Here is a 112,670-nt window from a genome sequence, read left to right on the forward strand (position 1 = left end):
TTGGGCGGGCGTCTGGGGGTTACTTTTTATTTGTGTTGGGAGGCGGGGGCGGCGCCCCGCGCGCCCCACTACCGTGGATCCATCATCGGCGGCTGACGTTTCGGCGGGTACGCTGGCTCTCTCGTGAAACCGATGGAGCCACCCATGCGCCTGTCCCGTACCCCGTTGCTGTTGGCCCTGGCCAGCCCGTTGTGGTTGGCCGCCTGCAGTCCGTCGGCGCCGCCGCCGGCCGATACCGCTGCCGCGGACCCTGCCCAGGGCCCGGCGACCGCCATTCCTGAAGGCCGCCCGACGCCAGGTGACACGGTGCCGTCGTCCGGCCTGTCGCCGGATGCGGTCACTGCCGGCAGCCCCGCGCCAGATGCCGCTGCGCCTGCTGCGGGCGGTGCCACGACACCTGCCGCGGAACCCGCCGCGCCGACCAGCGCTGGCACCAGCGACGTCCGTCAGCGCATCGACCAGGTCCTCGGCGACGCTGCCCAGTACGAAGCGGTATTCAATGCCTTCCAGAAAGCCGTCAATGGCGGCGATCGCGCGGCCGTGGTCGAGGAGGTCCGCTTCCCGTTGAACATCGCCAACGGCGCCAAGATCACCGGCCCCGGCGAGTTCCAGCGCAACTACGAGCGCATCCTGACCCCGGCCGTGCGCAAGGCGATCGCGGCGCAGAAATTCGACGACGTCATGGTCAACCAGCAGGGCGTGATGATCGGCGACGGCCAGGTCTGGCTCAACGGCACCTGCCTGGATGCGGCCTGCAGCCGCACCGAGGTCAAGGTCGTGACCATCCAGTAAGCCGATGTAGCGCCAGAGCGCGCGTGTGTTGTGCAGGCTGCCGGCGATGCGCCGGCAGCCTGCCAGGACTCAGGCCTTCGGCGTGAGCTTGAGCAGCTTGCCGTTGCTGCCGTCTTCCAGCAGCCAGATGGCGCCATCCGGACCCTGTTCGATCTCGCGGATGCGCTCGCCCATGTCGAAGCGCTCGGCCTCGCGGGCGGTGTCGCCGTCGAAGGCCACGCGGACCAGCGCCTTGGACGACAGGCCGCCGATGAAGCCGCTGCCCTTCCACGCCGGGAACTGCGTCCCGTTGTAGATGATGAAACCGGCCGGGGAGATCACCGGGGTCCAGGTCACCTTGGGGGCAGCGAACTCCGGACGGGTGTCATGGTCGGGGATGTCGCGGCCGTCGTAGTGGCTGCCGTTGGAGACGATCGGGTAGCCGTAGTTGGCACCGCGTTCGATCAGGTTCAACTCGTCACCGCCGGCCGGGCCCATTTCATGCACCCACAGCTTGCCGCGCGCATCGAAGGCGATACCCAGTGCATTGCGATGGCCCAGCGACCACACCTGCGCGGCAACGCCGCCCTGCGAGGCGAACGGATTGTCGGCCGGCACGCTGCCGTCGTCGTTGAGGCGGATCAGCTTGCCGAGATTGCCGCTCATCTCCTGGGCCGGATCGAACTTCTGGCGTTCGCTGGAGGTGATCCACAGTTTGCCGTCCGGACCAAAGGCGAGACGGTGGCCGTAGTGGCCCTTGCCGCTGACTTTCGGGGTCTGGCGCCAGATCACCTTGAGGTCTTCCAGCGTGCCGCTGCCATCGGCCGTCAGCGCCAGGCGCGCACGCGCCACTGCAGCACCGCGGGTATCGCCGTCGCCTTCCTCGGCGTAGCTGAGATAGATCAGCTGGTTCTTCGCGAAGTCAGGATGCGGCAGCACGTCGCCGAAGCCCCCCTGACCGCCGTAGGCCACCTCGGGCACACCGGTGATGGTCGCGGTCTTGCGGGTCTGCACGTTGAAGTGCTTCAGCGCGCCTTTCTTCTCGGTGACCAGCAGGCTGCCGTCGGGCAGGAAGCTCATCGCCCATGGCTCGTCGAAGCGGGCGAATTCGGTGGCCGCGAACGGCCACTGGGCCTTCTTGAGCACGGGCGCGCTGGGGCTGGCCGTGTCTGCCGCGACGCAGGCGGTGGTGAACAGGGCGGGGGTGAGGCTGATAGCGAGGGTGAGCAACAGCTTGCGGGTCATGGAAGTCTCCGTCGGGGAGGCGATGGCCAGCCCCTGTTGTACACCATGGCCATCAACGCCGCGTGGACCAAAGGTCCTGCGGACATGACAACGGCGACCCGAAGGCCGCCGCTGCTGTTTGCGCTGTCGCCGTGCGGGCAGGCGCGATCAGGTGCCGCGCGGCACGCCCTTGTCCAGGTGTGCCTGGCGCAGCGCGGTGGATTCATCCCAGCCGCGGCGGACCGCATTGCGGGCCTGTTCCCAGCTCAGCTTGCTCTGGCCGTGTTCCTGCGCCCAACGGGTCTGCAGCTCGGCCTCCACTTCTTCATACGCGCGGATCATGTCGTCGGCACGGGTGCGATGACCGAGCTGATACGCGGGCTCGTAATCATCGAAGAACTGGTTGTTGTCGTAGTACGGTTCGCTCGGGAAGCGCTCACGCCAATAGTCCGATACGGCCTGGCGCGGGACACCGTCTTCCGGCACCCGGCCGGGGATCTGATAGTCAGTGCTCATGTGTTGGCTCCGGTTGGGTGAGGCTTCACCGTACCCAAAGCCGGGTTAACGTCATGGACCCGCGAGGTGAATGACACATCAAGCGCCATTCACCTGCGCATCGGCTCAGCCCGGGTGATCGCGGCGCGGGAATCTGTAGATCACCGCACCCACGGCAAACGCGATGCCTGCCGCGGCGATGTTCTGCCAGCTCGCACTGGCGAACAGGGCCAGGCACAGCACCAGCGCGAGGATCGGAATCAGCGGGCCACCCGGCAGTTTCAGCGCACCCGGGCGATCACGGAAACGACGCGCCAGCACCAGCACCGCGGCGGCCGTGCCGATGTAGGCGAACAGGCGCGTCGTCATCGACAGCAGCGCCAGCTGCACGAACGAACCGGACAACGCCAGCGCCAGCGCGATCAGGCCCTGCGCGATGATCGCCGCCGCCGGGGTGCGGAAGCGCGGGTGCACCTGGGCCAGGATCTTCGGCCCGTAGCCATCGCGCGCCAACGCGAACAGGAAGCGCGGCCCCATCATCATCGTGTTGCTGTTGGTGCCGAGGATGGAGATCGTCGCGCCGACGGTCAGGATCAAGGCGAGCGTCAGACCACCGAAGCTGGCGGCGGCATCGGCCAGCGGCGTCGGCGAGCTGGCCAATCCGGCCAGCGTGCCCTGCGCGATGAACTGCACCGCGCCGTAGATCACGGTGACGGTGATGATCATGGTGATCAACGCGAACGGAATATCGCGGCGCGGGTTCTTGTACTCGCCGGCGGCGGCCGGGATGTTCTCGAAGCCGGCGTAGGCATACAGCAGCAGGAGTGCGGCTTCGCCCATGCGCTGCAGATCGTGCGGGTCCGGGCGCACGCCGGAGAAGGCCAGATCGGTATCGACGTAGAACACGCCGATCGCCACGAACAGCAGCAGCGGCAGCAGCTTGCCGATCACCAGGATCACCCCGGTGCGCGCCGCCGAGCGCACGCCGGCCACGTTCACCGCGGTGAGGAAACCGAGCGAGACCACGATGATCGCGACGCGGCCGATGTCATGCCCGGCCCAGGGCCAGAAGCGCGCCACCGCATCGGCCAGTGCATTGCTGAGCGCTGCCGCGGAGCTGATCCGGGTCAGCCAGATCATCCAGCCGATCTCGAACCCGGCAAACCGGCCGAACGCCTCACGCGCATACAGATAGCTGCCGCCGGGCTCGTCGAAGTAGCTGGCCGCCTGCGCGTAGCAGAGCACCAGCAGCGCGACCACGATGCCGGCGGCGACCACGCCCCACAGGCTGAAGGGACCGAGCAGGGCAACGGTGGCGGCCGGCAGCAGGTAGATGCCACTGCCGATCACATCGTTGATCGAGAGCCCCACGATCTGCCAGCGGCTGACCGCGCGTTCGAGCTGCGGATCCGGCGGTGCGGTACTCACGGTACGCTCCCCGCCAGCACGGGCAGCTGCCACTCGGCCTGCAGGCGCTGGTACTCCGCGCGCGGCAACAGCACGAAGCGCGGCCGCGCGCTGGCCTGCAACCAGGCCAGCAGCGTGGTCATCGGTGCGGGCGCCATCGCGGTGCAGCCGGCGGTGGCCTCACCGGGCGCGCGCCACAGGTGGGCGAAGATGCAGCTGCCACGGCCGGGCGTGGCCTTGGGGTTGTGCTCGATGACGAAGCCCTCGCGGTAGCGCACGTCGCCCTTGTTGTGCAGGTCCAGCCGCATCGGCTCGGTCGAGCCTTCCACTGCCTCGGCCCCGACCACCTCGGCATCGACGATGCGGTTGTAATACGGCGAATCCGGCACATCCATGCAGTAGCTGGTGTCGCGCATCGGCTGGTAGGGCAGGCCGCTGGTGACGCCGGGCGCATAGCCGAAGGCCGGCCCGATCGCAAAGATACCGGCCGGGCTGCGCCCGTCGCCTTCCTGCTTCTGCCGCGTTCCGGCCTGGGCCGGATGCAGTCCTTCGCCCCAGGCGCTGCCGCTGCGGCCCACGGCGACATCGACGGCGGCACCGTGCGGCTGCCAGCCCTGCGCAGTGCGCTCAAAGGCCTGGAGCTTGCCCTGGGTGGCGTCCCAGCCTTCGGTGGTGACCACGACCAGCTGCGTGCTGCCGTCCAGTGGGGTGGCCAAGACGGGAGCGGTGGCGAGCAGCAGCACCGCGGCGGTGACGGAACGGAACAGCGACATCATCGTGGCGGACTCCAGGGATCAGCTGTCGATCAGGTGTTCGATCCGTTCCAGGTTCACCCCGAGCTGGCGGTGGCGGTCCGGGTTGGCGTGGCACAACAGGACGAAGACAACATCCAGCAGGGACTGCAATGAGGAACGGTACAGCAGTTGTGCCACGTGCGGCGCCGGGTCGTGGGCGCACAGCACCAGGCTGGCATCGGCGTGCGCGCGCAGCGGGTTGGCGCTGTGGCGGGTGATCGAGACCACCTTGCCGCCCATGTCCTGGAACTGGCGCGACAGCTGGAACAACTGCGGCAGCTTGCCGAATTCGGAGAACACCAGCATCGCATCCCCGGGCCGCGCGGCCGAGAGGTTGGCCATCATCAGGATCGGGTCGGCGTGGTGCACGGTGAGCATGCCGAGCAGCGACAGCCGCATGGCGAACTCGCGCGCGTACAGGCCGTCATCGCCCAACCCGTAGACGAATACCTTGGGCGCCCCATCGATCAGCTGCACGATGGCTTCGATGTCGGCCTGGGGATTGGCCAGCCAGGTCTCTTCTTCGGCCGCGGCTTTGCTTGCGCGCAGGCGCTCGGCGATCTGGGTGAAACCGTCGGCCGCCTCAGGCGTGGGTGGCCGGCTGTGCGGGTCGTTGCCGGCGCGCGCGACGGCCTCGCCGATGGAGTACTTGAGATCGGGGTAGCCCTTGAAGCCCAGCTTCTGGCTGAACTTGACCACGCTGGACTGGCTGATCCCCAATGCACTGGCCAACTGCTGGGAGGAGTAATCGCGCAGGAGATGGGCGTTGTCGAGGATGAAGTCGGCGATGCGACGTTCGATCGCCGACATGTGGTCACGCTCGGAGCGGATTTTCACCAGAGGGGGCATGGCTGGGGCATCAGGTCCGGAAAGGAGAGAATACGCAAAGCACCGGGTAGAGCCGACCGTTGGTCGGCTGCGCAAGGCGGAATCGCGCGAAGTAGAGCCGACCGTTGGTCGGCTACGCACGCCGGAATCGCGCGAACAGCAGCCACCCATGGGGTGGCTCTACCCGCAGGTGGTGCAGGCAGTGTCACCACCGCCGCGGCGTGATCATCTCCAGCCCACGTACCTCGGTGATGCCCAGCCCGGGCGCATCGCTGATGGTGATTTCCGATTCGTTGAAGTTGACCCCACCGGTGACCGGGTTGAACTGGCCCAGTGACGGCCCGTCCAGATCCACCTTGGTGATGATGTCGCTCTTGGCGACGGCCAGGTGCACGGCGGCGGCCACGGAGATGCTCGATTCGATCATGCAGCCGATCATGCACGGCACGCCGTAGATCGCGGCGATGTCGGCGATGCGGATCGCGTTGGACAACCCGCCGGTCTTCATCAGCTTGATGTTGATGATGTCGGCGGCGCGCTGCTGGATCAGGTCGAATACCTGGCCGGGGTTGAACACGCTTTCATCGGCCATGACCGGGGTGTTGACGCGGTCGGTGACGTATTTCAGGCCACTGATGTCGGCGGCCTTGACCGGCTGCTCGAGCAGTTCCAGCACCACGCCGGCTTCTTCCAGCGCGCGCATCGCGTGCACGGCCTGCTTGGCGGTCCAGCCCTGGTTGGCATCCAGGCGCAGCAGGGCGCGGCCCTGCACCGCGGCGTGGATCGCCTTGACCCGCTCGATGTCCAGGCCGATGTCCTTGCCGACCTTGATCTTCAGCGATTCGAACCCGCGTTCGATCGCCGAGAGCGAGTCGGCCACCATCTTGTCGATGTAGTCCACGCTGATGGTGATGTCGGTGGTGATCACCGGATCGCCACCGCCGAGCATGCGGTACAGCGGTGCGTTGTGCAGCTGGGCCCACAGATCGTAGACCGCGATCTCCACCGCCGCCTTGGCGCTGGTGTTGCGCTCCATCGAGGTCTGGATCAGCCCGCAGAGCCGGTTGAGGTTGGCCACGTCCTCGCCGATCAGGCGTGGTTTGATGAAGCTGTCGATGGCCTCGATGATCGAGCCGTGGGTGTCCCCCGTGATCACCGCGGTGGCCGGCGCTTCACCGTAGCCGGTGTGGCCGCTGTCGGTGCGGACCAGCACCACCACGTCTTCGACGGTGTCCACGGTGCGCAGCGCGGTCTTGAACGGGGTCTTCAGCGGCACGCGCAGCATGCCGAGTTCGATGTCGGTGATCTTCATTCAGGGGGTCTGTGGCCGAAGGCGCTGGATGTTGGTGATGCGGTCGATGTAGCTCACGGTATCGCTGGCCATCATCGGCTCCAGTGGAGTGACCGACACGCCGTTGAGATGGGCCTGCACGCGCTTGCCGTCCGCGCCGATCCAGCCGCCGCCGGCGGTGTCATGGATCAGCCAGGTACGGCCGTCGATGTGGCCGATCGCCATCATCACGTGCCCGGGGATGTAGACCAGATCGCCGACCTGCAGTGCTTTTACGGCGGCGTCGCGCGTGGGCGTGCCGTCCTTGGCGGTAAAGGCGATGCGGTCCAGCGCGGGGCTGATCGCCTGCGCGCTGGTGTTGCGTGGCATCAGCACGCCGGCACTGCGGTAGATCTCCGAGACGAAGCCGCTGCAGTCGCGGGTGTCGTAATCGTGGCCCCAGCCGTAGCGTTCGCCGAGGAACTTGAAGGCCTGGGTCAGCAGCGTGCGCGGGGTCAGCGGCAGGTAGTCGTCCGCAGTGTCCTGCGAACGCGGCAACAGTGCCGGGATCAGCGCCAGGCGGCCCTCGGCATCGCGCACCGGCAGCTGCACCACATGCGCGGCGTGGGCCTGTTGGCCATTGACGGTCTTCTCCAGCGGCCAGTCGGCGATCACCGGCAGGCGCACGCCCATGTCCAGTTGGAGCCGCGACACGCGCGGTTCCTCGGGGGTGTAGGCGGTGAACGCCGTGGCGCCGGTGACCACGCGGTAAGGACCGTGCTGACCGTAGCCGAGCACGGTGTCCGCGTCACCGATACCCACGAAGCGCTTCTCGATCCACGCCGAATAACGTTCGCTGGTAATGAACAGCCAGCGCCCGTCGGCGCTTTCATGCAGCACCGCCACGGCGTCGCCGGGGAACAGCGCCGACTCCTGGAAGCGGTCGATGTCGGTGTCGCCTTGGCTGCTGAACACCCGCAGCGCGGTCGGGAACGCCCGCAGGGCGGCACGATGGGTGACCAGGCCGTACTGGAGGGGGCGCTGCGCCGGTATCGCCTCCAGCGCGAGATTGGCCAAGGTGTCAGTGCGCTGCCGGTCGCTGATGGTCTTGCCGTCCTGGCCATACAGCGTGCGCTCCGGCCATTTGGACAGCGACTGGATGCTGCCCAGCACGTGAGCGCGGGGCAGCTGCGCCGGCAGCGCGCGCAGGTCATGGAACGAGGCATCCTCGGCCCGCATCCGGGCGTTCTGCGCTGCGATACCGGCGCGATCGAGGATCACGCGGTCCGGATCGGGCAGGCGATCGGCCCAGAAGCCGGGGCTGAGGTAGGCCTCGCGCAGGGCGATGACCCCGCCGAAATCAGCGCTGGGCGCGGCACGCGGCGCCTCGGCCCACACTGGCGCGACGCTGGCGGCCAGCAGTGCAGCCACCACGGCGCGCGACAGCCAGCGGGACCGCACGGGGCGGTGGGGGGAAGCCTGGATCATCACGCGGTCACCCTCCTCGGAAGCATCAGGAATATTTATTCCTTTTTTCGGCGAAAGCAAGAATAAATTATTGACCGGCTATCAGGCGCGTGTTACACAGCGATTACCCCACCCGCACCTTGGGAAGTGTCGCCGTGGATCCTGTGATGCGCAAACCGCGATTGCCTCTGCCCGCTGTCTGGTGCCTGTGCGCTGGTCTGCTGGCAACGCCGTGGGGGCTGGCCGCTGCGCCGGCCGCACTGCCAACGGTGATCGCCGGGATCGACCGCGGTGCGTTTGCGCAGGCCGAGGCGGACATCGCGATGGCATTGGAGGATCCGAGCCTGTCGGCAGCCGATCGTCAGGCCTATGCCTTCGAGCGTGAACGCATGCGTCGCATGCGACTGGACTTCACCCTGGATGCGGCGGCTGCCAAGGCGCAGCTGCGCAAGCAGATCCCCGACCTTCGCGAGGACGACTTCGCGCGCTGGGACGCGGCCGGCCTGATCGAACATCTGGATATCGATGGCCAGCGCCGCTACTTCAAACGCGCGCCGTCCAATCTGTTCCGGCTCAGCGTGGAGGCACGCGCGCGGCGGGCACCCGATGCCCCGGCGCCGAAGGAGGGCCCTTACGAGCATCTGCACCCGCACCACGAGGAGATCGTCGCCGCCGCCCGCGCTACCGGCGCGACCAGCCTGGTGCCGCGCCGCATCGAGGTGACCCAGTCGCTGGTGGTCACGCCCGATGCCGTGCCTGCCGGTGAAACCATCCGCGCGTGGATTCCGTACCCACGCGCCATCCCCGGCCAGCAGGAAGACATCACCTGGATCGCGAGTACACCGGCCGGTGCGCAGGTGGCCCCCGAAGCCACGCTGCAGCGCACCGCCTATCTGGAGCGCAAGGCGGTGGCCGGCACGCCCACGGAGTTCCAGATCCGCTACGCAGTGACTGTGTACGCGCGGCATATCGCGGTCGATCCGGCCAGGGTCCAGCCCACGCCGGACGATCCTGCGCTGAAGCCGTACCTCGCCGAGCAGGCGCCGCACATCGTGTTTACCCCGGCGCTGCGCGCGTTCTCGACGAAGGTCGTCGGGACGGAGACCGATCCATACCGGATCGTGCAGACGCTGTTCGACGCGGTGGACGCCATTCCGTGGGCCGGTGCGCGCGAGTACGCGACGATCTCCAACCTCAGCGATTACGCCCTGCACGCCGGTCATGCCGATTGCGGGCAGCAGACGCTGCTGCTGATCGCCCTGTTGCGCTTGAACGGTATTCCCGCGCGCTGGCAGTCCGGCATGGTCTATTCGGATGATGCGGTCGGCTACAACAACCTGCATGACTGGGGCGCGGTGTATCTGGCGCCCTATGGCTGGGTACCGATGGATGTCACCACCGGGCGGCTGGAGAGCCCGCAGCCGGCGCTGCGCGATTTCTATCTGGGCGGGCTGGATGCCTATCGCATCGCCTTCAACGACGACTACGGCCAGCCGCTGGTGCCAGCCAAGCAGCACGTCCGCTCGGACACGGTGGATTCCCAGCGCGGTGAGGTCGAGTGGTCCGGCGGCAACCTGTACTTCGATCAATGGAATTACGACGTCCAGTCGCACGTGGTGCCACTGGAGGCAAAGCGGTAAACGGCGGTATCCACGATTCCACATCTGCAGGAGAGAGCAGGGAATGAATGCAAAGCGATTGAAGCGTGCGGCGTTGTACGCCGCACTCGGCGTGTGTCTGGGCAGCCTGGTGCCGATGGGCGCTTCGGCACAGAACGTCAGTGGTGCCGTGGCCGGCCGTGCGACTGCCGGTGACCAGGTGACGGTGGTCAGCAACGGCACCGGCCTGACCCGTACGGTCACCGCCAGTGCCGATGGCAGCTACCGCCTGGGTCAGTTGCCGGTCGGCGATTACCAGCTGCAGCTCAGCCGTGATGGCCAGACGCTGGGCGAGCCGTTCGCGGTGAGCGTGGCCGTCGGCGGCACCACCACGGTCAACCTGGCCAGCAGCGGCGATGTGGTCAACCTCGATGCGCTGCAGGTGATCGGTGCCCGCGTGGTCAACCGCGTGGATGTGTACTCCACCGAGACCTCGTTCAACGTCAACCGCCAGGAGCTGTCGCGCCTGCCGGTGGCGCAGGATCTATCGGCAGTGGCATTGCTGGCACCCGGCGTGGTCGGTGGCAATTCCTCGTTCGGGGGCCTGTCCTTCGCCGGTTCCTCGGTGGCTGAGAACGCGGTCTTCATCAACGGCCTGAACGTCACCGACATGTACACCCGTCGTGGCTTCTCCAGCGCGCCGTTCGGCTTCTTCAACGAATTCCAGGTCAAGACCGGCGGCTACTCGGTGGAGTTCGGGCGTTCCACCGGCGGCGTGATCAATGCGGTGACACGCTCGGGTACCAATGAGTTCCAGGGCGGCGTGGAAGTCACTGCCGAGCCGAGCGCGCTGCGCTCCAGCCCGCGTGACCACTTCCACCGCGACGGCACGCCGCATTCCTATGCCAGCCGCGACAACAGCTCGTTCCTGAAGACCAACGTCTGGGGGTCCGGCCCGATCATCAAGGACAAGCTGTTCCTGTTCGCGATGTATGAAGATCGCGACGACACCGGCCACAACACCTCCTCCGATGCGCTGAGCTGGTTCAAGAACAAGAGCGACAACGGCTTCTGGGGCGCCAAGCTGGATTGGAACATCAACGACAACCACAGCCTGGCGCTGCTGGCGTTCTCCGATGAGGGCGAAATCACCAACGGCGCGTACAACTACGATTGGGATGACGATCAGATCGGTGCGTGGGGCGGCGATTCGGTCACCGAGACCGGTGGCAAGAACTGGTCGGCGACCTATACCGGCCACTTCGGCGAGACCTTCACCGCACGTGCCATGGTGGGCGAGAACAACCAGCGCGCCTTCACCAACTCCTCGCTGGATGAAGCGTGCAGCCCGGTGTTCACCGACGCCAGCTATGCATCACGTCTGGGCAAGCTCAACGGCCTGCGCCCGGGCTGCCATCCCACCGGCGCCGCCATTGCCGAACGCGACGACACGCGTGAAGTCGCGCGGTTGGACTTCGAATGGCAGCTGGGCACGCACCTGCTGCGCTTCGGTGTCGACCGCGAGCTGATGACCACCAAACAGTCCACGCGTTACCCGGGGCCGTCCCAGCTCAGCTACACCGCCTACGTCGCCCGGCCCGGCGATGAAGTGTGGGACGGCGCCAACGCCTATGTGCCGGCCGGTGTGACCGAGATGCTGCGCGCACGCAACCGCGTGTCCGGCGGCACCTTCGAGACGGAGGCCAACGCGTTCTACCTGGAAGACATCTGGAACATCACCCCGAACCTGATGTTGAACCTCGGCGTGCGCTGGGACCGCTTCGAGAACCGCACCGCCGATGGTGACGCCTTCATCAAGATGGACGACCTGATCGCGCCGCGCTTCGGCTTCTCGTGGGACATGAAGGGCGACGGCAGCACCAAGCTGTTCGGCAACGCCGGCCGCTATTACCTGCCGGTGACCAACAACATCAACGTCAACTTCGCCGGCGGCCTCACCGACGAGTACTCCTACTACGTGCTCAACGGCTGGCAGCAGCAATCCAACCCGGTCACCGGCGCGCCGTACATGGCCCCGGTCATCGGCCAGCAGATCGGCCCGGTCGATACCCGCATGAACACCGGCGCGGCCGACCTGCGCCAGAGCGTGGACAAGGACCTGAAGGCGGTCTACCAGGACGAGTACATCCTCGGCTTCCAGACCATGATCAACCAGGCCTGGTCGTGGGGCGTCAACGCGACCTACCGCAAGATGGACCGCGCGCTGGATGACATGCGCATCAACCACACCCCGTGCGGCCCGACGGGCACCACGCTGTGGCCGATCGCCAACCCGGGCGAGAGCCTGACGATCTGGGGCGACTCCACCATCGGCTGCGCCACCGAGGGCTGGATCACCATCGACACCTCCAAGGATGGCTACCGCAAGGGCGGCAGCCTGGAGGTGGTGGGCTATTCCAAGCCCAAGCGCACCTACAAGGCGCTGGAATTCCAGATCGACCGCGCGTGGGATGAGAAGTGGCTGTTCAACGCGTCCTACCTGTGGTCGCGCAGCGATGGCAACTTCGAAGGTCCGGTCAATTCGGATACCAACTACGGCGACACCGGCATGGTCCAGCACTGGGATCATCCGTCCAACAACCAGCGCTATGGCCCGCTGTTCAACGACTTCCGCCATCAGTTCAAGTTCCGCGCCGCCTACGCGCTGAACGAGCAGTGGTCGTTCGGCACCACGCTGCAGGTGTTGTCCGGTGGCCCGATCACCGCCTTCGGCGTGATGTGGCCCAACGACACCGTGGCCGGCGGCAGCACCTCCAGTGAAGGCAGCGGCGGCGGTACCGGCTGGCTGTGCGTGGCCAACTGCTCGGGCCCATACAACCAGCGCCAGTTCGAGTACAGCCCGCGCGGCGCCTTCGGTCGCCTGCCGTGGACCTGGACCATGGGCGCCAACGTCACCTGGCGGCTGCCGGTGGAGGGCATCGACCTGAGCGCGCGCCTGTCGGTCTACAACCTGTTCAACAACCAGACCGTCATCAACGTGCACCAGCGTTATGAAGCCCAGCCGGGCCAGGTGCGTGAGAACACCTTCAACACCGGCACCCGCTGGCAGGCACCGCGCTACACGCAGCTGATGGTGACCTGGAACTTCTGATCCGTTCCGTGCGTGGCAGGTGCCGACAGTGGGTCGGCACCTGCCTTCACCACCGTGTCGCGTGCACGCGCGCAACCGACCGCGGAACGGCTCCACCGCCATCCGGTAGGTACCGACCGTTGGTCGGTACAGCTTTCAACCGGCGGCCAGAAAAGCACGCCCTCCGGCCATGACGAGGGAATCCATGCCGTCACGCACCTCACCGCGCATCCCATCGCGCCTTCTCACGCTTGGCCTGTCCTGCACCCTGTCCCTCGCGCCCAGCGCACGGGCAGCCGACCCGGCCGATACCTTCAATCGCCTGCTCGATCAGACCGTCGCCCACGAACACCTGCCGGGCATCGCCATGGCCGCCGTCGACGATGGCAACCCCATCTTCATCGGCACCCGTGGCGAGCGCCGCGTCGGGCTGGGCGAGGCCATCGATCCGGATACCCTGTTCAAGATCGCCTCGAACAGCAAGGCGATGACCGCCGCACTGCTCGCCCGGCTGGTCGACCGCGGTCTCCTGCGCTGGGACGATCCGGTCATCACGTACCTGCCGCAATTCCGCATGCATGACCCGTGGGTGACGCAGCAGATGCAGGTCCGCGATCTGCTGATCCACAACAGCGGCCTGGGCCTGGGGGCGGGCGATCTGATGCTGTGGCCCGAGCCCAACAGCTTCACCCGCCAGGACATCATCGCCGGGCTCGCCCACCTCAAGCCGGTCACCAGCTTCCGTAGCGGCTATGCCTACGACAATCTGATGTATGTGGTCGCCGGTGAAGTGGCCGCCGCAGCCGGTGGCAAACCTTACGATCAACTGCTGCGCGAGGAAGTCTTCTCGCCGCTGGGCATGGATCGCTGCCAGGTCGGCGCGTGGTCGGTGGCGGCGGTTGGCAACGTCGCCCAGCCACACACGCGGAAAGACGGCCGCAACGTGGTGCGCGGTGCCGATGGTGAGACCAGCGCCGATCTCACCTCGATGGCTGCCGGGGGCATCCGCTGCAGCCTGCGCGACATGACCCGCTGGATGCAGGTGCTGCTCGATCCGGCGCTCGTGCCCGGTTGGCTGAGCACGGCGCAGCGCCGCGCGCTCTGGACCGCGCACATGCCGATGCCGCTGGGCGAGCGCCAACGTCGCTGGGACAATGCACATGTGTCCGCCTATGGCTACGGCTGGCGCGTGTCGGACATGGACGGCCAGTGGAAGGTGGCCCACACCGGCACGCTGTCGGGCATGTATTCCTCGCTGGCGCTGTTGCCGGACCGCAAGGTCGGCGTGGTGATCCTGATCAACAGCGACGCCGAGGATGCACGCACCGCGCTGATGCAGGCCGCATTGAAGACCTACACCGCACCGGACGACACCGCCGACGCGAGCCATTATCTGGCCCTGCTGGACCAGGAGCGCACCGGCCGCCGCGATGCCGGGCAGGTGCGCCCGGATACCGGCGCGCGCCGGGCCGCCTCGCTTCGCACCACCGCTGCCGCGCACGGCCGATATCGCGATCCGTGGCTGGGCGAGGCGCTGCTCTGCCCGGAGCAGGGCGCGCTGCGTTTCAGCGTCGCCAAGTCGCCGATGCTGCGCGGCCAGGTCATGCAGCTCGGTGAGCGCTGGCTGGTGCAGTGGGATACGCTCGGGGCCGATGCCGAGCCGTGGTTGCAGTTGCAGCCCGGCGCGACGCCCGCCCTGACCTTGGCCGCGATCGATCCGGAGATCGACTTCAGTTATGACTACCAGGACCTGCACTTCACCCGCACCGGCGATTGCCCGTAGCGCGCTGCTGCTGGCGTTGCTGGCCGGCAGTGCCCACGCGGCAGCGCCAGCGGTCACGATCTCGTCCGCGCGCGATGTGGCCGAGGCCGGACTGGTCGACATCCGCACGCTGGCACCGGCGATCGAGCAGGACATCCGCTACGCCGGCCCCGACAACTTCACCGGACAGCGTGTGCCCGGTTATGACGCGCCCAAGTGCTATCTGCTTGCCCCGGCGGCCACCGCGCTCGCACAGGTGGAGGCCGACCTGCGCGCAGAGGGCTACGCGCTGCGTCTCTACGATTGCTACCGCCCGGCTCACGCGGTGACGGCCTTCGTCGCCTGGGCACAGGATCCCAAGGAGCAGTCGCGCAAGGCCCTGCAGTACCCGGACCTCGACAAGCCGGCCCTGCTCGGCGACTACATCGCCGAGACCTCCGGCCACAGCCGGGCTGCCACGGTCGACCTGACCCTGCTCGATTGCCGCACCGGCCCCTGCGCGCCGGTGGACATGGGCACCGACTTCGATTTCTTCGGCCCGCGCGCGCATACCGATGCGCCGGAGATCAGCACGGCCCAGCGCAGCCACCGCCAGCACCTGCGCCAGGCGATGGCCCGGCATGGCTTTGCCAACTACCCGATGGAATGGTGGCATTTCACCCTGCAGCCCGAGCCGGCGCCGACCACGGCCTACGATGTGCCGGTCCGCTGAGGCGCACCGCTACACTGTGCGCTGACCGCCGGATCGGACCACGATGAATCTGCCGCTGCACGTTGGATTGCTGGGAACGCTGGAGGCAGGGCTGATCGCGCTGTTGGTCGGGCTGCTGGTGTATGCGCTGTGGCATCGCCTGTGCCGCTGGGCAGGCTGGACCGACGGGCATGCGATCGGCTGGGCCTGCGTGATCGCGGTGGTGGCCTCGGCCGGCATCGATGCGTGGAATCTCTTCTATATGGGCATGATGCGGCTGGAGTCGCCGCTGTATGCGCGGTTGTTCCTCGCCGGTATCCATGATCCGAACGAGCTGGGCTCGCGCGTGGTGCTCGAAGTGGCCGGCGCGATCGGCGGTGTTGCACTGGGGTGGCTTCTGTTCAGTTCCCGCTCAGGCGAAAAAAACAGCAACACCGCGTGAGATTGCGTTCGCATCCGGTTAAATTCCGGGCCAATGAATGGGCGTGTTACCAACTGCTCACCTGCGGCTAACCACTGCGGTAATGCACGCGTTCGCGCAGGTGGTTAAGGCTGCGTGCGCAGCGCGGTCGAGGCGCAATATCGATTCACAAACGGGGTGGCAGTGTGGGGCCGTGCGGAAACAACAGGCCGCGCAATACCTACCAAGGAGACCACCCCAATGACTATTCGCAACCGCAAGCCCCTGATCGCCCTGATCGTCGCCGCAGGCAGTGTGCTGGCCATTCCGGCGATGGCCCAGTCGGCACAGCAGAGTGCCGCGCAGGCGCAGAATCAGGCCGCCCAGGCACAGCAGGCGGCAGCGCAGGCGGGCGACGCAGCAGATACCGCTGCCAACGCCGCCGCACAGGCCTCCGCGCAGGCCGGTGGTGGCGGTGGCCAGACGTGGGCCAGCGTCGATACCGACGGCAACGGCACCATCAGTAAGGCCGAGGCACAGGTGAACGCGGGCCTTGCCCAGGTGTTCGACCAGGCCGACACCAACAAGGACGGCGAGCTCTCGCCGGATGAATACAAGGCGTACGTGGCCGCCCAGCAGGGCAAGGCCGCCGGCAACGGCGCCCAGCAGAGCAAGTAAGGACCGGGACACCGGTAGCGCAGTGAGGGGGAAAGGGCGGCTTCGGCCGCCCTTTCTTTATGCGCCGCCGGGGTGGGGTCGCTGGGCCGCTGTTGGTATCCTTGGCCGATGATGACTTCCCTGCCCACGCCGCAAGGCGCTATCGGCCTGGTTGGTTTTGACGGTGATGACACGCTGTGGAAGAGCGAGGATTTCTACCGCAAGGCCGAGCAGGACTATCTGGATATCCTGTCGCGCTACATCGACGTGCACGACACGCAGACCGCGCGCCACCTGCTGGAAGTGCAGCAGCGCAATCTCGGTGTGTTCGGCTATGGCGTGAAGGGCATGACCCTGTCGATGGTGGAAGCCGCCATCGAGATCACCAACCAGACCATCAGTGCCCGCGACCTGCAGCAGATGCTGGACATCGGCCACGACACCCTGCGCCACCCGGTCGAGCTGATCGACGGCGTGCGTGAGTCGGTCACCGAGATCGCCCGCGATTACCCGGTCGTGCTGATAACGAAGGGCGACCTGTTCCATCAGGAGGCCAAGATCAAGGTGGCCAACCTGCGCGACCTGTTCCCGCGTATCGAGATCGTCTCCGAGAAGGACCCGGAAACCTATGCCCGCGTGCTGGAGGAGTTCGATCTGCCGATCAAGCGCTTCGTGATGGTCGGCAATTCGCTGCGCTCGGACATCGAACCGGTGATCACCCTCGGTGGCTGGGGCATCCACACTCCCTACGCGGTGACCTGGGCGCACGAGACCCAGCACGGCGTGGCCGATGACGAACCGCGCATGGTCGACGCGCCGACCGCCTTCGACTGGCCGCAGGCCCTGCGGACGATCGAAGCCAAGGCCGTACAGGCCGGATGATGCGCGCCGGCCTGCTCGCGCTGCTGCTGATGCTGCCCTGGGCAGCCGCGGCCGAGCAGACCCCGGAGCAGTCCGCCGCCTACGTGGTGGACACCGGCGATGCCTGGGTGGACACCCAGCTGCAGGACATCAACCACTACGCCGAGCGCTACCCGGACAGCTTTCTGGATGAAGTCTCGCGCTATGCCGGCGTCTCGCGCGGCTACATCGCCGCGCTGATGCACACTCACGGTTGGCAGGCGGGCGACATCTACTTCGCCTGTTTCTGGGCGCATGTGATCGAACGTTCCTGCCGCGAGAGCGTGCAGGCGTGGTCGCGCGCAGTGCCGCAGGAGGGCGAGGCCAAACGCTGGGAAGCGGTGGTGACCGAGCTGCCGGTCACGCCGACCAACCTGCACTGGCGCGCCTTGCGCCACGCCATCGTCGCCAGCCATGACCACTGGGACCGCCCGGTGAAGCTCGACGCCACGCTGCAGCGCCAGCTGGGCAACCGCGAGCAGCGCCAGCGTGCGGCGAGCAGTCCCACGCCACCCGCGCGCTGAGTTGCCGCGCACGCATCCACCGGGTGCCATCGGGTAGAGCCACCCCATGGGTGGCTGCCCTTTGCGACCATTGCATTCCGTGCAGCCACCCATGGGGTGGCCCTACCCGGTTGTCTCTTTGTTGCTGTGCAGATCGCGGTAACCCACGCCCTCGGCGACAATGCAGCGCTTGCTGCACCTTCCCCCGTGATCCGTTGCCGAGTACGTCATGAGCACCGACCGTTTCGTTTCACCCGACGATATCCGAAGCCTGTTCGCGCAGGCGATGTCCACGATGTACCGCACCGAGGTGCCGCTCTACGGCACGCTGGTCGACCTGGTGGCTGAGATCAACGACGCCGTGCTGACCGCCAACCCGGCGCTGGCCGAGCAGCTGGACCGCACTGACGAACGTGCCCGCCTCGACCAGGAACGCCACGGCGCGATCCGCGTCGGCACCGCCGAAGAGCTGGCCACGCTGGGCCGCCTGTTCGCGCTGATGGGCATGTACCCGGTGGGTTACTACGACCTCTCGGTGGCCGGCGTGCCGGTGCATTCCACCGCCTTTCGCCCGCGCACCGCGCAGGCGCTGGCGCGCAATCCATTCCGCGTGTTCACTTCGCTGCTGCGACTGGAGCTGATCGAGAACGCCGCGCTGCGCGAGCAGTCCGCTGCCATTCTTGCCCAGCGCCGGATCTTCACCGACACCGCGCTGGCCCTGATCGCGCAGGCCGAACGCGACGGTGGCCTCGACGAGGCCGATGCGCGCCGCTTCGTCATCGAGGCGCTGGAGACCTTCCGCTGGCACGGCGATGCCACGGTATCGCTGGATACCTATCACGCGCTGCACGACGCGCACCGGCTGATCGCCGACGTGGTCAGCTTCCGTGGTCCGCACATCAATCACCTGACCCCGCGCACGCTGGATATCGACGCCGCGCAGGCCGGCATGCTCGCCCGTGGCATCGACGCCAAGGCGGTGATCGAAGGTCCGCCACCGCGGCGGTGCCCGATCCTGCTGCGCCAGACCAGCTTCAAGGCGCTGGAAGAAACCGTGCACTTCCCCTCGGGGGAGGCTGGGGATGCTGGCACGCATACCGCGCGTTTCGGCGAGATCGAACAGCGGGGCCTCGCCCTGACGCCCAAGGGCCGTGCGCTGTATGACCAGCTGCTTGCGCAGGCGCGCGACAGCGGTGGCGCCGGGAGTACCGGTCAGGATTACCCGACGCGTCTGGCCGCGGCATTCACCGCCTTCCCGGACGACCACGACACCCTGCGCCGCGAGGGTCTGGGGTACTACCGCTACGCCCTGACCGACGCCGGTCGCGCCAACCCGGCGGCCGTTGCGGATCTCCCGGCCGAAGCGCTGATTGCCGCCGGTCTGGCCAGCGCCGACCCGATCGTCTACGAGGATTTCCTGCCGGTCAGCGCCGCGGGCATTTTCCAGTCCAATCTCGGCGGCGACGAACAACGCGCCTACGCCGCGCACGCCAACCGCGATGCCTTCGAGCAGGCGCTGGGCATCAAGGTGGAGGACGAGTTCGCGATCTACGAGCGGCTGCAGGCCGAATCGCTGGCGAGCCTGCGGAACCGCTGACGGCGAGCGATCGCTGACCGCGCGGGGACCGCCCTGCGGACGGGATCCTGAACCACGCGGGGGCCGCTCCCCGGGTAGTGCCGGCCGCTGGCCGGCTCTTCATGTACCAAACGCGCATCCGGGCTTGCGGACGGTAATGCGTGGAGCCGGCCAGCGGCCGGCACTACCACGAAACAGAACGCCCCGGTCCGTGCATTGCAACACGGAAACAGAACGCCCCGGTAGGTACCGACCGTTGGTCGGTACCGTGCAGCATCATGCCTTCATCGTCCCGGTATCCAGCCACCGCTGGTGCCACGACAGCGCTTCCGGCAGCAGGTGCGGAGTGTGCTTGCCGTAACTCTCACGGCTCGCACGGTCGAAGTAGTCATTCAACTGATCGCGGAAGTCCGGATGCGCGCAGTTGTCGATCACCACCCGCGCACGCTTGCGCGGGGTCAGGCCGCGCAGATCGGCCAGGCCCTGTTCGGTGACGATGACCGACACATCGTGCTCGGTGTGATCCACGTGGCTGACCATCGGCACGATCGCCGAGATGCTGCCGTTCTTCGCCGTCGAAGGACTCAGGAACGCGGACAGGAAACCGTTGCGCGCGAAATCGCCCGAGCCGCCGATGCCGTTCATGATCCGGCTGCCCATCACGTGCGTCGAATTGACGTTGCCGTACAGGTCGGCCTCGATCATGCCGTTCATGCCGATGCAGCCCAGGCGGCGCACCAGTTCCGGATGGTTCGAGATTTCCTGCGTGCGCATGATGATGCGCTCGCGGTAGAAATCGATGTGTTCCTTGAAGGTCTCGTTCGCCTGCGGGCTCAGCGCGAAGCCGGTGCAGGAGGCGTAGCTCAGCACGCCATCGCGCAGCAGATCGAGCATGCCGTCCTGGATCACCTCGGTGAACGCACTCAGATCGCGGAAGCCGCTCTTGGCCAGCCCGGCCAGCACCGCGTTGGGAATGTTGCCGACGCCGCTCTGCAGCGGCAGCAGGTTGGCCGGCAGGCGGCCCTTGGCCACCTCGTGCTTGAGGAACTCGATCAGGTATTGCGCGATCTGCTCGCTGGTGGTGTCGATCGGGCTGAACGGGCTGTTGCGGTCCGGGCCGTTGGTGCGCACGACGGCAACGATCTTGTCCGGGTCGCAGCGCAGCGCGGTCTCGCCGATGCGGTCGTTGGCGTGCACCAGCGGAATCGGCTTGCGGTGCGGTGGCAGCGCGGTGCCGTAGTAGATGTCGTGCATGCCGTCCACGCCGGCCGGCTGCCATTCGTTGACCTCGACGATCACCTTCTTGGCCAGGTCCAGCCAGGTCTTGTTGTTGCCGACCGAGGTGGAGGGCACCAGCGAGCCATCCTCGCGGATCGCCGAGACCTCGATCACCGCGGTATCGATATCGCCATAGAAACCGAACCAGACGTGCTGGGCGACATGGCTGAGGTGGATGTCGATGTAATCCAGCTTGCCCTCGTTGATGCGGTTGCGCGCATCCGGGTCGCTCTGGAAGGGCATCCGCATCGCGATGCCATCGGCCTTGGCCAGCGCGCCATCCAGCTCCGGTGCGGTCGAGGCGCCGGTCATCAGGCTGATCTGGAAGGGCAGGCCCTGGGCGTGCACCGCCTCGATGCGCTGCGCCAGCGCGACCGGCACCGCCTTGGGATAACCTGAACCGGTAAAGCCGCTCATGGCGACGGTTTCACCCGGCTGGATCAGGGCGGCGGCGGCCTCGGCGGAGACAACGCGGTCACGCAGACGCGCGTTTGCAATGCGATCGACAGACATGACGACAACGTTTTTGGGGGGATCTCCATTATCGGCGATCCACGCAGGGGCAGGGGTTCTACCTTGGTGGGATGGCGTTTTCACTTCGTCGCTCCCCTGTTCAGGTTTCCGGCCTACTTCTGTACCCGCAAGTATTGTTTTGCAGTGCAGCGTGCAAGTTCGTCGCCGACCCTAGAAGATCGACCTGCATCCCGACGTGGGGGAGGGAGCAGAGCCCGCTGGCAGTTCGCTGCAAGCGGGCTTTTTTATGTCTCGCCTTCGGAACACCGGGGCGCCGATGGGTCTCGCGCGTCGACACGCGCCCGGTCATGACCGCGCAAACGGTGAACACGCTTCCTGCCCTGCAGGGCGACCCGCGCCGGGCATAATCCCCTCATGCCGATCTCCGACCTCGCCGCGCCCGCGCGCGTCCCCGACGCCCTTGTTCCCCTGGTGGATCGCGCCCTGGCGCGCCTGGCCCTGTCGCTGACCGACGCCGGCCACTGGCCGCCTTCGGCGCCCATGCTGGAGACCCTGCGCGCGCTGGCCGTCACCAGCGATTTCGCCATCGACACCCTGTGCCGCCGGCCGGCGCTGTTGTCGCATCTCACCCAGGAAGGCTGCCCACCGCTGCCCCTGCCGGCACTGGATCCCCTGCAGCCCAGTGAATGGCAGCAGCGCCTGCGCCGCTACCGTACCGCCGCCTCCACCCGCCTGATCTGGCGCGACCTGACCGGGCAGGATGACGTGCCTGCCACGCTTGCCGGTGCCACGCGCCTGGCGGAGGCGTGCCTGCAACTGGCGCTCTCCGCGCTGGAGCAGGAATTCACCGGCCGCCATGGCGTGGTCCGTGCGGCGGATGGCAGCGCGCAGCAGCTGGTCGTGTTCGGGCTGGGCAAGTTGGGCGGTGGTGAACTCAATTTCAGTTCGGACGTGGACCTGGTCTACGCCTACCCGCAGGGCGGCGAATCCGATGGCGCGCGCCCGCTTGCCGCCGAGGAGTACTTCGCACGCCTTGGCCAGCGCCTCGCGCGGTTGCTGGACGACACCACCGTGGATGGCTTCAGCCACCGCGTCGATCTGCGCCTGCGTCCCTTCGGCAATGCCGGGCGCGTGGCGCTGTCGTTCGCCGGCATGGACCAGTACTTCCAGCGCGAAGGCCGTGACTGGGAGCGCTATGCCTGGCTGAAGGCGCGTGCCGTCGCCGGTGATATCGCCGCGGGCGAAGCGTGGCTGCAGACCCTGCGCCCGTTCGTCTACCGCCGCTATCTGGATTTCACCGCGCTCGATGGCCTGCGCGAGATGAAGGCCGCGATCACCGCCGAGGTCTCGCGCCGCGAGATGCACGACGACATCAAGCGTGGCCCCGGCGGCATCCGCGAAATCGAATTCCTCGCGCAGGCCCTGCAACTGATCCGCGGCGGCCGCGAAGCCCCACTGCGCGAGCGTCGTCTGCTGCACGCGCTGCCGGCGCTGGTCGCCTCCGGCCAGATGGCCGAGCAGGATGGCGCCGACCTGCTGCATGCCTACGGGTTCCTGCGGCGCCTGGAAAACCGCCTGCAGATGCTCCGCGATGCACAGACGCATGCGTTGCCCACCGACACCACCGACCGCCTGCGTATCGCCAGCGGACTCGGTTACGAAGACTGGGACGCGCTGGTTGCCGCGCTGGATGTGCAGCGTGAGCGCGTCAGCACCGAGTTCGCCGCACTGCTCGCACCGCGCCGTGGCCAGGCCGCGCCGGATGCGCTGGCCAGCTACTGGCGCGGCCTGCCCGACAACGGCAGCGCCGAGGTGCTGGCCGAAGCCGGCTTCTTCGATGCCGGCAGCGCCGATCAATCGCTGCGTGATTTCGCGCAGAGCTCCGGGGTGAAGTCCTTGTCCGATGCCGCGCGTGCGCGCCTGGACCGCGTGCTGCCGGCGCTGCTGCACGCCGCCACGCGCTCACCGCAGCCGGATGCCGCGCTCAAGCGCGTGCTCGGCCTGCTGCAGGCGATCCTGCGCCGGACCAGTTATCTCGCCCTGCTCGACGAACAGCCCAGCGCATTGGCACGCCTGGTCGACGTGCTTGCACGCAGCGCACTGCTGGCCGAGCGTCTGGCGGCGTATCCGCTGCTGCTCGATGAACTGCTCGACGTGCGCGTCTCCGGGCCGATGCCGGACGCCGCGGGCATGCAGGCCGAGTGCGCTGTCGCGCTGACCATCGAGGATCCCGAAGCCGCGCTGCGCCTGCTCAACGAGACCCGGCTGGCGCTGAGCTTCCGCATGGCGATGGCCACGCTGGATGGTCGCCAGCGTGCCGTCGACACCACCCGGCAACTGGCCGAACTCGCGCAGGCGGTGGTCGTCACCGTGCTCGCGCTGGTGCAGACCGACATGCAGCGTCAGCACGGCGGCATTCCCGGCGGGCGTTTCGCCATCATCGGTTACGGCAGCCTGGGCGGACTGGAGCTGGGCTTCGGCTCGGACCTGGATCTGGTCTTCCTGCACGATCACCCGGCCGATCAGGACAGCAGCGACGGCCCCCGCCCGCTGGACCCCGGCCGCTGGTATGCGCGCCTGGCGCAGAAGGTGATGGCGATGCTCGGCGCGGTCACTGCCGCCGGCCGCCTGTACGACATCGACGTGCGCCTGCGCCCGGATGGCGGCAAAGGCGCGCTGGTGTCCTCACTGGCCAGCTACACCGAATACCAGCGCGAACGCGCCTGGACCTGGGAGCACCAGGCACTGGTGCGTGCCCGTGCCATTGCCGGCGATGACTCGCTGTTGGCCGACTTCGAACGGGTACGCGCGCAGACGCTGGCGCGCCCGCGCGACAACGCCGTGCTCTACACCGATGTGCTGAAGATGCGGGCCCGCATGCGTGCCGAGCTGGACCGCAGCGACGCCGCGCGGCTCGACCTCAAGCAGGGCGCGGGCGGCATCGTCGATCTCGAATTCCTGCTGCAGACCGGCGTGCTAGACAGCGCCGGTACGCACCCGCAGGTGGTGCAACCGCGCGATACCCCCAGCCTGATCGACGCGCTGGCCGACATCGCCTGGCTGCCCGGCGGCACCCGCGCTGGCCTGCATGAGGCGCATGCGGCGCTGCTGGATGTGGGCCTGGCCTGCACGCTGGACCGCCGCCCACGCCTGGCGCCACCGACACCTGCATTGGAAGCAGCACGCGCGATGATCACCGCGGCAAGCGATGCGGCAGGGTTGCCGTTCCAGCAACAGATCGATGTCGTCAGCTGACGGCGGTTTGCACCGTCACCGACTTCGCAGTGCTCTGGCACCGGTAGTGCCGGCCGCTGGCCGGCTCCCATGAACTCTGCAGAGCCGGCCAGCGGCCGGCACTACCCATCGTGATGCCCGACCGATAGCGATACCCGACCGATAGCGATACCCGACCGATAGCGATGCCCGACCCAGGGTGATGCCCGACCGCCAGCGCTACACCGGGCGATCGGCGCCCGATGTCACACCGCGCGCGGCGCCATCTTCCACAGCAACGCGCGGAACGGCGCCAGCAGGAACACGCCGATGGTCAGCTTCACCGCCAGATCGCCCAGCGCCCAGCTCACCCACGGCAGGCTGGAACCGGCGAACGCGATGCTCCAGAAAATCGTCGTATCCAGCGTCGCGCTGCAGGTGGTCGCCACCATCGGCGCGCGCCACCAGTGTCCACGGCGCAGACGGTCGAACACGGTGATGTCCAGCAGCTGCGCAGCGATGAAGGCCAGGCACGAGGCCACCGCGATCCGCGGCGTGGCGATCCAGATCGACAGCAGCACCGCCAACGCAAACCCGGCCCAGGCCACCCGCCGTGCCGCCTCCGGCCCAAAGCGGCGGTTGATCAGATTGCTGACCAGGAACGCCACCGGGTAGCTGAAAGCGCCCCAGGTGAGCCAGTCGTTGATCGGGTACTGCACCAGCACGTTCGAGCCCAGCACTACCGCGCCCATGGCCAGCACCGCCAGCAACAGCGAGCGCGGGGTCAATGGGGCAAAGGCAATGGCAGGACGCGCGGACATGGCGAGCCGGAAGAGTCAGGGGAACGGCGGATTATCCGGGCTTGGCCGACCGAGGGCCAGCCCGGGCCGGTTCAGTCAGAAGCGTTCGCTCATGCTGGTGGCCGCCGCGTCCTGGGTCGGCAGGAACGCCAGCGCAGCGCCTTCGGCATTGGCCACCATCCAGCCCGCACCGGCCGGCGTCGGGGTGAACGCCAGCACATCGCCCACCTTCACGCCGGCCGCCGGGTTGTCGGCACGCGCCGGCCATGCCACCACGGCCGGTGCATCCGGGGCCTGCGGGTTCTTCAACTCCACCTCGTAGCTGCCGTCCGGTTGCTGCGCTACGCGCTCCACGGTGAGTGGCGGCATCGGAGCGGCCTTCTGTCGCTTTGCGGCCCGGGCGGCGCGGTTGTGCGGCATGGCGGCGTCATGCAGTTCGCTCACGCCCAACGCACTGAGCCAGACCGGGGCGGTGATCACCGCCAGGCTCACCACCGAGGTGGTGAGGACGCTGCTGGTGACCGGTGAGGCATTGCTGAGGTTCTGGGCGGTGACCGGCAGGCTGGTCGCGAGCAAGGCCAGCGCCAGCAGTGGCGCAGCGGCAGGACGGGATATCCGGTTCATTCAATAGCTCCAGAAGACAGCGGACAGCGAGGGGTTACCAACGTGTACTCGGCTGCGCCGCCGCCGCATCGATGGGCAGGAAGGCCAAGGCCGTGCCCTCGGCTGTGGTCACGGTCCAGCCGGCGCCGCCCTGGGTGGGCGTCAGCGCCAGGACGTCGCCCACCGCCACCGCGGCTGCCGGGTTGTCTTCGCGCGCAGGCCAGGCAATCACGGCCAGCGCGTCCGGTTCCTGCGGGTTCTGCAGGGCCATTTCGATGCCGCCTTCGGGCGTGCGTTCCACCTTCTCCACGGTGAGCGGCGGCAGCGGACCGGCTTTGCCACGTGCGTCCTTGGCCGCGCGGCTGCGTCGGGCCGAAGCATCGCTGGCCTTGCTCAGGCCGGCCGAGACCAGCCACACCGGTGCGGTCACCACGACCACGCTCACCACCGAGGTGACGATGACGCTGCTGGTCACCGGGTGATTGATGCCCACCACCTGCGCGGGCGCGGGCAGGCTGGCCGCGCCTACGGCAATGGCCAGCAGCGGTGCAACGACTGCGCGCGAAACACGTGTCATCGAAGATCCTTCTGATGTCTCAACATGGGTCCGCAGTATGCCCGCTGGCGTGCTGCCCGCCGCTGACTCACGGTTTGGGGGCGGTAATGCCTTTCACCGGCACATGCGGCACGGCCAGCTCCTGCTGCAGGCTGCTGCGCAGTTGCAGGAAATCAAAGATCGATTCCACCGTCACCACCGAGTAATTGCCGGAAATGCGCTCGCTGGCCGGGTGGTCGGTAACGGCGGCATTGGGCACGAAGAAGCGCGCGCCCAGCCGCTTGGCCACGCCGATGTGCAGCGTGCTGGGGGTATACATGTGCCGCTGCAGCCATTGCTGGGCCTGGGTACGGTTGACGATCAGGGTGCGCTCTTCCACCTGCGCCATCGCCGCGCCCAGCACTTCCAGCACCCATTGGTTGGAATTCTGGTACTCGGTGCGGAACGGATAGGCCACCACGCTGTAGCGCGCCTCGTGCAGCGCCTTGGCCTGGATCGCCGGCTGGGTGAGCATCGCCTTGAGTGCATCGCGCAGCGCAGGTGTCGGCACGCCGATGCGCAGGTCGGTATGGCTGGAGGTTTCGCCGATGAAGGTGGCGACCCCTTCGCGGAACAGGTGCGACTCGGCGGTCTTGCACGGATTGAGCAGGTGCACCGCGCGCCACTGGCCGTCGTCTTCGCGCAGCAGGAAGGCCAGATGGCTGTGGCGCAGGCCGTACTTGCTCAGGTCCTGGCCACCGCGGGCGATCAGCACCACATCCACGCCCTCGAGTGCATCCAGCGCGTCGGTGGTGGCCAAGGCCACATCGAACATGGAGGCCAACGCGGCCGGAGTGGGATAGCGTTCGGTGCACTGCGGTTCGGCGTGTGCGGTCAGCGTAGCGCCCAGCAATACCGCACACAGCAGGGCGGGATGCAGGCGCTTGATCAGCGCAGCGCAGGGTACGTCCATGTCACACGGTCTCCGGCGGCACCGGCCGCGGCCGCATCATAACGCTGCGCGATGCCGTCAGGCCTGAATCCCCAACCGCGCACGTACTTCATCGGCAACGCGCGTGGTCTCGCGCAGCGGCTCGATGCGGCCCTGCGTCTGCCAGTCCAGCCAGCGCGTCTGCAACCGGCCACGTTCGCGCAGCGCGTGCTGGAAGTGTGCGAGTCGCCCTTGCGCCTGGTCGGCCAGGGCCACGGCGACCGGCATGCGCGTGGCGCACGCTTCAGAAAGCAGGTTCACCGAATCCGGCGAGACCACCACGCGGTTGGCCCAGCCCAGCAGCCCGGCATACGGGTTCACGCCGTCGCCGCCATCGCCCCAGATCACATTCGGTACCTCGGCAAACGCACTGCGCAGCGCCCCGACCAGGGCCGGTGGGGTACGTCGCGAGGTCGTGGCCAGCAGGCTGCCGCCTTCCTCGCGCAGCTGGGACGCGAGCTGCTGGAACACCTGCACCATGTCCGGCTCGTGCCAGGGCGCATGCGGGGTCGGCCCACCGACCAGCAGCGCGGTGCGCGGGCCGGGCAGGGCGCTGAACGCGGCGAATGCCGCACGGCCGCAGGCCAGCCAGTCATCGTTGACCGGATTGAGGCTGCCCAGCAGGGTGAGCACGTTGCTGCCGCGCAGGCGGTCGTGTTCGGGCACGACCAGCAGGTCCCAATGGCGCGGGCTGAGGCGAGGGTCGAGGATCTGGACGACCCTGGTGCCACGGCGGCGCAGTTCGCGCAGCGCGCCGGCGGCCTGGCGGCCACACCCAATGGCCAGTTCGGGTACCTCGGTGGCAAGCGTGGCGAAGGCCTCGCCGTAGCCGTTGGCGGCACCCGGCAACCAGCGCGGGGCCAGCCAGCGCCAGGGCGCGCGCGGGGTGAGCACCAGCGGACGATGCGCCCCCAGCTTCAATGCCGTGGCCAGGGCCACCGCCTGCCGCACATTGCCGGCACGGCCGTCAGTGATCGTCCAGGGCGGACTCCATCGTTTCACGTATGGCATTAATTCGTTTCAGTCAGGCTGGGTGTTGCAACTGTCGCGACACTCTACACTGCCAGCCTTCGCCGATCGCGCGGTCGCCCTGCCACGGTAGCCGATGCGCGAACGATTCCCCTTGTTTCCGGAGGCTTCATGTCCCACGTCCTTGACGATGCTGCGCTCGATCAGTTGTTCCGTACCGCCCGCACCCAGAACGCCTTCCTTGATAAGCCGGTCGACGACAGCCAGCTGAAGGCGCTGTACGAGCTGCTCAAGTGGGGCCCGACCGCCGCCAACGGCAGCCCGGCGCGCTTCGTGTTCGTGAAATCCCCGGAAGCCAAGGCCAAGCTTGCCCCGGCCCTGTCCGAAGGCAACCACGACAAGACCCTGGCCGCCCCGGTCACGGTGATCGTCGCCTTCGACGAAGACTTCCACGAGAAGCTGCCGTTCCTGTTCCCGCACACCGATGCCAAGGCGTGGTTCGACGGCCCGCGTGAAGGTCGCACCGAAGGCGCGTTCCGCAATGGCAGCCTGCAGGGCGCCTACCTGATCCTGGCCGCGCGCGCGCTGGGTCTGGATGCCGGCCCGATGTCCGGGTTCGACAACGCCAAGGTCGACGAAGCCTTCTTCAAGGGCACCGCGATCAAGTCGAATTTCCTCGTCAACCTGGGGTACGGTGACGCCTCGGGCCTGTTCCCGCGGCTGCCTCGCCTGTCATTCGACGAAGCGGCCCGCATCGCATAAGCGTTACCGCCGGATCGTGGCCCGTCCGTGCGGATGGGCTGCATGAATTTTTTCTTTTCCCTTCGATTACGAGAGAGACCTGACATGACCGTGACCCGCAAACTGCTGCTGCCGCTCGCCCTGACCCTGGCCATCGCCGCCTGCTCCAAGCCGGCCGACGAAGCCGCTGCTCCGGCCGCTGACGCGCCGGCCGCCACCGAAACCGCCGCCCCGGCAGCAGACGCTGCGGCTGCCGCCCCGGCTGCCGAGGCCATCCAGATCGCCTCGGGCACCTACAAGCTCGACCCGACCCACACCGACGTGCTGGTCCAGTGGAGCCACTTCGGCTTCTCGCACCCGACCGCCCACTTCGGCAGCGCCGAAGGCACCCTGGTGTATGACGCCGCTGACGTGACCAAGTCCACCGTGGAAGTGAAGCTGCCGCTGACCGGCCTGAACAGCTTCACCGCCAAGTTCGACGAGCATCTGAAGAGCGCCGATTTCTTCGACGCCGCCAAGTTCCCGGCCGCCACCTTCAAGAGCACCAAGGTTGAGGCCAACGGCACCAACAAGCTGACCGTCACCGGCGACCTGACCATCAAGGACATCACCAAGCCGGTGACCCTGGATGTCACCATCAACGGCGGCGGCGAGCACCCGATGGCCAAGGTGCCGGCGGCGGGCTTCGATGCCACCACCACCATCAAGCGCAGCGATTTCGGCGTCGGCGCGTACGCCCCGAACGTCAGCGATGAAGTGAACATCCGTATCACCACCGAGGCCACTGGCGAAAAGCCGGCTGCCTGAGTTTCTCCTCACTCGTCGTGAGAAGGCAGAAAGCCCGCCAATTGGCGGGCTTTCTTTTTTGTGCGACCGCCGATCGACACACGGTAGTGCCGGCCGCTGGCCGGCAACCAGGAATCCCGCCGAAGCGCAGCCACGCATGGCGTGGCTCTACCGTTGACGCGGCCGGGGTAGATCCACAGCGCAGCCACGCATGGCGTGGCTCTACCGTTGACGGGACCGGGGTAGATCCACGTCATGCGTGGATATCAGCGCGATCAAGCCGCCGCCACCTGTGCGCTCACCTTGCCCAGCCACAGCGTGGTGAAATCGGTCGGCGTGCGCCGTGCGGGCGCGGTCAAGCCGCTTTCACGCAGGAACGCATGGGTGGCCTGCGCAAACGCCTGGCGGGCCAGCAGCGCGGCCTGTTTCACCGAGGCCTGCTGCTTGCGCAGCTGCACGATCTGCAGGCTCGGCTTACCGGGCATCGCGTACTTCTGGTAACGGCGCAGCTCATCGGCGACCAGGTCGATATCGATGTTCGCCTGCACCAGCGCGGCCTGCGCACGGGCCAATGGCACCAGGGCGGTGCGCAGCTGGGCGATGTGCTCGCCCACGGAAGGCGCCAGCGCCGCCAGGGCGGCATCCAGCGCGGGATCGGCACGCTCGGCGCGGTCGATCAGATCGGTCAGTGCCGAAAGAGGAGAGGCTTGCATGAAAGGCACCGGCACAAAACGCGATTGTCGCATTCGCGGCCGGTGCCCGTCGCGGGCTCAGTCGTCGTGGTGCTCGCTGCCGTGCGCCTTCCAGTAGCCGGTCGAGCGGATCCAGTCCTTCGGCACGCCCAGGTGGCCCTCGATGTACTTGCGCATCATCCGGGCCCGGCGCGATTCGGCCGCGATCCAGTAGAAGGTATCGCCGTCCGGTTCCTCGAAATCGGTCAGCACGTCCTCCAGCAGGGTGCTGCTGGCGGCGTCGAAACCGTTGCGCTCCAGCCACGAGACGCGGATGCGGTCGTCCTCCGGCAGCTCCTGGCGGTCGCCGGATTCCGGGATCTCGATGTAGACATCGGCATTCGCGCCGTCCGGCAACGTCTCCAGCCAGCGGCCGATGGCCGGCAGCGCGGTCTCATCGCCGATCAGCACGTAGGTGTCGAAGTCATCGGCGGTCATGTGCGAGCCACGCGGGCCGCCCACGGCGATCGCATCGCCCGGCTGCGCGTTGGCGGCCCAGGTCGAGGCCAGGCCGTCGCCGTGCATGACGAAATCCAGCGCCAGCTCGTGGGTCTCCAGATCCCACCAGCGCGGGGTGTAATCGCGCGAGGGGGAGGGGGGCTGGCCGTCCGGATAGCGCGGGCCTTCCGGGGTCATCGTCGGGACCACGAACTGGCCCTCGGCGTTGGGGAAGAACAGCTTGACGTGGTCATCCGGCGAGGGCGAATCGAAGCCTTCCAGCGCCTCGCCACCGACGATCACCCGGCGCATGCACGGGCTGATCTCTTCGGTGCGCAGTACCTGCAGCGGGCGGAACTTCACGGTATGACGGAGCAGTCGGTTTTCATGCAGAGCCATGGGAATACCTGGATCAGTGCCGCAGCGCGGCGTTGAGAAAGAAGGACCTGGCGGGCGGTGGCTGGCTGGGTCTGAAACGAAGAAGGAAGGTCAGCGGCCCTGCGCACGGATCCGCGCAGCGGCCTCGCGCAGCGCCTCGGCCACGGCAGCGGCGTTGTCGTCCTGCCAGCGGCCGTGGCACAGCCCCAGCGCGTGCTTGAGCTCGCGCAGTGCATCGCGCACGGACGGCGGCAGGTTGGCCTTGGTGATCGTGCGCGCGCTGTCGCGCACCCGGTGCACCGCGGCATCGACCTCATCGCGCTGTGCCTCCAGCTCGGCCTGGCCCAACGCGCTGAGCGCGTAACGCTTGCGCCCACCGTCCTCGACCGCGCCGACCCAGCCGGCGGCCTCGAACTGCGCCAGCACCGGGTAGATCGAGCCGGCGCTGGGCGTGTAGACCCGCACGAACATGTCACTGATCAGCTGGATCAGCTCATAGCCGTGGCGCGGCTGGTCGGCGAGCAGAGACAGCACCAGCAGGCGCAGGTCGCCGCGGCTGAGGGGCCGGGCGGTCAGCGGGCGGGCAGGGCGGTCGAGGTCGCGCGGAGAGGTCATTTCGATATATCGAATGCAGTGGCGGAACGATATATCGAAAACTCCGGTGCGGCCAGCACTGGCGCACGCATGGCAGGGATGCGTTCAGGTCAATTCCTGCTGTGACGGTGCGTGCTTGTGGTGGAACACTGCGCGTGGTCATCGGCCTCCAACGCGTCCGATGATCCACGCCGATGCGCGTTCATACGCCCCGTCCCCGCGCACGATCCACGCCAATCGCCTCTGCCGCAGCGCCTGCGCTGTCCATCGGTGTCCTGCTGACGCGCCGGTGTCATCGCCGCCGGGCAGGCTGAAATGCAGCGTGGAACCTTCCGGCGCGGCCCTCGCGCTGTCGCCCGCTGTCCTTCCGGACACGCCGGGATGGTTCCATACGCAACCGTAGCGAAGTAAGCAAACCCCTTGGTGCGCTACACTTTGCGGCTAGAAATCTAAAACAGTCGCGCGCGTGCGTGCGGTCATGGGAGCGCAAATGAACTGGTTGAACGAGGTGCTGAACAACGACCCGAATCCTGTGGAAACCCAGGAATGGATCGAGTCGCTGAAGGCCGTAATTGATGTCGAGGGCCCCGAGCGCGCGCATCAGCTGTTGGAAGGCATGGTGGAACTGACCCGTCGTTCGGGTGCTTACCTGCCGTTCTCTCCCACCACCGAGTACGTGAACACCATCGCGCCGACCCTGGAGGCCAAGAGCCCGGGCAACGCCGAACTGGAATGGCGCATTCGTTCCATCATCCGCTGGAACGCGATGGCGACCGTCGTGCGCGCCAACCGCAAGCCGGGCGACCTGGGCGGCCACATCGCCTCCTTCGCCTCCGGCGCCACGCTGTATGACGTGGGCTTCAACCACTTCTGGCGCGCCCCGAGCGAAGACCACCCGGGCGACCTGCTCTTCATCCAGGGCCACAGCGCCCCGGGCATCTATGCGCGTTCCTTCCTGGAAGGCCGCATCGACGAAGCCCAGCTGGACAAGTTCCGCATGGAAGTCGACGGCGGTGGCCTCTCCAGCTACCCGCATCCGTGGCTGATGCCCGATTACTGGCAGACCCCGACCGTGTCGATGGGCCTGGGCCCGCTCGCCGCGATCTACCAGGCGCAGTTCCTGCGTTACCTGGAAAACCGTGGCCTGATCGAGAAGTCCGACCGCAAGGTGTGGTGCTTCATCGGCGACGGCGAGAGCGATGAGCCGGAAACCCTCGGCGCGATCGCGCTGGCTGGCCGCGAAGGCCTGGACAACCTGATCTTCGTGGTCAACTGCAACCTGCAGCGCCTCGACGGCCCGGTGCGTGGCAACGGCAAGATCATCCAGGAACTGGAAGGGGTATTCCGTGGCGGCGGCTGGAATGTCATCAAGCTGCTGTGGGGCGGTTACTGGGATGCCCTGCTGGCCAAGGACACCAACGGCGTCCTGCGCAAGCTGATGATGGAAACCGTCGACGGCGAATACCAGAACTGCAAGGCCTTCGGTGGCGCGTATACCCGTGAGCATTTCTTCGGCAAGTACCCGGAAACCGCTGCGATGGTCGCCGGCCTGTCCGACGACGATATCTGGCGCCTCAACCGTGGCGGCCACGATCCGCACAAGGTCTACGCCGCCTACCACCAGGCCGTGAACACCAAGGGCATGCCGACCGTGATCCTGGCCAAGACGGTCAAGGGCTACGGCATGGGCAGCGCGGGTGAAGCACTCAACCCGACCCACCAGACCAAGAAGCTGGACGACGACGCCGTTCGCCACTTCCGCGACCGCTTCAATATCCCGGTGACCGACGCCCAGCTGGCCGACGGCCAGGTGCCGTTCTACCACCCGGGCCCGGATTCGCCGGAAGTGAAGTACCTGCAGGAACGCCGCGCCGCCCTGGGGGGTTACCTGCCGCAGCGCCGTCGCAAGGCCGAAAAGAGCTTCAACGCACCGAAGCTGGAAAGCTACGAGCGCCTGCTCAAGAGCAGCGGCGAGCGCAGCTACTCCACCACCATGGCCTTCGTGCAGAGCCTGAACATCACCCTGCGCGACAAGGAACTGGGCCCGCACATCGTGCCGATCGTGGCCGACGAAGCCCGTACCTTCGGTATGGAAGGCCTGTTCCGCCAGATCGGCATCTACGCGCCGTTCGGCCAGAAGTACAAGCCGGTCGATGCCGACCAGCTCATGTTCTACCGCGAAGACCAGAGCGGCCAGGTACTGCAGCAGGGCATCAGCGAGCCGGGCGCCATCGCCTCGTGGATGGCCGCCGGTACCAGCTACTCGGTCAGCAACGTGCCGATGCTGCCGTTCTACATCTACTACAGCATGTTCGGCTTCCAGCGCGTGGGCGATCTTGCCTGGCAGGCCGCCGACATGCGTACCCGTGGCTTCCTGCTGGGCGGCACCGCCGGCCGCACCACGCTGAACGGTGAAGGCCTGCAGCACGAAGATGGCTTCAGCCATATCGTGGCCGGTGGCATTCCGAACGTGCGCAGCTATGACCCGACCTTCGGCTTCGAAGTGACGGTGATCCTGCAGCACGGCACCAAGGCCATGATGGAAGATCAGATTGATGAGTACTACTACATCACCCTGATGAACGAAAACTACACCCACCCGGAAATGCCGGAAGGCGCGGCCGACGGCATCGTCAAGGGCATGTACCTGCTCACCGACGCCGGCAAGCCGAAGAAGGGCGAGCTGCGCGTGCAGCTGCTGGGTTCGGGCACCATCCTGCGCGAAGCCATTGCCGCGGCCGAGCTGCTGGACAAGGACTTCGGCGTGACCGCCGACATCTGGAGCTGCCCGAGCTTCAACGAACTGCGCCGCGACGGCTTCGACGTGGAGCGTTACAACCGCTTCCACCCGGAAGGCGAGCAGCGCAAGGCATTCGTGACCGAGCTGCTGGAAGGCCGCCAGGGCCCCGCCATTGCCGCCACCGACTACGTGCGTGCGTACGCGGACCAGATCCGCTCGTTCGTGCCGATGTCGTACACGGTGCTGGGCACGGATGGCTTTGGTCGTTCGGATACCCGTGCGAACCTGCGTCGCTTCTTCGAGGTTGACCGGTACTACATCGCGCATGCCGCGATTGCGGCGCTGGCGAAGGAAGGGAAGATGACGGGTAAGGATGTGGCCAGGGCGATCAAGCAGTACAAGATTGATCCTGAGAAGGCTAATCCTGTCGGGGTTTGAGCTTTTGCCACAACGCATGTAGAAAGGGCGACCCACGGGTCGCCCTTTCTACATCCATCGCGGTGTCAAGTGGGAACGATGCCTCGGGTTGATTTTTTCACGCTTTCAAAATATAACGACCAAAGGATGCTCCAGACAGGGGAGGTTATGGACAGTTCCAGCACGCCAAGATCGGCAAAGAGGGTTGCCGAAGAGTTGGCGAATCACGAGCACAATGACGTGTTCTACAAAGGCAGCGCGTTCACGCTTGTAGACGCTCTTGCGGACGAATCTATCGATCTGATCTTCTCCTCGCCGCCATATTGCATGGGTAAGGATTACGAGAGCAGTACGTCGGTTGACGACTTTATCGAAAGCCATGAGCTACTGCTGCCGCAATTATGCAGAGCGCTTAAGCCTGGCGGGTCGATTTGCTGGCAGGTCGGATACCACGTCAAGAATGGCGTCGTCACACCACTCGACTTCCTGGCGCACGAGATCTTTTCGAAGATCGATGGAATGCGACTTCGCAATCGAATTGTATGGACATTCGATCACGGCCTTCATGCAAAGAAGAGGTTTAGTGGTCGACATGAGACCGTTCTCTGGTATTCAAAGGGCGAGCCAAATTTTGATCTGGACGCTGTCAGGGTGCCTCAGAAGTATCCCGGGAAACGGTCATACAGAGGCCCTAGAAAGGGAGAGTTGAGCGGAAACCCCCTCGGCAAGAATCCTGGCGATGTTTGGGCGATTCCCAACGTTAAGGGCGGGCATCAAGAGAAAACACATCACCCTTGCCAATTCCCCGTTGCGCTACCTCAGGCTTTTGTAAGAGCACTGTCGGCGCCGGGCGGAATAGTCTTTGATCCTTTCATGGGGGTCGGCTCAACAGGTGTTGCCGCAGCTTTGGAAGGGCGACGTTTCGTCGGGAGCGAGATCGTGGCGTCGTATGTGAAAGTTGCGCGTGAGAGGGTTCGCTCTGCGCGAGAAGGAACGGCAAGCTACCGCCCATTCCATCAGCCCATTCACGTGCCGAAGCCAACCGACGCTGTCGCGAAGAAGCCGGATCATTTCAGGGGATGAAATATGGCATTAGCAAAGGCCGCCAAAAAGCCAGTGGCGAAGAAGAGCTCAAAATCAACGAAGGCTGTAAAAGCAAAAAAAAGTCATAAGGCTCCGGCCAGAAAAGTCCTTACTGACCAGGAGCGCGCAAGAAGATCGCAGCGCAACGGCGTTCGAAGTCTGTTCGCGAGATTTGGCTTCGAGCGAATTAAGACAGATGGTATCCATTTCACTTTCGAGGGAAGATCAGGTGAATTCGATGAGGCGTTTGTTTACGAAAACGTGCTCATCATGGCAGAGTATACCGTCGGCGCAGATACGTCGGGGCACGTAAGCAAAAAGTCAATTCTCTATAACAAAGTCAGCGCGAATCAGCCTTCTTGGGTGGAATTCGCCTCGCAGACCTTTGCAGACTTTGGTCGCCATGTCACGTCAAAGAACTATAAAAGCAGTGATTTTAGGGTCTTCATCTGTTACTTCTCTATAGCCGGAGTTTCGGAGGAATATGAGGCCGGATTAAAGTCGGTCCGATTTTTAGACGGCGCGAAGCTAAGATATTTTCAATCTTTATCGAAGGCAATCCATCACAGCGCGAGGTACGAACTGTTCAGCTACCTTGGACTCTCAGGATCCGATATAGCTGAAGGTGTCCTTAAATCCGGAAGTTCTCTAGGTAAGTTTGAAGGGCATGTGCTGCCGGAGTCGTTTAGCAGCTTTCCTGAAGGTTTCAAGGTTGTCTCATTCTATGCAGATCCTGGCACTCTTCTGAAGATGGCGTACGTCCTTCGCAGGGATAGCTGGCGTGATCCAGAAGGCATGTACCAACGAGTTTTGCAGAAGGGGCGAATGAGCCAGATGCGGCGCTACCTGACCACGGAAGAGCGTGTCTTCGTCAACAACATTATTGTTACCCTTCCTAGTGATACCTCATTAAACAATCCAAGCCATCCCACAAAAAACCTAAACGCCTCTGAAATAACAAAAGTCAGAAACGCGACAATCGTTGTTCCAGATGTGCCCAATAGCATCGGTATTGTTGATGGACAGCATCGCGTGTTTTGCTATCACGAGGGTAGTGACAAGTTCGAGGCAAAGATTAAGTCGTTGAGAGGCCGTCAGAATCTATTGGTTACAGGTCTTATATATCCAGACCATTATACTGAAGTCGAGAAAAGAAAATTTGAGGCAAAACTATTTCTAGAAATCAACGACAAGCAAAAGCGGACAGGTTCCGAGCTGAAGCAGAGTATTGAAATTATACTAAATCCCTATTCGACGACATCGATTGCTAAGGCTGTTATATACAAGCTCAATGCTTCGGGGCCGTTGAAAGGATTTCTCCAGACCAACTATTTTGACCCGCCAAGCCTGATACGTACTACTTCAATCGTGAGTTACGGACTAAAGCCTCTACTCAAGCTGGATGGGGTCGATTCTCTTTATACCTCTTGGGCGAACAAGGAAAAGGGAAGACTCAAAGAGCTGCAGAGGCAGCGCGCAGCAGACGCCGAAGAGGATGTCCTGTTGTCGAAGTATATTGAGTACTCCGCAGACGAGGTGAATAAGCTGCTCGTTGGACTGAAGAGGGCCGACGATCCAGCAAGATGGAAGCTGCATGACTCACCTAAAGACCGAACGCTGACTCCAACGTTCATAAATGGAATAATCGTCTGCCTGCGCTTAATGCTCACTCAGGGGAAGCTGGGTACGGCTGAATCATACGAGAAATCCTTTAGCGGTGTTTCGGCATTCGCGTTCTCTAAGTATAAATCGAGCGCCTGGCGAAAACTTGGAGAAAGGTTGTACCAAACTCACTTCCCGAGGTAGCAAGACAGGTGAATGGACGAGTCGCCATAGCGCAGTTGCTCTATGCATCATAGGCCGTTGCAGGACCAAGCATTTATCCTGGTGATCATCAACTTGGTGCCTCAGTGCCCCTGTGTGGACATGCCTCCCGCAGCAGCAGGCGGTCGCCCGCTAGGAAGATAATCAATACTTTGAGGGTTGTGGATGCGTTTCTATTTGGCAGGTGAAAACGTGGGTCTTGCCCCCGATCCGAGTAATACAGTGCAACTTGTGCCGAGTAGGTGGGATGATTTCCATTACAAGACGCAGTTTACCTTGCGCTACATGAGGGGTGCTGGCGATTATATTTCGTTGGGGGCGGTGAAGATCGGTTATCGAAATCAACCCCAGGGATGGACGAAGGATGCGATGCCGAGCGAGTTTGTAGAGCTTCCTCCCGGTTGGTTCTCAGTGGGATTGGATGTTGAGTTCTATAAAGAGCTGAGCCTTCTGTCTGCATCTGAACGTGATGCAATTCTCCTCGGGCTCCGTGACGTAGCATTTAGTGAAGAATTTTTGCGAGACGCCCAGTCCGAGGATGTGTATGTGACGTCGCTTCTTCGGGACGTGAGCGAAAGCGTGGTCGTTACTCAGTACAGGAGAGTTCTCCGAGGTGAGGCCATCCTCACAGACTACGTTTTCTCATACAGCGATCTTGGAGCTGCCGAGCGATCGCCGGTCGATCTATCATTTCGAATAAGTGCCGGATCAAAACCGCCGACTAATATTCACGTGCTCATCGGAAGAAATGGGATTGGTAAAACGACCATTCTGAACGGGATGGTGGCTGCCGTTCATTCCGATTATCAAGAGCAGAGGACTGGTGAGTTCTCGAACGGCGCAACCGCGACTGGGAGTGGCCGGGCGCCTGAAGAGTTTTTCAGTGGAATTGTGTCCGTCTCCTTTAGTGCATTTGATCCATTCTTACCTCCTCCGGATAGTCTCCAGCCAAGTCGCGGGCCCAAGTATGCCTACATCGGGCTAAAGAAAGGTCGGAGCGGAAGAGATGCTGACCCTAGTCTCAAATCTGAGCCCGACCTCATCGATGAGTTCATTGATGCATACCGGGGGTGCATGTCACAAGACTCGAAAAGGGGGCGTTGGTTAAGGGCACTCAACCGCCTTGAGTCTGATGTCAACTTCTCTGCGATGAACCTCTGTGACCTGGCCATCGAGTTCGCGCAATCTGAGGAGATCGCGATTCGCTCTGCGCGTCATAAGGTTGGAAAGATGAGCTCAGGTCACAAGATCGTGTTGCTGACAATAACTGCGTTGGTCAATCTAGTTGAAGAAAAGACTTTGGTGCTGCTTGATGAGCCAGAAAGCCACCTTCACCCGCCACTGCTTTCTGCCTTCACGCGCGCTCTCTCAGAGCTCTTGCACGACCGAAATGGCGTCGCAATCGTGGCTACGCATTCGCCGGTGGTCGTGCAGGAAGTTCCCAGGATATGCGTTTGGAAAATCATGCGCTCGGGGCTCGAGTGGCGTCGAAGTCGCCCTGGAAGAGAGACTTTCGGGGAGAGCGTTGGAGAGTTGACCAAGGAAGTCTTTGGTCTTGAGGTTTCGAAATCTGGGTTCCACGCAACGCTGCAAGAGGAAGTCGATGCTGGTAAATCTCTTCAGCAGATCAGGGAGGAATTCAATGGCAGAATCGGAATGGAAGGGCTGTCTATACTAATGTCAATGATAGCTTCTAGGGATTCGGCCAACGGGGAGGCGCTAGTTTGATAATTCTGCAGAGGCCCGCCTTCTGCCAGGATGATGTGCTGAATGCGTGCATTGCAGAAGTTGGAGATCCCGACATTCAGTCACGCTGCGGCGAGGTCAGCTATCTGCTGGCTGAGCATGAAGCCAGATACGCTGAAATGGCGATAGCCAGCCAACTGTACCTGGCGCCTATACATGCGCGTGGAGGTAATGATGTTGCCGTGTTGCTGAGGGCCACGCGAGGAGATTTAAAGGGGCTTTACTCGAATCAGATGTCTCGCAGTGGAAGAGATGCAAGGAGATACTACGACAAAATTAAAATGTCCGCTGCTCGGGGTGTCTGTCCATACTGCGGTATAGGTACTGTGGAGACATTGGACCATTTTTTGCCGAAGGGAAGGTATTCAATTTACTCAGTACTTCCATTAAATCTGGTGCCTGCCTGCCGAGATTGCAATACCGAGAAGAGGGCTGAAGTATTCGGGGAGGAGGACGTTCCATCTCATCCTTACTTTGAAGACGCGCGAGTAGCGAGTGAAGCTTGGCTGCGGGCCGAGGTTATCGATGGAGAAGAGCCCTACGCTCGGTTCTTCATCGACCATCCTCCTGGTTGGCCCGCCGAGCTGGCCGGTAGGGTGCGCAATCATATGGAGGCGTTCGGGTTGGCTCGCCGGTATTCCATCCAGGCTGCCAGCCGGTACTCTTACTATGCAGGAATGATAGATCGGCTGGTCTCTAGTGGAGGCGCCGCTAATGTGCAGGCGTTGATCGGAATTTGCGCGGAGTCAGAAATGGACGCACATGGCGTTAATTCCTGGCAGTCAGCACTGGCCAGGGCTATATCGAGCAGTGATTTTTTTCTCCAATCCGGTTACCGACATTTCGTTCGCTAGGCTAGGCTCAATTCAGCCCTTTTTCACCCGTACTTGCGTTGTAGCGGTGGAGAAGCGGAGACTCTTTCGGCTTAGCTGTAGCTCTACCACTGACACGAAGCTCGGTGCCTCTCAAGCTGACATTTATCGACTGCGTATTCAGCGAGTGATGGGCTTGGTAAGTGCATCCCACCCCGTTCTTGGTAGCTGGAGCCGGCAAGAGAGGGGGCGACGCAAATCCGCATCGTGGGTGTTTCGACGCCAACGAGATTAAGATCAACGACTGTGCAAGTCGGCCCGGAGCAGGAGGCCGTTGGACACGACGTTCGTTTCCTTGCCCATATAGCGATGAATAAGGGCCGCCTCAAGGACATCGACCACCCCGCCACCGGTCATTGCGCATTTGCTTCTCTAGGCGTGCAGAGGGCCGGCCCGAAGTTCTCGCTGCCCCTGGCGTTGTACGACGGACCTAAGAGCACGATCTCTGATCTTCGACGTCCTCTGGAAGGAAAGAGCCGGAGTCATGACAGGCTCACGCTGATGCTCAAGCCGGGTAAACCTAGCCTCTGAGATGGCAGTAGATGGCCCGATGTCCAGGAGCTTAATGAGAGCCCGGTGACCTCCGTCCCGACGTTCTTCGCAGGCTTTAGGCCATCCATCCGCTCCTGTTAAAGTTGCTCCAAGACGTGGGAAATGCTCTGCATGCGGTACGCCCATGCCTTGGGAGTGCGGCCATGCTCCAGGAAGCGCTCCGATAGAGCTGCGCCTTGTTCATGCAAGCGCCAAGACTTTGATGACCCTAGTCATGCCTATTCCTCTTCCACCAATTCCTGCCAAGCTTCGTGAAATGCTCAAGGACTACCCAAAGCGCGTCGAACGATTCCAAGAGGCTCTCAACGGTGTGATGGAGAAGCCGCCGTCTGCTATGCCGCGTTTCGAATTGGCTGTGTGGGCGTTGGAAGGTCGGTTGGAAACTTTCAATAAAGAGGCGAGAAAAGAGCTCAGGGCGGCCAACGCTTCTGGTGACACAGCGCTACTCGCCAGAGCCGAAGAGAAGAGCTCTTGATGTCACGGGTTGCTTGGAAGCATGTCTTGCTCGGTGACGTTGCTCTCAGGGACTACTTCGACAATCACAGGGACGTGTGAAATGAGTAGCAACGCGGATCATCTTGGTGGCAGTGAGCACGCTCGTATCTTTCAGAAGCGGATCATCCCGGGTAGTGGGCTTGAGACAACCCCGGCCACCTACGCGCGGGCATGCTGACCGAACAGGCGGTGAAGACCCCTCTTGAGGAATCGCTGGAGCAGTTTGACGTGGTCGCGCACGAGCAGGAACAGCGCAATCAGCAACTGAACCTCCAGCGGCAGCTTGAAGATGACAAAGTGCAGCATGAAATGCAGATTGCTGCCGCCAGCGTAGGCGACTAGCTCAGCTGTTCAACAGTAGCCCGGCCGGCTGCCACACCACAGCCGCGCGATACATGTGGAGTCGTTGCCGAACGGCAGCGCCGTCTCACCGTTTAGGACCGGGCCGAAACCGACGCCCCTGGCCGCTCCTGTTAAGATGACCGAAACAGCCAGCCTGCCCACGTCTTCCGATTGTGTGGCTGGCCGCTATCAGCGGCCACGCGAGCCAAGGATATCTCTCCGAAGCCTTTCACAAGGAAGCTCGCATGTACCGCAATTCCGTAATCCGCTCGGCCGCTCTGGCCTTCGCCATCTCCCTGAGCCTTGGCGCCCCGTCCGCGTTCGCCGCTGACCAGGCCACCGCATCCGCCAGCGCCTCCGCCGTTGAGCGTAAAGCTGTCGCCCAGGGCCTCTATGAGCTGGCTTTCAGCCCCAAGCAGAACGCCGTGTTCGTCGCCTCCTCGGGCGGCTTTGGTGATGCCGCTGGTCCGTCCCAGGTCCTGCGTCTGAACCCGGAAACCCTGGTCGTCGAAACCGCCATCCCGCTGGAACGCAAGGCGTTCGGCGTAGTGCTGGACGATGCAAACAACCGTCTGTACGTCGGCAACACCGTCGATACCTCGGTCACCGTGGTCGACACTGCCACCAACAAACCGGTCGGCATCGTGCAGTTGATGGAAAAGAAGGTCAACAAGGATGGCAAGGCCGCCTACACCCACGATCTGCGCGAGCTGGTCGTCGATGGCGCCAACAACCGCCTGTACGTCACCGGTCATTCGGGTGAGGGCAGCGTGCTGTTCGTGGTGGATACGCAGTCGCTGAAGGTCATCAACACCATTCCGGGCCTGGGCAACGCCAAGGCACCGGGCCTGGCACTGGATGCCAAGGCCAAGCGCGTATACACCTCCAACCTGCTGGCCGAAGTCGTCACTGTCAGCACCGACAGCGGCAAGGTCGAGCAGCGCTTCAAGGTCAGTGCGGAGCAGCCGATGAACATCGCGCTGGATTCGGCCGGCAAGCGCCTGTTCGTGACCGACCAGGGCTCGGAGATGATCCGCAAGTACCAGGCCAGCAGCTCGGGCTTCGAATCGAAGCATCCGGGCCAGCGCGTGCTGGTGCTGGACCGTTCCACCGGCAAGGAACTTGCCAGCATCCCGACTGATGCCGGTCCGCTGGGTATCCTGCTGGACGCACCGCGCAAGCGCCTGTACGTGACCAACCGCGATGGTGGCACGGTGACCGCGTACAACAGCGACACCTACAAGCAGGTGGCCACATACGCGGTGCCGACGCACCCGAACAGCCTGGCGCTGGATGCCAAGAAGAACGTGCTGTACGTGACCGTCAAGAACGGTGACAGCGAGCCGAAGGGCAGCGAAGAGTCTGTTGCGCGGATTGCGCTGTAAGACCTAAGTGTGTCACGCCGCCCGGTTGCCTCCGCGCACTGGGCGGCGGCCTTTTTCCAAGCGCCTCGTCACTGAGGATTGGGCTTAAGACTGCTCCGCAACACTACGTGCATGTGGGGCGTCGATCGTGCGCTATGCCCCTCCTCTCTACGCATCAGCCGCGGAAGAAGTGCTTCCTATGCCATGCGAGATAGTCCCGGTGAGGGTGGAGCCTTTGCTGATGAGGAAGGATCAGTGGACGCCCAGGTTGCAGCCAGGCATCGAGCTGCTCCGGGATCCCATCCGGAGAGATCATCAGGGTGTACTCGTCTGTGACCGAGATCAGCCCGCGATCAAACAGCCAGTGAACGGTGCCCGTCAGCGCGATGCCGTTGCGGACCACATCAGGTCCGTCCGAAGAGACCGCTCTAACGTGCGCTGCTTGCACCTCTGGCTTGCCAGCAGCATCCAGGACTTTTAGACCTGTCACCGCACATGTATTGCCATAAGCCTCACGCACCTGACGCCGGAAGGCGGCATTGCGAAATCGCCTAGATACCACCTGCTGGATGATTGGTCGCGGTACCACTTCAGGAAGCGGCTCCTCCTCCGGAACGGCGACACCTTCTAAGTGAAAGCCAGGCTCTGCAGGCTCTAGGTCGAACCCTTCTTTGAGTATCAAGGCAAATTCGGCGTCCGGCAGATTACGAACCGATCGCCCGAAGGCGCCGCGATTTGTTCCGCCGTCTTCGCGGCGGAGCAGCGACTCGTAGTAGAAATCCCCGCGTTTAAACGGCACGGGATGGTCGAAATCCAGGCGTTCGGCAAGGTCAGCGTAGAAAAGTCCGTTCGTCTCTGGATCCGGCCGGACGTTTGTGACACGAGCAACGGCAAAGTACGCCTGCGCGCCTCCCGCGCTGTTAGCCCCATCGTTCCTGCGTGGTTGGTAAAAGATGACAAGGTCACCCTCCGCCGCCTGAACTTGACGGAGATAGGTCTTCGGGAAGTGGTAGAGGTCCACCGCGTCCCGATACTCGGAATTCTCCGAGACCGTGAAGATAGCCTTTGTCATCCTTGCTCCCCTTATTCCGTAGGCAAAGCCTATCAGGCAGAGGGCGGAGGATACAGAGGGCTATGGGACAGGTCATGACGGCATGCCAGGACCAGTCAGCTGTTCGGCTGCGGATCCTTAAAGCCCATCCCTTTAGCTGCCGATACCAGTGGCTCGCAGTCGAACGGAGCTGTAGATGATTGACATAGAGCTGCTTGAGAAGCTTGGCATACCAGGCTTCGGTTCGGCATTGGTGCTTGTTGCTGTTGCTATAGGGACCGCGCTGTACAAGCTGTTTCAGGCGGGGAAACAGGGGCGAAAGGAATGCTTAGAGCTCTGGGATCGGAACAAGATAGACGACCCATTTTGGCTTGAGTCCTTCTTCCACCATCGCTTCGGTCAACGCCCCGCGCCCGCTGAATTGCTCAGAGAAGCGGTCACTGCCAAAAGCCCTTCCCGTCCTCTTAATGATCTTGCGATGAACTGGCGGTACTTCGAAGGATCGAGACTTGGGAATCTCACGTGGAAGAGGAGGTTCAGGCGGCGCCAGCTGTTTCGTACGCTGGAACAGCTCGCGCTGCTAGCGCTCTATGTAGCTTTCGTCGCGGTCGGTGTGATGCTGTTCTACATCCCAATGCTGGAAGCGAAGGCACTGGGGATCACATCCATTTTGTTAGGCGCATCCTCATTCTGGACGCTACTCCAGGTGGGTGGCGCAACCGGGGCACTCTCTAGGCTACGTTCCTTAGGCATGCAATCGGAATCTGCGGACTAGCGATCACTGCCATCGGGTGTTTGCGCATTGCCAGTTTCCAGATGTCAGCCAGGCGGCCACCTGCGCGCTTCCCTCTAAGTTGGGCGTTCTCTGACGACAATGTCATGTCCGCGCAACAGCAAACAGCTGGGACAGCACTCGCTCGCTGGCATCCGCCGCAGTGCAGCGCTCAACACCGCCCGCGTTGCCGGGTGCGCGCCAAGACCATGCAGCAACAGGGTGATAGCCAACCCGCAGCAGAGAGCGCTGGGCGGGCTGGGCACTGCGCGGACGGCAGCCTCAGGCGTGATCTCATGACAATCCATGTACCGGCTCCCACCCTCGACGATGCCCCATCGCAACTATCGTCCTGGGGTGTCGCAGATCCTGAGATCGTGGCCTCTGATTCCTCCCTCTCACCCCTGAACGCCCCGGCAGGTATCAGTCAGCCCTGTGCACGGCACGTCAGCGACATCGCGCTTTCTTTCACGGCTCACCCAACCCCGTCTCCCTAGGATCGAACCTTCCTTCCCCATCGCTCCAAGGAGTTCCCATGGCTGCTTCCCGCGTTCGCCTGCACGTTGAAGATTCCGGTGGTACCGGCCGCCCGGTGGTGCTGATCCATGGCTGGCCGCTGTCGGCCGAATCGTGGAAGGCGCAGGTCCCCGCGCTGCGCGAGGCGGGCTACCGCGTGGTGGCCTACGACCGCCGTGGTTTCGGACGCTCGGACAAGCCGGCCGACGGCTACGAGTACGACACGCTCGCCGATGATCTGGACGGTGTGATCGAGGATCTGGGCCTGAAGGACGCCACCCTGGTCGGCTTCTCCATGGGCGGTGGTGAAGTGGCGCGCTATGTCGCCAAGCACGGCGAGTCGCGCCTGCACAGCGTGGTGTTCGCCTCGGCGGTGCCGCCCTACATGCTCAAGACCAGCGACAACCCCGAGGGCCCACTGACCCAGGAAAAGGCCGATGAAATGCGCGAAGGCCTGGAGAAGGACCGTGACACGTTCTTCGATGGCTTCACCAAGGATTTCTTCAGCGCCAACGGCGAGCTCAAGGTCAGCGAGGAAGAGCGCCAGGCCGCGATCAAGCTCTGTCAGCAGTCCGACCAGACCGCCGCGCTGGGCTGCATGAAAGCCTTCGGCACGACCGACTTCCGCGACGACCTGAAGAAGGTGACGGTGCCGACCCTGGTGTTGCACGGTGACAGCGATGGCACGGTGCCGTTCGAGGGCTCGGGCAAGCGCACCCATGCGGCCATCGCGGGCAGTGAGGTGGTGGTGCTGAAGGACGCGCCGCATGGCTGCAATGCCAGCCATGCCGATGCGTTCAACAACGCACTGTTGGACTTCCTGAAGAAGTAAGTCGCAGCTCGTTCGCAGATCGCGCCCGGCACGTTGCGATGACGTGTCGGGCGTTCTTGTACGCTCCACAGACCAAGCGAAAGTGCGGCGCTACGCCACACGAGACCACCCATGCGCCAGTCCCAGACACCGCCCTGGAAGAAGCCCAGTCCCAACGGGAAGAAGAAGTCGCAGCCGCTCTCCGAGGCGCAGAAGGATGCGGCACGTCAGCGCGCCGAGGAAAACGGGCGGCGCTACCCCAATCTGGTCGACAACATGTGGGCGGCCAAACTGCCACGTGGCAGTTGACCAGCCCTCTGCTCAGCGCTTGACCGCGAGCACCCCATCCATCGCCAGCTCGGCCTTGAACCCCGCCTTTTCCAGACGCTTGGCGACCTCGCGCGGCACATCGCGGCCGCTGGTCAGTTTGTTCGGCGCGCCGGTGTAATGGAACATCCGGCCGCCCTTGCGGATGACGCGTGCGAGCTGGTCGTAGAACACCTGTGAATACAGTTCGCCGGCGATGCCGAAGCGCGGCGGATCGTGCAGGATCGCATCGACCGAGGCGGTCTCCAGCCCTTCGATCTCCTGCGACACATCACCTTGGCTCAGCGCCAGCCGACCGCCGCTGCTGTCCGCGTCCGGATCGGGCGACCACGGATTGAGCGTGCGCAGCCACAGCACATCCGGATTCTTCTCGAACGAGCGGATACGGGTCACCCCACCTTCCAGGCAGCACGCCGCGAAGTAGCCCAGGCCGCCACAGGTATCCAGAACGGTCTTGCCGGCCGGTGCGATCAGCGCGACCTTGCGGCGGGCATCCTCGAACGGGGAGACCTGCGCGCTGGGCAGCATCTTGATGCCGTCGATCTCGAAGGTCGGCGCGTCCCAGTCGGTCGGCACCAGCTTGATCAGCGCCGAGCCAAAGCGCGAGATCGCCAGGAACTCTTCGCCGTCCCAGTAGTACAGGGTGCGGTCCTTGGTCTTGCCGGGATAGGCATAGATCTCGCCCTTCCACTGCCAGTGGTCGGCCGCCAGCGTGGCGGTGCCGGTGGAGCGGCCGAGGTCGAGCGAGCCGGTCCATTCCCCGGTGCCGGCATCGCGGGCGCGGGTCAGGCTCTCGGCGAGCGGGCGGGTCAGCAGGGGGCCGGTGTAATGGGGCACGGGATCTCAGGCCGCGGCGCGAGCGCCAGACGGTATGGCAGTCAGGGGTGGGCATCGTACCTGAGAAGCCACTGGCCGGCCGTCATGCGGCCCGTTCATGACGGGAGCCCGACCCTTGGATGCGCTGAGCTCCGAGGTGCTCACAGGGAGTGCGCTGATCGTGGCTCGGCCTGCCGCTTTGGATACTTGGGCCATGTCCTACGACCACATCCTCTGGCCGACCGGCACCGCCTACTTCTTCAGCGCGCACCTGCGCGATCGCAGCAGCAGCCTGCTGGTGGAACAGGCGCAGACCCTGCGATTGGCGTTCCGGGTGGCGCAGCAGGCGCGGCCGTTCCGGATCAACGCGATCGTGGTGCTGCCGGACCATCTGCACGGGGTGTGGACGCTGCCGGAGGGCGATGAGGAAGGCCATCGTCGCTGGGCGCAGATCCAGGCGATCTTTGACCGCCAGTTGCCGATGGGCGAGCCGCGGCTGCAGCTCCGGCGTGATCGCAGCCTGCGGCCGCTCTGGCACAACGGCTTTCGCGAGCATCGGATCGTCGACGCCGAAGACCTGCAGCGGCATGTGGCGTATGTGCACCACAACCCGGTCAAGCACGGGCATGTGCGTGATGCGACGCAATGGCCATACAGCTCGATCCATCGTGGCCGCCGCGAGCCGGAAGAGGGCGGCTGACGGATGGGAGTGGGGGTTTGCCCGCGGAAGTGTGCGGCAGGCGATATCGGGGGATGAGGGTGGCGGACCGGGCTACTGGTGCGGGCATGCGGTGGGCCGCAGCCAACATCAGTGGCCCGGTAGGCGCGCGCGACGCACGTTGGCGATCAGGGGCACTTCACCGCGAACACCGGCCCGGCGCCGATCAGGACCAGCGCCATGTAGTCGCTGTCCTTGGCTTTGCCCTTGAGCGTGGCCCCCGGGTTGAACTTGAAGATGCCGAAGCCGCCACCGGGGCGCACCAGGGCCTTGTTGATCTGATCGGCATCGTCGCGGAAGAACTGGGCGATCTCGGCGCGGCTGGATTCCTGCAGCGGTGTGGCGTCGCGCTGCCATTGTTCATCGCGGTTGAAGGACACGTAGTACTGCCCCTGCTGCTGCTCGATGCGGAATTCCGCCGGCTTGCGCGCGTGGGTGGAGAAGCAGCCGAGCATCGGATCGGACGAAAACACGCCGGCGCTGTTGTCCTTGCCGCAGCCGGTCAGCAGGAGCGGGGAGAGGAGGAGCAGGCTGGTCAGTACGCGCATGGCAGATCCTGGCGACGGGTGTTTCAGCATTGTCCAACACCGCATGAAAAGATGCCGTCTGTGTGCGTCGCGGGCGATGGTGTACGGTGATGCGATTCTCAGGAGACACCCCGTGCCGCCCGATTCTCCGCAAGCGCCGCGCTCGCCGTCGACGACGCCGATCTCGGCCCAGCGACTGCCGCTGCTCGGCCTGGTCAGCTTCCTGGGCCTCCCCGTCGGGGCCGCCGCCGCCCACATCGCCACCGCCGCCAATCATGGTGTCACCGCCGGCGCCAGCACCACAGGCGTCTCCATCGGCGTCCTCGCTTCAGCGGCCGTGGGTCTGATTGCCACCGTGGGCTCTCGCGTGCGTCAGGAACGCTGGCCGTGGCTGGGCATCATCGGCGCGGTACTCAGCGCCGCGCCGCTGGTGCTGTTCCTGGTCGGGATGATGTTCAAGCACTGAGCCGAGCCGGCCGCTCAGTGCCGGTGCCGCCGCCAGGCGTTCCACACATGCGTGCTGGCCAACAGCAGGCTGCCGACCACCGTCATCGGGGTTTCGGCCTCGTGGCTCGGCCAGCCCATGGCGCCGGCCAGCAGCAACAGCAGCCCGACCAACGCGGCGGCCATCGCCAGCACGGGCAGGCGATGCTGGCGGTGCGCGCGCCATAGCGCGAAGCCGGTCACCGGCGCGGCGATGGCCACGAACAGGGCATGCACCCACTCGGCCTCGGCCCACACGCCCAGCAGCGGGAGCATCGCCGCGAGCAGCGGCAGGGCCAGGCAGTGCAGCAGGCATAGGCCGGACAGCGCGATGGCGCCGGCATCCAACAGGGCAGAGGATCGCTTCATGGGGCGTGGGGGTCTTGGTCTGTGAATGTTATATAGTAACATTTCAATTCCACTTCTGACCTGCTGCGCCATGACTGCCTCTGCTGCCCTTCATGATTCCCGTCTGCCGGTGACGGTGCTGTCCGGCTTCCTCGGTGCCGGCAAGACCACCGTGCTCAATCAACTGCTGCGCAATCGCGAGGGTCGCCGGGTGGCGGTGATCGTCAATGACATGAGTGAGATCAACGTCGATGCGCAGCTGGTCCGCGAGGGTGGCGCCGCACTCAGCCGCACCGAGGAGACGCTGGTGGAGTTCAGCAACGGCTGCATCTGCTGCACGCTGCGCGATGACCTGCTGCTCGAGGTGCGGCGGCTTGCGGCGGAGGGACGCTATGACTATCTGTTGATCGAGTCGACCGGGATCGCCGAGCCGATGCCGGTTGCGGCGACCTTCTCGGTGCGCGATGAGGGCGGCTTCAGCCTCAGCGACATCGCGCGGCTGGATACGCTCGTGACGGTGGTCGATGGCGCGCAGTTCCTGCACGACTTCGGCTCCAGCGATCGGCTGATCGACCGCGGGCAGCAGGCGGGTGAGGACGACGACCGCGGTGTGGTCAATTTGCTCGCCGAGCAGATCGAGTTCGCCAATGTGATCGTGGTCAGCAAGTGCGATCTGATCGATGACGACACCCTGCAGTCCACGCTGGCCGTGCTGCGTGCAATGAACCGCGATGCGCGGCTGCTGTTGTCCGAACACGGCAACGTGCCGCTGCACGAGGTGCTCGATACCGGCCGCTACGATTTCGTCAAAGCGCAGTTGGCACCGGGCTGGATGCAGGCGCTGCGTGGTCAGCACACGCCGGAGACCGAGGAATACGGCATCACCAGTTTCGTCTACCGCTCGCGCCGGCCGTTCCATCCGCAACGCTTTGCGCGCTTGCTGGAGACCGGGCTGGGCAGCGTGATCCGCAGCAAGGGCTTCTTCTGGCTGGCCAACCGCATGGACTCGGTGGGCGAGCTCTCCAGTGTCGGTGCGGCCACGCAGACCTCGGTCGCGGGGGTCTGGTACGCCTCGCGCGAGCGCATGGAGGCGGGCTTGGAGAACACCGTGCCCGAGCTGTCACCCACGCGCGTGCCCTACACGGATATCGGCTGGGCCCGCCAACAGACGGCGTGCTGGACCGCGTCGCTGCCCAGCGTGGAGCAGGTTGGCGATGCCGGTGAGTACCAGGCGATGCGCAGGCTGTGGCATCCCTGGTGGGGCGACCGCCGCCAGGAGCTGGCGGTGATCGGCGTAGCGATGGACGAGCACGCGGTGCGTGCCGAGCTGGATGCCTGCCTGCTCAACGATGAGGAACTGCGCGCCGGGCCGCTGTTGTGGCAGTTGCTGCCGGACGCGTTCCCGGCGTGGGCGCGCGCGTAGCCGCCGACGCTATACCGGCGTCAGCTGCCAGCCCTGATCGGATGCGCGCAGGGTATGGCTCAATCCCACCGCCTCCAGCAGCGCGGCATCATGCGACACGATCATCAACGTGCCGCTGTACTGGCTGAGCATCTGCTCCAGCGCGGTCAGCGAGGGCAGGTCGAGGTGATTGCCGGGTTCGTCGAGCAGCAGCAATTGCGGCGACGTCTGCGCGTACAGCACGGACGCCAGTGCTGCCTTCAAGCGTTCGCCACCGCTGAGCGTGGCCAACGGCCGCAGGCTGCGCTCGGCATCCAGGCCGAGCAGGGCCAACTGCGTGCGCAGCGTGCCTTCGTCGGCCACCGGATGCGCGCGCTGCAGTAGTGACAGCGCTGATGCGTCATCGGGCAGCATCGTAAGGGACTGATCGAGCAGGGCGACGCTGGCCGAGACCTCGACATGCCCCGACACCGGCACCAACGTGCCGGCCAGCAGCCGCAGCAACGTGGATTTGCCGCTGCCGTTGCGGCCCTGCACGCCGATCCGATGGCCGCGCTGCACGGTGAGATCCAGCGTGTTCCCGGGCGCCTGCACCCACGGCAGTTCGGCGGCGATGAGCTCGGCCACGCGCTGGGGCCCTGGCTGACGGATCACCGGGGCGAGCAGGGCGATTTCGATGTCCTGCTCCACCTCCCCGGCAGCCTCGCGCACGCGCGCATCCAGTTCGGTACGTCGCTCGCTCTGCTGTGTTTGCCAGCGGCCGGCGCTGTGCTCGCTGCGGTTCTTCATGCCACCGAGCAGGATCGGTGCCTGGTTGGCGGTGCGTGCATCGCGTGTGGCGCGCGCCTGCCGATGCTCCATGCGCTCACGCTGATCGCGCAGCTCGGTCTGCTGCTGGCGACGCTCGCGCTTGCGCAGGGCCAGCTCGGCCTCGGCACTGCGCCGCTCGTCCTGCTTCTGTTCGGCGTAGAGATCGTAGTTGCCGCCGTACTGGCGCAGCCCGCTTGGCGACAGTTCGACGATGCGCGTCATGTGCCGCAGCAGCGTGCGGTCGTGGCTGATCACGATCAGGCCGCCGTGCCAGCGCTGCAGCGCCTCGATCAAGCGTGCGCGGTGGGCGGCGTCGAGGTGGTTGCTGGGTTCATCCAGGATCAGCCCCTCGGCACCGGACAGGAACGCACCGGCCAGCGCGACCTGCATCGCCTGGCCACCGCTGAGCGTGGCCGCCGGCCGCAGGGGATCCAGCGCGGGCAGCCCGAGCAGCTGCCACTGCGCCTGCAGCTGCTCGCGGAGGTCCCAGCGCTCACCCACGTGAGTGAAGTCGTCCGGATCGACGCTGCCGGCTTCGATACGGTGCAGGGCATCAAGCACCGCGCCGACGCCGGCCAGATCGGCGATGCGGCCAGCGGGTCCGCCGCTGTGCTGCGTGAGCAGGTGCACCGGCCCGCTGCGCAGGATGCGGCCGGCGGTGGGCGTGAGATCGCCACTGAGCAGGTGCGCAAGCAGGCTTTTGCCCACGCCGTTGCGCCCGACCAGGCCGGTCGGGGTGCCGTCGAACGCGGCGGACAGTTCGGAAAACAGGACCCGGCCGTCGGGCAGGGTATGCGTCACGCGATCGAGCGTGAGAGCGAATGCGGTCATGCGACCTCCATTGGATGCCAAAGACTCCCCTCCTGCAGAACAGGCGGGTGGAGACGGGCCGTCAGACGACGGCGGCATCAATGGCGCATGTAGGCCTACCTCGGCAACAAAGGCGGCTGGCTGCCGCGTGGCCAGTATAAAACCGCCCGGCGGCAGGGCGATGAACGCCGCCTGCTCAGCAGCTGACCCCCGTCAGCCGGGCGCTGATGAAATCGATGAAGACCCGCAGCTTGGGCAGCACATGGCGGCCGGAGGGCCACAGCAGGTAGAAGGTGCCGCAGGCATGGATGCGGTCAGCCATGACCCGTTGCAGGCGGCCGTCGGCCAGGGCTTCGCGCACCGAGTGCTCGGGGATGTAAGCGATGCCGCGCCCGGCCAGAGCGAAGGCCAGCCGCGCTTCGATCGTATTGCTGACCATCGAGACCGGCAGTGCCAGCGGGGCGGCGCCCGGCGTCTGCGGCAGCGGCCACGGTTCCAGCTTGCCGCTGCTGGGGAAGCGGTAGTGCAGGCAGTCGTGGTGCAGCAGGTCCTCGGGCACACGTGGCGTGCCGCGCCGCGCCAGGTAATCAGGGGAGGCGACCAGATAGCGCGGGAACACGCCGAGCTGTCGCGCGCTCAGGCGCGAGTCGGTCGGCGCGCTGACCCGCAGCACGGCGTCGAAGCCTTCCTCGATCACATCCACCAGGCGGTCATCGAAATCCAGCTCCAGGCGGATGCCGGGATAAGCGGCCATGAACTCGGTGAGCAGCGGCAGCGAGATGTCGCCGACCAGCGGCAGGCTGACCCGCAGCACCCCCGTGGGCGCCTCGGTCTGCTGGACCAGCTCATCGCGGGCGGCGTCACGCTCATCGAGGATGCGCCGGCACCGGACCAGGAAGCGCTCGCCCTCGGCGGTGAGAGTGACGCTGCGGGTGCTGCGATGGAACAGCCGCACGCCGAGTGCCTGCTCCAGCCGCGATACCGTCTTGCCGGCCGCCGAGGCGGAGATGCCGAGCATGCGGCCGGTCTCGACGAAGCTGCGGGTGTCGGCGACCTGCACGAAGGTCTGCAGGTTGCCGAGGTTGTCCAAGGCTGACATGGGCGGTTGCACGGGGTGAAAGAGGCACTGTAACGGCCGGCAGGACCTGCGGGGCGGGCGCCGGCGGCATTGGCCCGCAACACTGCGGTGCGCGGGTGCCTGGTGCCGGCCGAAGACCTTGCGGGGAGGGCGCTTCACCGATTGCGGCCTCGCCGGTCCGGAATGTGCGGAGCGCCACCCGGCTGTTTCCCTGGCGGCTCACCGCCTACCGTGGCGCTCCCCCTTCTGCTGGTGCCCCCATGTCTTCCCTCCCGGACCTCCGCGAGCCCACGTCCTTCGATGCGGCACCCACCCAGGCGCGCCCATGAGCGGGCACGCGGTCGATTCCACCGCCCTCCCCCTGCCCAACGCCGCCAGCCGGTTGCCGTTCGGCGGGCTGCTGGCGCTGGCCTGCGCGGGCTTCATCACCATCCTCACCGAGGCGCTTCCGGCCGGCCTGCTCTCCCCGATGAGCGCCGATCTCGGCCTCAGCCGCGCGCTGGTCGGGCAGCTGGTCACGATCTACGCCCTGGGCTCGCTCGTCGCCGCATTGCCGATGACCGCGCTGACCCGGCGCTGGCCGCGGCGCCCGCTGCTGCTCACTGCGATCGCCGGCTTCGTGGTGGTCAACACCATCACCGCGATGACGCACCACTACGGCCTGATGCTGGTCGCGCGCTTCTGCGCGGGCATCAGCGCGGGCCTGCTGTGGTCGCTGGTGGCCGGCTATGCCAGCCGCATGGTGGTGCCGCAGCTGCAGGGCCGCGCGATCGCGGTGGCGATGGTCGGCACGCCGCTGGCACTGTCGCTCGGCATTCCGGCCGGCACCCTGCTCGGCCAGACCATTGGTTGGCGCTGGGCGTTCGGGTTGATGTCGCTGCTGAGCGTCGGCTTGCTGGTGTGGGCGCGGCTGGTGCTGCCACCCTTGCCGGCCCCGGGCGCGGCGGCCCAGCAGCCGCTGGGCAACGTACTGCGGCTGCGCGGCATGCGCACTGCGCTGCTGACGATGTTCCTGTACGTGCTGGCGCATAACGTGCTCTACACCTATATCGAACCGTTCGCGGCGCTGTCCGGCGCGGCGGCCTGGCTGGATCGCCTGCTGCTGGTGTTCGGCGTGGCCGCGCTGGTCGGTATCTGGATCACCGGGCTGCTGGTGGACCGCTGGCTGCGCGAACTGGTCATTGCCAGCACGCTGGCGTTTGCGTTGTCGGCCGTGGCGTTCGGGCTGTGGCCGGGCACACCGTGGGTGCTGCTGATCGGCACGGTGGTGTGGGGGGTGTCGTTCGGGGGCGTTGCCACCCAGTTCCAGACCGCGGTGGCACGTCGCGCCGATGAGGCCGGTGACATCGCGCAGTCGTTCGTGGTGACCGGCTGGAACCTGGCGATCGCGCTGGCCGGCATCGTCGGCGGGGTGATGCTGGAAACCATGGGCGAGCGCTGGCTGCCGGCGGTCCTGCTGGTGCTGCTGTTGGCCACGTTGGTGGTGGTGCTGCGCCAGCCGCGTGCGTGGGCCCCGATCGCGCACTGAGCCGAGCCGCCGCACACGGCAAGGTGAGCCGCGATACCCGGCGCTATGCTGGGGCCGGGTATCGCGATGGGAGTGGCAGGTGCGTAACGGAGTCCTTCGAAGTGGCCTGCTGGCGCTGCTGTGCCTGGCCGGGGTCGCACAGGCGGCTGAGCCGGATCGACGCATCGCGCTGACGATCGATGATCTGCCCTGGCAGCGCCTGGACGAACGCGCCGAGCCCGAGCTTGCCGCCCGTCATGCACAGTTGATCGCAGCCCTGAAGCGGGCCGACGTGCCGGTGGTGGGGTTCGTCAACGAGGTCAAGCTGGCGCTGGACGGACAGGTGCAGCCAACGCGGGTACAGATGCTGCGCGACTGGCGCGATGCCGGTGTCGAACTGGGCAACCACACCTACGGCCATGTCGATCTGCACGCGATCGGCCTGGCCGCGTATGAGCAGGACATCCTGCGCGGTGAAGCCACCTTGCGCCCACTGCTGGCCGAAACCGGGCAGGCACCGCGCTGGTTCCGGCATCCGTATCTGCGTGCCGGGCAGTCACCGCAGGAACGCGCTGCGCTCGGCGCGTTCCTGCAGCAACATGGTTATCAGGTCGCGCCGGTCACGGTCGACAACAGCGAATGGATCTGGGCCTTCGCCTACGATCACGTGCGCGATACCGAGCCCGATCCGGTCGCGCGGGAGGCTCGCCTGCGCCAGCTGCGTCGCGGCTATGTGCCCTACATGCTCAACAAGCTGGACTACTACGAGCAGCAGGGGCAGCAGCTGCTGGGCCGGTTGCCTGCACAGGTGTGGTTGATCCACGCCAATGCGCTCAGCGCGGACTGTGTGGAAGAACTGGTCGCCGCCACGCGCCGGCGCCGCTATCGCTTCATCTCGCTGGAGGCGGCACTGCAGGATCCGGCCTACCAGCATGCCGATGGCTACAACGGCGCCGGGGGCATCAGCTGGATCCAGCGCTGGGCGATGGCCGAGGGCAGACCGAAGGCGTTCTATGTTGGCGAGCCGCAGGTCCCGGCGTGGGTGATGACGCTGGCCGGCCTCGAGGCGGAATGACGCAACGGCTCAGGCCGGCGTGTCGCCGTTGGGGTTCTGCATGTCCTCCGGTGCCTGTCCGTACTGCTGCTGGCGCTGCTGGTGGAACGCCATGAACTCGGCCGGCGGCAGTGCCTTCGAGAACAGCCACCCCTGCCCGAACTCCACCTGGCGCGCCTGGAGATAGGCGAGCTGGGCCGGGGTTTCCACGCCCTCCGCCACGGTGAACAGCCCGAGCGTCTTGGCCATGTCGATGATGTGCGAGGTCACCGGGCTGGTGGCGCTGTCGGTGCCGATCGCATCGATGAACGACTTGTCGATTTTCAGTGCATCCAGCGGCAGCTGCTGCAGGTACTGCAGGCTGGAATAGCCGACACCGAAGTCATCGATCGCCACGCAGTGACCCATGCGCCGCGCATTGGCCAGGCTGGTGCGCGCGCGGCGGAAATCGATGAAGCCGCGCTCGGTTGCCTCCAGCCAGATCTGCTGGGGGTGGATGCCGGTGCCGTGCAGCTTGCTCGACAGCACCTTCAACGCCCGGCCACTGCTGACATCCTCGGCGGCCAGGTTGATCGCGATGTGCGCGGTGCGGTCCTGTATCAGCAGCGTGCGCATGTCGGCGATCACATGGTCGATGACCTGATCGGTCAGCGCCTCGATCAGCCCGGCTTCCTCGGCCAGCGGAATGAACAGATCCGGCCGCACCAGCGTGCCATCGGGCCGACGCCAGCGCACCAGCGATTCGGCGCCCACGCAGATGCCGGTGTCCAGCTCGATGATCGGCTGGTAGTGCATGAAGAACTCGCGCCTGCGCACCGCCGTGGCCAGTTCGCCCCGCAGCGACAGCCGCCGCCGCGACAGCCACACCACACCCCCGATCGCCGCCAGCGCGCCGAGCACGCCCAGCGGAATGAACTGCCCGATCTGGTGGCGGAACGCGGCGACCAGATCGGTGCGCGGGGCGGTCGCAACGGCCAACCACTCCTGGTCCTGCGCGGTGGCGTAGAGCGTCTGGCTTTCCATGCCGCTGGCCGGCTCGCGCAGCAACCGCTGCAGCAGCTTCTGGTCCTGGATGTCCTGCTGCGCGATCAGGCGCCCGTCCGGGCTGGCTACCGCCAGCCGCACGTTGGGGTCGGCGATCACATCGACCAGCCGCGCCGGGTCCATCAGGATGTCGTACTGCCCGAAGCTGAGCGCCATCAACGGCTGCTCCAGATTGCCGGCCAGCGGCCGGACGCCGAGGGTGATGCCGGCGCCTTCGGCGGTCACGTACCCGGGCGTGGGCTGCGGGATCTCGGCCGTCACCGGCCCCCACGAATTGCAGACCAGCCGGCCCTGTTCGAAGTAGCCCACCTGCTCGGCCGAATGGGTACGCATGGCCAGGCTGCGCATCAGCTGCAGGTGCTCGGGTGAGCAGGGCACCAGTGTGCTCTGGTTGAGCTCGTGCAGGGTGGTCAGTGCCATCTCGTAGGCACGATGCGCGCGCTGCAGGGTGCGCTCGGCCGTGGTCTGCAGCCGCACCTGCTCGGATTCGCTGGCGCGGCTCCAGGTGAAATAGAACACCGTGGCGATCGGCACCAGGGCGCCCAACAGGGCGAGCACTACAGTGACGGCGATGATCCTGGCGCGGTTCAAACAGACCTCGATGCCTAGTCGAAAAGGGGTTCCATGGCAGCCCGACGGGCCAGGGCATTCACTGCCCCGAGCCGCTATATGACCATCAGTCCGCGGGGATTGAAACACTGCCGCGCGCCGGGACGGGCGGGAGCGGAGGCGGGACGCTCCATGAGGGGTTGAATCCGTCAGCCCTGGGCAGGGCGCCAGCGCGTGCCCAGCGGCAGCCCGGTATTCACCTTCGGTTCGCGCCCCCGGCCGGATCATCGCGCCGCACCCTTCCGTGCCCCGATCCGAGCCCGATGAATCCGACCCTGCCTGCCGCGTTGGCCCTGTTGTCGTTGCTGCTGCCTGGCCTGGCATCGGCGCGCACGGTCTATCGCTGCGTGCAGAGCAACACGGTCAGCCTGGCCACCGCGCCGGAGCCGGGCTCCAGATGCACCCCGCAGCAGATCGACGACAACGCCGTGCAGACCCCCAACCTGTGGGGCAACATGGGCGTCTTCAGCGGCACCCTGTACGAGCGTGAGCAGGAGGGTGCGCTGGTCTACTCCACCCGCAACCTGCCCGGCTCGCGCGTGTTCCTGAAGTTCACCGTGGCCACGCCCCCGGGCGAGCCGGCGCACGAAGGGCTGGGCAAGGTCGGTACGCCGCAGTTGAACCGGCATGCCAAGCAGTTCAAGGCGGCAGCCAAGGCCACCGGCGTGGACGATGCCTGGCTGCGCGCGATCGCGCATGCCGAGAGTGGCTTCGATGCCGGCGCGATCTCACCCAAGGGCGCGCAGGGCGTGATGCAGCTGATGCCCGATACGGCCACCGAATACGGCGTGGCCGATCCCCTCTCGGCCGAGCAGTCGATCAGCGGTGGCGCGCGTTACATGAAGGCGTTGCTGCGGCGTTACAAAGGCGACCGCGTACTGGCTGCGGCCGCGTACAACGCCGGGATCGGTGCGGTGACGCGCTACAAGGGCGTGCCCCCGTATGCCGAGACGCTGGCCTATGTGGAGAAGGTCAGCGCGTTGTACGTGCGCTACCGCGAAGCGATGGGGTTCAAGGTGGAGACGCCGGCGAAGTAGGGGCCGGGCTCAGCGCGAGGAGCCGCGTGCGACGATCGCGTACGCGTCACTGCGGCCGACGGCGTTCAACGCCGCTTGGACATCGCGGCGCGCCACCACCTGCCACCAGCGGCGATCGCGCTCCGCATCGCCGGGCAGCGAGGGCACCGTGACAAAGCGCTGGACCGACAGCAGGGTATCGCTGCGGTGCTGGGTGGATTGCAGTCTGCCGATCAGATGCGCGGCCGCGGCGTCCAAGGCGTTGTCCTCCAGCAGGGCCTCCATGAAATAGCCTGCGGCAACATCGTCATGCGCCTGGAGCCATGCCTTTGCCTGTTCGGCACGGGCCAGATCGCCAAGCTGGCGGTAGGCCGCAAAGCGCACCCACTGCTGCACCGCTTCACCGTACGGGCTGAGGTTGTCGCCGATGCCGTTGGCGGTCTCCAGTGCCTGGCGGGGCTGCAGGATGCCGGTCTGCCACACGGCCAGATTCAGGCGCTGGCTGACATTGCTGCCGCCGCCCTCCGAGAAGCGGCCCGCGAACGTCATGGTGGCCATCGCCGTCTCGATGTCGCCCAGCCGTCGCTGGGCGATGGCACGACTGTTGAGCAGCCACGCGAGGTCGCCGGACCCCTCGAAGGTGTCCGGAATGCCCGGGCCGGCAGCCACCTTGGCCGCCCGGTCCGTCATCGCGAGGACGTCCTCGTTCTTTCCCATCAGCAGCATCGCCTCGCTCATCGCAGAGAGCGCGGTCACGTTCTCCGGCGCCAGCAGCGTGTCCAGCCGCAGCGTGTCCAGATGGCGCTGGGCAGACTGTTGTGGATCGAAACGAGGGCTGTCGCGATCGATGAAGCGATCAAAGCGCTTGTCCGCGCGCAGGGCGATGACTTCCATCGGGGTATCAATGCGCGCAAGGGTGGCCGCGACCCGTTCGGACTGCTCGGCATTGATCTGAAGCAGCGCGAGCGTACGCCAGAAATCAGTCGGCTCCACGCCATCGGGCTTCCACTGGCGCTGGAACAGCACCTCGAGGAACGCGCGCAACACATCCTCCTGGCCCTGCAACCGCTGGATGAACTGCGCGGCCATGTTGATGCTGACATCGCCCGCGAATGAAGGCGCCAGCTGCACTGCACGGGTGATGTTCCGGATGCCGTCGAGCGGATTGCCCTCCTGGGTATCCAGTGCCCCGAGCAGATACAGCACACGCGGTTCATCCGGCGACAGCTGGCGTGCGCTCTGCAGGTATGTTCGTGCGAGCCCCGTCTGACCGGTCTGCAGCGCGGTCCACGCCGCCTGGCTGTAGGCCTCGAGACGGTCGGCCTGCGACAGCGTGGGCAGGGCAGGGCTCGCCAGCAGGCGTTCAAAGGCAATCAGTGCACCCAACGTGTCGCCCTGTGCGGCTTGATCGGCCGCATCGGCGACGGCGTCGCGCAGGACCTGCGCCTGTGGCGCTGTTGTGCCATCGCCGGTGTCGACACGGGCGTGGACGGGACTGCTGCCTGCGATCGCCAGCGCAAGCACCAGGGCACTACGATGACGTTGCAGGCGCCGCATGACGGTGTCCTTCCATGGAATGAACCCCGATTGAAACCGGAACGTGGCGTCCGCACAAGTCGCGTTCGTCGTGCAGGGTTTGCAGGCGCGCTGCGAGCGGCTAAGGTCGTGTCCCGAACAGCAGCAGGCAAGGACGGCGATGACGCGCGGACGATGGACGATGGTGGTGCTGATCGCCACCCTGATGGCAGCAGCGCTGGTCTGGACCTTCCTGCGCGAACCGGCGGCGCCGGCACCGCCACCGGGCCCGGTGGCGACGGCCCTGGGTTGGACGCCGCAGATCAGCGTGCTGGCCGGCGACGGCGTCGGCGGCAGCACGGAAGGCCCCGCCGCCCAGGCGCGCTTTGCCGATCCGTACGGCGTGGCCGTGGATGCACACGGCATCGTGTACATCGCCGATGCCGGCGACAACAACCGCATCCGCCGCGTCCATCCCGACGGCCGCGTGGACACCCTGGCCGGGCAGGGCGAGGGCTGGCGCGATGGCGCTGCCTTGCAGGCGCAGTTCAACACGCCCTCCGGGATCGCGCTGGATGCCAGCGGCAACGTCTTCGTCGCCGATACCGGCAACCACGTGATCCGCCGCATCGCGGTGGACGGCACCGTGAGCACGCTGGCCGGTGATGGCCAGCGGGGCTTCGTCGATGGGCCGGCCGCGCAGGCGCGTTTCGATGGGCCGATGGGCGTGGCGGTGGACGCCGGCGGCCGCGTGTACGTGGCCGATACCTACAACGACCGCATCCGCGTCATCGAACCCGATGGACGGGTGCATACCGTCGCGGGCGGCGAACGCCCGGGCATGCTCGATGGCTTGGGCACGGTCACCCGCCTGGATACGCCGGTGGCGCTGGCACTGGATCCGCACGGCAATCTGCTGATCGCCGACCTGTTCAACAACGCGATCCGCCAGCTTGCACCGGATGGCACGCTGAGCACCCGCGTCGCCGATGGGGGCCTGCTCAGTGGTCCGCTGTCGTTGGCGGTGACCCACGACGGGGTGATCTATGCCAGCGACATCAACGGCAAGGTGGTGCAGATCTCGGCGCAGGGGCATCAGCTGGCCTTGGCGGGGGTGCCGCCGCAACCGCGCTTCGCCCGTCCCACCGCGCTCGCGCTCGATGCCGAGGGTGGTCTGTACCTGGCCGATGCCGCGTCCTACCGTGTGCACCGGCTGCGTGCGCTGGCGGCAGGAGAAGCCGCGCCGCCGGCGCTGATCGGCCCGGCGCCGGACGCGCCGCTGCCGCAGACCGCCGGCCGGTGGCCACTGGCCCCGCAGGACGGGTGGCATGAAGTGGTCGGCACCCTGGGTGAAGTGCGCGGCGACTTCAAGGGCGAAAGTCGCCACCACCTGCACGGTGGCTTCGACATCCGCGGCGATGTCGGCCAGCCGGTGCTGGCGATTGCCGACGGCAAGGTGGATACGCCGTTCGCGGCGTGGTCAGTGGGTGGCCAGGCCGAGGGCCTGTCACTGGGCCGGCTCAAGTACATCCACATGAAGGTCGGCCGCGACCCGCGCGATCGTCCGTTCGATGCGCGCTGGCAGCCACTGTTCGGTGAGGACGGCACGTTGGCGCGCATCCGCGTGCGCCGTGGTACGCGCTTCGCTGCAGGTGAGGCGCTGGGCAGCATCAACCGCATGGCGCATGTACACCTGAGCGTGGGTGCCAGCGGCTTCGAGCGCAATGCGGTGGCGCTGGGCTTCATCGATTACGCCGACACCTTCGCGCCGCGCATCACCGAGGTGGCGGTGCTGGACGATCTGGATCAGCCGATCCAGGCCGGCGCCGATGGCCGCATTGCAGTTCCGAGGCAAGGCCCGGGCGTGCAGATCGTGGTGGAGGCGTGGGACCAGGTGGACCGCAACCTGCCGCGGCGGCGGCTGGGGCTGTACCAGGTCGGCTACCAGGTGCTGGATGCGCAGGGCCAGCCGTTGGCCGGCTACGAGCAGCCGCGCTTCAACATCGTCTTCAACCGGATGCCGCGCGAAGACAGCGCCACCCGCGTGGCCTACGCGCCGGACAGTGGCATCACCGTGCATGGCAGCGCGGTCACCCGGTTCCGCTACCTGGTCACCAACACCGTGCGCGATGGGCTGGTCGAGACCGGGCGCTGGCAGCCCGACGCGTTGCCGGCCGGCGACTACATCCTGCGTGGCAGTGCGCGTGACTACAGCGGCAATGAGGCCATCGGCCCGCGCGATCTGAAGATCACGCTGTTGCCCTGAGCCATGTCAGGCGCCGACGCGCACGCGTTCGGCGTCCATGTCGGCCAGCGGGCGCACCTCGATGCTGCCGAAACGTGACCACGGGAACTGCTGGGCGATGCGCATCGCCTCGGCGTGGTCCGGCGCGTTGATCAGATTGAAGCCGGCCAACAATTCGTGGGTTTCGGCGAACGGGCCATCGGTGATGCGGGTCTGGCCCTGGCGCACGCGCAGCGTACGCGCGCTGTCGACCGGTTCCAGCTTCTGCGCGAGCACCAGCGTGCCCTCGGCCTGCAGGCGGTCGGCATGCTGCAGGCAGTCGTGCATCAGGCGGTCGTACTCGTCGCCGGGCAGGGCCTGCAACAGGCCTTCGTCGATGTAGATCAGCAACAGGAATTGCATGGCCGGACCGGGGTGAGCGGGGGAAACGGCATGATGCCCCAGCCCGCGCCCGGGACGTGTTGCAGCGCCGCAGCGGTGCCCCGTTCAGGGGCGGAAAAATAAACCCGTGCGGCGTGTCGATTTCCGCCCTGCGGGCACGTTGTATCCAGTGAACGGCCCGGGTGACGGGCTGGCACACAGGAGCATCCCGTGAAAGTCATGGTACTGGTCAAGGCAACGGCGGCCACCGAGGCCGGTCAACTGCCCACCGAGCAGGAAATACGCGCCATGGGCGCTTACAACGAACAGCTGGTCCAGGCCGGGATCATGCTGGCCGGCGAGGGCCTGCACCCGACCGCGCGCGCCCGCCGGGTGGCGTTCGGCAGTGAACCGCCGCGTGTCATCGATGGGCCCTTCGCTGAAACCCGCGAGCTGGTCTGCGGGTTCTGGCTCTGGCAGGTGCGCTCGCTGGACGAGGCCACCGAATGGCTCAAGCGCGCCCCGTTCGCTGCCGGGGATGTGGTCGAGCTGCGGCCGATCCTCAGTGCCGAGGATTTCGGCGCGGCCTTCACTCCTGAATTACAGGCGCAGGAACAGCGTCTGCGCGACCAGATCGGCACCGCCGATTGATCCCCCCGCATCCCTGGAGCATTCCCATGAAACTGATTCCGTTCCTCGGCTTCAACGGCAAGACCCATGACGCCATGGCCTTCTACGCGCAGGTGCTCGGCGGTAAGGTCACCTCTGAAATGAAGTACCGCGACATGCCTCCCATGGAAAGCCAGGAGGGCTGTGGCGAGATGCCGCCGGAGACACTGGACCACGTTGCCCACAGCCAGCTGGAGGTTGGCTCGGCGGTCCTGATGGCCGCCGATGGCCCGTCGTCGGACGGGCAGGGCAGCACCACGATCAACATCGAGGTCGACTCGGTCGACGAAGCCGAGCGTGTGTTCAAGGCGCTGGCCGACGGGGGTGAGATCAAGATGCCGATCACCGAGACCTTCTGGGCCCATCGCTGGGGCTTTCTGATCGACCGCTACGGCAAGCCATGGATGGTCAACTGCATGAAGCAGCCCTGAGCCCGGACCGGCGCGATGGCACGCCGCGGTGCGGCTTGTGCCCCGGCCGCGCTGGTGCTCTGATCGGCCGCATGGACACGGCACTGACGCAACGACTGGAGACGATCTGGCGCATGGAGTCGCCAGTGTTGACCGCCCGCCTGACCCGCCTGCTTGGCGGCGATGTCGGCCGTGCCGAAGAGCTGGTCCAGGACACCTGGCTGGCCGCGCTGGAGCGCTGGCCCCGCCAGGGGGTACCGGACAATCCCGGAGCGTGGCTGATGACCACCGCGCGCAACCGTGCCATCGATGTGCTGCGCCAGCACCGCCGCGTCGCCGGCCAGCATGCGCAGTACGGCAGTGAGCTGGAGCCACTGCCGTTGCCGGCGCCCGATGACAGCGGTGCGCTGGAAGACGACATCGGCGATGACCTGCTGCGGTTGATGTTCGTCGCCTGCCACCCAGTGCTGGCGGCCGATGCGCGCGTGGCATTGACGCTGCGGCTGCTTGGCGGGCTGACCACCGAGGAGATCGCGCGCGCCTTCCTCGCCCCGGAGCCGACCATTGCCCAGCGCATCGTACGCGCCAAACGCACGCTGGCGCAGAAGCAGGTGCCGTTCGAAGTGCCACGCCAGGCGGCGCTGCCGGAGCGGTTGGCCTCGGTGCTGGAGGTGGTCTACCTGATCTTCAACGAAGGCTATGCCGCCAGTGCCGGCGATGACTGGATGCGCCCGGCATTGTGCGATGAAGCGCTGCGGCTGGGCCGCGTGCTGGCCGGCCGGCTGCCGACCTGGCCGCAGGTGCAGGGTCTGCTCGCGTTGATGGAACTGCAGGCATCGCGCACCGCCGCGCGTGCGGATGCGACCGGCACACCGATCCTGCTGCCCGACCAGGACCGCACGCGCTGGGACTGGCTGCAGATCGCCCGTGGCCAGGCGGCCCTGCAGCAAGCGATTGCATTGGGCGGTGGCGACGACGCCTATGCACTGCAGGCGGCCATCGCCGAGTGCCATGCGCGCGCACGCCGCGCCGAAGACACCGACTGGGCGCGGATGACCGTGTTGTACGCGCGGCTGGCCCAGCGCCAGCCCTCGCCGGTGATCGCGCTGAACCACGCGGTCGCCTTGTCGCGGGCACAGGGTGCGGCCGCCGCATGGCCCCTGGTCGATGCGCTCGGGGACGATGCGCGGTTGCGCGACTACGCGCCGCTGGCCGCGGTGCAGGGTGATCTGTTGGCCCAGCTGGGCCGGCACGACGAAGCGCGCGCGGCCTTCGCGCGTGCAGCCGCACTGACCGCCAACGCACGTGAGAAGGTGCTGCTGCTGGCTCGCGCGGCCGCTGTGTAGACCGGCACTGCACCGCACGGCAGCTCTGGCCTACACTCGGGCGATTGTCGGTCAGTCATGAGGTGCAGCGTGAAGCGTGTGGTAATCAGCCTGTTGGCGTTGTCGGTGTCGTCGGCCTTGATGGCCGCCACTCCCAAATTCGATGGCGCGCGGATATCCGCCGACGTCAAGGAACTGGCGTCGGATGCCTATGAAGGCCGCTCGCCGGCCACGGCCGGTGAAGAGAAGACCATTGCGTTCCTGAGCAAGCAGTTCGCAGCGGCGGGCCTGCAGCCGGGCGGCGACCTCAAGGATGGCAAGCGCCTGTGGACCCAGGCCGTGCCGCTGCTCAAGGGCGATATCGTCGGCACCCCGAGCCTCTCGCTGAGCAGCAAAGGCACGCCGCAGACGCTGAGCCAGGGCAAGGAAATCGCCGTGCGTGCCGCCATGAACGGTGCCAGCGAAGTGGACATCAAGAACGCGCCGCTGGTCTTCCTCGGCTACGGCGTCAAGGCCGGCGAGCGCAACTGGGACGATTTCAAGGGCGTGGACCTGAAGGGCAAGATCGCGGTCGTGCTGATCAACGATCCGGACTTCGAAACCGGCCAGGGCGATTTCGACGGCAAGGGCATGACCTACTACGGCCGTTGGACCTACAAGTACGAAGAAGGCGCGCGCCAGGGCGCCCTCGGCGTGCTGATCGTGCACGAGACCGCACCGGCCTCGTATGGCTGGGCCACCGTGGCCGGTTCCAACACCAACACCATGTTCGACGTGGTCCGCGACAATCCGGCCGACGCGCATCCGCTGCTGGAAGGCTGGATCCAGCGCGATCTGGCGGTGGAACTGTTCAAGCGCTCCGGCCTGGATTTCGAGGCGCTCAAGAAGCAGGCGCAAACCCGTGACTTCAAGCCGGTCGAGCTGAAGGGCGAGACCTTCTCGGCCAAGTACGCGGTCAAGACCGAGGTGATCACCTCGCACAACGTGGCCGCGCGCCTGGAAGGCAGCACGCATCCGGATGAGACCGTGATCTACAGCGCGCACTGGGATCACATCGGGGTGGGCAAGCCGGACGCGAACGGTGACACCATCTTCAACGGTGCGCTGGACAACGCCAGCGGCACCGCCTCGCTGGTCGAACTGGCCCGCGGCTTCGCCAAGGCCAAGCGCCCGGAGCGTTCGGTGCTGTTCCTGGCCGTCACCGCCGAGGAAAAGGGCCTGCTCGGCTCGGAGTACTACGCCACCCACCCGCTGTATCCGCTGGGCAAGACCGTGGCGCTGATCAACATGGATGGCATGGCGCCCTTCAGTCCCTCGCGTGACTTCGGCATCTACGGCTCGGCCAAGCTGGAACTGCTGGACCAGCTCAAGGACGTCGCCAAGGGCTGGGACATCCGCTATACGCCGGATCCCAAGCCGGAAGCCGGCCTGTTCTTCCGCTCCGATCACTTCCCGTTCGCCAAGCGTGGCGTGCCGGCGGTGTCGTACTCGGCGGGCCAGGATTGGGTGGAAGGCGGCGTCGCCGCTGGCAAGGCGGCGTCGGATGACTACACCGCCAAGCGCTATCACCAGCAGGGGGACGAATGGCAGCCGGACTGGACCTTCGCCGGTGCCTCGCGCGATCTGGAAGTGCTGTACACGCTGGGCAACCAGCTGGCCAATTCGCGCGCCTGGCCGAACTGGAGTGAAGATTCCCAGTTCCGCGCCCCGCGTGATGCCAGCGCCGCCGAGCGAAAATAAGACCGCGTCCGGCCGGCACGCCGGCCGGACCCCGCTGTAGAGCCACGCCATGCGTGGCTTCGCGGTCTCGAACCCAGACGTAGAGCCACGCCATGCGTGGCTTCGCGGTCCCGGAAGAAAGCCAGCCACCCATGGGGTGGCTCTACACCGCTTCGTCCCACCATTCCCCGCCTTCGTCGCATGCCGCTTGTTCCCGCTGGCGGCAGGGCTATGCTCGCCTCACTCCCTATGTGATGACGCCGCCGTGTTCGCCAGCCTCTCCCTGATTCTCCGCATTCTGTTGGCCTGGGCCGCCGCCATCGTGGTGGCGGGGTTCGTCTGGAGTGGCTTCTTCCACGGCATGGACGAAGGTCCCGGCTGGGTGTTCGGCTTGCTGGCCCTGTTCGTGATGGTGACCGCCCTGGGCAGCTGCATTGCCCATATCCGCCGGGTCCAGCACGCAGCCGGGCGCCTGGACGCGGCCACCCTGTCCAGCCGCCAGCGGCGCCAGATCGAGGTCCCCATGGATGCGGGCCCCGCCTTCGCCTTGGTCGAAGCGGCCATCGCCGAGCTGCCGCGGGTGGAAGATATCGAAAGCGCTCCGGGCAGCCTGCAGGTCCGTGCCTACGTACGCCGCGTGGACACCTACAACGGCCGCCCACCGTCGCGCTGGAACCTGCCTGCGCGGCTGGCGATAAAGCGCAACAGCGTGCTCGCCACGGTCACGCCGGGGCAGGGCACCAGCAGCGTGACGCTGCTGTTCGAGCCCGACGCCGGCGTCTGGGCGGACCTGCTGGCGGTGGACGAAGGCAGCAACCATGAAAACGCCGAAGCGGTAAGCCGTGCGATCACCCGCCGGGTGGCCGAGCAGCGCCGCGACGAACAGGCCGCCGCCGAACAGACCGCGACCGAGAAGGAACTCTCGGTGGCCAGACTCAACCTGCTGCATGCCCAGGTCGAGCCGCACTTCCTCTACAACACCCTGGCCAACGCGCAGGTGCTGACCCGCACTGATCCGCCGCGCGCGGACCAGATGCTGGGGCACCTGATCCAGTACCTGCGCAGCTCGCTGCCCAGCGTGGATGAATCGATGTCCACCCTGGGGGTGGAGCTGGAGCGCACCCAGGCCTACCTGGAAATCCTCAAGATCCGCATGGGCGCACGCCTGGCCCTGCAGGTGGATGTGCCGCCGGCGCTGACCAGCGTGCCGCTGCCCTCGATGGCCCTGCAGACCCTGGTCGAGAATGCGATCAAACACGGGCTGGAACCCAAGCCGGGCGGTGGCACGGTATGGATCATCGCGCGCGCTTTCGAGGACCATGTCACCCTCACCGTGGCCGACGATGGCCTCGGTTTCGGGCAGGGCACCAGCGGTACCGGGATCGGCCTGAAGAACCTGCGCGAGCGCCTGCGCCTGACCTGCGGTGAGCGCGCCGGGGTGGCCATCGTGTCCAATTTCCCCAGCGGCGTGGCGGCGACGATCACCCTGCCGCGCGATGCCCGGGAGGCGATCCATGCAGCTTGATGCACTCATTGCCGAAGACGAAGACCTGCTGCGGCAGTCATTGGTCGCCCAGCTGCAGCGGCTATGGCCGGAGCTGCGGCTGGTGGCCGAATGCGAGGATGGCGCCAGCGCGCTGGAGCGCCTGGCCGAGCTGAAGCCGGATCTGGCCCTGCTCGACATCCGCATGCCGGGCATCACCGGCATCGAGGTGGCCCGCGCGCTGCCCGAGATCAGCCCGCGCACCCAGGTGGTGTTCGTCACCGCCTACGACCAGTACGCCATCGATGCCTTCGAACAGGGCGCGATCGACTACCTGCTCAAGCCGGTCAGCGATGAGCGTCTGCTCGCCACGCGTGAGCGCATTCTGGCGCGCATGCAGCTGGGCCGGCCGGACAGCGGCATGCTGGAACAACTGCTGCAGCGCCTGGGCCAGCAGCCCGCCGCCGCCTCAAGCGCGCCGCCGTTGGCCTGGATCACGGCCAGCAACGGGCGCGACACCCAGCTGATCATGCTCGAAGACGTGATCTACTTCCGTGCCGACAGCAAATACACCACCGTGGTCACCGAGCAGGGTGAAAGCCTGCTGCGCACCTCGCTGCGCGAACTGCTCGACGCGCTCGATCCGCAACGGTTCCGCCAGATCCACCGTTCCACCATCGTCAACATGAAAGCGGTCGCCGCGGTCACCCGCGATGACACCGGCCGCGGCCAGCTGCGCTTGAAGCACCGCGCCGAAGTGCTCAACGTCAGCCAGCCCTTCATGAGTCTGTTCCGCGGGATGTAAGACGCCTTTTCTTTTGTCGGGAGCCTGCCATGCGTATCGCCGTTGTCGCCAGTCTCTGCGTGCTGGTGCTGGCTGCCTGCCAGCAATCGAGCAACACCTCCGTCACCCGCATCCGCGCCAATGGCGTGGATGCGCTGTACAGCAAGACCACGGTCGACAACGGGGTGGCCAGCTTCGACTGCATCGCCAGCAGCAGTGGTCACTGCCACTACCTGGTGCTGGATGCGCGCTGCGGGAAGGACAAGGACTGCGCCTATCCGCCCCTGCACCGGCTGTCGGTGGCAGTCGGCAAGACCGAGCAGATGGCGGGGTTGCCGGCTGGCTTCCAGCACTGCGTCAGCGCGGTCCAGAAAGAACAATGCCACCGTGAGTGATCACGGTGGCATCGTGGCTCCCCCCGCGTTTCAGTAGGGTCAGAACGCCGGTTGCAGATGCAGGTTGGTTCCGTTGGGCTGCTCGCCCACGTGGTTGAGCTGGCCGACCAGTTCGGTGTGCTGCTTCATCCGGCCGATCTCGCGCATGATGCGGATATCCTCATGGCGCAGTTCGCGCTTGGCGCTCACGGCCTGCTTGTAGTCCAGCACTTCCGGATAGTGCTGGGCCATATCCAGCGCTTCGGCCACGCACTCCACCGTATCGGCATCGGAGGTGATCCGGGCGCGGCTGTTGAAGGCCTTCATCCAGCGCTCGAAGCCGGCGGTGTGATCGAACATGTTGGCCATGAACCAGATCACGAACAGGATCGACACCCATGAGCCGAACACGATCACCACGCGGGTGAAGGTGATATGGAAGTCATCCTTCCACAGGTAGTTGCTGATCAGGCCGAGGATCAGCAGCGAGGATGCCTGCCACCCGACGATCGAGGCCATCAGCCATTGGCCCTTGGCCTTGGCGAGCACCGCGACTTCCTCGCGGATCTGCTGTTCACTCTTGTTACGCCAATGCGCGACCTGTTTTTCGAACGGGCTGCTGTACAGCTCGTTGTCCTGCAACAGCAAACCCAAACCTTTGAACAAAGCGATCATGACGAGCTCCTTCTGGAACGTGCGGCAGCGCATTGGACGACGTTGTGGCACGTCCAGTTCTAGCACTTTCACGGCGCTTGGCAATGGGCAAAGCGCAAAGATCCGGCGTCATTCCTGCCTGAATGGGCAAACTCGCAGCGGATTTGCGCACTGCGGCACGTAAATCACCGGGTAAATAGCCTGTGGACGCCGGTTCCCATGCTGCAGTTGCACAATGCGCGGGCCCAGCGCGACGGTGCCCTCGCCAGCCCCGGCGGTATCACGCAGAATTGACGCATCCGCGCGAAACGCCGGCCCGCTCCGCCCTCGGTACTGTTGATGTCTTCCCTGCTGCGTTCGCTTGCCCGCCCCGCCACTGCCCCGATCCGCCGCTGGGTACTGGGTGCTTTCCCCCGCGGCCAGAGTGGGATCGATTACGACCATCCCCTGGGCGACCCCGGCTGGTTCGGCCCGGACAGCATCACCTGGCGCGTGCACTCGGAATTTCCCGGGATGCTTGCCGGCGGCCTGTGCGCGCTGATGCTGCAGACCCTGCATCCGCTGGCGCTGGCCGGCGTGTACGACCACTCCAATTTCCGCGATGACCTGGTCGGCCGCCTGCGCCGAACCACCGCGTTTGTCGCCGGCACCACGTACGCACCGGCCGCGGAAGTCGAGGCGTTGATCGCCAAGGTGACCCGCATCCACGCGCAGGTGCGCGGGCACACGGCCGACGGCCGCGCGTATTCCGCGGACGATCCCGCCTTGCTGACCTGGGTACACGTGACCGAGGCCTATGGTTTCCTGCAGGGCTGCCGGCGCTATTGCCGCGACGTCCCGGGCGCCATCGCCGATCAGTATTACCGCGAGTACAAGCGCGTGGCCGAAGCACTCGGCGCCACCGATGTGCCGGCGTCGGAAGCGGAGGTCGACGCGTACTTCGCACAACAGCAATCGGCGCTGGTGTTCGATGCGCGCTCGCGCGAGGTGCTGGCGGTGTTGTCCGGCATCCGCTTGCCGGTGCCGATGGCGGGACTGTCGCGCGAGCTGTTCCTGGGTGCCGGCGCGGCGCTGTTGCCGGACTGGGCGACGACGATGCTGGCGCGCACGCCCATGCAACGTGCGCAGTCGCGTGCCTCTGCGGTGATGCTGAAGGGCATGGCGCCACTGTTCCGGCGTGCACTGCAGGATGGCCTGGCGACGCGCGCATGCACGCGGATGGGCGTTGCTGCCAGCGTGCTTGCTGATTGGCCTTGAAGCGGTGAATCGCGAGTGCCTGTGTCCGATGGTTGGGTCGGGCACGCATAGGCTTCCGGGACCCGCTGCAAGTACGTCCCTGTAAGCTCGAATGCCGCCATCCATGGCGGCATACGGTCCCTCCAGCCTACACGTGCCCGCCCCCTGACAATTGGCCGGTGGCCATGCTGAGATCAAAGGCCAGTAAGCGGAGCTGAGCGGCATCGCGGAGCAGCAGCGCTAAGAGGCAGACTCAGTAGCAGTGCCAACCAGTGGATCAGAGTGGCGATACTAAACAGCTAAACAGCTAAACAGCTAAACAGCTAAACAGCTAAACAGCTGAACAGCTGAACGGCAAAGCGGCACAGAACTGCAGAAGTGCGGTGCAACAAAGCGCGAGCAGCAGAGCGGGAGCAGCAAAGCTGAGCGGCAGAGCACAGCGCAGCAGCAGAGCACAGCAGCAGAGCACAGCGCAGCAGCAGAGCACAGCGCAGCAGCAGAGCACAGCGCAGCAGCAGAGCAAAGCAGCAGAGCAAAGCAGCAGAGCAAAGCAGCAGAGCAAAGCAGCAGAGCGTCACTGTGTTGCTCCACGAAGCCGAGTAGCAAAGCTACAGATCGAAGCGGGCCAGCGAAACAAACCCAATCACTGCCACAGCCGCGGAGCCGGGGACCGCTTTTCCCTTGCGCACCAGCCCATTGTCAAAGGGTGGGCATGGGTGGGGTGGCGGGACCGTATGCCGCCATGGATGGCGGCATACGAGCTTACATGGACGTACTTGCAGCGGGTCCCGACACCCCGCCCATGCCCGCCCAAGCCAGAGCAGCCGCAAACCCCAGCCGTTGCTCTGCTCCAGCTCTTCAGCTCTTCAGCTCTGAAGCTCTGAAGCTCTGAAGCTCTGAAGCTCTACGACAAAAAAAACGGGCGCCGAAGCGCCCGTTCTTTCATCTCAGCAAAACGTGATGAAAAACCTCACCACACCTTGACCCGCTTCTCCGGCGCCAGATACAGCTTCTGGCCTTCCTTCACCTCGAAGGCCGGATACCACGCATCCAGATTGCGCACCGTCAACGCACGGAACTGGCCCGGCGCATGCACGTTCGTCAACAGCGAATTGCGCAGCGCCTGCTCACGCGCCTTGCTGCGCCACGCCTGCGCAAAGCCCAGGAAGAACCGCTGATCCGGCGTGAAGCCCTCCAGCGTCTGGCCCGGCTTGCCCTGCAACGACAACTGATACGCATCGTAGGCCGTCGACAGACCCGCCACGTCCGCAATGTTCTCGCCCAGCGTCAAACGACCATTCACCGACACCCCCGGGAACGGACTGTAGCTGCTGAACTGCGCCGCCAGCGCATCACCGGCCGCGTTGAACTTCTTCAGATCTTCCGCCGTCCACCAGTTCTGCAGCTTGCCCGTCTCATCGAACAGCGCACCGGCGTTGTCGAAGCCGTGGCTGATCTCATGGCCGATCACCGCACCGATCGCACCGTAGTTCACCGCATCATCGGCCGCACCATCGAAGAACGGCGGCTGCAGGATCGCAGCCGGGAACACCAGACGGTTTTCCAGCGGCACGTTCATCGCATTGATGGTCTGCGGCAGCATCGCCCACTCGCTGTGGTCCACCGGCTTGCCCAGCTTGGCGATGTTGCGGCGGTACTCGAACAGCTCGGCACGCTCGGCATTGCCCAGCGCGTCATCGCGCTTGATCTCCAGGCCCGTGTAATCGCGCCATGTGTCCGGGTAGCCCATACCCACGGTCAGGCCATCGACCTTGGCTTTGGCACGCGCCTTGGTCTGCGGCGACATCCATTCCAGCGCATCGATGCGCTTGGCGAACGCGGCAATGATGTTCTTGGCCATCTCGTCCGCACGGGCCTTGGTGGCCGGGTCGAAATGACGCTCGACGTACAGCTTGCCGATCGCTTCGCCGACCGCATGGTTGCTGTCATCCACCGCACGCTTCCAGCGCTCGCTCTGCTGCGGGGTGCCGTTGAGCGTGGTGCCGTGGAAGGCGAAGCGCGCATCGGCGAACGACTTGGGCAGGTACGGGGCGGCGCGGTCCAGTGCATGGAAGGCCAGGTAGTCCTTCCAGACCTCCAGCGGCTCGGTCGCGACCAGGCGCGAAATGCCGGCCACGGCCTTGGGCTGCCACACGATGAAGTCCTGCTGGGCGTCCAGGCCGGCCGAGGCCAGGAAAGCGCTCCAGTCCATGCCCGGCGCCTTGGCGCTCAGGTCGGCCTGCTTCCAGGCATTGGCGCCCTTGGCGACGTCGTTGGTGTCTTCCTGGGTGGCGTGGGCCTGGGCGATCTTGGTCTCCAGCGCGAGGATGCGCTGGGCCTTGGCCGCCGGATCGGCGACGCCGGCCAGCTGCAGCACCTGGGCGATATACGCCTGGTACTGCTTGCGGATCTCGGCCATGCGGCCGCCCTGCAGGTAGAAGTCGCGGTCCGGCAGGCCCAGGCCGCCCTGCACCAGGTACGGCGCGGTGCGGTCCGGCTGCAGCAGATCCACCGAGACCCACACACCGAACAGGCGGTCGGTGTAGAAGTTGGTGGCGTTGAGCAGGTCCACATCGGCGCGCAGGGTGCCGCCCAGCGCGGTGGCCAGCGCGGCCTTGTCGCTGATCCCGGCGATGGCGTCCAGCGCTGGTTTGACCGGGGCGGCACCGCGTGACTCGATGCCGGTCTCGTCCATGAAGGCGGCGTAGTAATCGCCGATCAACCTGGTCTCGCCCTCGGCCTTGGTATCGGCCGCGGCGCCTTCGAGGATCGCGCGGGTGTCGGCCAGGGTCTTTTCGGAAATGACGTTGAAGCTGCCGTAGCTGGAACGGTCGGCCGGGATCTCGGTGTTCTTGACCCAGGTGCCGTTGGCGAAGCCGAAGAAGTCATCGCCGGCGGCGATGCTGCGGTCCATGCCGGCGGCGTCGAAGCCGAAACTGCCAAGCTGCGGCTTGGGCGCGGCCGGTTCGGCCGGAGCGGCTTCGGGCGCGGCCGCGGCCGGCGCAGTCGCCTGGCGGTCACAGGCGGCCAGGCTCAGCGACAGGCTGGCGGCAATGGCGAGCATCAGGGTGGGGCGGCGCAGCTTGGACATTGAGCTTCTCTGCAACGGAAACATCCAAGTCTAATCCTGTCCCGGGCGCACGGTTATGCCGGCTTCGGCGGCATCGGGTACCGGATCTGCCCGTCCCCGGATTCACCGAGGTGAACGCACCGCTGCGGTGCTTCCCGTCCTGCGCGTGCTCGTGCATGCTGGCGCGGCACGGATTCCGCGCGCGCCCCGTCGGCGCCCGCGTGACGATCAAGGCGTCAAGAATCCCGGGCAGCGGCCGCTCAGGTTTGGGGAAACCAGGAAGCGTTTACAGATGAAGTCAGCCTGTCGTTCGGGAAAAGGGTTGCGATGCCCGCGTTGAACCGTGCCCTGGCGCGGCCACTGCGGACCTTCGTATGGCTGGGGGTTTGCCTGGGTGCGCTGCTGGCTGCCGGGCTGGTGGCCACGCTGGTCAATGATGGCCAGCGCCGACAGGAAGCCGCGCAGCGCCAGAGCTCGGCGCTGGCGACCGGTGCCCAGCGCCTGCTGCGGCTGGAGCTGCGCAATCTGGAGCGGGTGATGCAGGGCATTTCCCGGGATGGTGCGCTGCTGTTCCAGCGCGTGCCGGCGCAAGCCCCTGATCTGCTCGACGCCAGCATCACCGGCGCGCTGCAGCGGCATGCCGAACTGCACAGCATCGTGGTGGTCGACCAGTACGGGCGCGCCCTGACCAGTGGCAGCGGCGACCTGCAGCTGCCGCTGTGGGCGGTGGATGACAACCGCGGGCAGGGCAGCCAGGTGTTCCTTGGCCCACCCCAAGCGCTGGATGCCGCGCAGTGGATCCTGCCGCTGGCGCTGCCCATGGGCGGCGACCGCTGGCTGCTGGCACGGCTGCGCACGGCCGAACTGCAGTCGATCATCGGCGGCATGGACACCGGCGATGCCGGGGTGATCTCCATCACCGACCCGCATGGCTATGTGTTGGCGCGCAGTCCGGACCCGGCCGGGGTGGTGGGGCGTCGTTTCGGCCTGGCCAAGCGCGAGCTGCTGCGCCGAGACGCGTTGACGCCGCTGGGGACCGAGATCAGCGCGGTCGATGGCATAGAACGGATTTCCAGCCTCAGCACGCTGGCGCAGTACCCGCTGGCGGTCTACGCCGGGCTGGGCCGGCGCGATGTGCTGGCAGCGTGGTGGCCGTATGTGCAGGCCTCGATCGGCGTCTATCTGCTGTACTGGGCGCTGTTCGGCGCGGTGTATGTGAGCCTGCGCCGTGCCACCCGCGATCAGGACACGCTGAGCGAGGAGCTGCGCACCGGCCATGCCGAACTGCGCATGGCGCACCAGGTTGGCAAGGTCTGCACTTGGTACGTGGATGAGGATGCCTGCCTGTTGCGCTGGTCACCGCTGGCGCGTGAGATTTTCGGCATCGACATCGAGAGCCTGCCGGTCGCCGACTTCTTCGCGCGCGTGCACCACGAAGACACCGTACGCATGCAGCAGGCCTTCGACGCCGCATTTGCCGGCAGCGGCGTGCTCGATGAAATGTTCCGCCTGGTGTTGCCCGGGGGCGCGATCCGCTGGGTGTCCGCGCGTGGCCAGCGGGTGGCGGTGGTGGACCGCGAGCGCCGCATGATCGGGGCATTGACCGATGTCAGCGAGCGGGTGGATGCGCTGGCCCGGGTGCAGCAGGCCGAACGGCAGTTCCGGCTGCTGTTCGACCGCAACCCGGCGCCGTTCTGGGTGTTCGATCCGGACACGCTGCGCTTCCTGGAAGTCAACGAAGCGGCGGTGCGCCAGTACGGCTACAGCCGCGATGAATTCCTGGCGATGAGCATCCTGGATATCCGCCCGCGCGAAGGCTGGGAGGAGATCCGCGGGGCGATCGCCCAGGCCCGCATCGGCGACGTGCAGGATGCGCAGGTGCGCCTGCACCAGCGCAAGGACGGCACCGTGTTCGAGGTCCGTGCGCATCTGGCCCGGCTGGATTTCGATGGGCGCCAGGCCTGCCTGGTGCTGGCCGAGGACGTCAGCGAGCGGCTGGCCTACGAGCGCGACCTGGCGTATCACGCCACCCACAACCCGGCGACCGGCCTGCTCAATACGCGTGCGCTGGCCGCGCAGCTGGACGAGGAGGGCGGGGCGTACACCATTGCCTACGTGCAGTTCCGTGGCCTGCAGCTGGTCGCCGATACGCTCGGCCGGGAGGTCGGCGACGTGGTGCTGCAGGCGATGGCCAAGCGCCTGGGCGGGCTCGGCGTGCGCTATGGGCTGCTGGCCTTCCAGCCGGCCGAGGATTTCATTTTCGCCATCCGCGACGACCATCAGCGCCAGACCGCGCTGGACACCCTGGTGCAGACCGTCTCCGAGCCGGTGCGCGGGCAGGATTGGCTGCACCAGTTCGAGCCGCGCATTGGCGTGGCGGTCAAGGCCGACGCCGACACCAGCACCGCCGAGCAGGTGATCGGCATGGCCGCGCAGGCCGCGCATGCGGCGCGCGACGAAGGCAACGTGATCGCCTGGTATGACACCACCGTGAGTTCGCGCTTGTCCGAACGCCTGCGCCTGGCTGGGCGCATCCACAGCGCGATCGATACCGAGTTCGAGCTGTACTACCAGCCGATCTGCCACGCAGGCGACAGCAGCCCGGCCGCGCTGGAAGCCCTGCTGCGCTGGCCGCAGGCCGACGGCAGTTTCATTCCACCGGGTGAGTTCATCCAGCTGTGCGAAGACACCGGCCTGATCCTGGCGCTGGGCCGCTGGGTGATCCGCGCCGCCGCGCAGGCACAGCGGCAGCTGGTCGATGCCGGCTGGGACCTGCCGATCGCGGTGAATGTCTCGGCGGTGCAATTCTTCAACAGCGACCTGGTGGCCGAGTTCACCCGTGCCAGCCAGGAGTTCGGGCTGGCCCGCGGTGCGCTGCAGGTCGAGCTGACCGAGAGCAGCCTGATGCGCAAGCCCGGCCAGGCCAAGCAGACCATGCAGCGCCTGCATGAGCAGGGCATCTGCATCTCGCTGGACGACTTCGGTACCGGCTATTCGAACATGTCCTACCTGCAGCATCTGCCGCTGGACATCCTCAAGATCGACCGCAGCTTCGTGGCGGACGTGGAAACCAATCCACGCAATGCCTCCATCTGCCGTGCACTGCTGTCACTGGGGCACAGCATGGGCCTGACCATCATCGCCGAAGGCGTGGAGACCCCCGGGCAGCATCAGTGGTTGGCCGCGCACGGCTGTGACCAGGTGCAGGGCTATCTGCTGGGCCGACCGATGCCGCTGGCCAGGGTGATCGCGCAGTTGGATGCGGTGGAGGCGTAGTTCGCCGGGCGCTGCCCGGCCGCCGCCACGCGTCATCCGCCCAGCGCTTCCACCAGGTAGTCGATGAAGCTGCGCACCTTCGGCGCCAGATGGCTGCGGCTGGTGTACACCGCATGGATGCCGATGCCCGGCACCGCCCACGCGGGCAGTACCCGCTCCAGTCGACCCTCGGCGATCGCCTCGGCCACCAGGAAGTCCGGCTGCACGATGATGCCCATGCCGGCGATGGCCGCTTCGCGCAGCACGTCGCCATTGTTGGCACGCACACCGCCACGTACCGGCACGGAGACCTCCCCGCGTGGCCCCTGCAGCTGCCACGCATCCCCGCCGCCCCAGTAGCTGTACTGCAGGCATTCGTGCGCGGAGAGATCTTCGGGTTGCTGCGGCCGGCCATGCGCATCCAGATACGCCGGCGCCGCGCACAGGCTGATCTGCGCGTCCGCCAGCTTGCGCGCGATCAGTGCCGGGCCGGGCTGGCGGGTGATGCGGATCGCCACGTCGTAGCCTTCTTCGACCATGTCCACCAGGCGGTCGGACAGCGACAGGTCCAGTTCCACCTGCGGGTAGCGCGCGCGATAGCCGGCCAGCAGTGGGCCCAGCCGGGCGATGCCATAGCTGACCGGCGCGTTGATGCGCAGCCGCCCGGAGGGCTCCAGGGCCTGCGCGCTGATGCCGGCCTCCAGCGCATCGAACTCGGCCAGCAGCCGCACGCACTCGGCGTAATAGGCCGCGCCCGTGCTGGTCGGGCTCACGCGGCGGGTCGTACGGTTGAGCAGCCGGGTCGAGAGGCGCTTTTCCAGCGCCGCGATCTGTCGGGTCACCCCGGCGGTGGACAGGTCCAGGGCCTGCGCGGCGGCACTGAAGCCGTTGCGCTCGACCACGGCGACAAACACACGCATGGCATCCAGAGTGTCCATTGTTTCTCTTTCAGAAATAAACAGCGTCGATGCATCGTATTTATTGGCAAGGCGGCGCGCAATAAGCTCAGGGCCGTCGTAGCGCTACTGGAGTCCGTGATGTCCCGATTGCCCTCCCTGTACATCTCCCATGGCTCGCCGATGACCGCGCTCAACCCCGGTCTGGTCGGTGAGCGCCTGGCGGCCCTGGCCGCGCGCCTGCCGCGACCGCGCGCGATCGTCATGGCCTCGGCGCACTGGCTGACCCATCAACCCGTGGTCGGCGGGCATGCCCAGCCACCGACCATCCATGATTTCGGCGGTTTTCCGCAGGCGCTGTTCGATCTGCAGTACCCGGCACCGGGCGACCCCGCGCTGGCGCAGGAGATCGCGCAGCGGCTGACCGCGGCCGGCCTGCCGACCGCGATCGACCCGCAGCGCGGTCTCGACCACGGTGCCTGGGTGCCGCTGCGTTTTCTGTACCCGCAGGCGGAGATCCCGGTCGTGCCGCTGGCGATCCAGCCGTTGCTTGGGCCGGCCCATCAGTTTGCGCTGGGTCGCGCGCTGGCGCCGCTGCGCGAGCAGGGCGTGCTGGTGATCGGCTCGGGCAGCATCACCCACAACCTGCACGATTGGCGCAGCTACCAGGACGGCAAGGAAGCGCCGTATGTGCGGCCCTTCATCGAGTGGGTGGAGCAGCGCCTGCAGGCCGATGACAGTGCCGCCTTGCTGGACTACCGCCGGCAGGCCCCGTACGCCGTGCAGGCGCACCCCAGCGACGAGCATCTGCAGCCGCTGCACGTCGCGATGGGCGCGGCCGGTGGCGAGGCGCTCGGTGCGCAGCGCATCGATGCCGGGATCGATGCCGGCTTCCTGGCGATGGACATCTATCGCTTCGACGGTGCCGACGTACAGCAGCGCGCCGCATGAGCGCCGTGCTGTCCGCGAACTGAGCCTGGCGCGCCCCGCGCATTCGCGCGGCGGCGCACGTGTGGTACGTTTTTTCCTGTTTCCGGCGCCGGCTGCCTGCAGCCTCCCCCGCGCTGCTTACTGGAAAATGCATGCATACCATTGAAGTCGTCCTGGCGATGCTGGTGGCGGTGGTCGCCAGCGGCTACCTGGTCCGCGTATTGCCGTTGTCGCTGCCGCTGCCGCTGGTGCAGATCGGGCTGGGCGCGGTCATTGCGGGGGTGTTCAACCGCGGCCACGCGCTGGAGCCGGAGATGTTCTTCCTGCTGTTCCTGCCGCCGCTGCTGTTCCTGGATGGCTGGCGCATCCCCAAGCAGGGCCTGTTCCGCGATAAAGGCGTGATCCTGGAACTGGCCTTCGGGCTGGTGGTGTTCACCGTCATCGGGGCCGGGTTCCTGATCCACTGGATGATCCCGGTGATGCCGCTGGCGGTGGCGTTCGCCCTGGCCGCGATCATCTCGCCGACCGACCCGGTGGCGGTCAGTTCGATCGCCTCGCGCGCGCCGATCCCCAAGCGGCTGATGCACATCCTGGAAGGCGAGTCGCTGCTCAACGATGCCTCCGGCCTGGTCTGCTTCCGCTTCGCGGTGGCGGCGGTGATGACCGGCTCGTTCTCGCTGGCGACGGCCTCGCTGACGTTCCTGTGGGTGGCGGTGGCCGGGCTGGCGATCGGTGTCGCGGTGACGCTGGGCGTGTCCACCTTCCAGCGCTGGCTGTGGCGGCGCTTCGGCGAGGAGCCGGGCGCGGCGCTGCTGGTCAACCTGTTGATTCCCTTCGCGGCCTACCTGCTGGCCGAAGAGTTCAACGCCTCGGGCATCCTCTCGGCAGTCGCCGCGGGCATCACGATGAGCTATGTGGAACTGAGCGGTCGGGTGTCGGGCAGCATGCGCGTGCAGCGCACTGCCGTGTGGAACATGCTGCAGTTCAGCTTCAACGGCATCATGTTCGTGCTGCTCGGCGAGCAGCTGCCCGGCATCGTGGAGCGCGCGATCAAGACGGTCAGCGAGAGCGGGCACCACAGCGCGTGGTGGCTGCTGGTCTATGTGGTGGTGATCAATCTGGCGCTGGTGCTGCTGCGCCTGGCCTGGGTATGGCTGTCGCTGCGCTGGAGCCTGCTGCGCGCGCGCCATCGTGGCGAGGCCCGGCAGGGCACGTCCTGGCGGATCGTGGTGGCGACCTCGGTGGCTGGCGTGCGCGGGGCGATCACCCTGGCCGGCGTGCTGACGCTGCCGCTGTTCCTGCCCGATGGCAGCGCCTTCCCGGCGCGCGATCTGGTGATCTTCCTGGCCGCGGCGGTGATCCTGATCTCGCTGGTCGGTGCCAGCATCGCGCTGCCCCGCCTGCTCAAAGGGCTGGAACTGCCGGCCGATTCGGGCGAACGCAAGGAAGAGGATCTTGCCCGCAAGCTGGCCGCCAAGGCCGCGCTGGCCGGCGTGGAGCGCACGCGCCAGCAGCTGGTGCAGAACCAGACCACCGAGAACGTGCAGCTCTACAACGACGCCGCCTCACGGGTGAGCCTGCTGTACCAGCGCAACCTGGAGAAGGACGCCGGGCCGGATGCCGATCCGGACAAGGTGAAGCGGATGGAGCAGGGCTACCGCCAACTGCGCACCGCCGGGCTCACCGCCGAGCGCGAAGAACTGTTCCGCCTGACCCGGCGTGGCAAGATCTCCGACGAGATCTCGCGCCGGCTGATCCGCAATCTGGATCTGCTGGAGACGCGGCAACGCGATTGAGGTCGCACCGTGTCACGGGTAGAGCCACCCCATGGGTGGCTGCGCGGACCCATTGAAACCCACGCGTCGGGGACGAAGGGCAGCCACCCATGGGGTGGCTCTACCCCGGCACACGTGGATCAGGCGCCGCCGGCACACGTGGATCAGGCGTCGCCGGCGCACGTGGATCAGGCGTCCGGCTTCTGATCCAGGAAATAGGCCACCACGGTGCCCTTGATCTTGATCGTCATCGGGTTGCCGCGGCGGTCGCGGGCCTTGCCGGCCTGCACGCGGATCCAGCCTTCGCTGACCGAATACTCTTCAACGTTGTCGCGCTCGACATCGTTGAAACGGATGCCCACGCCGCGCTCCAGCGCAGCAGCATCGTGGAAGGGGCTGGTCGGGTTGATCGCCAGGTGATCGGGAGGGGTATCGCTCATGGTCACAGGATGCTGACGACCACCAAGGCCGCCTTCTGCCGTACAGGATAAACCGCAGCGGGCCCTGCGCCGAATTTCGCTTCCTGCCAACGCCCTTGCACGGCAGAATGCGCCCCTGTCTCCAGGAATACCGGCCATGCCCGACAACAGCGATTATTTCGACTTCGAAGAAGAGGAACGCGATTTCGACGAGGACGATTTCGAGGCGCGGATCTGGAATCTGTTCGTGCTGATCAACCCGGGCGATGAAGAACTGGCCCTGCAGCAGTTCAACCGCTGGCGCGAGGCGCTGCTGGAGAGCGGCGAAGGCATCGATGAGGATGCCGACTGGCTGCCGCCGATGATGGCGGCGATCGCCTGGCAGTCCGGGTTCGAGGTGGAGCGCAGCGATGCCGATGCACTGATGTCGGCGGTGAACGAGCTGTCCGCGCGCTGGAATCTGCAGATCGACTGGGGCGGCGACCTGGACGATGAGGATTTCGCCGCCGAGGTGGATGCCCCGATGCTGATGGCCACCGCCCATGACCGCCTGCGCGAGCACAACTACGCGCTGTGGAGCGTGGATACCGGCAATGACACGCTGGCCGGGTGGGTGGCGCTGAACCGCGATGACGATGCGATGCTGGCGCTGTGCTCGCTGCTGGGCGTGGAAGTGCGGCCGGGCAGCGATCCGTTCTGAGGGCGCGATTGCGGTCTGCGTGTGCCGACCAACGGTCGGCACCTACGCCTGATACTGCTCGCGCGCGTTCGAGATCACGGCTTTGACCAGCGCACGGTCCGTATGCCGTGAGATGGCCCGTGCGCCCAAGGCGATTGCCTGCAGGCGCAACGGGGCGGGCACGTCGTAGTGCGCGCCGCTGCGGCGGTTCTGGAACGCCCGCCGCGGAATCCCGAGCTGCGCCGCCATGGCGTGCAGCTCGGGCAGGGTATCGGCCATCAGATGCGCCCAGCGCTCGCCGCGCCAGGGATGTACCGCATCGTCGATATAGACCGTCACCGGATCGCCGTGGCTCAGGCCTGCGGCTTGTCGTCGCTGGCGGCCGGGGTGGCGTCGGCGGCGGCATCGGTGCCGGCCTCGTCTGCCACCGGGGCGTCTTCGCTGGCGTCGGCAGCGGTTTCAGCGGTTTCGGCGTCTTCGCCTTCTTCGCCTTCCACGCCTTCAAACTCGGAGACCAGCTGGGTCAGGTACTCGTCGGCGGTCTTGCCTTCGTCGGCGGCCAGGTCGTCGATCAGCTGCTGCAGCTGGCTCGAGTATTCCAGGTTGACCTTGCGGCCTTCCTTCTCCTGGACGTTGGACAGGTGCTTGAGCATGGCCAGCATCGGGACCGGGTTGTCGGCGTTGCCCATGGTCTGGCCGCCAATGGCCAGCAGCCATTCGGTGCCCTGCAGGCCGATCGCAGCGACGACCTGACCTTCTTCGTTGGTCAGCACGGCATGGTTCTGCACCGGCTGCTGGGCGTTGAGGCGGTTGATCGGACGCTTGGGCTGCTGCTTCTTGCGCTTGTCGCGCTTGGCCTTGGACTGCTTGGACATGAGTGCGGTCTATCTACAAAAGGGAAGACCCATTGTAGTGCCGGCCGCTGGCCGGCTCCACGCATTCCGTGAAGGGCGCATATCCCCGGCCGCTGGCCGGCTCCACGCATTCCGTGAAGGGCGCATATCCCCGGCCGCTGGCCGGCTCCACGGATTCCCTGAATTCCCTCTGCAGCCGCCGCCGCCGCGCCCCTTAAGGCGCGACAGCCGGCGCAAGCGTCGCCTGGATATCGGCGTCGGCAGCGGTGGGCGACAGCGCCACTTCCTGCCCGGCACCGGCCAGGGCCGCCGCTTCGGCCGCCTTGGTCATCACCACGATGCTGATCCGGCGGTTGATCGGGTTGTCCGGCTGGGTCCGGTCGAACAGCACCGAGGAGGACAGGCCGACCACGCGGGTCACCTTGTCTTCGGTCATGCCGCCATCCAGCAGGGCCCGCCGGGCGGCGTTGGCGCGGTCGGCGCTGAGCTCCCAGTTGCTGTAGCCATGGGCCGCGTTGTAGGCGGTGATGTCGGTATGGCCGGTGATGCTGATCCGGTTCGGCACGTGGTTGATGAACTGCGACAGCTCGCGCAGGATCTCGCGCGTATACGGCTTGAGCGAGGCGCTGCCCATGTCGAACATCGGGCGGTTCTGCTTGTCCACGATCTGGATGCGCAGGCCTTCGGGGGTGAGGTCGAGCAGCAGCTGGTCCTTGAACGGCTCCAGCGCCTGGCTCTTGCTGATCGCTTCTTCCAGCTCCTGCTTGAGCGCTTCGAGCTGGCGTTTTTCGCGCTCGCGCTCGTCCTGCTGCGGCACCGGCCTGGAGGCCTGCTGGTTCTGGAAGGGATCGTTGCTGTTGCCGCGCGAGATGTCGGTCGCGCCGCCCAGCTTGATCATCGAGGTACTGGCGCCGCCCGGGCCGGCCATGCCCGGGGCCGGGGTGGAACTGCTGCCGGCCAGCGGGCTGGGGTTGCGGAAGTACTCGGAGATTGCCGCGCGCTCCGGCTTGCTGGTGGCGGCCATCAGCCACAGCACCAGGAAGAAGGCCATCATCGCGGTCACGAAGTCGGCATAGGCCACTTTCCAGGCACCGCCATGGTGCGCGGCATGCCCGGCCTTCTTGACCCGGCGGACGATGACGGTGGGTTTGGTCTCGGCCATGGCGCTGCCTTACTTGACCGTCTTGAGGTGCTGTTCGAACTCGCTGAAGCCCGGGCGCACGTTGGACGGCAGGGTCTTGCGGGCGAATTCCAGCGCGATCTTCGGGTTGTAGCCGCGCAGGCAGGCCAGCAGGGCGGTCTTCACCGATTCGTAGATGCGTGCGTCCTGTTCGGCGCGCGCTTCCACGGCCGAGGCCAGCGGGCCGACGAAGCCATAGGCCAGCAGGATGCCCAGGAAGGTGCCGACCAGCGCGCCGGCGACGTGCGCGCCGACTTCCGTGATTTCCCCGCCGATCGAGCCCATGGTGATCACGATGCCCAGCACCGCGGCGACGATGCCGAAGCCGGGCAGGCCGTCGGCGACCTTGTTGAGCACCGCGGCCGGCTGCATCGCCTCGCCGTGGTGCTTCTCCAGCTCCATCTCCAGCAGCGGTTCCAGCTCGTGCGGCTCGATGTTGCTGCCGATCATCAGGCGCAGACAATCGGTGATGAAGTCGACCAGGTGATGGTCGGCCTGCACCTTGGGGTAATTGGCGAAGATGCTGCTCTCGGCCGGGCGCTCGACGTGGTCTTCCAGCGCCATGAAGCCTTCGCGGCGCGCCTTGTTGAGCAGTTCGTAGAGCAGGCTCAGGACGTCGATGTAGTCCTGCTGCTTGTAGCGCGGCCCCTTGAACACGCCCACGGTGGCCTTCAGGGTCTGCTTCACGGTTTTGACCGGGGTGCCGACCAGGAACGCACCCAGCGCCGCACCGCCGATGATCACCAGTTCATAGGGCTGCCACAGCGCGCCGAGTTTGCCGTGCGCCCCCACGTAACCGCCGAGCACGCTGAGGATGACGACGAGAAGTCCAACGATGATGAGCATGGGGCCGACGCGGGAAGGGGATACCTCCATGTCGGCCCCTTCACACCCTTTCTGAAGGGGGGTGTTCGCTCGATGTCACACTTTTCCGGATTCAGGCGGCCGGCTCGGCTTCCGCACCCCCGCGCTGCAACGGATCCGGATAGGCCTGCCCGTTGGGCGTGAACGACAGCGAGACCGAGTTCAGGCAGTGGCGCTCATGGGTCGGCGGCGGGCCATCCGGGAAAACATGGCCGAGATGGCTGTCACACCGCGCACAGACGATCTCGGTGCGGACCATGCCATGGCTGGCGTCGCGGATCTCGCGGACATGCGCCGGGTCGAAGGGCGCGAAGAAGCTCGGCCAGCCGGTGCCGGAGTCGAACTTGGTGCTGGAGCGGAACAGCGGCAGGCCGCACAACCGGCAGCCGTAGACCCCGTCCTGCTTGTTGTCCAGGAAGACCCCGCAGAACGGCGCCTCGGTGCCGTGATGCAGCAGCACGCGCTGCTCATCGGCGCTGAGGCCGGCCACCAAGGCCTGGCGCTGGGCGTCGGTGGGCGGGGAAAGGTCGAAAGCTGTCATAAACATTCCCTATTGATGTGGTACGTAGATTGGGCTGTTGCCTGTAGAGGTTCAAGCCGGGGCATTCATCGTGCTGATACCCATGGCGGCGCATGGTGAAGACCTGAACCGCCGCCGGGAGATCGCCATGTACCGCCCACGTCGCCTCGCCGCTGCCTTGCTGGTGCTGCTGCCGTTGACCGCGGCCGCGCAGATCGGCCCGCCGCCCACGCCCACCGCGACGCGGCCGGTGGTCACGCCGCAGCGCGCGCCACAGCCCCCGGCCGTGCAACCGGTGCCGGTCGACAGCCTGTCCGACAGGATGGCCCCGGTGAAGTCGTCCTCGCAGACCCAGCAGCAGCTGCGCACGCACCCGATCCAAAGCAAAGGCCCCGCGCAGCCCGCACCGCTGCAGGGCCCGGCCGTGCAGAGCAAGGTCTACGACCGCCACGGCCGGATCATTCCGGGGGTCAAGCAGGTAGGCCCGAACCGCGTGCTCGATACCCGCACCGGCCGCTATTACGACGCCGTCCCCAGCGCTGACGGCCAACAGATCAAGCCCTGACTCCCGGGGTGGCAGGCGGGCAACATGAATGGTTTACATCGCCGCCCGCGCAGTCATCCCCGTCAACGCAAGGCCTCACTGTTTTTTCGCCTGTGATTAACCGGATCGGCGGGACCCTGTACCCGCGCCGCAACACAGCGCATCCCCCGAGGTTTTTCGAGAAGAGTGCAATCATGGCTAACCAGCAGAACCGCAGTCCCGGCAAGACGCCGCAGGAGCAGCAGGGCAGTCAGCAACAGAACCAGAAGCCCGGCCAGCAGAACCAGCAGCAGTGGGACCAGCAGAATCAGAAGGGCGGCAAGCAGCAGGACCAGAAGCATCAGGACCAGAAACAGCAGCGCTGATGCGCTTGGCGCAATGAACAAGGGCGGTGCGCACATGCGCGCCGCCTTTTTGCGTTTCAGCCACGCCACTCAGTCACGCGACCGGATCAATCTGGAATCGGCAGGGTCAAGGTCTCCTTGACCTCTTCCATCACTATGTAGCTCTTGGATTCGCGCACGTGCGGCAAGGTCAACAAGGTGCTGCCCAGCAGCTTGCGGTACGAGGCCATCTCGCTGATGCGGGCCTTGAGCAGGTAGTCGAAATCGCCCGAGACCAGATGGCATTCCAGCACATTGGGCAGCTTCAACGCCGCGCGCCGGAACTCTTCAAAGATGTCGCCGGATTTGTAGGCCAGGCTGATCTCCACGAACACCAGCAGGCTGGCCTTGAGGTAATGCGGATCAAGCTTGGCGTAGTAGCCGGTGATGGCCCCGTCGCGCTCCAGCCGGCGGACGCGCTCGGTGCACGGCGTGGTCGACAGCCCGACCCGCTCGCCCAGTTCGGTGAAGGAGATCCGACCCTCGGCCTGCAGGATGCGCAGGATCTTGCGGTCGATCTTGTCCAGTTCACGGGCACGCGTGGCCATCGGCGTCAGCCTCTCAAGGATGTTCGCGAGACAATACCCTGCCTGATGCTGGAAAAACAGGCGAATTGCTTGGTTGCGGCTGACTATACTTCCTCAATTATGGTCCCGGCGTGCTCCTGCGCAGGGAATGATCGGGTTGGAGAGGTGTCATGCGCGTTCTAGTCCTTGGCAGCGGTGTGATCGGCACGACCAGTGCCTGGTACCTGCGGCAGGCCGGGTTTGAAGTCACGGTCGTCGACCGCCAGCCCGGTCCGGCGCTGGAAACCAGTTTCGCCAACGCAGGCCAGCTGTCGTTCGGCTATACCTCGCCGTGGGCAGCGCCCGGCGTGCCGCTCAAGGCCGTCAAGTGGCTGTTCGCCGAGCATGCGCCGCTGGCCATCCGCCCGGGCCTGGACTGGCACCAGTACCGCTGGCTGGCGCAGATGCTGCGCAACTGCACGCATGAGCGCTATGCGATCAACAAGGCGCGCATGGTGCGCATGTCCGAGTACAGCCGCGACTGCCTCAACGAGCTGCGCCGCGAGACCGGCATCGAGTTCGAAGGCCGCGACCTGGGCACCACCCAGTTGTTCCGCACCCAGCAGCAGCTGGACGCCTCGGCGCAGGACATCGAGGTGCTGGCCCAATACGGCGTGCCCTACGAGGTGCTTGATCGCGACGGCATCATCGCCCACGAACCGGCGCTGGCCGGCGTGGCCGACAAGCTGGTCGGCGCGCTGCGCCTGCCGCGCGACCAGACCGGCGATTGCCAGTTGTTCACCCGTCGCCTGGCGCAGATGTGCGTCGATGCCGGGGTGGAGTTCCGCTTCGACCAGGACATCGCCGGCCTGCAGAGCGAGGGCGACCGCATCACCGGTGTACGCATCGATGGCAAGCTGGAAACCGCCGATCACTACGTGGTCGCGCTGGGCAGCTATTCGCCGTCGCTGGTCGCACCGCTGGGCATGCAGCTGCCGGTGTACCCGCTCAAGGGCTACTCGCTGACGCTGCCGATCACCGACCCGGCGATGGCCCCGACCTCGACCATCCTGGATGAAAGCTACAAGGTGGCCGTGACCCGCTTTGACGACCGCATCCGCGTGGGTGGCATGGCCGAAGTGGGCGGGTTCGACCTGTCCCTCTCGCCGCGCCGCCGCGCCACGCTGGAGAAGGTGGTGCGCGATCTGTACCCGGAGGGCGGCGACCTGTCGCGCGCCGAGTTCTGGACCGGCCTGCGCCCGGCCACGCCGGACGGCACCCCGGTGGTCGGCGCCACGCCGTACCGCAACCTGTTCCTCAATACCGGCCACGGCACCCTGGGCTGGACCATGGCCTGCGGCTCCGGCCGCTACCTGGCCGACCTGATGGATGCCCGCCAGCCGCAGATCAGCACCGAAGGCCTGGATATTTTCCGCTACACCCACCATGCCGCGTCCGTCCGTCACCGTGAGTCGAGTTCATGCGCCCAGCCCGTGCGTTGATTGACCTGGACGCGCTGCGCAGCAATTACCGGCTGGCACGCGAACTGGGGGGCGGCAAGGCCGTTGCGGTGATCAAGGCCGATGCCTACGGGCACGGTGCGGTGCGCTGCGCCCGCGCGCTGCAGACCGAGGCCGATGCGTTCGGCGTGGCCTGCATCGAGGAAGCGCTGGAACTGCGGGCGGCCGGTATCACCGGCCCGATCCTGCTGTTGGAAGGCTTCTTCGATGCCGACGAACTGCCGCTGATCGTCGAGCACGACCTGTGGTTCGCGGTTGGCGCTCCGTGGCAGGTGGAGGCGGTGGCCGCGTTTCCGACCACCGCCACGCTCACCGTGTGGTTGAAGCTGGACAGTGGCATGCATCGCCTGGGCCTGTGGCCGGACGAGTTCCGCGCCGCGCACGCCACGCTCAGTGCGCTGGCGCATGTCGGGCCGATGGTGCTGATGACCCACATGGCGCGTGCCGACGAGCTGGACAGCCCGCGCACCCGCGAGCAGGCCGACGTCTTCGCGGCCGCCATCGAAGGCCTGGCCGGGCAGACCAGCCTGTGCAACTCGCCGGCGCTGCTGGGCTGGCCGGAGGTGCGCAGTGACTGGGTGCGCCCAGGCCTGATGCTGTACGGGATCAACCCGATGCCGGCGCACACGGCCCTGACCGAGCGCCTGCGCCCGGTGATGACCATGCGGTCGAAAATCTTTGCCGTGCGCGACATCGCGGTCGGCGAGCCGGTCGGCTATGGCGCGCGCTTCGTCGCGCAGCGGCCGACCCGGGTGGGCGTCGTGGCCCTCGGCTATGCCGATGGCTACCCGCAGTTCGCGCCGAACGGCACCCCGGTGCGCATCGATGGACAGCCCGGCATCGTGATCGGTCGGGTCTCGATGGACATGCTCACCGTGGATCTGACCCACCTGCCGCAGGCCGGCATCGGCAGCACGGTGACGCTGTGGGGCGATGCGCCGCGCATCGAGGCCCTGGCGCCGCTGTGCGGGGTCAGTGCCTACCAGCTGCCGTGTGGCGTGAAGCGGGTGGTGCGCGAGTACGCTGACGGCTGAGCCGCCACCGGCGACGCCGGGTGCATGAAAAAGGCGGCGCTGGTGCGCCGCCTTCGTCCTGTCAGAGCCAACGGATCAGGTATTGGCCGTGGCCTCATTGCGCAGATCGCGCCGGATCCAATCATCCAGCAGGCGCTTCTCGTAGCGCAGCGGGTCGGTGTCGCTCTGACGCCCGATGTTGTGCAGGTAGCCGGTGTCCTGCAGCTTGCGCTCACCTTCGCCGATCACCTGTCCCTGGGCATCCTTCAGGGTGTAGGTCAGGGTCACGCGCGGGGGGTAGATATCGCGCATCACCCGGATGTCGTTGGCGCGCGGGCCGTGCCACGGCTCGTAATCGCCGGCGCGCTTGATGTCGGTGAAGGTCACCTCCAGCGTCTGGCCGGGCTGCAGTGCCTTGCTGGCGGTGGTCTGCACGTATTTGGCCAGCTGCTGTACCCAGTCACCGCGTTCGGCTTCAAAGCGGTTGTTGCTCAGCCGGATCTCGGTGAACTGGGCCGGGTCGGTCCACATCACCTGGACCGGACCCTCCGCCTTGAGCGCGCGCGGGGCCTGCGGGTCGGTCACGGTGCGTGGGGCGGCGGAGGCACTGCCGATGAGCAGCAGGCCGGCCAGGGCGCCGGCGATCAGGGATGTGCGGTTCATGACAACTCCTGGGGCGCGATCACAAGGGGGATCAGGCACCCAGTGTGATCCTGATCCGGGTGAGGGACAATCCACGCGTGTATGCTCCGGCACTGCGGTTGGCGCCAATTCACCCAGGCCGCCCCCGACCCTCGGCGCTTGACGCTGCGAATACGCGCGTTGGCCGATCCTGTCCTCCTCTGTTTCGCCAGTTGCCTCATTGACGCCCTTGCCCAGCCTGCCCACCTCGACGTTGGAACGCGCCTCCTTCCTGGCTTCATCGCCGGATCCGGCCCTGTATCGCACGGTACTTGAACGCCTGAATGCGGGGTTCTGCATCATCGAAGTGATCTTCGACGATGCCGGGGTGGGTGTGGACTACCGGTTTGTCGAGGTCAACGAGGCGTTTTCACGCAATACCGGGCTGAGCAACGTCTGCGGACAGCGGATGAGCAGCCTGCAACCCGGCCATGAATCCGACTGGTACCGCACCTATGGCGAGGTGGCGCGTAGCGGGCAGGCACGGCAGTTCGAGATGGAAGCGCGCGCGCTGAACCGGTGGTACTCGGTGGAAGCGGTCAGCGTGGGCGAGCCGGACGAGCCTCTGGTGGCCGTGGTGTTCTTCGACATCACCAACCGCAAGCACATCGAGGTGGAGCTGGCCGAAAGCGAGGCGCGCTTCAGCGCGCTGGCCGATGGCCTGCCGATGCCGGTCTGGGTGCTGGATGAGCGCGGCCATTCGCGCTTCGTCAACAGTGCCTTCAGCGAGTTTTTTGGAGGCGATGAGCAGCGCGTGCCGGATGATGTCTGGCGTGGCCTGGTGCATCCCGATGATGCTTCGGTGTTCGATTACGAACTGCAGGAGGCGCTGAAATCGCAGCGCTCCATGCATGCACTGGTGCGCGGCCGTCGCGCCGATGGCCAATGGCGCTGGCTGGAAATGAACGCCCGGCCGCGCTTCTCGCGCATGGGCCGTTTCATCGGTCTGGCGGGCAGCAGTCCGGATGTGACCGAGCGCCGCGAGATCGAAATGGCGCGCGAGGAACTGCTGCAGTCCGAACGTGCGGCGCGCAGCGCGGCCGAGAACATGGCGCGGCTGAAGGATGAATTCCTGGCCACGCTCTCGCACGAGCTGCGTACCCCGCTGACCACCATCCTGGGCTGGAGCGAACTGCTGCTGCAGCGCATCGACAACACCAGCCCCATGTACAAGGGCCTGGGCGTGATCGCCAACAGTGCGATGGCGCAGAAGCGGTTGATCTCGGACATGCTGGACCTCAGCAGCATGCTGCTGGGCAAAGTGCAGCTGGAAGTGGAAATGCTGGATCTGCGTGCGCAGCTGGAAGAGGCGATGCGCGCGCAGGAGCTGGTCGCCGAAGGCAAAGCGTTGTCGATGGAGCTGGTGATGCCCGACGAGCCCTGTCTGGTGCTCGGCGATGCCACCCGCCTGCAGCAGGTGCTGTGGAACCTGCTTTCCAACGCGATCAAATTCACCCCGGCCGAGGGGCGCGTGGTGCTGACCCTGGCTGCGGACGGCGGGCACTGGTCGATCAGCGTCACCGATTCCGGCGACGGCATCGCGCCGGAGTTCCTGCGTCATCTGTTCAGCCGGTTCCGCCAGGCGGACGGCACGACCACGCGCCGGCATGGCGGCCTGGGCCTGGGCCTGGCGATCGTGCAGCAGCTGGTGGAGCTGCATGGCGGTGCGGTGGCAGCCAGCAGCGACGGCCATGGCCACGGGGCCACCTTCAACGTGCGCCTGCCGCGCTACCAGCCGCAGGCCGACGGTCGTCCGCTGCGCGAAGTGTTCAGCGGCCCGATCACCGAGCAGATCATCGAGCCGTACCCACTCAAAGGCCTGCACCTGTTGGCTGTGGAAGATCAGCCCGAAGTACTGGAGTATCTCCGGCGGCTGCTGGAAGAGCAGGGCGCCTCGGTCACCACGGCGTCCTCGGCCGGCGAAGCGCTGGCACTGCTCAACGAGAAAGGCCATGACGACATCGATGCGCTGCTGACCGATATCGGCATGCCCGGGATGGACGGTTACGGGCTGGTGCGCACCCTGCGCGACAACATGGGCGTCGAGCCGGAGGCACTGCCTGCGGTCGCGGTGACGGCGCTGGCACGTGCGGACGACCGCAAGCGTGCGTTGGCGTCGGGCTTCCAGGAGCATGTGGCCAAGCCGTATTCGGTCGCGCAGCTGGTAGCCGCTGTACGCGGTGTCCTGGGCGGCACGCGCTGAGTCCTGCGTTGGCGGCGTGTTGACGCCGCCGCGGGCACACTGGGGCGCACGCCACAGGAGTTGCCATGTCCCGCTACGCCCCCCGCATCCATACCGATCCGGCCGCCATCGCGGCGCTGGAAGCCCTGCTGCCACAGCTGCACGGCCAGACCCAGGTCGAACTCACGCTTGAGGATGGCAGCCGCCTGCTGGGCACCGTCGCGGTGCAGCCGACGCTGCAGCAATACCGCGACGCCGAAGAGAACGAAGGCAGCAATGGCCAGCTGCGGTTGGACGATCTGGATACCCCGGTCCAGCAGCACGTGGTGTGGCTGGACCAGATCAAGGCCATCCGGCAGCTGCCCTACCGCGAGTGATCGCGGCGGGCAGGTGCGGGTGGGCAGGGTTCAGTGGGTGAATTCGCTGGGCTCGGCCTCGAAGCGGCGCGCGTAGGCCCGTTCATCGGCGATCCGGGCCACCTCGTCATCGGCCAGGTCCGGGGCGCCATAGACCGCGTAGGCCACGCTGCCATCGGCGGTCTTGCCGACCTGGTGCAGGCGGTAGCGGGAATGGCCGCCGCCGGTGTCTTCGGGGTAATGCACCGGTGGCTGGCTGCCCTCCATGTCCATCTCGCTGTTGTCGACTACGCCACCGACGAACAATGCACGCATGAGCCATCTCCACGGGAAGTGAGGCTCCACCCTGCCGGTTTGGATGTTGTCAGGGCATCAACAGGACGTTGAATAAACGCAAATCCGGGTGGGGCGGGGCGAACCGGTAGAATGGCGGCCTCTTTTCAAGATGTGCCCCCGCATGGCTGCCCAGCACGACGCTCCCCTGGAAACCCTGTTCCTGCCCTTCGCCAGTGGCGCACTGTCCTGGCCGGCCGGCCCCGTGCTGTTCCTGCGCGCCCGCGATGGCGCACCGCTGCGCGAGCATGCCCAGCCGGCGCAGCTGGTCTGCGAGCAGAGCTTCCGCCCGTTCGCCGACGCCCTGGAAGCCAGTGGCTGGACCGTGCGTGACGAGCAGCAGCTGGCCGGCGATGCCACCCGCTACGCCGTGGTGCTGGTGCTGCCGCCGCGCCAGCGCGAGGAAGCCAAGGCCCTGTTCGCCCGTGCGCTGGCCCTGACCGCCCCGGGTGGCATCGTGGTGGCCTGCCAGCACAACAACGAAGGCGCGCGCTCCGGCGAAGGCGACCTGCAGCAGTTGGCCGGCCTCGGCGGCAAGCTGACCAAGAACCACTGCCGTGCCTACTGGACGGCGCCGCTCAACGGCCAGCACGACGCTGCGCTCGCGCAGCGCTGGGCCACCCTGGACGCGCCGCGCGCGATCCTTGGCGGCCGCTTCCAGAGCCGCCCGGGCATCTTCGCCTGGGACCGCATCGACCCGGCTTCCGCGCTGCTGGTCGAGCAGCTGCCGGCCGATCTGGCTGGGCGTGGGGCCGATCTGGGCGCCGGCTTCGGCTATCTCTCGGCCGAAGTGCTGGCGCGCTGCCCGAACGTGACCGCGCTGGACCTGTACGAGGCCGAAGGCCGCGCGCTGGCGCTGGCCCGCGAGAACCTCGCCGCGCTCGGCAAGCCGGCGGCGCTGGCCTATCACTGGCAGGACGTCACCGCCGGGATCGAGGGCGAGTACGACTTCATCGTGACCAACCCGCCGTTCCACACCCCGTCGCGCGCGGATCGCCCCGACATCGGCCAGCGCTTCATCGCCGTGGCCGCACAGGCGCTGCGCCCGGGCGGCCGGATGTGGCTGGTGGCCAACCGCCACCTGCCGTACGAGCAGATCCTCAATGAGAGCTTCGGCCAGGTCCGCGTGGCTGCCGAGCGCGATGGCTTCAAGCTGATCGAAGCGACCAAGGCCAGCAAGAGCGCCACGCCGGTTCGCACGCCGCGCAGCACCGAGCCGAAGTGGGGCCGCGGAGGCCGCGCATGAAGCTGGTCAAGCTGTTGGCCAACCTGGGCTATGGCAGCCGCAAGCAGGTGCAGGGGATGTTCCGCGCCGGCCTGATCACCGATGCCGAGGGCGAGGTGCTGTACGCCGATGACGCGGTCGCGCATGAGGCGATCCGGGTCGAGGGCGAGCCGCTGGACCCGCCGCAGGGGCTGACCCTGCTGCTGCACAAGCCGCGCGGCTACACCTGTTCGACCAAGGACAAGGGCCGGCTGATCTACGACCTGCTGCCGCCGCGTTACCGCGACCGCGCGCCGGTGCTGTCCTCGGTGGGCCGCCTGGACCGCGACACCAGCGGCATGCTGCTGATGACCGACGACGGCGCGCTGCTGCACCGGATCGTGTCGCCGAAGTCGCGCCTGGACAAGGCCTACGAGGTCACCCTCGCCGAAGATCTGCGCGGCGATGAAACCGCGCGTTTCGCCAGCGGCGGCCTGCTGTTGGAATCGGATGACAAGCCGCTGCTGCCGGCCGAGCTGCACGTGAACGGTCCGCGCCAGGCGCAGCTGGTCCTGCACGAGGGCCGTTACCACCAGGCCCGCCGGATGTTCGCGGCCGTTGGCAACCACGTCGAGGCGCTGCACCGCAGCCGCATCGGTGGGCTCTCGCTGGGCGAGCTGCCTGAAGGTGAGTGGCGCATGCTGGATGCGGCCGATCTCGAGACGCTGTTCAACGTCCCATGACGGCCTTCGCCGCGCTGCCGTTCCTGCCCGACGCCGTCATCTTCGACATGGACGGCCTGATGATCGACAGCGAGCGCGTCTCCATCGCGTGCTGGTCGCAGGCCGCGCAGGAACTGGCACTGCCCTTCCCGGAGGGATTCTGGCTGCGCATGGTGGGCCTGGGCGACCGCGATTGCGAACGCCTGCTGCTGCAGACGGTGAATGCCGAGCAGGTCGCCGCGCTGTTCGCGCGCTGCCACGACCTGTACGAAGCGCGCACGCAGCAGGGGCTGCCGCTGCGCCCCGGCATCCTGGAGATCCTGCAGCTGCTGCACGATCACGGCGTTCCGCGTGCGGTGGCGACCTCCACCCGCCAGCCGCGTGCCTCGCGCAAGCTGGCAGCGGCCGGGCTGCTGCCGTTCTTCGAGGTGGTGGTGACCAGCAGCGATGTGTCGCATCCCAAGCCTGCCCCGGACATCTACCTGCTGGCCGCGCAGAAGCTGGGCAAGGACCCGGCGCGCTGCCTGGCGCTGGAAGACTCCCCGGCCGGTATCCGCGCGGCAGTGGGGGCGGGCATGACGGCGATCCAGGTGCCGGACCTGGTGCATCCGGATGAGGAACTGCGTGCGCTGGGGCATCGCATCGTGGATTCGCTGCTGGACGCACGGCAGTTGTTGGTGCCGCTGCTGCCGGTGACCGGCGCCCGGTAACCAACGGCGTTGCCCGTCTGGACCACGAAAAAGCCCGGCACATGGCCGGGCTTTTTCATGCGGACACAGGCTGCCGTCAGAGGCGGCTGAACACCAGCGCCGCATTCGTGCCGCCAAAGCCGAAGCTGTTGGACATCACGGTGTTCAGCTGTGCCGGCTGCGTCTCGCGCACGATCGGGAAGCCTTCCACCAGCGGGTCCAGCTCGCCGATGTTGGCCGAACCGGCGATGAAGCCATCGCGCATCATCAGCAGGCAGTAGATCGCTTCATGCACGCTTGCCGCACCCAGCGAGTGGCCCGACAGCGCCTTGGTCGAGGACAGCGGCGGGATGCTCTCGCCGAACACTTCGCGCACGGCCTTCAACTCGGTGACGTCGCCCAGCGGGGTCGAGGTGCCATGCGTGTTGAGGTAGTCGATCGGGGCGGTGATGTGCTCCATCGCCATGTTCATGCAGCGCACCGCGCCTTCACCGGACGGGGCGACCATGTCGGCACCGTCGGAGGTGACGCCGTAACCGACCAGCTCGGCATAGATGCGTGCGCCACGGGCCACGGCGTGGTCGTAGTCTTCCAGCACCAGCATGCCGCCGCCGCCGGCGATGACGAAGCCGTCGCGGTCCTTGTCGTACGGGCGCGAGGCCGAGGCCGGCGTGTCGTTGAAGCGGGTCGACAGGGCGCCCATCGCATCGAACATCACGCTCATCGACCAGTGCAGGTCTTCACCGCCACCGGCGAACATCACGTCCTGCGCGCCATGACGGATCAGATCCGCAGCGGCGCCGATGCAATGCGCGGAGGTGGCGCAGGCGGCCGACAGCGAGTAGCTCAGGCCCTTGATCTGGAACGCGGTGGCCAGGCAGGCCGACACGGTCGAGCACATCGTGCGCGGCACCATGTACGGGCCGACCTTGCGCACGCCACGGGCGCGCAGGATGTCGGCCGATTCCACCTGCCACTGGCTGGAGCCGCCGCCGGAGCCGGCGATCAGGCCGGTCCGCGGGTTGGCGACCTGCGCCTCGTCCAGGCCGGCATCGGCGATCGCATCGCGCATGGCGATGTACGCATACGCCGAGGCATCGCTCATGAAGCGCTTCACCTTGCGGTCGATCTGCGCATCCAGGTCGAGCTCGATGTTGCCGCCGACATGGCTGCGCAGGCCGGCTTCGGCATGATCGGGCAGGTGGCGGATGCCGGCGCGGCCTTCACGCAGTGCGGAGGACACGGTGTCCAGATCGTTGCCCAGGCACGAAGTGATGCCCATTCCGGTAATGACGACGCGACGCATCAGAAGTTCTCAGTGGAAGTGAACAGACCTACACGCAGGTCTTTGGCAGAGTAGATTTCGCGACCGTCCACCAGCATGCGGGCGTCGGACTGTGCCATCACCAGCTTGCGGTTGATGACGCGCGAGATATCGATTTCGTAGGTGACGCGCTTGGCGCTCGGCAGTACCTGGCCGGTGAACTTGACTTCGCCGCAGCCCAGGGCACGGCCACGGCCGGGCGCGCCGATCCAGGTCAGGAAGAAGCCGGTCAGCTGCCACATGGCATCCAGGCCAAGGCAACCGGGCATGACCGGGTCGCCGAGGAAGTGGCAGTCGAAGAACCACAGGTCAGGGCGGATATCCAGTTCCGCGCGTACCATGCCTTTGCCATGGGGACCGCCGTCCTCGCGGATATCGGTGATGCGATCGAACATCAGCATCGGATCATTGGGCAGGCGGCCGCTGCCCGGGCCGAACAGTTCACCGCGGGCGCTGGCCAGCAGCTGGTCGCGCGAGAACGCGTTGAGACGAGTCATGGAAAACGCAATCCTGAGGAAGTTGTCATCGGGGTGAGCCGACCACAGGTCGACTGCTCTTGCATGAAGCAAGTGCTCAAGAGTGCATGAGAAAAAGTGATTCAATCAAACGTTTTAACCGTACGCCGCCGTAGTGTTTTCAGGTTCAAAAACGCATGTTGTTGTTATCCAACAACCATACTGCGGCGTGTGGCTGTAATCTTGTTCATCTGAATCCGAGTGCCAACGCCCGTGTCCCGCCCCCGCAAGATCATTCACGTCGACATGGATGCGTTTTACGCGTCCGTGGAGCAGCGTGACGACCCTTCGTTGCGGGGCAAACCGGTGGTGGTGGCGTGGCGGGGCATGCGTTCGGTGGTGTGCGCAGCCTCGTACGAGGCGCGTGTGTTTGGCGTGCGTTCGGCGATGCCTGCGCTGCGCGCGGAGCGGCTGTGTCCGGAGGCGGTGTTCGTGCCGCCGGATTTCGCCCGCTACAAGGCGGTGTCACGCCAGGTACGCGAGATTTTCCTGCGGCATACGGATCTGGTGGAGCCGTTGTCGCTGGATGAGGCGTATCTGGATGTGACCGAGCACAAAGGCGGGATGACGGTGGCGACGGAGATCGCGCAGATCATCCGCGCGCAGATCCGCGAAGAGACGCAGCTGACCGCCTCGGCGGGGATCGCGCCGAACAAGTTCCTGGCGAAGATCGCCTCGGATTGGCGCAAGCCGGATGGGCAGTTCGTGGTGCCGCCGCATCGTATCGAGCAGTTTCTGACGCCGCTGCCGGTGAGTCGTGTGCCGGGCGTGGGCAAGGTGATGGCGGCGAAGCTGGCCGAGCTGGGGGTGGCGACGGTGGGTGATCTGCGTGCGCTGCCGCTGGAGGAACTGGAGGCGCGGTTCGGGACGTTCGGCGGACGGTTGTTCAATCGGGCGCGCGGCGTGGATGAGCGCCCGGTGGAACCGGATCAGCCGGTGCAGTCGATTTCGTCGGAGGATACGTTCGCCGAGGATCTGTTGTTGGAGGATCTGGCGCCGGCGATCGTGCAGTTGGCGGAGAAGACCTGGCTGGCGACGCGCAAGACGGACCGGGTGGGACATACGGTGGTGTTGAAGTTGAAGACGTCGCAGTTCCGGATCATTACGCGGAGTTTTACGCCGGAGTCGCCGCCGGATTCGTTGGAGGAACTGCGCGATATTGCGTTGGGGCTGCGGGCACGGGTGGAGTTGCCGTTGGAGACGCGGTATCGGTTGGTGGGGGTGGGGTTGGGGGGCTTCCGGGAGCGGGAGGTGGTGCGCCAGCCGGGGTTGTTTGATCACCTGGGTGATGGCTGACGGTTTTTCTGTTTGCGGTGACGGCAACGGCTGAGGCGCTGGGGTCCGGGTGATGAGGGTTTGGGACGACGCGGGTGGGGTATCGGGACCCGCTGCAAGTACGTCCCTGTAAGCTCGTGTGTTGCCATCCATGGCAACACACGGTCCCGATACCCCACCCGCGTCGTCCCCCCAACACTGGGTCGGTGCGCAGAGGGGAAACGCGTCGTGCGTTTCGAGATTCGCGAATGACGTCTGGTTTCTACGGATGCGTCATTACGGCCACTGCATTTCACCCTTGGCGACCTTCGCGCTCAGTTCCAGTGAGCTCTCGCCCGCCAGATTTGGATAGCGTTTTTTCATCGCGGCAATCAGTACGTTGGCGTCTTTGCTGCGTGCGGTTTCTTCGTCGAACGCGCGGATGTAGTCGGCGGTGAAATCCACTGCGCTGATGTCGAGGGGGGCATCGGCTGCGTAATGGCCGGGGATGACGCGGGTGGGCTTCAGCGCCTTGATGGTTGCCAGTGTCTGCAGCCAGTGGGCGTGCGATTGGGCGCTCTGGGTGTCGGCCATCCAGACGTGTTCGCCGGCGACGACCGGGATTCCGCCTAGGACGGTGTGGAGGGTGGGAATCCACATGACGGTGCGGTCCGGGGTGGGGCCGGTGAGGCCGATGATCTTGATCGGTTGGCCTTCGAGGGTGAGGGTGTCGCCGTCCAGTGGGGTGGGGATGACGATGCGGCTGGGCTTGGCTGCGCCCATCTGCGGGCCCCAGTAGGCGAGTTTGGCGGCCTGGGTGGCATTGATGTGGGCGACGGTGGAGGGGGTGGCGAGGATGCGGGCGTCGGGGAAGGCGTCCTGCAGCGTGGCCAGGCCGAAGTAGTAGTCGGGGTCGCCGTGGCTGATGTAGATCGTGGTCAGCCGTTTGCCGGAATCGCGGATACGCTGGACGAGTTGCGCGGCATCGGTGGCGGCGAACTGGGCGTCGACCAGGATCGCGTCGTGGCGGCCGGTGATCAGGGTGGACGCGACCGAAAACAGCGCCTTGTCGCCGGGGTGGTAGGGCTGCACCTGCAGCGCGTGGGCTTCGGCGGTCGCCGCAGCGGCGTGGCTGATGGCCGGTGGGCTCATGGCGAGCGCGGTACCGAGCGTCAACGCCAGGGCCAGGGTCGTGCGGGAAACGTTCTGCATTTCAAGAAGTCCTGTGCAGCGCGGCCCCGGCATCACACCGGGGCGGGACGGCCCCGACATGGCACCGGGGGGAACGGCCCCGACATGACACCGGGGGGGGGACGGCCCCGACATGACACCGGGGGGGGACGGCCCCGACATGACACCGGGGGGAACGGCCCCGACATGACACCGGGGCCGGTAGAGCCGACCGTTGGTCGGCTGCGTCCAGATCGGCGGCCTGGTCAGTACGCAACCGTGGCGATCTGCCGCACGTATTGCGGGGTTTCGATTTCGCTGACGAAGGCGTCGGCGTAGTCGGCGTAGCTGATCCGGCTGTGGCCGTCATCGCCGACCAGGAAGTTCTTCGCCTGGGTGCGGAAGCCGCCGCGCTGCGGGCCGGGGCCGATTTCGGCGGCGGGGGAGTAGAACGTCCAGTCGAGGTCGTCGACGGCGCGGAGCTGCTTGAGCGTCTCGCGGGCGGCAAGGGCGACCGGCTTGTAGGCGTCCGGGAAGCCCTCGGTGTCCACCAGCTGCACACCGGGGGCGACTTCCAGGCTGCCGGCGCCACCGACCATGATGAAGCGGGGAACGCCGGCCTGGCGCGCCGCGGCGACCAGGGCGGCACTGGTCGTGGTCACCGTGGTGGGGGCATCGCCCGGGCGCGGGCCGAAGGCGCTGGCCAGTACGTCATGGCCGGCGATCACAGCGGCCAGGGCATCGATGTCGTCCAGCGCGGCCACGGCCAGCTGGGCGCCGTCCAGTTCCGCCGGGAGGTCAGTCTCACGGCGGACGATGGCGGTGACCTGGTGGCCGCGGGCGAGGGCCTGGCGGGTGATTTCACGGCCGATGTTGCCGGTGGCACCAACGAGAGCGATTTTCATGGGGGACGTCCGTTGAGGAAGGAAGGCCAGCGTATGCCTCTGGAATCGAACGAAAAACCGCGTATAACGGCCTAATTTGTTGCACGGATCGATCAAATGGACCGGATGACTGCCATGAACGTGTTCGTCGAGGTGGCCGAGCGTGGCAGCCTGACCGCTGCGGCCGAGGCGCTGGAGATGTCGCGGGCGATGGTGACGCGCTATCTGGCCGAGGTGGAGCGCTGGCTGGGGGCGCGTCTGCTGCACCGGACCACGCGCCGGATCAGCCTGACGGGGCCGGGAGAAGCGGCGCTGCTGCGCTTCCGGCAGATGCTGGCGATCGGCGATGAGCTGCGCGGGGAGCTGGCCACGGACAATCCCGAGCCGCATGGCCTGCTGCGGGTCACCGCGAGCGTGTCGTTCGGGCAGAACCATCTGGCGGCGGCGGTGGCCGAGTTCGTCAAACGGCATCCGCTCACACGCGTTGAACTGCTGCTGGTGGATCGGGTGGTCAACCTGGTGGAGGAGCGCGTGGACATCGCCGTGCGCATCTCGCGCGCGATCGACCCGAGCCTGATCGCGCGTCCGCTGGGGCAGTGCCGCTCGGTGCTGTGCGCGGCGCCGTCGTACCTCGCAGAGCGCGGTACGCCGACCACCGCCGACGCACTGGCCACGCACAACTGTCTGACGCACCACTACGTCGGCAAGAGCGTGTGGCATCTGCAACGCGACGGACGGAAGATCGCGGTGGCGGTGGGGGGCAACATCAGTGCAAACGAAGCGTCGTTGCTGCTGGAAGCGGTGCGTGCCGGTGCGGGCATCGCGATGCTGCCGATGTATCAGATCGCACCGCTGCTGCACGCGGGGGAACTGGTCGCCGTACTGCCGGACCATGAAGTCGAACTGCTGGGCCTGTACGCGGTGTACGCCTCACGCCGGCAGCTGCCGACGATCATGCGCAGCTTCCTGGATTTCCTGGTGGAACGCTTTGCCAGCCCGGCGTTCCTGGCGCAGCTGTAAACGCGGCCCCGGTAGAGCCGACCGTTGGTCGGCTGCACTTGATCCGGCAACCGCCCATCAGCACGCCGTGCACCCGCAACCGCAGCGGGCGCGTGCAGCCGACCAACGGTCGGCTCTACCCGGGCGTGCATCGGCATCACACACGCACCTCCGTACAATGGCGCTTCCCTGCTGTGGAAGTGAGCATTGTCTTGTCGTATCCGTATCCGTTGGTGGTGTTCGATCTGGATGGCACGCTGGTGGACAGCGCGGCCGATATCGCCGAAGCGCTCAACCGCACGCTGCAGGACTGGCAGTTGCCGCGCGTGCCGGAGGCGACGGTGTTGACGTGGATCGGTGATGGCGTGCGGCGGCTCGTTGAGCAGGCGTTTACCGCGGCCGGCAGCGATATCGATCTGGACGAGGTAATGCCCGGTTTCATGCGCCACTACGAGGCGTGCCTGTTACGCAGCCCGCGCCTGTTTGATGGCGTGGCCGAAACGTTGGCTGCCTTGCGCAAGCGTTCGGTGACGCTGGCGATCTGCACCAACAAGCCGTCCGCACTGGTGGCGCCGCTGCTGCAGCACTTCGGTCTGCAGGACGTGTTCGCACTGGTGCTGGGCGGGGATTCCTTGCCGGAGCGCAAGCCCAGTGGTGCGCCGTTGCGGCATATCGCCGCGCAGTTCGAGGTGGCCGTCGAGGCCGCCTTGATGGTGGGTGATTCGATCACCGATTACCGCGCTGCCGTGGATGCCGGGATGCCGGTGGCGCTGGTGCGCTATGGGTATCCGCGTGGGCTGGATCTGGACAACGTCGAGGCGGTTGCCGTGGTGGATGATCTGCGGGAATTGTTGGCGTTGTAAGGCCTTCGGGCGTGTGCCGACCAACGGTCGGCACCTGCCGAGGCCGGGACGGCGGCGGTGCCGCCGCCCCGCGCGCTTATTTCGGCTGGTAACGCACGCTCAGTCGATACTCGCGGCCAGGCTGGTTGTACCAGGCGACGGTTTCGTACTCGCGGTCGAAGACGTTGCTGACCCGGCCCAGTACGGACCAATCGCGGGTCAGGGCGTATTCCAGGCGCAGGTCCACGGTGCCGTAGCCCCCCAGGCGCACCGTGTTCGCTGCATCGTCGTAACGCTTGCCGGCGCCGTTGACGGTGAGGCCGGCGCGGACATCACCCACGCGACGATCGACGTCCAGGCGTGCGGTGTTCTGTGCGCGGCGGGCCAGCCAGTTGTCGAACTGTGCGCTGCCGTCGGTGCGGTTGCGCGGGTCGGTGTGGCTGAGCTGTGCGTTGAGGTCGAACCCGGCGACGGTGATCGCACCGGTCAACTCGGCGCCGCGGATGCGGGCTTTCTCGACCTGCGACATCATGAAGGTGGTCGCGTCGTAAGTGATCAGGTCATCGATGCGCGTTTCGTATACGTCCAGGCCCCAGCGCCAGCCATCACCCTGCTGGGCGATGCCGATGTTGGCGCTCTTGGATTTCTCCGGATCCAGGGTCGGCACGCCGCTCCACGGGTCGTAAAGGTCGCTGAAGGTCGGGGCCTTGAACGCGGTGCCGTAGCTGGCGTTGAGGCGGAACCCGCGGCCCAGCTCCAGGCCCCAGCCGAGGCTGCCGGTGGTGTGGTTGCCAAACTGTTCGTTATCGTCGTTGCGCACGCTGGCCTGCAGGTGGTGCGCGCCGAAACGGCCCTGGTACTGCACGAACACGCCGGTGTTGTCGCGGCTGTCGACCAGGTAGCCGGCGCTGCTGCCGTCCAGGTTGTCCTGGCTCCAGTCCACACCGGCGCTCAGCAGCTGGCCGTCAGCGATGCCGATGTCGGCCTGCACCGAGGCACTGTCGCGGTGGGTCTGTGCATTGCCCAGCCAGGTATCCCCGTTGAAGTTGTCCGATTCGTTGTCGGCGCGGCCGACGTTGACCGTCAGGTTGAAGCGCTCGCCCGGCGTGTAGCGCAGCTTGCCGCCGAGTACCTGCTGCAGCGTTTCGGAGTAGTTGTAGTAGCCGTCGTAATGGTTCTCGCCTTCGGCGCGCAGTGCGGTGCCTTCCAGGCTCAACGTGTCCGTCAACGCATAGCCGCCGCGCAGGCTCATGGACAGGTTGCGGTAGCCATCGCGGTCGGGCTCGTCGGCGCCGCAGCCAGCGAAGGGCGACACCGAGCCACGGCAGGCGTTGATGCCATCGGTGTGCTGGTAGGCGATGTCGGTGCCGAACCAGCCACGCTCACCGCTGCCGCCGAAGCCACCGCTGGCCTCGCGCAGGCCGTTGCTGCCACCGCCGAGCTGCAGGTGCGGCGCGAACTGGCCAGCGTTGCGGCGGGTGAAGATCTGGATCACGCCACCGATCGCATCGGCGCCGTACAGGCTGGACTGCGGGCCACGCACGATTTCGATGCGCTCGATCTGCGCCAGCGGCAGGTCCTGGATCATGGCCAGGCCGAGGTCGCCGGTGTTGATGCGCACGCCATCGACCAGCATCAGGGTGTGGGCCGAGTTGGTGCCGCGCAGGAACAGCGAGCTCTGCTTGCCCAGGCCGCCGCTGTTGTTGAGGTTGATGCCGGCACGGCCGCGCAGCAGGTCCTGCAGCGACGGCGCCTGGCTGCGCTCGATCTCGGCGCGGTCGATCACCTGCGCCGGGGAGATGCTGTCCTGCAGGGCGATCGGGGTACGCGTGGCGGTGACCAGCACCTGGTCCAGCGCGGTGGCCTCGTCCTGTGCGGAGGCCACCAGGGGCAGGGCCGACAGCACGGCCAGGGAAAGAACGCGGGTTTGCAGCTTCATCGATGACTCCATGCACCGCGCACGCCCGCGCGGCAAGGGGTGGGGATGATCGCGCTGCAGGGAGGTTCGACGGTGGGCGGGCGCGCGCAGGCGCCTGCTTGCCGCCGCCATGCCCGCCGCATCGCAACCAGTCGTCTTCCAGGCCGGTCTCCGGGCTCGCGGGCCGATGGGGTGCCATCGTGCCAGGCGCCTTCCCATGCCGGAGCACAGTGGCGTGTTGCCTGGTGTTTCCACGCTTACCGTTGCGGGGGCAGCGCCGGAGTGGCGGCGTGGCACAGGGCCTGACGCGTCACCGGCTTCCCGTTTCAACCTGGCGGCATTGCAGCCCCGGGTCACCTGAAAGTGGGCGCAGTCTAAGCCATCGGCCGGGCCCATGGAGCGCACCGGTTAGAATGCGCCTCGCTTTTTCGATGTGATCTCCATGACCCCAACGTGGTTGCAGCACCCCGGCACCGACGCCCGTGACCCGCACTGGCCGGCCGCAGCGGGCAGCAGACGGGGCCGGGCATGATCCTCGATCTGATCCGCCACGCCAGTACCGGCCGCGACGATCATCTTGATGGCCGCACTGATCCAGCGCTGCACGAGGGCGCAACCGACGCCCTGTGCGCGCGCTACGCCGGGCTGCCCTGGCAGCGTGTGCTGTCCTCGCCGCGGCAGCGGGCGCTGTTGAGCGCCGAGGCATTGGCCTTGCCCCACGCGGTGGACGTGGAGGTCGATGAGGAATGGGAAGAACTGGATTTCGGCGACTGGGACGGGCTCGCGCTGGAGGCGCTGCCGATGGATGCGCTGTCAGCCTTCCATCTGGACCCGCATGCCAATCCACCGCCGCATGGCGAAAGCTGGGGCCACTTCGAACGCCGCATCGCGCGCGGCCTGCATCGGTTGCTGGATGAGCCCGAGCCGGTCCCGACCCTGATCGTCAGCCATGGCGGACCGCTGCGGATGGTGCTGTCGCAGGTGTGCGGCCTGCCGATGGCGATGTGCTGGGCGCTGCGCATCGATCACGGCACGCGGCTGCGCCTGCGCGTGGAGCGCGAGGACGACCGGCTGTGGGGCGAACTGCTGGAGCTGCAGCAGGTATGAGGCGCGCGGCTACCGACGGTGCGTGGGTAGCCGTGGATCAGCGGTTGTCGTCGTCGATCTCGAACGGCGGCGCTTCATCGCCGTCATCATCGCGATGCTCCACGGTGCGGTCGTAGACCGGACCGGAGGCAGGCGGCGCCTTCTTCAGCGGCTGGTCGGCGATGATCGCTTCGTACTCGGACACCAGCACGGTGCGGCGCGCTTCCGGCAGTTCCTGCCAATGGCAGTCCTGCAGCGCACCTTCCAGTGAGTAGAGCAGGTTCAAGCTGGGTTTGAAGCCGGCGCGGCGCACCTTGACGAAGGCACCGACCGCACCGACCGCCACCAGGTCTTCCGGCGTACGCAGACCGACCTGGCGCAGCCATGCTGCGCTCTTCGGGCCGATGTTGCGCAGCTTGGCGGCACTCATCCCAGTGCCTCGACGAACACCGCGGCGATGGCTTCCAGCCCGGCCTGGTCCTCGGCATCGAAGCGCGCCAGCGAGGGGCTGTCCAGATCGAACACGCCGACCAGGTCACCGTTGTGGACCAGCGGCACGACCAGTTCCGAGCGCGAGGCCGAGTCGCACGCGATGTGACCCGGGAATGCATCGACGTCTTCGATGCGCTGGGTCACCCGCTGCGAAGCCGCGGCGCCACACACACCCTTGTCGAGTGGAATGCGCACGCAGGCGGGCAGGCCCTGGAACGGGCCGACGACCAGCTCCTTGCCATCGAAGAAGTAGAAGCCGACCCAGTTCAGGTGCGGCAGGGCGTGGTAGACCAGCGCCGACAGGTTGGCCGCATTGGCGATGCGGTCGCGCTCGCCGTGCACCAGGGCGCGGGCCTGGGCCAGCAGCTGGCCGTACTGTTCCGGCTTGCTGCCGGTGAGCGTGGAGGTATCGAACATGGCCGCAGTCTACCAAGCGCGGCGGTTGGTTGCCCCCGGGGCCGGCGGAACGCAGCGGACCGCGCCGCAGCGCTGCCGGGACGGCGGATAATGGCGCGTTTCCGCTCCCGGTCGTCTCCATGTCCCTGCCTGCGCCGCGCCCTGCCGCCCTGTTCGTCACCGGTACCGACACCGGCATCGGCAAGACCTTCAGCAGCTGTGTGCTGCTGCATGCCCTGCGCCGCCACGGCGGCACCGCAGTGGGCATGAAGCCGGTCGCCAGTGGCTGCGAGCGCACGCCCGAGGGCCTGCGCAACGAGGATGCCACGGCCCTGCGGGCCGCCAGCAGGCCGATGCCCGCGTATGACGACCTCAACCCGTTCGCGCTCGAGCAGCCACTGGCCCCGGAGATCGCCGCGGCAGAGGCTGGCGTGCAACTGTCGCTGGCGCCGATCGAGGCCGCCTTCGCGCGCCTGCGCGCCAGCGCGGACACGGTGGTGGTCGAGGGCGTCGGTGGCTGGCTGGCGCCGCTGTCGGCCACGCTGGACCAGAGTGATCTGGTGGACGCGCTGGCGCTGCCGGTGGTGATGGTGGTCGGGCTGCGGCTGGGCTGCCTCAACCATGCGCGGCTGACCGCCGAGGCGATCGCCGCCCGTGGCGCGCGCTGCATCGGCTGGATCGCCAATGAGGTGGACCCGGGCATGGCGCGCCGCGACGAGAACGTCGCACTGCTCACCGCGCGGCTGCCGATGCCGTGCTGGGGGCGCCTGCCGTATGCGCCGGGTGCGGACCCGGCCCGCCTGGCGGACCGGCTGGTGTTCTGAGCGTCAGCCGCCTGCGCGCACCTGCAGCGCGCTGGCGAGCCGGCCGACCGTGGCAATCGCGCCGGCGAAGCGCTCGTCCAGTTCCTGGCAGCACGACAGGCGCAGGCAATGCCGGTAGCGGGCACCGCGCGAGTACACCCGGCCGGGCATGAACACCACGCCCTCGGCCAAGGCCTGCTCGAACAGCTCCCCGGCATCGATCGCCGGGGGCAGCTCCACCCACAGAAGGAACCCACCGGTCGGCTGGGTGGCCGACGTGCCGGGCGGGAAGTGCTGCGCGATCAGGCCACGCACGTGGCTGACCTGGTCGCTGTAGAGCCGACGCAACCCCCGCAGATGATGTTCGTAGTTGCCGGCTTCCAGGAACGCGGCAACCGCGTCCCCGAGCAGGCGTGATTCGGCGCCGGAAGAATGAAACTTCAGCAGCTGGATATCGGCAGCGAAGCGGCCACCGTCGAGCCAGCCGATGCGGTAGTCCGGTGCGAGCGTTTTGGAGAAGCCGCTGCAGACCATGATCCAGCCATCGCGGTCAAAGCTCTTGGCCAACGGCTCCAGGGGCTCCTTGAACTGCAGTTCGGCGTAGACCGCGTCTTCGATCAACGGCACCTGGTAATGGTTCACCAGCTCGGCCAGGCGCTGCTTGTTCGGCACGGGCATGCTGCCGCCGAGTGGATTGTGCACGGTCGGCATGGCCATGATCGCGGCGATGCCGCCGGCGGCGAGCAGCGCTTCCAGTGCCTCCAGATCGAGGCCGTCCCTCGGATGGGTGGGCAGCTCGATCGCGCGCAGGCCCAGGCTGCGCAGCAGCGGGTAGATGTTGAAATACGAGGGCGCTTCGATCGCGACCGCATCGCCGGGTTGGGTCACCACGCGCAGCGCCAGCTGCAGGGCTTCCATCGCGCCATGGGTGAGCACCAGCCGGTCGGTGGTGGTGTGCAGCCCCAGTCGTGGCCCTCGCTGCACGATCTGCGTCAACAGCCGTGCCGCGCCGTTGGGGCGTGCGTAGGTCTCCACCGTGGTGGCGGCCCGGCGCAGTACCTGCGCGGTGATGCGGGCCAGCTGCGCACCGGGATAGAAGCGCTTGCCGCGCGGCCCGGCGAAGGCCAGGTCGACGATGCCCGGTTGCTGCTGTGCGGCCAGCACGCGCGCCATCATCGCCTGCTGTGCCGGTGCGGTGGGCGGAGACGGCGCCTGCCGCAGCGACTGCGTCGGTTCGGGCAGGCGCGGGCTGACCACGAAGCCGGCCTTGGGCCGCGGCAGCACCAGCCCGGCATCCTCCAGTTGCCGATACGCGGCGATCACCGTGTTGAGGCTGAGGCTGCGCTGTGTCGCCAGGCCGCGCAGCGACGGCAGCCGGGTGCCGACCGGCAAGCGTCCACTGCGGATCGCGTCGGCCATTTCAGCGGCCAGGGACTGGTAGAGGTTGGTCGCCATCGGCATCTGCATCCACAGGTATCTGTAACCGTGCGGATGCCAGTCATCTGCATCTGTATCCGCCTCGGGACGCAGCCTACCATGGGCGTGACGACTTCCCTCGCGCACGGCAGAGCGGTGTGTGCCGTGCGTCTTTTCTTCTGGTTCGCCGCGTGATCAGCGCGCCGAAATGGAGGTACTCACCAGGCGCGGCTGCTCGCGGTACAGCGCCGGATACTGCTGCTTCAGCGCGGCCACCTTGGGTAGGTCGTTGATCCGGATATACAGCGATTCCGGATGCAGCGTGAGGTAGTTCTGGTGATAGCCCTCGGCGGCGAAGAACGGCTTGCCACCCTCGACCTGGGTCACCACCGGCGCGGCGTAGGTCCTGGCCTGCTGCAGCTGGGCGATGTAGGCGCGGGTGGCATCGCGCTGCGCCGCGTCGTCGGCATAGACGGCCGAGCGGTACTGGGTGCCGCGGTCCGGGCCCTGCCGGTTGAGCTGGGTCGGGTCATGCGCCACCGAGAAGAACACCTGCATCAGCTGGCCATAGCTGACCTGGGCCGGATCGTAGGTGACCTGCACCGCCTCGGCATGGCCGGTACCACCGCCGCCGACGCGCGGGTAGGTGGCATTCGCCGCACTGCCGCCGATGTAGCCGGAGAGCGCGTTGTCCACGCCCTTGATGTGCTGGAACACGCCCTGCACGCCCCAGAAGCAGCCACCGGCGAACACCACCTGTGCCCGCTTCACACCGGGTTGGCGCAGGTCCGCCTTGCCGGCAGGTGGCGGCATCGCCACGGCGGTGGTGGCTGCGGCGGCGAGCGCCGGTCGATCCAGACCCAGCACCACGCTGGCGGTGAGTGCCGCGATGGCGACAGCGATGCCGCCTGCAACGAGTTTGTCGACTGCGATCTTCATGCGATGGCTCCTCACCCAAACGTAAAGGCGTAGGCGCGCACGCCCGGATCGAGGAACTCGATCTCGAAGGTGCGCTCCTGCACGGCGCCGGACTGGCGGATCAGCTGATACAGACGGTTTTCATCCACGCGGCCGTCGCCGTCGGCGGAGATGTCTCCACCGGCTGCTGCGCCCGGCGCCTGACCGTCGATGCGCACGCGGAACCGGACCGGCTTGCCGTCCTCGCCCGGCGCCAGCACCAGGTGCAGGTCACGTGCATGGAAGCGGAACGCGACACGACCGCCGCGCGTCTCCAGCCGGGCGTCTTCGTTGCCCACGGTCCAGCGTCCAGCCAAGGCCCACTGGTTGTGTTGAAGCGTGGCAGGCACCGTGTAGTCGGCAGGCTGGTCCTGGCGCTGGCCACCGGGCGAGGCGAAGTTCTCGGCACGCGCATGGCCGAGGTAGGTCTCCGGCGATTTGAGGTTGTCCATGTCGGCCTGGCGCGCCACGCCGTCCAGCGTCATCGCTACCGGAGCATCGTCACCGGGCAGGGTGTTGCCCGCCTCGCGCAGCAGCTGGCGGATGATCTGCTCGGACTGCGCATAGTTGCCCTCGCCGAAGTGATGCGCGCGGATCCGGCCCTGCGCATCGATGAAGTAGTGCGCCGGCCAATACTTGTTGTTGAAGCCGCGCCAGATGGCGAAGTCGTTGTCGATCGCGACCGGGTAGGTGACCTTCAGGTCCTTCACCGCCCGCTGCACATTGGCCAGATTGCGCTCGAAGGCGAACTCCGGCGCATGCACACCGATCACCACCAGGCCGTGATCGCGATAGCGCTCGGCCCACTCACGCACGTAGGGCATCGCGCGCAGGCAGTTGATGCAGGAGTAGGTCCAGAAGTCGACCAGTACCACCTTGCCGCGCAACGCCTGCGCATCCAGCGGCGGGCTGTTGAGCCAGCCGGTCGCACCGGCCAGCGAGGGCAGGGTGCCTTCCACCGGCAGCGGCTGCCCGGGGGCACCGGCGGTGCTCATCATCGCCGCACCGGCGGCGGGTTGCTGTGCTGGCAGCACATCGAGCAGGCCCTGTTCCAGCTTGGCGGTGCTGACCGTGGACAGCCGGGTCAGCACGCCGGTATCCCACCCCATCGCGATGGCGACCACCGCCAGCAGCGCCGCGATGCCGAGCCCGCGGCGCACCCACTCCCCCACGCCAAGACGGCGCTTGAGCGCGGCGAACAGGCGCCCGCCGATCCAGATCGCCAGCGCCAGCGAGGTCGCCGCGCCCAGTGCATAGGCGAGCAACAGCCCGCTGGTGCCGACACTGGCGCCCTGCAACGCCGCGCCGGTGAGGATCAGGCCGAGGATCGGCCCCGCGCACGGTGCCCACAGCAGGCCGGTGGCGATGCCGATCAGCAGCGAGGTACCCACGCCCCCCCGGCCCGCGTCACTGGCCGCATCGGCCGAGGCGCTCAGCCGCGCCCCCAGCCGCTGGAACGGCGACAGCAGGCGGTCGGCCAGCGCCGGCCACAGCAGCGCCAGCGCGAACACCGCCATCACCACCAGTGCGATCCAGCGCCCGATCTGGTTGGCCTGCGCTACCCATTGGCTGCTCACCGCCGCCAGGCTGGCGACCACGGCGAACATCAACGCCATGCCGATCAGCAGCGGCAGGCCACTGCGCAGGAACGGGCGGTCCGAGCGCGCGAACACGAACGGCAGCACCGGCAGGATGCAGGGGCTGAGGATGGTGAGCACGCCACCGAGGTAGGCCAGCACGAGCAGAAGCATGGAGAGGTCCTTCTATGACGCAGGGGAGTGCGGCGCTCAGGCCGCGACGAAATTCATGGCCACGCCGTTCATGCAGTAGCGCAGCCCGGTGGGGCGCGGGCCGTCATCGAAGACGTGGCCGAGATGACCGCCGCAGCGCCGGCAATGCGCCTCGACACGGACCATGCCCAGAGTGGTGTCGCGGTCTTCGCCGACGGCATCGTGCAGCGGCGCCCAGAAGCTGGGCCAGCCGGTGCCGCTGTCGAACTTGGTGGAGGAGGAGAACAATGGCAGCGCGCAGCCGGCACAGCTGAAGGTGCCACGCCGATGCTCTTTGTTGAGGGGGCTGCTGAACGGCCGCTCGGTGCTCTGCCGCCGCAGCACGCTGTACTGGGCAGGCGTGAGCTGTTCGCGCCACTGCGCATCGCTGCGCATG

At 66.4% G+C, this 112,670-nt stretch carries 104 protein-coding genes and 1 riboswitch (1 of these 105 running past the window's edge); of the genes, 56 read left to right on the top strand and 48 right to left on the bottom strand.

What is annotated here, in order from left to right; all coding sequences use genetic code 11:
- Positions 1-168: 168 nt before the first annotated feature.
- Positions 169-792: a hypothetical protein gene (locus ABE571_RS09860; RefSeq protein ID WP_346481420.1), complete on the top strand. Its 624-nt coding sequence runs from the start codon at positions 169-171 to the stop codon at positions 790-792.
- Between the two features lie 69 nt (positions 793-861).
- Here ABE571_RS09860 and ABE571_RS09865 read toward each other — a convergent pair whose 3' ends face one another.
- The 7 genes from ABE571_RS09865 to ABE571_RS09895 form a co-directional block, all read right to left on the bottom strand.
- Entirely contained in the window at positions 862-2,016 is a 1,155-nt protein-coding gene (locus ABE571_RS09865) for a PQQ-dependent sugar dehydrogenase (RefSeq protein WP_346493637.1), read from the bottom strand.
- Positions 2,017-2,163: 147 nt separating this feature from the next.
- Positions 2,164-2,511, bottom strand: coding sequence for a hypothetical protein (locus tag ABE571_RS09870; protein ID WP_070471533.1), 348 nt, complete (start codon positions 2,509-2,511; stop codon positions 2,164-2,166).
- Between the two features lie 105 nt (positions 2,512-2,616).
- Positions 2,617-3,918 carry an amino acid permease gene (locus ABE571_RS09875; RefSeq protein ID WP_313211666.1) on the bottom strand — a complete coding sequence of 434 codons (1,302 nt, stop codon included), beginning with the start codon at positions 3,916-3,918 and terminating at the stop codon, positions 2,617-2,619.
- On the bottom strand, positions 3,915-4,673 hold the full coding sequence (locus tag ABE571_RS09880) for a hypothetical protein (protein ID WP_346493638.1): 759 nt from the start codon (positions 4,671-4,673) through the stop codon (positions 3,915-3,917). Before ABE571_RS09880 ends, ABE571_RS09875 begins: the two co-directional genes overlap by 4 nt.
- An 18-nt stretch (positions 4,674-4,691) precedes the next feature.
- Positions 4,692-5,540, bottom strand: a complete 849-nt coding sequence (locus ABE571_RS09885; protein WP_346464099.1) for a MurR/RpiR family transcriptional regulator — start codon at positions 5,538-5,540, stop codon at positions 4,692-4,694.
- 184 nt (positions 5,541-5,724) lie between these two features.
- On the bottom strand, positions 5,725-6,831 hold the full coding sequence (locus ABE571_RS09890; protein ID WP_313220114.1) for a dipeptide epimerase: 1,107 nt from the start codon (positions 6,829-6,831) through the stop codon (positions 5,725-5,727).
- Entirely contained in the window at positions 6,832-8,187 is a 1,356-nt protein-coding gene (locus tag ABE571_RS09895; RefSeq protein ID WP_346493725.1) for an SH3 domain-containing protein, read from the bottom strand.
- A gap of 224 nt (positions 8,188-8,411) precedes the next feature.
- On the opposite strand from ABE571_RS09895, the gene ABE571_RS09900 reads away from it, so the two are divergent.
- The 9 genes from ABE571_RS09900 to ABE571_RS09940 all read left to right on the top strand — a co-directional run bounded on the left by ABE571_RS09900 (position 8,412) and on the right by ABE571_RS09940 (position 19,455).
- Positions 8,412-9,896, top strand: coding sequence for a transglutaminase domain-containing protein (locus ABE571_RS09900; RefSeq protein ID WP_346493639.1), 1,485 nt, complete (start codon positions 8,412-8,414; stop codon positions 9,894-9,896).
- Between the two features lie 43 nt (positions 9,897-9,939).
- The gene (locus ABE571_RS09905; protein WP_346493640.1) at positions 9,940-12,966 is read left to right on the top strand and encodes a TonB-dependent receptor; all 3,027 of its coding nucleotides are present in this window, start codon (positions 9,940-9,942) and stop codon (positions 12,964-12,966) included.
- A 184-nt stretch (positions 12,967-13,150) separates the two neighbouring features.
- On the top strand, positions 13,151-14,728 hold the full coding sequence (locus tag ABE571_RS09910; RefSeq protein ID WP_346493641.1) for a serine hydrolase domain-containing protein: 1,578 nt from the start codon (positions 13,151-13,153) through the stop codon (positions 14,726-14,728).
- Positions 14,682-15,419, top strand: a complete 738-nt coding sequence (locus ABE571_RS09915) for a M15 family metallopeptidase (protein ID WP_346493642.1) — start codon at positions 14,682-14,684, stop codon at positions 15,417-15,419. The genes ABE571_RS09910 and ABE571_RS09915 overlap by 47 nt, the downstream gene beginning before the upstream one ends.
- A 43-nt stretch (positions 15,420-15,462) precedes the next feature.
- Positions 15,463-15,840 (top strand): hypothetical protein, encoded by a 378-nt coding sequence (locus ABE571_RS09920; protein WP_121042305.1) that lies wholly within the window; start codon positions 15,463-15,465, stop codon positions 15,838-15,840.
- Between the two features lie 219 nt (positions 15,841-16,059).
- Positions 16,060-16,476 carry an EF-hand domain-containing protein gene (locus ABE571_RS09925; RefSeq protein WP_259262113.1) on the top strand — a complete coding sequence of 139 codons (417 nt, stop codon included), beginning with the start codon at positions 16,060-16,062 and terminating at the stop codon, positions 16,474-16,476.
- A 108-nt stretch (positions 16,477-16,584) separates the two neighbouring features.
- Positions 16,585-17,337 (top strand): HAD family hydrolase, encoded by a 753-nt coding sequence (locus ABE571_RS09930; protein WP_313211658.1) that lies wholly within the window; start codon positions 16,585-16,587, stop codon positions 17,335-17,337.
- Positions 17,334-17,879, top strand: coding sequence for a hypothetical protein (locus ABE571_RS09935; protein WP_313211657.1), 546 nt, complete (start codon positions 17,334-17,336; stop codon positions 17,877-17,879). Before ABE571_RS09930 ends, ABE571_RS09935 begins: the two co-directional genes overlap by 4 nt.
- 208 nt (positions 17,880-18,087) lie before the next feature.
- Positions 18,088-19,455 carry a VOC family protein gene (locus ABE571_RS09940; protein ID WP_346483472.1) on the top strand — a complete coding sequence of 456 codons (1,368 nt, stop codon included), beginning with the start codon at positions 18,088-18,090 and terminating at the stop codon, positions 19,453-19,455.
- A 255-nt stretch (positions 19,456-19,710) separates the two neighbouring features.
- Here the strand turns inward: ABE571_RS09940 and ABE571_RS09945 are convergent, their stop codons facing one another.
- Complete coding sequence (locus tag ABE571_RS09945; protein ID WP_070471520.1) at positions 19,711-21,225, bottom strand: acetyl-CoA hydrolase/transferase family protein; 1,515 nt, start codon at positions 21,223-21,225, stop codon at positions 19,711-19,713.
- A gap of 375 nt (positions 21,226-21,600) precedes the next feature.
- Between ABE571_RS09945 and glnE the strand changes: the two genes are divergently transcribed.
- On the top strand, positions 21,601-24,441 hold the full coding sequence (gene glnE, locus ABE571_RS09950) for a bifunctional [glutamate--ammonia ligase]-adenylyl-L-tyrosine phosphorylase/[glutamate--ammonia-ligase] adenylyltransferase (protein ID WP_346493643.1): 2,841 nt from the start codon (positions 21,601-21,603) through the stop codon (positions 24,439-24,441).
- 224 nt (positions 24,442-24,665) lie between these two features.
- On the opposite strand, the gene ABE571_RS09955 is transcribed toward glnE, so the two are convergent.
- The 5 genes from ABE571_RS09955 to ABE571_RS09975 all read right to left on the bottom strand — a co-directional run bounded on the left by ABE571_RS09955 (position 24,666) and on the right by ABE571_RS09975 (position 28,339).
- Positions 24,666-25,220 (bottom strand): queuosine precursor transporter, encoded by a 555-nt coding sequence (locus ABE571_RS09955; protein ID WP_259261656.1) that lies wholly within the window; start codon positions 25,218-25,220, stop codon positions 24,666-24,668.
- A 75-nt stretch (positions 25,221-25,295) separates the two neighbouring features.
- The gene (locus ABE571_RS09960) at positions 25,296-25,823 is read right to left on the bottom strand and encodes a hypothetical protein (protein ID WP_346493644.1); all 528 of its coding nucleotides are present in this window, start codon (positions 25,821-25,823) and stop codon (positions 25,296-25,298) included.
- 34 nt (positions 25,824-25,857) lie between these two features.
- A complete protein-coding gene (locus ABE571_RS09965) occupies positions 25,858-26,379 on the bottom strand; it encodes a hypothetical protein (protein WP_346493645.1) in 522 nt (173 codons plus the stop codon).
- 67 nt (positions 26,380-26,446) lie between these two features.
- The gene (locus ABE571_RS09970) at positions 26,447-27,310 is read right to left on the bottom strand and encodes a DUF2145 domain-containing protein (protein WP_313211648.1); all 864 of its coding nucleotides are present in this window, start codon (positions 27,308-27,310) and stop codon (positions 26,447-26,449) included.
- Between the two features lie 57 nt (positions 27,311-27,367).
- The gene (locus tag ABE571_RS09975) at positions 27,368-28,339 is read right to left on the bottom strand and encodes a mitochondrial fission ELM1 family protein (protein WP_313211647.1); all 972 of its coding nucleotides are present in this window, start codon (positions 28,337-28,339) and stop codon (positions 27,368-27,370) included.
- Positions 28,340-28,468: 129 nt separating this feature from the next.
- Between ABE571_RS09975 and ABE571_RS09980 the strand changes: the two genes are divergently transcribed.
- Together ABE571_RS09980 and ABE571_RS09985 are read left to right on the top strand one after the other, a co-directional pair.
- Positions 28,469-29,059 (top strand): malonic semialdehyde reductase, encoded by a 591-nt coding sequence (locus ABE571_RS09980; RefSeq protein ID WP_088434587.1) that lies wholly within the window; start codon positions 28,469-28,471, stop codon positions 29,057-29,059.
- A gap of 84 nt (positions 29,060-29,143) precedes the next feature.
- Positions 29,144-29,845, top strand: a complete 702-nt coding sequence (locus ABE571_RS09985; protein ID WP_121042323.1) for a YceI family protein — start codon at positions 29,144-29,146, stop codon at positions 29,843-29,845.
- A gap of 254 nt (positions 29,846-30,099) precedes the next feature.
- Here the strand turns inward: ABE571_RS09985 and ABE571_RS09990 are convergent, their stop codons facing one another.
- The 3 genes from ABE571_RS09990 to ABE571_RS10000 all read right to left on the bottom strand — a co-directional run bounded on the left by ABE571_RS09990 (position 30,100) and on the right by ABE571_RS10000 (position 31,986).
- Positions 30,100-30,537 carry a hypothetical protein gene (locus ABE571_RS09990; RefSeq protein WP_346466474.1) on the bottom strand — a complete coding sequence of 146 codons (438 nt, stop codon included), beginning with the start codon at positions 30,535-30,537 and terminating at the stop codon, positions 30,100-30,102.
- A 57-nt stretch (positions 30,538-30,594) separates the two neighbouring features.
- On the bottom strand, positions 30,595-31,392 hold the full coding sequence (locus ABE571_RS09995) for a siderophore-interacting protein (protein ID WP_346493646.1): 798 nt from the start codon (positions 31,390-31,392) through the stop codon (positions 30,595-30,597).
- A 90-nt stretch (positions 31,393-31,482) separates the two neighbouring features.
- Positions 31,483-31,986 carry a PadR family transcriptional regulator gene (locus ABE571_RS10000; RefSeq protein WP_266085530.1) on the bottom strand — a complete coding sequence of 168 codons (504 nt, stop codon included), beginning with the start codon at positions 31,984-31,986 and terminating at the stop codon, positions 31,483-31,485.
- A gap of 469 nt (positions 31,987-32,455) precedes the next feature.
- Here ABE571_RS10000 and aceE point away from each other — a divergent pair, with 469 nt between their 5' ends.
- The 7 genes from aceE to ABE571_RS10035 all read left to right on the top strand — a co-directional run bounded on the left by aceE (position 32,456) and on the right by ABE571_RS10035 (position 43,421).
- Complete coding sequence (gene aceE / locus ABE571_RS10005) at positions 32,456-35,143, top strand: pyruvate dehydrogenase (acetyl-transferring), homodimeric type (protein WP_346466475.1); 2,688 nt, start codon at positions 32,456-32,458, stop codon at positions 35,141-35,143.
- 147 nt (positions 35,144-35,290) lie between these two features.
- A complete protein-coding gene (locus ABE571_RS10010) occupies positions 35,291-36,205 on the top strand; it encodes a site-specific DNA-methyltransferase (protein WP_346493647.1) in 915 nt (304 codons plus the stop codon).
- 3 nt (positions 36,206-36,208) lie between these two features.
- Positions 36,209-38,011, top strand: coding sequence for a DGQHR domain-containing protein (locus ABE571_RS10015; RefSeq protein WP_346493648.1), 1,803 nt, complete (start codon positions 36,209-36,211; stop codon positions 38,009-38,011).
- Between the two features lie 210 nt (positions 38,012-38,221).
- Positions 38,222-39,757, top strand: a complete 1,536-nt coding sequence (locus tag ABE571_RS10020; RefSeq protein ID WP_346493649.1) for an AAA family ATPase — start codon at positions 38,222-38,224, stop codon at positions 39,755-39,757.
- 1,656 nt (positions 39,758-41,413) lie between these two features.
- Complete coding sequence (locus tag ABE571_RS10025; protein WP_346493650.1) at positions 41,414-41,674, top strand: hypothetical protein; 261 nt, start codon at positions 41,414-41,416, stop codon at positions 41,672-41,674.
- A 191-nt stretch (positions 41,675-41,865) separates the two neighbouring features.
- Positions 41,866-42,036 (top strand): hypothetical protein, encoded by a 171-nt coding sequence (locus ABE571_RS10030; protein ID WP_346493651.1) that lies wholly within the window; start codon positions 41,866-41,868, stop codon positions 42,034-42,036.
- Between the two features lie 245 nt (positions 42,037-42,281).
- A complete protein-coding gene (locus ABE571_RS10035; RefSeq protein WP_346493652.1) occupies positions 42,282-43,421 on the top strand; it encodes a YncE family protein in 1,140 nt (379 codons plus the stop codon).
- A gap of 154 nt (positions 43,422-43,575) precedes the next feature.
- On the opposite strand, the gene ABE571_RS10040 is transcribed toward ABE571_RS10035, so the two are convergent.
- Positions 43,576-44,472, bottom strand: coding sequence for an HNH endonuclease (locus tag ABE571_RS10040; protein ID WP_346493653.1), 897 nt, complete (start codon positions 44,470-44,472; stop codon positions 43,576-43,578).
- Positions 44,473-44,647: 175 nt separating this feature from the next.
- Here ABE571_RS10040 and ABE571_RS10045 point away from each other — a divergent pair, with 175 nt between their 5' ends.
- The 3 genes from ABE571_RS10045 to ABE571_RS10055 all read left to right on the top strand — a co-directional run bounded on the left by ABE571_RS10045 (position 44,648) and on the right by ABE571_RS10055 (position 46,859).
- Complete coding sequence (locus ABE571_RS10045) at positions 44,648-45,226, top strand: hypothetical protein (protein WP_346493654.1); 579 nt, start codon at positions 44,648-44,650, stop codon at positions 45,224-45,226.
- 532 nt (positions 45,227-45,758) lie between these two features.
- Complete coding sequence (locus tag ABE571_RS10050; RefSeq protein ID WP_346493655.1) at positions 45,759-46,571, top strand: alpha/beta hydrolase; 813 nt, start codon at positions 45,759-45,761, stop codon at positions 46,569-46,571.
- A 111-nt stretch (positions 46,572-46,682) separates the two neighbouring features.
- Positions 46,683-46,859: a hypothetical protein gene (locus ABE571_RS10055; RefSeq protein WP_019185714.1), complete on the top strand. Its 177-nt coding sequence runs from the start codon at positions 46,683-46,685 to the stop codon at positions 46,857-46,859.
- 12 nt (positions 46,860-46,871) lie between these two features.
- On the opposite strand, the gene ABE571_RS10060 is transcribed toward ABE571_RS10055, so the two are convergent.
- Positions 46,872-47,714 carry an MnmC family methyltransferase gene (locus ABE571_RS10060; RefSeq protein WP_346493656.1) on the bottom strand — a complete coding sequence of 281 codons (843 nt, stop codon included), beginning with the start codon at positions 47,712-47,714 and terminating at the stop codon, positions 46,872-46,874.
- 193 nt (positions 47,715-47,907) lie between these two features.
- Between ABE571_RS10060 and ABE571_RS10065 the strand changes: the two genes are divergently transcribed.
- Positions 47,908-48,393, top strand: a complete 486-nt coding sequence (locus tag ABE571_RS10065) for a transposase (RefSeq protein WP_346464052.1) — start codon at positions 47,908-47,910, stop codon at positions 48,391-48,393.
- A gap of 146 nt (positions 48,394-48,539) precedes the next feature.
- Here ABE571_RS10065 and ABE571_RS10070 read toward each other — a convergent pair whose 3' ends face one another.
- The gene (locus ABE571_RS10070; protein WP_346483051.1) at positions 48,540-48,959 is read right to left on the bottom strand and encodes a hypothetical protein; all 420 of its coding nucleotides are present in this window, start codon (positions 48,957-48,959) and stop codon (positions 48,540-48,542) included.
- Between the two features lie 112 nt (positions 48,960-49,071).
- Between ABE571_RS10070 and ABE571_RS10075 the strand changes: the two genes are divergently transcribed.
- Positions 49,072-49,404, top strand: coding sequence for a hypothetical protein (locus tag ABE571_RS10075; RefSeq protein WP_346481370.1), 333 nt, complete (start codon positions 49,072-49,074; stop codon positions 49,402-49,404).
- 14 nt (positions 49,405-49,418) lie between these two features.
- On the opposite strand, the gene ABE571_RS10080 is transcribed toward ABE571_RS10075, so the two are convergent.
- A complete protein-coding gene (locus tag ABE571_RS10080) occupies positions 49,419-49,790 on the bottom strand; it encodes a MerC domain-containing protein (RefSeq protein WP_313220082.1) in 372 nt (123 codons plus the stop codon).
- Between the two features lie 70 nt (positions 49,791-49,860).
- On the opposite strand from ABE571_RS10080, the gene ABE571_RS10085 reads away from it, so the two are divergent.
- On the top strand, positions 49,861-51,192 hold the full coding sequence (locus ABE571_RS10085) for a GTP-binding protein (protein WP_346493657.1): 1,332 nt from the start codon (positions 49,861-49,863) through the stop codon (positions 51,190-51,192).
- A gap of 9 nt (positions 51,193-51,201) precedes the next feature.
- On the opposite strand, the gene ABE571_RS10090 is transcribed toward ABE571_RS10085, so the two are convergent.
- On the bottom strand, positions 51,202-52,812 hold the full coding sequence (locus ABE571_RS10090) for an ABC-F family ATP-binding cassette domain-containing protein (RefSeq protein ID WP_346493658.1): 1,611 nt from the start codon (positions 52,810-52,812) through the stop codon (positions 51,202-51,204).
- Between the two features lie 175 nt (positions 52,813-52,987).
- On the bottom strand, positions 52,988-53,890 hold the full coding sequence (locus ABE571_RS10095; protein WP_265309750.1) for a LysR family transcriptional regulator: 903 nt from the start codon (positions 53,888-53,890) through the stop codon (positions 52,988-52,990).
- Positions 53,891-54,194: 304 nt separating this feature from the next.
- Here ABE571_RS10095 and ABE571_RS10100 point away from each other — a divergent pair, with 304 nt between their 5' ends.
- Both ABE571_RS10100 and ABE571_RS10105 read left to right on the top strand, forming a co-directional pair.
- Entirely contained in the window at positions 54,195-55,397 is a 1,203-nt protein-coding gene (locus ABE571_RS10100) for an MFS transporter (protein ID WP_346493659.1), read from the top strand.
- A gap of 106 nt (positions 55,398-55,503) precedes the next feature.
- Positions 55,504-56,451, top strand: a complete 948-nt coding sequence (locus tag ABE571_RS10105) for a polysaccharide deacetylase family protein (protein ID WP_346493726.1) — start codon at positions 55,504-55,506, stop codon at positions 56,449-56,451.
- 9 nt (positions 56,452-56,460) lie between these two features.
- Here the strand turns inward: ABE571_RS10105 and ABE571_RS10110 are convergent, their stop codons facing one another.
- Positions 56,461-58,065 (bottom strand): EAL domain-containing protein, encoded by a 1,605-nt coding sequence (locus ABE571_RS10110; RefSeq protein ID WP_346493660.1) that lies wholly within the window; start codon positions 58,063-58,065, stop codon positions 56,461-56,463.
- Positions 58,066-58,346: 281 nt separating this feature from the next.
- On the opposite strand from ABE571_RS10110, the gene ABE571_RS10115 reads away from it, so the two are divergent.
- The gene (locus tag ABE571_RS10115; RefSeq protein WP_346493661.1) at positions 58,347-59,120 is read left to right on the top strand and encodes a lytic transglycosylase domain-containing protein; all 774 of its coding nucleotides are present in this window, start codon (positions 58,347-58,349) and stop codon (positions 59,118-59,120) included.
- 9 nt (positions 59,121-59,129) lie between these two features.
- On the opposite strand, the gene ABE571_RS10120 is transcribed toward ABE571_RS10115, so the two are convergent.
- On the bottom strand, positions 59,130-60,656 hold the full coding sequence (locus ABE571_RS10120; protein ID WP_346493662.1) for a hypothetical protein: 1,527 nt from the start codon (positions 60,654-60,656) through the stop codon (positions 59,130-59,132).
- Positions 60,657-60,795: 139 nt separating this feature from the next.
- Here ABE571_RS10120 and ABE571_RS10125 point away from each other — a divergent pair, with 139 nt between their 5' ends.
- Positions 60,796-62,880, top strand: coding sequence for a gluconolaconase (locus ABE571_RS10125; RefSeq protein WP_346493663.1), 2,085 nt, complete (start codon positions 60,796-60,798; stop codon positions 62,878-62,880).
- Between the two features lie 6 nt (positions 62,881-62,886).
- Here ABE571_RS10125 and ABE571_RS10130 read toward each other — a convergent pair whose 3' ends face one another.
- Positions 62,887-63,261 carry a YciI family protein gene (locus tag ABE571_RS10130; RefSeq protein ID WP_313211742.1) on the bottom strand — a complete coding sequence of 125 codons (375 nt, stop codon included), beginning with the start codon at positions 63,259-63,261 and terminating at the stop codon, positions 62,887-62,889.
- A gap of 189 nt (positions 63,262-63,450) precedes the next feature.
- Here ABE571_RS10130 and ABE571_RS10135 point away from each other — a divergent pair, with 189 nt between their 5' ends.
- The 7 genes from ABE571_RS10135 to ABE571_RS10165 all read left to right on the top strand — a co-directional run bounded on the left by ABE571_RS10135 (position 63,451) and on the right by ABE571_RS10165 (position 70,004).
- Positions 63,451-63,870, top strand: coding sequence for a YciI family protein (locus ABE571_RS10135; RefSeq protein WP_313211743.1), 420 nt, complete (start codon positions 63,451-63,453; stop codon positions 63,868-63,870).
- 26 nt (positions 63,871-63,896) lie between these two features.
- Positions 63,897-64,319, top strand: a complete 423-nt coding sequence (locus ABE571_RS10140) for a VOC family protein (RefSeq protein ID WP_346464035.1) — start codon at positions 63,897-63,899, stop codon at positions 64,317-64,319.
- Between the two features lie 71 nt (positions 64,320-64,390).
- Positions 64,391-65,644, top strand: coding sequence for a sigma-70 family RNA polymerase sigma factor (locus tag ABE571_RS10145; RefSeq protein ID WP_346464033.1), 1,254 nt, complete (start codon positions 64,391-64,393; stop codon positions 65,642-65,644).
- Between the two features lie 69 nt (positions 65,645-65,713).
- Positions 65,714-67,363, top strand: a complete 1,650-nt coding sequence (locus ABE571_RS10150) for a M28 family metallopeptidase (RefSeq protein WP_346464032.1) — start codon at positions 65,714-65,716, stop codon at positions 67,361-67,363.
- Between the two features lie 244 nt (positions 67,364-67,607).
- Positions 67,608-68,867, top strand: coding sequence for a histidine kinase (locus ABE571_RS10155; RefSeq protein WP_313211748.1), 1,260 nt, complete (start codon positions 67,608-67,610; stop codon positions 68,865-68,867).
- On the top strand, positions 68,857-69,630 hold the full coding sequence (locus ABE571_RS10160) for a LytTR family DNA-binding domain-containing protein (protein ID WP_313211749.1): 774 nt from the start codon (positions 68,857-68,859) through the stop codon (positions 69,628-69,630). Before ABE571_RS10155 ends, ABE571_RS10160 begins: the two co-directional genes overlap by 11 nt.
- A 29-nt stretch (positions 69,631-69,659) precedes the next feature.
- Positions 69,660-70,004 carry a hypothetical protein gene (locus ABE571_RS10165; protein WP_313211750.1) on the top strand — a complete coding sequence of 115 codons (345 nt, stop codon included), beginning with the start codon at positions 69,660-69,662 and terminating at the stop codon, positions 70,002-70,004.
- Between the two features lie 39 nt (positions 70,005-70,043).
- Here the strand turns inward: ABE571_RS10165 and ABE571_RS10170 are convergent, their stop codons facing one another.
- Positions 70,044-70,658: a hypothetical protein gene (locus tag ABE571_RS10170; protein WP_026070179.1), complete on the bottom strand. Its 615-nt coding sequence runs from the start codon at positions 70,656-70,658 to the stop codon at positions 70,044-70,046.
- Positions 70,659-70,976: 318 nt separating this feature from the next.
- Between ABE571_RS10170 and ABE571_RS10175 the strand changes: the two genes are divergently transcribed.
- A complete protein-coding gene (locus ABE571_RS10175; RefSeq protein ID WP_346493664.1) occupies positions 70,977-71,894 on the top strand; it encodes an oxygenase MpaB family protein in 918 nt (305 codons plus the stop codon).
- A 949-nt stretch (positions 71,895-72,843) separates the two neighbouring features.
- On the opposite strand, the gene ABE571_RS10180 is transcribed toward ABE571_RS10175, so the two are convergent.
- Complete coding sequence (locus ABE571_RS10180; RefSeq protein WP_346464031.1) at positions 72,844-74,964, bottom strand: M13 family metallopeptidase; 2,121 nt, start codon at positions 74,962-74,964, stop codon at positions 72,844-72,846.
- A 306-nt stretch (positions 74,965-75,270) separates the two neighbouring features.
- Here ABE571_RS10180 and ABE571_RS10185 point away from each other — a divergent pair, with 306 nt between their 5' ends.
- Complete coding sequence (locus tag ABE571_RS10185) at positions 75,271-78,219, top strand: EAL domain-containing protein (RefSeq protein ID WP_346483064.1); 2,949 nt, start codon at positions 75,271-75,273, stop codon at positions 78,217-78,219.
- Between the two features lie 32 nt (positions 78,220-78,251).
- Here ABE571_RS10185 and ABE571_RS10190 read toward each other — a convergent pair whose 3' ends face one another.
- Positions 78,252-79,136 carry a LysR family transcriptional regulator gene (locus ABE571_RS10190; protein ID WP_313220066.1) on the bottom strand — a complete coding sequence of 295 codons (885 nt, stop codon included), beginning with the start codon at positions 79,134-79,136 and terminating at the stop codon, positions 78,252-78,254.
- A 99-nt stretch (positions 79,137-79,235) separates the two neighbouring features.
- On the opposite strand from ABE571_RS10190, the gene ABE571_RS10195 reads away from it, so the two are divergent.
- Positions 79,236-80,045, top strand: coding sequence for a class III extradiol ring-cleavage dioxygenase (locus tag ABE571_RS10195; protein ID WP_313211756.1), 810 nt, complete (start codon positions 79,236-79,238; stop codon positions 80,043-80,045).
- A gap of 131 nt (positions 80,046-80,176) precedes the next feature.
- Positions 80,177-81,820: a Na+/H+ antiporter gene (locus tag ABE571_RS10200; RefSeq protein WP_121042433.1), complete on the top strand. Its 1,644-nt coding sequence runs from the start codon at positions 80,177-80,179 to the stop codon at positions 81,818-81,820.
- Positions 81,821-81,987: 167 nt separating this feature from the next.
- Here ABE571_RS10200 and ABE571_RS10205 read toward each other — a convergent pair whose 3' ends face one another.
- Positions 81,988-82,239: a DUF3297 family protein gene (locus ABE571_RS10205; protein ID WP_259261709.1), complete on the bottom strand. Its 252-nt coding sequence runs from the start codon at positions 82,237-82,239 to the stop codon at positions 81,988-81,990.
- Between the two features lie 136 nt (positions 82,240-82,375).
- Here ABE571_RS10205 and ABE571_RS10210 point away from each other — a divergent pair, with 136 nt between their 5' ends.
- On the top strand, positions 82,376-82,918 hold the full coding sequence (locus ABE571_RS10210) for a hypothetical protein (RefSeq protein WP_313211759.1): 543 nt from the start codon (positions 82,376-82,378) through the stop codon (positions 82,916-82,918).
- Between the two features lie 42 nt (positions 82,919-82,960).
- Here the strand turns inward: ABE571_RS10210 and ABE571_RS10215 are convergent, their stop codons facing one another.
- The 5 genes from ABE571_RS10215 to msrB (ABE571_RS10235) form a co-directional block, all read right to left on the bottom strand.
- Positions 82,961-83,236 (bottom strand): DUF4031 domain-containing protein, encoded by a 276-nt coding sequence (locus tag ABE571_RS10215; protein WP_313220064.1) that lies wholly within the window; start codon positions 83,234-83,236, stop codon positions 82,961-82,963.
- A 14-nt stretch (positions 83,237-83,250) separates the two neighbouring features.
- Positions 83,251-83,772 carry a hypothetical protein gene (locus tag ABE571_RS10220; protein WP_313211761.1) on the bottom strand — a complete coding sequence of 174 codons (522 nt, stop codon included), beginning with the start codon at positions 83,770-83,772 and terminating at the stop codon, positions 83,251-83,253.
- Between the two features lie 193 nt (positions 83,773-83,965).
- Entirely contained in the window at positions 83,966-84,913 is a 948-nt protein-coding gene (gene motB, locus ABE571_RS10225) for a flagellar motor protein MotB (protein ID WP_313211762.1), read from the bottom strand.
- Between the two features lie 9 nt (positions 84,914-84,922).
- Complete coding sequence (gene motA / locus ABE571_RS10230; RefSeq protein ID WP_313211763.1) at positions 84,923-85,777, bottom strand: flagellar motor stator protein MotA; 855 nt, start codon at positions 85,775-85,777, stop codon at positions 84,923-84,925.
- Between the two features lie 91 nt (positions 85,778-85,868).
- Positions 85,869-86,336, bottom strand: a complete 468-nt coding sequence (gene msrB / locus ABE571_RS10235; RefSeq protein WP_313211764.1) for a peptide-methionine (R)-S-oxide reductase MsrB — start codon at positions 86,334-86,336, stop codon at positions 85,869-85,871.
- 127 nt (positions 86,337-86,463) lie between these two features.
- On the opposite strand from msrB (ABE571_RS10235), the gene ABE571_RS10240 reads away from it, so the two are divergent.
- Entirely contained in the window at positions 86,464-86,880 is a 417-nt protein-coding gene (locus ABE571_RS10240) for a classical arabinogalactan protein 4 (RefSeq protein WP_313211765.1), read from the top strand.
- Positions 86,881-87,053: 173 nt separating this feature from the next.
- A complete protein-coding gene (locus ABE571_RS10245) occupies positions 87,054-87,224 on the top strand; it encodes a lana protein (protein WP_121042445.1) in 171 nt (56 codons plus the stop codon).
- An 86-nt stretch (positions 87,225-87,310) separates the two neighbouring features.
- Here the strand turns inward: ABE571_RS10245 and ABE571_RS10250 are convergent, their stop codons facing one another.
- A complete protein-coding gene (locus ABE571_RS10250) occupies positions 87,311-87,790 on the bottom strand; it encodes an Lrp/AsnC ligand binding domain-containing protein (protein ID WP_046272909.1) in 480 nt (159 codons plus the stop codon).
- 149 nt (positions 87,791-87,939) lie between these two features.
- On the opposite strand from ABE571_RS10250, the gene ABE571_RS10255 reads away from it, so the two are divergent.
- Positions 87,940-89,250, top strand: coding sequence for a D-amino acid dehydrogenase (locus ABE571_RS10255; protein WP_313211766.1), 1,311 nt, complete (start codon positions 87,940-87,942; stop codon positions 89,248-89,250).
- Positions 89,229-90,302: an alanine racemase gene (alr, locus tag ABE571_RS10260; RefSeq protein WP_346493665.1), complete on the top strand. Its 1,074-nt coding sequence runs from the start codon at positions 89,229-89,231 to the stop codon at positions 90,300-90,302. The genes ABE571_RS10255 and alr overlap by 22 nt, the downstream gene beginning before the upstream one ends.
- A 75-nt stretch (positions 90,303-90,377) precedes the next feature.
- Here the strand turns inward: alr and ABE571_RS10265 are convergent, their stop codons facing one another.
- Entirely contained in the window at positions 90,378-90,944 is a 567-nt protein-coding gene (locus tag ABE571_RS10265; RefSeq protein WP_313211768.1) for a DUF3016 domain-containing protein, read from the bottom strand.
- Between the two features lie 208 nt (positions 90,945-91,152).
- Here ABE571_RS10265 and ABE571_RS10270 point away from each other — a divergent pair, with 208 nt between their 5' ends.
- Both ABE571_RS10270 and ABE571_RS10275 read left to right on the top strand, forming a co-directional pair.
- Entirely contained in the window at positions 91,153-93,165 is a 2,013-nt protein-coding gene (locus ABE571_RS10270; protein WP_313220062.1) for an ATP-binding protein, read from the top strand.
- Positions 93,166-93,230: 65 nt separating this feature from the next.
- Positions 93,231-93,521, top strand: coding sequence for a DUF3247 family protein (locus tag ABE571_RS10275; protein WP_313211770.1), 291 nt, complete (start codon positions 93,231-93,233; stop codon positions 93,519-93,521).
- Positions 93,522-93,551: 30 nt separating this feature from the next.
- Here the strand turns inward: ABE571_RS10275 and ABE571_RS10280 are convergent, their stop codons facing one another.
- A complete protein-coding gene (locus ABE571_RS10280; RefSeq protein WP_313211772.1) occupies positions 93,552-93,815 on the bottom strand; it encodes a hypothetical protein in 264 nt (87 codons plus the stop codon).
- Positions 93,816-93,957: 142 nt separating this feature from the next.
- Here ABE571_RS10280 and ABE571_RS10285 point away from each other — a divergent pair, with 142 nt between their 5' ends.
- Genes ABE571_RS10285 through ABE571_RS10295 form a run of 3 tightly spaced genes read left to right on the top strand, consistent with a single transcriptional unit; the run spans position 93,958 to position 96,469 of the window.
- A complete protein-coding gene (locus ABE571_RS10285) occupies positions 93,958-95,079 on the top strand; it encodes a class I SAM-dependent methyltransferase (RefSeq protein ID WP_152153033.1) in 1,122 nt (373 codons plus the stop codon).
- The gene (locus ABE571_RS10290) at positions 95,076-95,780 is read left to right on the top strand and encodes a pseudouridine synthase (RefSeq protein WP_123731283.1); all 705 of its coding nucleotides are present in this window, start codon (positions 95,076-95,078) and stop codon (positions 95,778-95,780) included. The genes ABE571_RS10285 and ABE571_RS10290 overlap by 4 nt, the downstream gene beginning before the upstream one ends.
- On the top strand, positions 95,777-96,469 hold the full coding sequence (locus ABE571_RS10295; RefSeq protein WP_313213068.1) for an HAD family phosphatase: 693 nt from the start codon (positions 95,777-95,779) through the stop codon (positions 96,467-96,469). The genes ABE571_RS10290 and ABE571_RS10295 overlap by 4 nt, the downstream gene beginning before the upstream one ends.
- 76 nt (positions 96,470-96,545) lie before the next feature.
- Here the strand turns inward: ABE571_RS10295 and fabB are convergent, their stop codons facing one another.
- Both fabB and fabA read right to left on the bottom strand, forming a co-directional pair.
- Positions 96,546-97,754 (bottom strand): beta-ketoacyl-ACP synthase I, encoded by a 1,209-nt coding sequence (fabB, locus tag ABE571_RS10300; protein ID WP_282263386.1) that lies wholly within the window; start codon positions 97,752-97,754, stop codon positions 96,546-96,548.
- Complete coding sequence (fabA, locus tag ABE571_RS10305) at positions 97,754-98,269, bottom strand: 3-hydroxyacyl-[acyl-carrier-protein] dehydratase FabA (protein ID WP_070471641.1); 516 nt, start codon at positions 98,267-98,269, stop codon at positions 97,754-97,756. The genes fabB and fabA overlap by 1 nt, the downstream gene beginning before the upstream one ends.
- Positions 98,270-98,500: 231 nt before the next feature.
- Here fabA and dinB point away from each other — a divergent pair, with 231 nt between their 5' ends.
- Complete coding sequence (gene dinB / locus ABE571_RS10310) at positions 98,501-99,583, top strand: DNA polymerase IV (RefSeq protein WP_346481385.1); 1,083 nt, start codon at positions 98,501-98,503, stop codon at positions 99,581-99,583.
- A gap of 255 nt (positions 99,584-99,838) precedes the next feature.
- Here the strand turns inward: dinB and ABE571_RS10315 are convergent, their stop codons facing one another.
- Both ABE571_RS10315 and ABE571_RS10320 read right to left on the bottom strand, forming a co-directional pair.
- Positions 99,839-100,753, bottom strand: a complete 915-nt coding sequence (locus ABE571_RS10315) for an MBL fold metallo-hydrolase (RefSeq protein ID WP_346493727.1) — start codon at positions 100,751-100,753, stop codon at positions 99,839-99,841.
- A 224-nt stretch (positions 100,754-100,977) separates the two neighbouring features.
- Positions 100,978-101,616 carry an NAD(P)H-binding protein gene (locus ABE571_RS10320; protein ID WP_313212104.1) on the bottom strand — a complete coding sequence of 213 codons (639 nt, stop codon included), beginning with the start codon at positions 101,614-101,616 and terminating at the stop codon, positions 100,978-100,980.
- A 96-nt stretch (positions 101,617-101,712) separates the two neighbouring features.
- Between ABE571_RS10320 and ABE571_RS10325 the strand changes: the two genes are divergently transcribed.
- Both ABE571_RS10325 and gph read left to right on the top strand, forming a co-directional pair.
- Positions 101,713-102,615: a LysR family transcriptional regulator gene (locus ABE571_RS10325; protein WP_313220057.1), complete on the top strand. Its 903-nt coding sequence runs from the start codon at positions 101,713-101,715 to the stop codon at positions 102,613-102,615.
- A 191-nt stretch (positions 102,616-102,806) separates the two neighbouring features.
- On the top strand, positions 102,807-103,457 hold the full coding sequence (gene gph, locus ABE571_RS10330) for a phosphoglycolate phosphatase (RefSeq protein ID WP_313220137.1): 651 nt from the start codon (positions 102,807-102,809) through the stop codon (positions 103,455-103,457).
- Between the two features lie 76 nt (positions 103,458-103,533).
- Here the strand turns inward: gph and btuB are convergent, their stop codons facing one another.
- Positions 103,534-105,375 (bottom strand): TonB-dependent vitamin B12 receptor, encoded by a 1,842-nt coding sequence (gene btuB / locus ABE571_RS10335; protein ID WP_346493666.1) that lies wholly within the window; start codon positions 105,373-105,375, stop codon positions 103,534-103,536.
- A 123-nt stretch (positions 105,376-105,498) separates the two neighbouring features.
- Positions 105,499-105,730: riboswitch (cobalamin riboswitch) on the bottom strand.
- A 152-nt stretch (positions 105,731-105,882) separates the two neighbouring features.
- Between btuB and ABE571_RS10340 the strand changes: the two genes are divergently transcribed.
- The gene (locus tag ABE571_RS10340; protein ID WP_313220055.1) at positions 105,883-106,461 is read left to right on the top strand and encodes a histidine phosphatase family protein; all 579 of its coding nucleotides are present in this window, start codon (positions 105,883-105,885) and stop codon (positions 106,459-106,461) included.
- A 37-nt stretch (positions 106,462-106,498) separates the two neighbouring features.
- On the opposite strand, the gene ABE571_RS10345 is transcribed toward ABE571_RS10340, so the two are convergent.
- Both ABE571_RS10345 and ABE571_RS10350 read right to left on the bottom strand, forming a co-directional pair.
- Entirely contained in the window at positions 106,499-106,870 is a 372-nt protein-coding gene (locus ABE571_RS10345; RefSeq protein WP_346493667.1) for a TfoX/Sxy family protein, read from the bottom strand.
- Positions 106,867-107,349: a GAF domain-containing protein gene (locus ABE571_RS10350; RefSeq protein WP_088432024.1), complete on the bottom strand. Its 483-nt coding sequence runs from the start codon at positions 107,347-107,349 to the stop codon at positions 106,867-106,869. The genes ABE571_RS10345 and ABE571_RS10350 overlap by 4 nt, the downstream gene beginning before the upstream one ends.
- Before the next feature lie 119 nt (positions 107,350-107,468).
- Between ABE571_RS10350 and bioD the strand changes: the two genes are divergently transcribed.
- On the top strand, positions 107,469-108,152 hold the full coding sequence (gene bioD, locus ABE571_RS10355) for a dethiobiotin synthase (protein ID WP_313220053.1): 684 nt from the start codon (positions 107,469-107,471) through the stop codon (positions 108,150-108,152).
- A gap of 3 nt (positions 108,153-108,155) precedes the next feature.
- Here the strand turns inward: bioD and ABE571_RS10360 are convergent, their stop codons facing one another.
- From ABE571_RS10360 to msrB (ABE571_RS10375), 4 genes are all read right to left on the bottom strand, one after another.
- A complete protein-coding gene (locus ABE571_RS10360; RefSeq protein ID WP_346493668.1) occupies positions 108,156-109,586 on the bottom strand; it encodes a PLP-dependent aminotransferase family protein in 1,431 nt (476 codons plus the stop codon).
- Positions 109,587-109,742: 156 nt separating this feature from the next.
- Complete coding sequence (gene msrA / locus ABE571_RS10365) at positions 109,743-110,486, bottom strand: peptide-methionine (S)-S-oxide reductase MsrA (RefSeq protein ID WP_346493669.1); 744 nt, start codon at positions 110,484-110,486, stop codon at positions 109,743-109,745.
- 11 nt (positions 110,487-110,497) lie between these two features.
- Complete coding sequence (locus ABE571_RS10370; RefSeq protein ID WP_346493670.1) at positions 110,498-112,255, bottom strand: cytochrome c biogenesis protein DipZ; 1,758 nt, start codon at positions 112,253-112,255, stop codon at positions 110,498-110,500.
- A gap of 36 nt (positions 112,256-112,291) precedes the next feature.
- Positions 112,292-112,670 carry the 3' portion of a peptide-methionine (R)-S-oxide reductase MsrB gene (msrB, locus tag ABE571_RS10375; RefSeq protein ID WP_313212095.1) on the bottom strand. Its footprint extends 128 nt past the window's final position, so 379 of the gene's 507 nt are visible here — the last part of the coding sequence; its start codon lies beyond the right edge, outside the window; its stop codon occupies positions 112,292-112,294.

Origin of the sequence: Stenotrophomonas sp. TWI273, from assembly GCF_039674765.1 — a bacterium.
In the GTDB taxonomy this organism is placed as follows: Bacteria; Pseudomonadota; Gammaproteobacteria; order Xanthomonadales; family Xanthomonadaceae; genus Stenotrophomonas.

What these genes read in the sequence shown, in the direction of transcription:
- ABE571_RS09865 (WP_346493637.1), bottom strand. Translation starts at nt 2,016, where the DNA reads ATGACCCGCAAGCTGTTGCTCACCCTCGCTATCAGCCTCACCCCCGCC.
- ABE571_RS09870 (WP_070471533.1), bottom strand. Translation starts at nt 2,511, where the DNA reads ATGAGCACTGACTATCAGATCCCCGGCCGGGTGCCGGAAGACGGTGTC.
- ABE571_RS09880 (WP_346493638.1), bottom strand. Translation starts at nt 4,673, where the DNA reads ATGATGTCGCTGTTCCGTTCCGTCACCGCCGCGGTGCTGCTGCTCGCC.
- ABE571_RS09885 (WP_346464099.1), bottom strand. Translation starts at nt 5,540, where the DNA reads ATGCCCCCTCTGGTGAAAATCCGCTCCGAGCGTGACCACATGTCGGCG.
- ABE571_RS09890 (WP_313220114.1), bottom strand. Translation starts at nt 6,831, where the DNA reads ATGAAGATCACCGACATCGAACTCGGCATGCTGCGCGTGCCGCTGAAG.
- ABE571_RS09905 (WP_346493640.1), top strand. Translation starts at nt 9,940, where the DNA reads ATGAATGCAAAGCGATTGAAGCGTGCGGCGTTGTACGCCGCACTCGGC.
- ABE571_RS09910 (WP_346493641.1), top strand. Translation starts at nt 13,151, where the DNA reads ATGCCGTCACGCACCTCACCGCGCATCCCATCGCGCCTTCTCACGCTT.
- ABE571_RS09915 (WP_346493642.1), top strand. Translation starts at nt 14,682, where the DNA reads ATGACTACCAGGACCTGCACTTCACCCGCACCGGCGATTGCCCGTAGC.
- ABE571_RS09920 (WP_121042305.1), top strand. Translation starts at nt 15,463, where the DNA reads ATGAATCTGCCGCTGCACGTTGGATTGCTGGGAACGCTGGAGGCAGGG.
- ABE571_RS09925 (WP_259262113.1), top strand. Translation starts at nt 16,060, where the DNA reads ATGACTATTCGCAACCGCAAGCCCCTGATCGCCCTGATCGTCGCCGCA.
- ABE571_RS09930 (WP_313211658.1), top strand. Translation starts at nt 16,585, where the DNA reads ATGATGACTTCCCTGCCCACGCCGCAAGGCGCTATCGGCCTGGTTGGT.
- ABE571_RS09935 (WP_313211657.1), top strand. Translation starts at nt 17,334, where the DNA reads ATGATGCGCGCCGGCCTGCTCGCGCTGCTGCTGATGCTGCCCTGGGCA.
- ABE571_RS09940 (WP_346483472.1), top strand. Translation starts at nt 18,088, where the DNA reads ATGAGCACCGACCGTTTCGTTTCACCCGACGATATCCGAAGCCTGTTC.
- ABE571_RS09945 (WP_070471520.1), bottom strand. Translation starts at nt 21,225, where the DNA reads ATGTCTGTCGATCGCATTGCAAACGCGCGTCTGCGTGACCGCGTTGTC.
- glnE (WP_346493643.1), top strand. Translation starts at nt 21,601, where the DNA reads ATGCCGATCTCCGACCTCGCCGCGCCCGCGCGCGTCCCCGACGCCCTT.
- ABE571_RS09955 (WP_259261656.1), bottom strand. Translation starts at nt 25,220, where the DNA reads ATGTCCGCGCGTCCTGCCATTGCCTTTGCCCCATTGACCCCGCGCTCG.
- ABE571_RS09960 (WP_346493644.1), bottom strand. Translation starts at nt 25,823, where the DNA reads ATGAACCGGATATCCCGTCCTGCCGCTGCGCCACTGCTGGCGCTGGCC.
- ABE571_RS09965 (WP_346493645.1), bottom strand. Translation starts at nt 26,379, where the DNA reads ATGACACGTGTTTCGCGCGCAGTCGTTGCACCGCTGCTGGCCATTGCC.
- ABE571_RS09970 (WP_313211648.1), bottom strand. Translation starts at nt 27,310, where the DNA reads ATGGACGTACCCTGCGCTGCGCTGATCAAGCGCCTGCATCCCGCCCTG.
- ABE571_RS09975 (WP_313211647.1), bottom strand. Translation starts at nt 28,339, where the DNA reads ATGCCATACGTGAAACGATGGAGTCCGCCCTGGACGATCACTGACGGC.
- ABE571_RS09980 (WP_088434587.1), top strand. Translation starts at nt 28,469, where the DNA reads ATGTCCCACGTCCTTGACGATGCTGCGCTCGATCAGTTGTTCCGTACC.
- ABE571_RS09985 (WP_121042323.1), top strand. Translation starts at nt 29,144, where the DNA reads ATGACCGTGACCCGCAAACTGCTGCTGCCGCTCGCCCTGACCCTGGCC.
- ABE571_RS09990 (WP_346466474.1), bottom strand. Translation starts at nt 30,537, where the DNA reads ATGCAAGCCTCTCCTCTTTCGGCACTGACCGATCTGATCGACCGCGCC.
- ABE571_RS09995 (WP_346493646.1), bottom strand. Translation starts at nt 31,392, where the DNA reads ATGGCTCTGCATGAAAACCGACTGCTCCGTCATACCGTGAAGTTCCGC.
- ABE571_RS10000 (WP_266085530.1), bottom strand. Translation starts at nt 31,986, where the DNA reads ATGACCTCTCCGCGCGACCTCGACCGCCCTGCCCGCCCGCTGACCGCC.
- aceE (WP_346466475.1), top strand. Translation starts at nt 32,456, where the DNA reads ATGAACTGGTTGAACGAGGTGCTGAACAACGACCCGAATCCTGTGGAA.
- ABE571_RS10010 (WP_346493647.1), top strand. Translation starts at nt 35,291, where the DNA reads ATGGACAGTTCCAGCACGCCAAGATCGGCAAAGAGGGTTGCCGAAGAG.
- ABE571_RS10015 (WP_346493648.1), top strand. Translation starts at nt 36,209, where the DNA reads ATGGCATTAGCAAAGGCCGCCAAAAAGCCAGTGGCGAAGAAGAGCTCA.
- ABE571_RS10025 (WP_346493650.1), top strand. Translation starts at nt 41,414, where the DNA reads ATGCCTATTCCTCTTCCACCAATTCCTGCCAAGCTTCGTGAAATGCTC.
- ABE571_RS10030 (WP_346493651.1), top strand. Translation starts at nt 41,866, where the DNA reads ATGCTGACCGAACAGGCGGTGAAGACCCCTCTTGAGGAATCGCTGGAG.
- ABE571_RS10035 (WP_346493652.1), top strand. Translation starts at nt 42,282, where the DNA reads ATGTACCGCAATTCCGTAATCCGCTCGGCCGCTCTGGCCTTCGCCATC.
- ABE571_RS10040 (WP_346493653.1), bottom strand. Translation starts at nt 44,472, where the DNA reads ATGACAAAGGCTATCTTCACGGTCTCGGAGAATTCCGAGTATCGGGAC.
- ABE571_RS10045 (WP_346493654.1), top strand. Translation starts at nt 44,648, where the DNA reads ATGATTGACATAGAGCTGCTTGAGAAGCTTGGCATACCAGGCTTCGGT.
- ABE571_RS10050 (WP_346493655.1), top strand. Translation starts at nt 45,759, where the DNA reads ATGGCTGCTTCCCGCGTTCGCCTGCACGTTGAAGATTCCGGTGGTACC.
- ABE571_RS10055 (WP_019185714.1), top strand. Translation starts at nt 46,683, where the DNA reads ATGCGCCAGTCCCAGACACCGCCCTGGAAGAAGCCCAGTCCCAACGGG.
- ABE571_RS10065 (WP_346464052.1), top strand. Translation starts at nt 47,908, where the DNA reads ATGTCCTACGACCACATCCTCTGGCCGACCGGCACCGCCTACTTCTTC.
- ABE571_RS10070 (WP_346483051.1), bottom strand. Translation starts at nt 48,959, where the DNA reads ATGCGCGTACTGACCAGCCTGCTCCTCCTCTCCCCGCTCCTGCTGACC.
- ABE571_RS10080 (WP_313220082.1), bottom strand. Translation starts at nt 49,790, where the DNA reads ATGAAGCGATCCTCTGCCCTGTTGGATGCCGGCGCCATCGCGCTGTCC.
- ABE571_RS10085 (WP_346493657.1), top strand. Translation starts at nt 49,861, where the DNA reads ATGACTGCCTCTGCTGCCCTTCATGATTCCCGTCTGCCGGTGACGGTG.
- ABE571_RS10090 (WP_346493658.1), bottom strand. Translation starts at nt 52,812, where the DNA reads ATGACCGCATTCGCTCTCACGCTCGATCGCGTGACGCATACCCTGCCC.
- ABE571_RS10095 (WP_265309750.1), bottom strand. Translation starts at nt 53,890, where the DNA reads ATGTCAGCCTTGGACAACCTCGGCAACCTGCAGACCTTCGTGCAGGTC.
- ABE571_RS10100 (WP_346493659.1), top strand. Translation starts at nt 54,195, where the DNA reads ATGAGCGGGCACGCGGTCGATTCCACCGCCCTCCCCCTGCCCAACGCC.
- ABE571_RS10115 (WP_346493661.1), top strand. Translation starts at nt 58,347, where the DNA reads ATGAATCCGACCCTGCCTGCCGCGTTGGCCCTGTTGTCGTTGCTGCTG.
- ABE571_RS10120 (WP_346493662.1), bottom strand. Translation starts at nt 60,656, where the DNA reads ATGCGGCGCCTGCAACGTCATCGTAGTGCCCTGGTGCTTGCGCTGGCG.
- ABE571_RS10125 (WP_346493663.1), top strand. Translation starts at nt 60,796, where the DNA reads ATGACGCGCGGACGATGGACGATGGTGGTGCTGATCGCCACCCTGATG.
- ABE571_RS10130 (WP_313211742.1), bottom strand. Translation starts at nt 63,261, where the DNA reads ATGCAATTCCTGTTGCTGATCTACATCGACGAAGGCCTGTTGCAGGCC.
- ABE571_RS10140 (WP_346464035.1), top strand. Translation starts at nt 63,897, where the DNA reads ATGAAACTGATTCCGTTCCTCGGCTTCAACGGCAAGACCCATGACGCC.
- ABE571_RS10145 (WP_346464033.1), top strand. Translation starts at nt 64,391, where the DNA reads ATGGACACGGCACTGACGCAACGACTGGAGACGATCTGGCGCATGGAG.
- ABE571_RS10160 (WP_313211749.1), top strand. Translation starts at nt 68,857, where the DNA reads ATGCAGCTTGATGCACTCATTGCCGAAGACGAAGACCTGCTGCGGCAG.
- ABE571_RS10165 (WP_313211750.1), top strand. Translation starts at nt 69,660, where the DNA reads ATGCGTATCGCCGTTGTCGCCAGTCTCTGCGTGCTGGTGCTGGCTGCC.
- ABE571_RS10170 (WP_026070179.1), bottom strand. Translation starts at nt 70,658, where the DNA reads ATGATCGCTTTGTTCAAAGGTTTGGGTTTGCTGTTGCAGGACAACGAG.
- ABE571_RS10175 (WP_346493664.1), top strand. Translation starts at nt 70,977, where the DNA reads ATGTCTTCCCTGCTGCGTTCGCTTGCCCGCCCCGCCACTGCCCCGATC.
- ABE571_RS10180 (WP_346464031.1), bottom strand. Translation starts at nt 74,964, where the DNA reads ATGTCCAAGCTGCGCCGCCCCACCCTGATGCTCGCCATTGCCGCCAGC.
- ABE571_RS10185 (WP_346483064.1), top strand. Translation starts at nt 75,271, where the DNA reads ATGCCCGCGTTGAACCGTGCCCTGGCGCGGCCACTGCGGACCTTCGTA.
- ABE571_RS10190 (WP_313220066.1), bottom strand. Translation starts at nt 79,136, where the DNA reads ATGGACACTCTGGATGCCATGCGTGTGTTTGTCGCCGTGGTCGAGCGC.
- ABE571_RS10195 (WP_313211756.1), top strand. Translation starts at nt 79,236, where the DNA reads ATGTCCCGATTGCCCTCCCTGTACATCTCCCATGGCTCGCCGATGACC.
- ABE571_RS10200 (WP_121042433.1), top strand. Translation starts at nt 80,177, where the DNA reads ATGCATACCATTGAAGTCGTCCTGGCGATGCTGGTGGCGGTGGTCGCC.
- ABE571_RS10205 (WP_259261709.1), bottom strand. Translation starts at nt 82,239, where the DNA reads ATGAGCGATACCCCTCCCGATCACCTGGCGATCAACCCGACCAGCCCC.
- ABE571_RS10210 (WP_313211759.1), top strand. Translation starts at nt 82,376, where the DNA reads ATGCCCGACAACAGCGATTATTTCGACTTCGAAGAAGAGGAACGCGAT.
- ABE571_RS10220 (WP_313211761.1), bottom strand. Translation starts at nt 83,772, where the DNA reads ATGTCCAAGCAGTCCAAGGCCAAGCGCGACAAGCGCAAGAAGCAGCAG.
- motB (WP_313211762.1), bottom strand. Translation starts at nt 84,913, where the DNA reads ATGGCCGAGACCAAACCCACCGTCATCGTCCGCCGGGTCAAGAAGGCC.
- motA (WP_313211763.1), bottom strand. Translation starts at nt 85,777, where the DNA reads ATGCTCATCATCGTTGGACTTCTCGTCGTCATCCTCAGCGTGCTCGGC.
- msrB (WP_313211764.1), bottom strand. Translation starts at nt 86,336, where the DNA reads ATGACAGCTTTCGACCTTTCCCCGCCCACCGACGCCCAGCGCCAGGCC.
- ABE571_RS10240 (WP_313211765.1), top strand. Translation starts at nt 86,464, where the DNA reads ATGTACCGCCCACGTCGCCTCGCCGCTGCCTTGCTGGTGCTGCTGCCG.
- ABE571_RS10245 (WP_121042445.1), top strand. Translation starts at nt 87,054, where the DNA reads ATGGCTAACCAGCAGAACCGCAGTCCCGGCAAGACGCCGCAGGAGCAG.
- ABE571_RS10250 (WP_046272909.1), bottom strand. Translation starts at nt 87,790, where the DNA reads ATGGCCACGCGTGCCCGTGAACTGGACAAGATCGACCGCAAGATCCTG.
- ABE571_RS10255 (WP_313211766.1), top strand. Translation starts at nt 87,940, where the DNA reads ATGCGCGTTCTAGTCCTTGGCAGCGGTGTGATCGGCACGACCAGTGCC.
- alr (WP_346493665.1), top strand. Translation starts at nt 89,229, where the DNA reads ATGCGCCCAGCCCGTGCGTTGATTGACCTGGACGCGCTGCGCAGCAAT.
- ABE571_RS10265 (WP_313211768.1), bottom strand. Translation starts at nt 90,944, where the DNA reads ATGAACCGCACATCCCTGATCGCCGGCGCCCTGGCCGGCCTGCTGCTC.
- ABE571_RS10275 (WP_313211770.1), top strand. Translation starts at nt 93,231, where the DNA reads ATGTCCCGCTACGCCCCCCGCATCCATACCGATCCGGCCGCCATCGCG.
- ABE571_RS10280 (WP_313211772.1), bottom strand. Translation starts at nt 93,815, where the DNA reads ATGCGTGCATTGTTCGTCGGTGGCGTAGTCGACAACAGCGAGATGGAC.
- ABE571_RS10285 (WP_152153033.1), top strand. Translation starts at nt 93,958, where the DNA reads ATGGCTGCCCAGCACGACGCTCCCCTGGAAACCCTGTTCCTGCCCTTC.
- ABE571_RS10290 (WP_123731283.1), top strand. Translation starts at nt 95,076, where the DNA reads ATGAAGCTGGTCAAGCTGTTGGCCAACCTGGGCTATGGCAGCCGCAAG.
- ABE571_RS10295 (WP_313213068.1), top strand. Translation starts at nt 95,777, where the DNA reads ATGACGGCCTTCGCCGCGCTGCCGTTCCTGCCCGACGCCGTCATCTTC.
- fabB (WP_282263386.1), bottom strand. Translation starts at nt 97,754, where the DNA reads ATGCGTCGCGTCGTCATTACCGGAATGGGCATCACTTCGTGCCTGGGC.
- fabA (WP_070471641.1), bottom strand. Translation starts at nt 98,269, where the DNA reads ATGACTCGTCTCAACGCGTTCTCGCGCGACCAGCTGCTGGCCAGCGCC.
- ABE571_RS10315 (WP_346493727.1), bottom strand. Translation starts at nt 100,753, where the DNA reads ATGCAGAACGTTTCCCGCACGACCCTGGCCCTGGCGTTGACGCTCGGT.
- ABE571_RS10320 (WP_313212104.1), bottom strand. Translation starts at nt 101,616, where the DNA reads ATGAAAATCGCTCTCGTTGGTGCCACCGGCAACATCGGCCGTGAAATC.
- ABE571_RS10325 (WP_313220057.1), top strand. Translation starts at nt 101,713, where the DNA reads ATGGACCGGATGACTGCCATGAACGTGTTCGTCGAGGTGGCCGAGCGT.
- btuB (WP_346493666.1), bottom strand. Translation starts at nt 105,375, where the DNA reads ATGAAGCTGCAAACCCGCGTTCTTTCCCTGGCCGTGCTGTCGGCCCTG.
- ABE571_RS10340 (WP_313220055.1), top strand. Translation starts at nt 105,883, where the DNA reads ATGATCCTCGATCTGATCCGCCACGCCAGTACCGGCCGCGACGATCAT.
- ABE571_RS10345 (WP_346493667.1), bottom strand. Translation starts at nt 106,870, where the DNA reads ATGAGTGCCGCCAAGCTGCGCAACATCGGCCCGAAGAGCGCAGCATGG.
- ABE571_RS10350 (WP_088432024.1), bottom strand. Translation starts at nt 107,349, where the DNA reads ATGTTCGATACCTCCACGCTCACCGGCAGCAAGCCGGAACAGTACGGC.
- bioD (WP_313220053.1), top strand. Translation starts at nt 107,469, where the DNA reads ATGTCCCTGCCTGCGCCGCGCCCTGCCGCCCTGTTCGTCACCGGTACC.
- ABE571_RS10360 (WP_346493668.1), bottom strand. Translation starts at nt 109,586, where the DNA reads ATGGCGACCAACCTCTACCAGTCCCTGGCCGCTGAAATGGCCGACGCG.
- msrA (WP_346493669.1), bottom strand. Translation starts at nt 110,486, where the DNA reads ATGAAGATCGCAGTCGACAAACTCGTTGCAGGCGGCATCGCTGTCGCC.
- ABE571_RS10370 (WP_346493670.1), bottom strand. Translation starts at nt 112,255, where the DNA reads ATGCTTCTGCTCGTGCTGGCCTACCTCGGTGGCGTGCTCACCATCCTC.